Here is a 115,343-nt window from a genome sequence, read left to right on the forward strand (position 1 = left end):
GAATCGCGTCCGTTGAAAACGGCGCTTGGGGAATATTTCTTTTTAATTGACTTGTTATCGGAAGACAAGGCGGAGCTCGTTCAAAATGCACTCGAAGAAATTCGCTTGCTAGGCGGGAAGGCAAGTGTTTTGGGGATTTATAACGTGTATCGGATTTTAAATTGAAGGGAGGCAATGTGAGATGGAAATTTTAATTGAGAAGATGCAGCAAGATGATTATGTAGAGGTTGCGGCCATTCATTTAGAAGGCATTAAATCAAAAAATGCCACGTTTCTCACTGAGCCGCTCACCTTTTATGAATGGGATGCAAAATACCTCAAGGACTGCCGCTTCGTTGCGAAAAAAGCGGGGGAAGTCATTGGCTGGGCAGCACTTTTGCCTTTTTCAAGCATGCCAAGTTACCGTGGTGTTGCTGAAATAAGTATTTATATTGCGAAGGCTGCACAAGGAATGGGCGTTGGCAAGGCGCTTATGAGAAGCTTGATTACGGAGAGTGAAAAAGCGGGCTTTTGGACGCTGACATCGCTTGTTTTTCCGGAGAATCAGGCGAGCATTGCGCTCCATCACAAATTTGGTTTTGAAACTCTTTGTATACATAAGAATTTAGGGAAGATGGATGGTGTTTTTCGGGATGTTGCTCTTTTAGAACGCCGAAATCAAGCTTTTTAAGCGAATTTTTGAAGGAAACGGAGAAACAAAAAATGAAAATTTTATTCATAGGTGATTGTGTCGGTTCGATTGGTCGTGAGATGATTACGGAATATTTGCCGAAATTAAAGCAGAAATACAAACCTACTGTGACGATTGTGAATGGTGAAAATTCTGCATCTGGTCGTGGTATCACAGAAAAAATTTATAAAACCTTTTTAGAGCAAGGGGCGAATGCCGTTACGCTTGGCAATCATGGTTTTGATAATCGTGATGTGTTTGAGTTTATTGATGAGGCGAAATATTTAGCGCGCCCAGCAAACTACCCAGCAGGTACGCCTGGAACGGGCATTGTGTATGTAAAAGTAAATGAAACGCTTGTTGCGGTGATTAACTTGCAGGGGCGCACGTTTATGGGGCAAGATTTGAAAGATCCATTTGAAATGATTGATACGCTCGTTACTGAAGCCACTAAAAAAACGAATGTCATTTTTGTTGATTTCCACGCGGAAACAACGAGTGAAAAAGAAGCGATGGGTTGGCATTTAGATGGACGTGTTTCAGCTGTTGTTGGTACACATACGCATGTGCAAACTGCGGATAATCGCATTTTGCCAGAAGGCACGGCCTATTTAACAGATGCGGGAATGACTGGACCGTATGATGCGATTCTTGGTATGAATAAAGAAGCTGTGCTGCGCCGCTTTAAAACACAGCTGCCAACGCGATTTGAAGTACCAAAAGAAGGACGCGGCGTATTATCTGGTTGCTTAATAACTTTAGACGAAAAAACAGGACGTGCTTCCAAAATTGAACGTATTTTAATCAATGATGATCATCCATTTTATGAATAAAAGAGGGGTGTAAGCATGCCGTATAAGAAAGAAGACATTTTGAAAAAAGCGGCGGAATTAAAAGAAGCGCTTGAACATACAGAGGAAATCGAATTTTATAAAAAAGCGGAAGAGCAAATTAATGCGAACCAAAAAGTGCAGGCTAAAATCGCGGAGATTAAACAGCTGCAAAAGCAATCCGTCAACCTTGAACATTACGGAAAGTATGAAGCAATGAAACAGTCAGAAGCAAAAATTGAAGAGTTAAAAAAAGAAATTGATGATTTGCCTGTTGTGAGGGAATTTAGACGTGCCCAAAGCGACGCCAATGATTTGCTCCAAACGATTACGGATTCGATTTACAGTGAATTGAAAAAAGATCTAGACTGATGATAAAAAACGTCATCAGTCTGTTTATTTTTTAATCGATAAAAAATTTATGGTATAATATAAAGATGAAAAAAACGCGATGAAGTAAGGGATGATGTAGAAAATGACAACGTACACACCAATGATGCAACAATACTTGAGTATTAAGGAGAACTATCAAGATGCTTTCCTTTTCTTTCGCTTAGGTGATTTTTATGAAATGTTTTTTGAAGATGCGTTAAATGCGTCGCAAATTTTAGAAATTACACTAACTGGGCGTGAAGGCGGAGGAGAAGGTAAAATCCCAATGTGTGGTGTACCTTATCATTCAGCAAGTGGCTATATTGATACATTGATTGAAAAAGGTTATAAAGTAGCGATATGCGAACAAGTAGAAGACCCAAAAACGACAAAAGGCATGGTAAAACGAGAAGTTGTTCAGCTGATTTCTCCCGGGACCGTGATGGACGAAAAAGGGTTGAAAGAGAAGGAAAACAACTACATCGCGGCTTTTTATTTATACGAGGATAAAGAATTTGGCTTTGCCTACTGTGACCTATCAACCGGGGAACTCAAATCGACCGTTTTAGAATCACGCGAAGATCGTTTATTAAATGAACTCACAACGCTTTCTGCAAAAGAACTTGTGGCTCGTAAAGATGACGCGCTCCTTTTATCTGAGGAACTGACTAAACAAATGGGGCTGCTTATCTCAAATCATGAAGAAACGGAAGGCTGTGAGCTCGCGAATAAACTTATTGACCGCATCACTGCTCTTTCGGAGAAAAAAGCGATTGCCTTATTACTGAACTACCTTTCTGATACACAAAAACGCGATTTAGGGCACCTTCAAAAAGCTGTTCACTACGAAACGAGCCACTTCATGAAAATGGACTACTATTCTAAGCGCAACTTGGAACTCTCGGAATCGATTCGTGGCAAAGGACGCGTGGGGACGCTTTTATGGTTGCTAGACCATACAAAAACAGCAATGGGCGGACGCTTACTCAAACAATGGATTGACCGCCCGCTTATTGATCATGAAATGATTACTGGGCGTCAAAATGATGTAGAAGAATTGATGAAACATTTCTTCGAGCGCGTTGAACTTGTTGAAAACTTAAAAAATGTCTATGACTTGGAACGCTTATCTGGCCGGGTTGCATACGGAAATGTCAATGCTCGCGACCTAGTTCAGCTCCGCAATTCACTGTTTCAAATTCCGAAGATTAAAGCTGTACTTACGAACATGGAAGGCGCCAAACATTTAAATAGTTTAGGTGAAAAACTTGATCCATGTGAGGACCTTACTGACTTACTTGAAAAAGCTGTAATTGATTCCCCGCCGATTTCGATTCGTGAAGGGGGCATTATTCGCGATGGCTACAACGATGAACTTGATACATACCGCGATGCCAGCCGAAACGGGAAGACTTGGATTGCTGAACTGGAACGGCAGGAGCGCGAACTCACGGGGATTAAATCGCTTAAAGTGGGCTTCAATCGGGTGTTCGGCTACTATATTGAAGTGACTCGCGCCAATACGCATTTATTACAAGAGGGGCGTTATGAGCGAAAACAAACGCTGACGAATGCCGAACGTTATATTACTCCAGAGCTAAAAGAGAAGGAAAAACTGATTTTAGATGCGGAAGAAAAAAGTGTTGAGCTTGAGTACAAATTGTTTACGGAAGTTCGGGAATTTGTCAAAGACTACATCGAGCGGCTTCAAGCGCTTGCAAAGGCGGTAAGTGAAATTGATTGCTTGCAAAGCTTTGCTGAAATTAGCGAAAAAAATCGCTTTATTCGCCCGGAGTTAAGCGCAGACGGCAAGCTCGAAATTGTTCAAGGTCGCCATCCGGTCGTTGAAAAAGTAATGGGTGCACAGAGCTATGTCGCCAATGATTGCCTGATGAACGAGAATCGCGAAATCCTGCTCATTACAGGACCGAACATGTCGGGGAAAAGTACGTATATGCGTCAAGTCGCGCTAACGGCAATCTGCGCGCAAATTGGCTGTTTTGTTCCTGCAGAGCGTGCGACACTTCCTATTTTCGATCAAGTCTTCACACGAATTGGGGCGGCAGACGATTTAATCGCTGGCCAGAGTACCTTTATGGTGGAAATGCTTGAAGCGCGCAATGCGATTGTGCATGCAACAGCAAATAGCTTAATTTTATTCGATGAAATTGGTCGCGGGACGGCAACTTACGATGGTATGGCGCTCGCTCAGGCGATTATTGAGTACATTCACAGTGAAGTCCATGCCAAAACGTTATTTTCAACCCACTACCACGAACTGACGGTTTTAGATGACGAATTACCAAAACTGCGCAATATTCATGTTAGTGCGGTAGAGGAAAATGGAAAAGTCGTTTTTCTTCATAAGATTAATGAAGGTCCAGCAGATAAGAGTTACGGGATTCATGTAGCGGAGCTTGCGGAATTGCCGGCCCCTTTAATTAAGCGTGCTTCCGAGATTTTGGCAACGCTTGAAGCGGAAGGGAATCAACTGGTCGCTGCTCCAAAAGAAGAAACTAAGACTGATGTATCTGACGATATGCAGTTGCCGCTGTTTGAAATGGAAACGCCGGTTAAGCAGCAGGCAGCAAGTAGTTTGGTTGAAAAAGAAATTAAAAAATTGAATTTGATGCAGATGACGCCAATGGACGCAATGAACAAATTGTATGAACTACAAAGCAAATTATAAAGGGTTGTGATTTTATGGCCAAAATTATTGAATTAACAGACGACCTATCGAACAAAATTGCTGCAGGTGAAGTGGTTGAACGACCTGCTTCGGTCATCAAGGAACTCGTAGAAAACGCGATTGATGCGGGAAGCACTGTCATTGACATCTTAATAGAAGAAGCTGGTCTGACAAAAATGACGGTCATCGATAACGGTGCAGGCATTGATCCAGAAGACGTTTCAACAGCCTTTTTGCGCCATGCAACGAGCAAAATAAAAAACGAAAATGATTTATTCCGTGTGCACACGCTAGGGTTTAGAGGAGAAGCTCTTCCGAGTATCGCTTCTGTGGCACGCGTTGAAATGACAACTTCAACGGGGGAAACTGGGACAAAAATTGTCATCGAAGGTGGTCGCGAAAAAGAAAAGCATAGTGATTCGGCAAGGCGCGGGACGCAAATTGAAGTAAGCGATCTTTTCTACAATACGCCAGCGCGCTTAAAATATTTAAAAAGTTTGCCAACTGAACTCGGAAACATTACAGATGTTGTCAACCGTCTAGCGCTTGCGCATCCTGAAATTAGTTTCCGCCTGAGTCATAATGGCAAGCCACTTTTAAATACGAGCGGCAATAATGATTTACGCCAAGTCATTGCGGCGATTTATGGCGTGCAAATTGCCAAGAAAACTGTGCCGATTTCTGCTGAATCACTCGACTTTAAAGTGAGCGGGTACGGGGTTTTACCGGAAGTCAATCGCTCGAATCGCAATTATATTTCAACGATAATTAACGGACGTTTCATTAAAAATTTCGCACTTGTGAAAGCCATTCAGGAAGGCTACCATACGCTATTGCCAATTGGGCGTTTTCCGATTATTGTTTTGCAAATTGAAATGGATCCGATTATCATTGACGTCAATGTGCACCCCGCAAAATTGGAAGTCCGCCTAAGCAAAGAAAAGGAACTCGGTCAGCTGATTACAGCGGCCATCAAAGAGGCTTTTCATAAGCTACAGCTCATTCCAGACGGGAGCGTGTCCAAACGCGAGAAGCTCATTTCGGAACAAACGCAGATTGACTTTGAAGCAGAAAGCGAACCGAAGCGCCAAGAACCACCCACTTTGTTTGAAAAGCCAAATGTCCCAGACTTTATTCCTGAAGAAAAAGGTGTTGAGAATTGGGATTCGATTTTAAAAGAACCGCCTGAAGAGTACGTGACGGACGCGGCCCCTGTGCCAGAAGAAAAGAAGGAGCGCATTCCAAAAATGTATCCGATTGGGCAAATGCATGCGACGTACATTTTGGCGCAAAACGAAGAGGGGCTCTTTATCATCGATCAACATGCGGCGCAAGAACGCATTAAGTACGAATTTTTCCGTGAGAAAATTGGTGAGGTGGAACGCGAGCTACAAGAATTGCTCGTCCCGATTGTCTTAGAATTTTCCAATGATGAATACATTCGTCTAAGTGCTGAAACGGAGCGGCTTAAAGAAGTCGGCGTTTTCTTAGAGTCTTTCGGCCAAAATAGCTTTATTATTCGCGCTCATCCAACCTGGTTTCCAAAAGGAGAAGAGGAGGAGACGCTTCGGGCAATTGTGGATGAGGCGCTCCATGCTCCAAACATTAGCATTCATAAGCTCCGTGAAGACACTGCGATTATGATGAGTTGTAAAAAATCCATCAAGGCGAATCACTATTTGACGACCGCTGATATGGAAGCACTGCTTGATACGCTCCGCGAGGCTAGTGATCCGTTTACTTGTCCGCACGGGAGACCTGTTATTATTAAATATACGACCTATGAGCTTGAAAAAATGTTTAAGCGGGTCATGTAAGGAGAACAATGTGAAGGAATTATTTGGCGGACAAAAAATTATTCCGGCTGCTCATCATCAACGCGATATTGAAAAAATCGCTGAGCAATCTGTGCAGTATATGGTAATGCTTGAAACACATGTGGCACAAGTGAAATCACTCGTTGATTTTGCGAAGTCTACGGGAAAAAAAGTATTGCTCCATGCGGATTTAATTAATGGTTTGAAGAATGATGACTATGCGGTTGATTTTATTTGCCAGCAAATTCGTCCAGATGGCATTATTTCCACACGTGGAAATGTCATTTTAAAGGCCAAACAACATAAAGTCCTGGCCATTCAGCGTTTATTCATGATTGATTCAAGCGCCTACCAAAAAGGCATGAAATTGGTTGAAAAAGTGCAGCCTGATGCGATTGAACTTTTGCCAGGGATTTTACCTGAACAAATTGCAAACATGCATGAAAAGCTTCAAATTCCCATTATTGCTGGCGGATTGATTGAACGGCAAAGCCAAATTGATGCCGTCTTAGCTGCTGGCGCGACTGCAATTACAACTTCTAATAAAGAATTATGGACGAAACAACTCTAAACTAATGCGTATCGTATCAGACTGATGACAAAGGGAAGCTTTACCTCGTCATCAGTCTGTAGTTGTTTTCATGAAAAACAATTATATGAAACAGAAAGCGGTTTCTAAAACTGTACTATAACAAAAATGGTGCTTTTTACTAATACAGGCAAATTAAAATCATTTTTAAAATAAAAATATTTTTTTCCACTAAAGTTAAAACACCTTTAAAACAAGTGATAATAAAGCCATTTGTGCATTATGTAACATAAATGTAATAGAAAAGATTGAAAAAAGATGCACAAAACTGTAGCATTTTTTTTATTTTATGTTATGATAACAGTATAAATATAACTAACTTTGCTCACTAACAAACGCTCGAAGATGAGCAAAATAACAGGAGGGTTTCCATAATGACTGAACAATGGTATGAATTTACTGGTGGTAACTGGCAAGAAGAAGTAGACGTACGAGATTTCATTTTGAAAAACTATCGCTTATATGAAGGGGACGACAGCTTTTTAGTTGGCCCAACAGACGCAACAAACAAGTTATGGGATCAAGTTATGGACTTAACAAAGCAAGAACGTGAAAACGGCGGCGTTTTGGATATGGATACAAAAATCGTATCGACCATCACTTCACATGACCCAGGATACTTAAACAAAGACTTAGAAAAAGTTGTTGGTTTCCAAACGGACAAACCATTTAAACGTGGTTTACAACCATTCGGTGGTATCCGTATGGCGGAAGTAGCTGCAGAATCTTATGGCTTTAAAGTTGATGAAGAAATCAGCCATATTTTCTCAGAATATCGTAAAACACATAACCAAGGTGTATTTGATGCTTACACTGCTGAAATGCGTGCTGCTCGTAAATCTGGGGTTATTACTGGTTTACCAGATGCTTATGGCCGTGGTCGTATTATCGGGGACTATCGTCGCGTAGCTCTTTACGGCGTTGACTACTTAATTAGCCAAAAGAAACAAGATTTAAATAACACAGGTCTTCGCACTATGAGCGATGATATCATTCGTTTACGCGAAGAAATCAACGAACAAATTCGTGCTCTTCAAGAACTTAAAGTTTTAGGGGAAAAACACGGTTTTGATATTTCTAAGCCAGCAAAAACTGCTCAAGAAGCGTTCCAATGGTTATACCTGGGCTATCTAGCAGCAATTAAAGAACAAAATGGTGCGGCAATGAGTTTAGGACGTACTTCTACATTCCTAGACATCTATGTAGAGCGTGATTTGCGCAACGGCGTTCTTACTGAAGAAGAAGCACAAGAAATTGTGGATCACTTCATCATGAAACTTCGTCTTGTTAAATTTGCTCGTACACCTGACTATAATGACTTATTCTCTGGAGATCCTACTTGGGTAACTGAATCCATCGCCGGAATTAGCGAAGATGGTTTACCGCTTGTAACGAAAAACTCTTTCCGTTTCTTGCATACATTAGACAACTTAGGACCAGCTCCAGAACCAAACTTAACTGTACTTTGGTCTACTGAACTTCCATCAGGATTTAAAAAATTCTGTGCAAAAATGTCGATTAAAACATCTGCTATTCAATATGAAAATGACGATGTTATGCGTCCTAAATGGGGCGACGACTATGCAATCGCATGTTGTGTATCTGCCATGCGCGTTGGTAAACAAATGCAATTCTTTGGCGCTCGTGCGAACTTAGCGAAAACATTGCTATACGCAATTAACGGTGGCGTTGATGAAAAATCAAAAGCACAAGTTGGCCCAGCTTTCCGTCCAATCGAGAGCGATGTTCTTGAATACGACGAAGTAATGGAAAAATATGATGCGATGATGGAATGGATTGCAGAACTTTACCTTAATACATTAAATGTTATTCACTATATGCATGACAAATATTCTTATGAACGCATTGAAATGGCCTTACATGATACACATGTCTTACGTACAATGGCAACTGGTATTGCCGGCTTATCTGTTGCAGCCGACTCACTTTCTGCAATTAAATATGCTAAAGTAACGCCAATTCGTGACGAAGATGGTATCGTAACAGATTACCAAATCGAAGGTGAATACCCTAAATATGGTAACAATGATGACCGTGTAGATGAAATTGCAGTTGACTTACTAAAACGCTTCATGACAAAAGTTAAAAAACACAAAACTTACCGTGATTCTGTTCATACAACTTCTGTTCTTACAATCACTTCGAACGTTGTTTATGGTAAGAAAACTGGTAATACACCAGACGGACGTCGTGCTGGCGAACCATTTGCACCTGGTGCGAACCCAATGCACGGACGCGACACTAAAGGAGCACTTGCTTCCCTTTCTTCCGTAGCAAAATTACCATATGAATATGGTCAAGATGGTATTTCTAACACATTCTCTATCGTACCAAAAGCGCTTGGTCGCGAAGATGAATCTCAAATTAATAACTTAGTTGCGATGTTAGACGGTTATTCTAGTAAAATGGGGCATCATTTAAACATCAACGTATTCAATCGTGATACGTTAATGGATGCAATGGATCACCCAGAAAAATATCCGCAATTAACCATTCGTGTTTCTGGATACGCAGTTAACTTCATCAAACTTACTCGTGAACAACAACTAGACGTTATCCACCGTACAATGCACGAAAGCATGTAATTAAAAAATTAGATTTCAAAAAAGGGGATGCTAGGCGAGAAGCAGCATCCCCCTTTTTAAAGCCAATCGAAAGGAAGAGGTTAGTAATGTCAGAAGTAATGGGACGCGTACATTCAGTTGAATCAATGGGGACGGTTGACGGTCCGGGAATCCGTTTTATTGTTTTTATGCAGGGGTGTTTGCTGCGTTGCCAGTTCTGTCACAACCCCGATACTTGGAAAATTGGCACAGGCACAGAACGTTCCGCACAAGACGTGTTTGATGAGGCCATTAAATACCGTGAATTTTGGGAGGCTTCAGACGGCGGTGTTACTGTGAGTGGTGGTGAACCACTTCTGCAAATTGATTTCTTGATTGAGTTCTTTACTTTATGTAAAAAAGCTGGGATTCATACGACCATCGATAGTTGTGGTGGTTGTTTCACACGAGAACCCGAATTCATTGAAAAGTTAGACCGGCTCATGGAAGTGACCGATTTAATCTTGCTTGACATCAAACAAATGAATCCTGAGAAGCACTTAAAACTTACAACGAAATCCAATGCCCCCATTTTAGATTTTGCGCATTATTTACGCGATAAAAATCAACCCATATGGGTGCGCCACGTCTTAATCCCAACAAAAACAGATGATCCTGCTGATTTAACTTCTTTACGCGACTTTATCGATACGTTGCCAAACGTAAAACGCGTTGAAGTGTTGGCATATCACACGATGGGCGTCTATAAATGGAAAGAACTTGGTATTCGTTATCCGCTTGAAGGAATTGAACCACCTGATGAGGAAACGATTAAAATGGCCAATGAGATTTTAAAAACGGCCACATACGCATAAAAAATAAGCCTTCGCTATAGGAGGCTTATTTTTTATGTTTTAAAATATCCCGGCACCAATCGATTTCAGCGCGAATTAAGTCGCGTTTTCGCAAATAAATTTGGTAGGACATGTTATTTACAAAATCATTTTTTGTGGCTAATCCTAAAAGTTGCTCGAAATGGACTAAACTATCTTCTGTCAATCGCAGTTGGCCCTCTAAATAGGTCATGCGTTCTTCTAAAAGAATTGCCGTTCGTTCAGGGTTCAGCCAATCCAGTTGCAGTTTAATAATAAATTCATCACGCGTCACTGGTATTTTAAGTGCCGTTTCGGACCATTCTTTTAATAAAAAAATGCCGTTTTCTGTGATGGCGTAAATCTTTTTATTTGGTTTACCTTCTTGCAGCTGCGTGTGAACGATCAAATAGCCTTCATCTTCGAGCCTTGCGAGCATTGGGTAAATCTGACTGTGATTTGTATTTTGCATGATGCGCAGGCGATTAGCGAGGTCATAGCCGCTTGAAGCTTCACGGGCAATCATCTCAAGCAAAGTATAGCCGAGCAAATTAATATTTGACTTCACAAAATTTACTTCCTTTCTCGTAGCTTTCTTCTTGCTCATTGTAATCTATTTCGCAGATTTGTGCAAAGAATTCGCCAAAAATAACATATGTAAATATTGACATATAAATAAAATAGCGATACACTAATAAAGTCGAAAAAAATAGAAAGAAGTTGAACGAACATGTTAACTGAACAACAGAAAAATACTGGTAAGTGGATTACTTTTGCGGCTTCGCTACTTGCCTTCATGGGGATCGGCATTGTCGATCCAATTTTACCGAGTATCGCTTCAAGTATTGGTGCCACACATTCACAAGTTGAAATGCTGTTTACAGCCTATATTTTCACAATGGCCATCATGATGATTCCAATCGGGATTATTGCCAGTAAAGTAGGAGATAAGAAGCTCATAGTTGGTGGTCTTTTCTTAGTAACAATTTTTGCACTCTTATGTAGTTTTTCAAATAGCATTGGTGCTTTATCCATTTTTAGGGCAGGGTGGGGATTCGGAAATTCGATGTTTCTAGCGACCGCTATGACGCTTTTAATTTCACTTTCTCATACAACCTCACACGCCATTGGCTTATATGAATCGGCGATGGGGCTCGGAATGGCATTTGGTCCATTGCTTGGTGGTGTTTTAGGGAATCTTTCATGGCGTTATCCATTTTTAGCAACAGCTATTTTAATTTTCATCGCATGTTTGCTCATTTTATTTAAAGTAAAAGCGCCAAAAAACACTACAGCCACGGTCGATAAAAAGCAAGTTCCAATTAAGCAAATGTTGCATTTGTTTACCTATAAACCATTCCTACAAATTTCGTTAAGTGGGATGTTCTATTATTATTGTTTCTTTACGATTCTCGCTTTTTCACCACTTGTCCTTGGATTATCTGCAATCAAAATTGGTTTTGTCTTTTTCGCCTGGGGTTTATGCCTTGCATTTGGCTCCGCCAAAGTTGCGCACGATTTAGAATCCAAATACAACTCTAAAACCATATTAAAGTTCACATTAATAGCCTGTGCGATCATTTTAATTTTATTAGGCCTTATTAACATTCTATGGGTTAGAATCGTCTTAATCGTCATCTCAGGCTTAATTTTAGGAATAAACAACGCATTGTTTACCACAACCGTTATAGAACATTCACCATATGCACGTAGCGTAACAAGTGGTGCATATAATTTTATTCGCTGGTTAGGCGCTGCATTTGCGCCGCTATGTTCAGGCATCATTAGCGAAGCATTCGGAACAAGTTATCCATTTTTAATTGCTGCCGTTTTAGCAATTGTTGGCATGGGCATTTTATTTTTGAAAGTACAACCTGTAGAACATGTCGTTGAAGCAATGGAATAAACAGTAAAAAACGTTTTCTTTTTAGAAGGCGTTTTTGTTTACAATAATTCGATACTTCCTATAATATATATTATGTAAACTAAGATTTTTAAGATTTAAGTAAGGGATAGAAGCTTGTCTTCCCTTACTTTTTATTTTGCTCTAACATTAAATTATTTATCTTAATAAGATACTAACATTCTTTTTAAAATATGTCAACTGCTTTTGTTTTTATTTCTTAAATTACGAAATGCATCAAGATTTTTTTTGTATTCTTCTACGTCTTTTTTATAAAATAAATATATCTTCCTTGAACTGTTTTGATTAAATACATATAAAGGAACAATTTTATTATCTTTTACTAATTTAGATACATTTGTAGTTTCCATATCTAAATATTCCGCAACTTCTTTTTGAGACATTACATACTCATAAAGCTCTGAAACAATCTTTTGTTTAATTACACTATCTTTCATACCAAACATAGCATCACCCAAGTACCTTTTTTTATTTTATTATATCATAAAGCAAAGGAAAAGAGCTTAAAATTTAAGCTCTCGGATGAAAATTTGCAATAACTTTTTGTTTTTTCTTAATTTGAACTTTTGTGTAAATTTGAGTTGTCTGGACACTCTCGTGACCAAGCAATTCTTGTACATATCTCAAATCACAACCATTCTCAAGTAACTGCGTAGCAAATGAATGACGCAACATGTGTGGATGCAATTTCAAATTTATTTTTTTACCAATTTCTGAAATCATAGTGTAAATTTTAGATGCAGAAATCGGATCGCCTGTACTAAAATTAATCAAAAAGCTAGAGTGATACTTTTTATTAAATTTCATTACCACTTCACGCGCTTCTAAATACAACCTAAGAATAGACTCAAATTTTTTTCCATACACGACAATTCTCTCTTTATTGCCTTTTCCTGTAACACTCATTAAACGTTCATCAAAATTAAAATTTATTATTTTCAAATTTGACGCCTCAGACAGCCGAATTCCTGTTGAATAAAGCAAATCAAAAAGAAATAAATGGTAGGCTGTGAGACCATTATTATTTGTTTCCAAATACTGATACAAATTTTGAATTTCTTTATCATATAAAACTTTCATACTCTTGTTTGCTGTTACTTTTATCCGTACTGAATAAAAAGGGTTTAAAATATTTGTATAGTTAAAATCAATCAAAAATTTATAAAAATTTTTAAGTACATTTACATATGAACGTACAGTTGTGTTCGATAAAGTGTTTTTTAATTTAATTATCACTTTTTCAGCTTGTTTTTTTGTTATAGCAAATGTTTCAAATTCATCATAAATTAATCGTTGTATAATTCTAATATTCGCCTTTATTGTCGTACCAGATAAATTTCTAAAAGTCAAATATTCTTTATACTCCCTTAACTCTTTATTTATCATTACTTTGCGCCTCTTTCTCTCATCTCTATTTATCGAAATCATTTTCTTATTATGTTAGAATGAGAATATATGTATTTCCCAGATACATATACTTAACAGTGTATTATTTGTCTTCTTTTTACATATGGCAATTAATACACTGTTTACATCATGTTTCCTATCCGCCAATTAACATTGCTGAAAACAACACTGCAAAAGCACTAACAAAACTTAAAACCGAGTAATATTTTTTCATAGTTGTCACCTCCATAATAACATTTTAACATTAAATTATTCTGCAATCTCATTTTGCACAATATACGAACAAAAAACTAGACTTTTCAGTCTAGTTTTAATTTGCCCTTAATATCATTCCAATCAAAGCGAATATCTTCCAAAAGTGCTTCATCATTAATTTCTTCAAAAAAACTTACAGCTTCACTGTTCATATCCTCAGCCTTTTCATATTCTCCAATATATAAATAATATTCAGCTAACCTATATTTACCAAGATAAGCAGAAACTAAATCATTATTTTTATATGAAAATTCAATACCTTTATCTAAATATTTTTTCACTAAATCCATTCGCCCTTTTTGTTTTAAAAATAGTGCTATATTCATCATCAATACCGTTTTCAACCGATTATAGCTAATTAGATATTTATTTTTTTCCACTTCATCAATTAGCTTCTCTCCAAGAATGATTAAAGTATCTAAATCAAAAACATAAATAATATTTGATATAAGTAAAACATCAAATTCAAACCATTCATCTTGTTTTTCTAATCTATTCCATATAAAGCTTACTTCCTTCTTTGCCCTCTCAATGTCATTAGAATCATTTAAATATTTTGCTCCTTTTAAAATTGCACGCAGTTCAAAAATCATTATATCTTTTTCACGTGATAAATAATCATCCATTTTTCTAATTAGGCTTAACAAAGGGTCTTCATAAACTGAAAGTTTCAAATTTCTGAATTCGTAAAATAACATCTCTCTCTCACTCACAGACTTATTGTGTTGATAATAAACTACTTCCGCTAAATTAACTCCAAGTTGTTGACAAAATACCATAATTTTCTCATAACTTGGATTCATTTTATTGGTTTCTATTTTAGTGATACTTGAACGTGTTAATTCTTTGTTTGCTACATCACTTTGTGTCATTCCTTTAATTTTTCTGATATCTCTTAGAGCTTCACCTATTGTTTTATTTGTCATAATTTTCCACCACCTCATAAAAATTATAACAAGTATTCAAAATCATTTCTGTGTATATTATCCGAACATCTAAATGAAAACATAATAAAAAATGTGTAATTTACTCATTTCAATATCAATATTTTTAGTATATTATCTTTAAAAAAAATGGTAAACTTATATAGTCGCCTATTCCTTCTGGCGGTAATTTACAACAGGAGGAAGGAGGTGTTCTACTTGCTTTTACTTTTTTCAAGTCTTATTGCGCCGCTTATTGTAGGTTTATTAATTACAACTTACAGCGTATGGTTAAACAACAGGCGCAAAAAATAGGCGACAAAAACCCCTAGCTCCGTCCAAGAGTACTAGGGGTTCTCTGTGTTCTACTTGTTTCACTTTTTTCTGCTTTAATTCTAACACAATTACTCAAATTAGTCAAAAATCATTTAACATTCGTTTCCACATAATCAGGGGTCACGCCTTTAATTTCGTCTGAATTGGATAATTTCACTTCATCACCAACCAGTTTATAAACATCTTCCATAAGTTTATCATCATCCTTTTCAAGTGGATACTGAATATAAACTAAATCACCTTGATTATAAACTTTAAAATTACACTCTTCCCGCTTTAATTTTCTCTCCTTCTCTATCGCATAAGAAATAGTATCATCCTTATTTTGAACTACTAAGTTTATTTGTTTATTATACTCTTCCTTTGCCTTTGCATCCGAATTTCCACAAGCACCTAGTATCATAACAGCTAAAACCAAAACAGCAAAAATAAGTTTTTTCATTCTTTCTTCTCCTCCGTTTTTTCTATGCACCTCCAATATATCATAAATTAAGAAAAAATTATACAGTCGACACTACTTTTAATCTAGTTATTTTTTCTTTCGTATTGACTGCTGTTTCAAGTATCATTTTATAAGAACTTTCAACACCCTCATAGCTTATTTGAATTTCTAGTTCATTTAAATAAAAAACTTGGTTGCCTTTCACCGTGCTAAAACTCTTATAATCTTTCAATGTAGATGAAATTTCTGAATGACTAGCCCCTGATGGAAAAGCAACATCCGATGTTTCATCTGTTAAATAAAACGCACTTCGCTTTCTTCGTTCATCACTATCTTGATAAGTAAAGAAAGCCATTAAAAATGTCTGATTAATTCGATCCGCTTGATATTTTAATTTATCAACTTTTTTCACTGCAGACAACTTTTGTATTTCAGTTTGTTGACTTTTTATTTCACTTTTCCATTCATGAGCCCAATAACCCAACACACAAACAGAAACAAACAAAATAAAGCACATCACTTTCCAACCTTTCATGTTACACCTCCTATAAAACTCGACCGAATCCGTATAAATGGTTTTTCCAATAGCCTGACTGAATGTTTGAGTATTCCACGCCTGAATCATTGCTATTATACATTTGACCATTCCCCAAATAAATCCCCACATGCGTAACGATTTTTCCCTCATATGTCCCCGAAAAGAATACTAAATCGCCTGCTTTAGCTTCCTCCGCTGTAATACGTTTAGAAAAATAATATTGCTCTTCTGCTGTCCTTGGTAAGATTACATGAGCTTCTTTATACACCCATTGCGTCAACCCCGAACAATCAAACCCAATATGAGGATTATTTCCACCCCAAGAATATGGTTGTCCTTGAAATTGAAGTGCTTCTTTCATAATCAACTGAACTTCACCTGCCATCGAGCCATTTCCTCCACTGTCTACTAAATAACGGCGAACATGGGGCACATATTCGGGGTCACCATAATTCCCCCATCCCATTTTAACCGCCATGAAAGAACTAAATTCATGAGCTAAAGCTAACGTATATTTTCCCCCTCGTCCATTTTGAACCCATGTGATAAATCCACCTCCAAAATTATAACTTTGCAGTGCTAAATTCACATCACCCTTCGCATCTGCTAAAACAGCTTTAAAATGCTTACAACCCGCATCAATCGAAAGTTCAGGGTCTGTAATTGTGTTTGGGGGTAAGCCCAGCGATTCTGAACTCTGCATCACATCTGGAACACGCCCTCCAGATTCCTGCATAGTTAATGCCATCAAGATATTGACATACTGCTCCAATCCATATTTTCGCGCATACTTTTCAAAAAGGGGACGGTAACGCTCGACTTCCTGTGATACTTTCGCCGTACTTCCTTCTTGTGATGTCGAAATCTCAAATGACTGTTCAGAATCCGAATTAGAGAACATTAGCACAACCATAATGGGAATAGCCAACAACGTCACAAGTAAAATGCTACCCCACTTGATGAATTTCATCATCATCACCTTCATTTTCTACATCTACTGCTGGCGGTTCCATCATTTCTAAAGATTGAAAATAATCCTCATTTACTGGTTCAGGTTGTGGTGTCCGTTCAAAATTAGACAATTCTTCTTTTCCTTGTCTAAAATCGTCAAAATCAACTACATTTCGAGATTCTTCTTCACTCATTGAACCCATATCTGTATAAGTCTCATCTAAAGAATCAGAATCATTTACATTCTCAAAATCAGTATAATTTCTGCTATTCTCTTGATTCTCTTCAGGAGATTCAAGTTGTCCTACAGAAGAATTCTCTTCTCCAAGAGTCTCTTGGTCTTGACGAGAATAATTATTTTCTTCAAAAGATTGCGTATCAATCTCACCTATTGCATTATCTAAAGTTTCTGTACCCTCGCTATCCTCTCCTCTTAACTCGCTTCTGCCACCTAAATCAGGAAAAGTAAAACTTTCTAGCTTAGGGGACGAAAAGCCTTTAGTAACCTTATCCTTTAAATCAGATACATGAGGCATCGGAGCATTGACTCGTACTTGTCCTGCTGTAAATAATGCAATCACTTCGTTTCGATACTTTAATAAACAAATAATCGTTATAGCAATCGCCAACATATTAACAAAATACATACTCGGACTTGTCGGCGGAAGCAATTTATCCATCAAGGTGACAATCAGAAAAATAGCTAAAATTAACAAAGAAACCAATGCCTTCATTAAAAACAACGCAATCATTTTCCCAAATGTTTTTAAAAAGCTGTTTGAAAAACTTGGTAAAATGCTTAATATTGCCGTAATAGCTAAAACTATACTCAACAACATGGGCAACACAGAAAAAAGTACATGAAGAAATGCAATCAGAATCAACGGAATTCCTAAAATCAAAGTAAACAAAAAGGCAATAAAGGCAATCGCCATTTGATAATCCACATAACCAGCCGACATATTAGGATTGTTCTTTGAATTTATTTCTTGCTTTATTATTTCATTTCGTTTATCTTGTCCCGCATCCGTAGATTTTAATGATAGCAACCTGTCTACCCTATTTTTATCCCCTTTTATAATACTGGCTTTATCTGGAGTCCCATAATTCATCAACAAATATGGTCGTTCTACGGTTAAATCAAAATAAAAATTACGCATCACAGAAAGGGCTCCCTCAAGCTCTTGCCCCTCTGGAATTGTCACCTCGGAATCAGTTGTAAACGTTGTACCTGCCTTCATCAATACCCCTTCCGTTTGTTCCGTCCAATGATTCACCACTTTCAGGTAATAAGACACATTTGAAAACCAAACAGTTACTAATCCCATAACTAAAAATAAAATCAAGCCTCTTTTTAACGTTTCCACCGCATTTTGTTTAAAGACAAAAATAAAAAACAAATGCGACACAGCAATAACTACAAATAGCGCACCAAAACTTGCCCATAAATGGTTATACAGTTGTGTCGATATTTTCCCAATCAAGTCCGCGACTGCATTCACCACATCTAAGGAAAATAATTTATCAATACAGGTATCCACCATTTCCGAAATAATTTTACTTAAAAAGAAGAAAAAATTTGTAATCCCATTCATCGCGCCAACTGCAGGTTTACTTAACCAGCTTTCGCCTTCCGTACTCACATTTGCACGATAATTTGCTAATGGGTAATACTTACTATGAAGCTCAATACCCGCCACCGTTTCAATCTTCTTTTTCACAGTTGTATTTTTTTCTTTAGTTGCTTCTTCTTTCGTTTTAACCTCACCTTTATCCGTAATGACCACATCAGAATTAGGTGCCACTTCCGCTTGAACTGTTTGCATTGTCATACTCATAAAAACCAACACAAGAAACATTGCGCACATCATCCGTTTCAAATGAGACACCTCCTAAGCAAATACCTTTTCGGCTTGTGAAGAATGTGTTTGTTCAACTGTTTTAAAAGCTTCTGTCCATTCCTTAAATAAGCAATGTATCGAAATTTTTCCGACTCGACCATATACATCTTTGAAAAGACATTCTCCTTTAATCATGTTTCGCAATAATTTTTCATTGTTATTTTCCTTGTCCTTTTCCACTTCTAAATGCATAAAGCGCAATATATCTTTTCGTTCGCTTTCCTCATCAAATGCAAAGTTTACACCGAAATTACCACTGTCTTCTTCGCTATTCACATCATGCACCGATTGCGTTACTAATATCAGCGCATTATTAAAGGAACGTCCGATACGGCGCATCATTTGAATTAATTTAGCACCTAACCGTGAAACTGTCAGCATCCACGCTTCATCAAAGACGACTACTGTATGTTTTTTTCTATCTGCTGAACCAAATTTATTACAAAACTTGGATAATGCCATCATAATCGCCACAGCATTTTTTTCCGAATTGCTATAAAACTGCGCATCCGCATTTTTATCAGGTAAGTCAAGTCCTTTAATGCCTAATATCGTCATTTTTTCTTCGATTTTTAATCCGTCCGTGTTTCCACGCGAAAATACAAGTTGTAAAATGCTGTTTTGAATCATTTGATGCAACAATTGCCCTGCATTCTTGACATCTTTTTCTTCATTCTCCATCATCCGCTCTATGACTGTCATAAACCCAACAGCCTGCCCATTTTCTCGCTCCCTTAAGACATCATCAATTGAACGCAACAAGACGCGTTTCACATCATCTTTATTTGTTAAACTATAGATTTGCTCAATAATGGCCACAGCCGTATCTTTCGCTTCCGCACCTTCTAACATCACTAACGGATCAAGAACACCATGACTTTTTGTATCCTCCACATCTAAATTCACATAATGAAATGATTTTAAATGCTGACAAAACAGCGGAAAATGTTTTTGATAATAAGGGTCATTCGCGACCTTTTTAAATTGTTCCTCTGTCTCGGTTTTGGGGTCAATATATAACGTCTGTACATCGAGCATAGACAAAAACATCAACAGCATTTTAATTAAAAATGACTTCCCTTTCCCTGTTTGACCTGTAATACTAATATGGGGTGAATCTGTTAACGCCCCCTCTAAGCCCTTATTCGCAATAAAGGGATGAAAAAAAACTAAATCCCGACTTGAACGAACCGAACGATTCAAATCCCCGCTTCTATCTAATCGATTAATACGCCCCAAATAAAAACCAATATTATTTCCCAGTCTTTGGCTCACTGCAAATAAATTTTCTGCAAGCCCTGCAGATGTTGTTTTTTGAATCCAGTGCCGTCCCTCCAAGCTTCGACCAGGTAATAACTTATAAAAAATCTGTAGTTGGTCAGCACTTGGCTGAACAGTACTAATTTTTGCACGTCCTAACAAACGTCCCAACATTTCCGCACGTGCTTGACAACTTTTTTTAGTATCCCCTGTCACTGTAATGGCAACCATCCAATGCATAAATTTTTGATTACCGCCACTTAATTGATTGTCTAAACGGTCTAAAATAAAGCGCGACTTTTTCACAGAATCTTGAACCGTGCCATCTGTTTCCGCCTTTTCGCTCCCCATCGTATTCATTTTCGTTTTTATACGATTCGATTTACGAAGCACCGCATCACCATTTTTAAACTGTCCTTTTATTTTAACTTCCACACCGAAGGAAGCCGCCTGTAAACGTTCAAATAAATGTGAAAACTGCATATTATAATCAAAATTATCAACCATAAGATGCGTCATCCATTTTTCTCCTTCTCCTGTTTGAAGTTTTAAATAGCCTGGTGTTGTCGGGTCAATAATCGCATCAGTAATCGCTTCGACAGAACGCTTATTTGATTCTTGTTCCACTACATGGGACATATCACGTATAAAATGATAGCGATTCAAATAAATCAACTCATCTTCTGTTAAACGCTTCCCACGTACAGATTGGACTAAGCGTAATAAATCTTCTTCAATTTTCGTGAATCGCTCAAAAAAGGTATCTTCCACCTCACGCGTCATCTGTAGTAGCGATAATATCGTGCTTGAAATCGAATCCACAGCATTTTTTAGCTGATTTTTACGTGAATCCATTGTGAGTACATTTTCTTTCAACTTCACACCCACAATAAAATCGCTTCGTGTCACTTGCCCCAAACTATTTTTCAGCATCGCAACTGTTTCATTCGCATAATAACGACCTAACGTCTTTGATTTAGGGTCAAAGTCCTTCTCCAGTTCACGATTCATACGTTCTAACTCCATTGACTTAGGCATCATATGCAATTCAAAATCACGATACTGTTCCAATTGGTTTAAAAACTGTTCAAATCTAATTTTTTGTTCTTCTTTTTCTTCTTTATTTCCAAAAGATATATATACAGGGGAAAGGCGATAATACGCCCATATATCCCCTTTTTTTGTTAATAATAAATTGCCTTGCACTTGTTTAAAAGGAGTCTCAAATGCCATTTTATCGCCTTCTTTCTAATTGAATTGGCTTATCTAAATACAAAACAGGTACATCCCCCGAAAATCGTTTTTTGGGCACCTTAATTGTGAAAAAATAAACCGCATAATCCCATAAAAAATAATGAATTTTTTTTCCGTCCGGATTAATTTTCAACAACCAACCCGACAAAAAATAAGGCAAGCCCACAAGTACAACTAAGTCTAATCCCGGCATCACATTTTTCAAACTAAATATGAAGTCTCGAAACAGGATTTCAATCCCGAAAATAACTATAAATGTCACAAAACGCGCCAAACGAATACCACCGAATGGCACATAAATTTTATTCGTTACTTTACGAATCACATACGGATGTTCATACGCTAACTTGTAATTATAAATCTCTCGATTGTCCACCTAAACCACCTTTTCCCATATGGCCTTAATCGCTGAAATAAGCGCGTTAGGGTCGCCAATTATCCACATGACCGCCGCCGCAAAAGCGATAAAACCAATAAACTTTCCGATTTGTTGTTTAAACAGAAAAACGACTGCCATTACTACTAATACAATGGTTGCAGCGTTGGCTGTTTCTGTTGACACATAAGATGTTAAACCTCCCAAACTTGGTAAAGCTCCAAATGCTAAATGACTCATCCACAACATAAATTCTTTTCTCCTCCTTCTAATCACCTAGCGTATGCGTTAATTTTTGTACAAAATACTGCCCTTCCTTTTTCGATAATTCCAAAGTAAAAACTTCTTTATCTGGCAATGAAGACCCCTTGTCTTCAAATTTGACTTCTGCTTTCACAAGAATATGATGACCCTTCTCATAAGCCTTGAGAGAAGAAATTTCATCAAATTGTTTCAATCCTTCTAGGCTTTCAGGTTTTTTCATCATATAAGCCATATCTTGCTTGGAATCACTCGCATAGTGTTCAAAAAAGCGTTTCGCGAACATTTCAACTTCTTCACTTTCCTTCGCTGAAACAGAAGCCAGACCTTTATCCTCTGCCGAATCCATAACTTTCTTAGATGCATTCGAATTTAACTCAGGTATGACTTGAAAATAGGGGTTTTCAATCACTGTAAACTGATTACCATTCTGTTTAATTGGCACATATAATAAGGCATCTACATGTGTTTTCACTTCCTTTGTGTATTTTTCAGATACATTTTTAATCACTACTTTGTTTCCTTGCTTCGCCTTCACTTTCTTTAGTCGCGTCGCCTCCTCATCATTCAAATTGTCATAACCTACTTTATAAACTATAACCACATGACCTTTTTGTTGCACTACATCATAAAATAAATTATTCGTTAATTTCCGTCCCGCATCCGATTGCACCCACTCGTCAAATGAAAATCCTTTTGAAACATATCCGCCCAATTCCTTAAGATAGGTTTCTTTTTCTCCTTTGGGGACATTTAAATACTTCTCTACAAACTCTTTTCCAAACAAAACCATTCGTTGAGAATTGCTTGGATTGTCAGTTTTTGGCACATTATTTTTGGATTCCTGCATAATTTTTTCAGTAGTATTTTCCGCCTTAACAGCTTTCAAATAGCCTAAAACACCAGAAATCGAAATAATAAAAATGAACACCCATAAAATCCTTCGTACTAGCACAGGATTTTTTTCTTTGCGAATGGATCGCGATTCTTTTTTCCGGAATCGTATTTTGCCATAATCTTCACCCATAAACTTCCAAAATGACTTGAACTTTTTAAACATACTGTCAACCCTTTCTACCGCACTTCGTTTGCTCCCCATTTCTTTTCATACGGTATTGCTTCTCAAACCTCATTCAAAGAAACGGTTACACTTAAAATTTCACATAATTCTCGTTTTTTTTAGTGAAAAAAAGAGATAATAGCCGATGATACCGCCTATCACAGACAAAACTTTATAGATAATTTTCCAATAGTGTTGAAAAAATAATTTCACAGTATCCACTCCTCCTTGAAATTTTATTTCATTTTCACATTATTCGCATTGATATAATTTAAAAAGCCACGAACTTTAGCTAACAACTGAGGCGCCTCTAATTGACGACCATACACTTTCTGATGCGTCATTTTCCCATCTTTCCGTTCATATCGAGCTTTATAAAAGTCATACACGTATCCACCACTTCTAGGCTTCTCACCTAAACGAATACGCATATCTGGCTTATAAACTTCTATGACTAGCATCGTAAAACGCCCAATTTCTCTAATATAAATGCGTTTGGATAAAAAATTTTCAAATCCCCGCGAAGTCACAGCCTCAAATCCTAATAAGCGTATCTCAGTATCCATATTGCGTTTCATTGAAAACACCTACTTTATTCACTCTTTTTTAGATAATCGACTATCGGGATGTTGGGGTAAACTATTTCATAAAATTTTCTGCAATTGTGAAACAAAAAATCATAGTCACTTTGGCGTATTACTGTCTCTTCTTTGAATTCATTCCAAATTTTTTGCGGATTAGGCATTACACCATCTGTCCACTTACAACCTTGCTCCTCAAGGTTGTGTATCAGTTCCTCGCATTCTTCTGTACGTACTGCGTATAATTTCATATCGTTTCCTCCCAATATTTAAAGTCAAAAGATTTCCCTCGCCGTCGGGAACTCGGCAAACGGTTAGAAACCATTTGCAAACAATAGCGTGAAAATCGTGCGCTCGTATCAACTCCTTAAATTCCTTCCGCTTTGCTCCAGTCAGACATTTACCGTTGACACTTCCTGTTTAATCCGTTTTTTATCTATATTTCTTTAGTAAGCAATTTATATTCCTGCATATATTTATCTAATATCTCGTGATGTTTTTGAGTGATTTTAGCATTTTCAATCACCGTCTGTATAATGTCCTCACCTGTTAAGCCTTTTAATGATTCAGCAATCCAAAGTGATGGTGCAACCGCATTCTGTAGCCATGCGTAAAAACTCGGAAATGACTTTTCAGCAGGTGCCATTGTTAACTTTATTTTATCTATATCCCTCATGAAGTATGCCCAAGGTCTCCAAGTCTCACAACGTTCTTTTTTTTCATGCGATCGATTCGCTAAAAATCGAATTTTCGCATTAAGAATAGGCATCACAACAGCCATCACATCCCGTTTTTTGACTAATTCTGAAACAACCAGCGAAGCACGTTTCTGTCGAAACTTCAGTTCATAACGATTCCACTTACCGATTTGTTCAACATCCGTTCCAAATTTATTCGCTCTCTCATAGTTTTTTTCATAAAAAGTCATAAAGAATTCACTTTGACGACTGCCAAAATCAATTGTTTCTCCGCGCCCTTCGCCATCCGAAAACTGAAAAGAACCATGTTTTTTCCCAAGACGTAATTGTGTTTGACACAAACCATTTTCTGCCATATCCCGCAATCGCGAAATTTTAAAGTATGTTTTTTTGTCATCAATCGCTAAATCTACACGAGTAAAGTTAACTTCAAACTTCATCGCATCTTCAAAAAAATCAAACCAAGTTCTTTTTTGAGTATTCAGGAAAACTTCAAATTGCCTGCATGCTTGCCCTGTCAACAACACTTGATAATAAGCCAATTCTCCTTTGTTCCGAGTCACTAATATTCTTATTTTGTCATAGCATAAATAAGCAGAAGCTCCGAATATCCCTGTTCCTTCGTCCTCAATCATCATATCGAAAGGAATTTTCAAAAGATGCTCACATATCTCTTCCGCACTTGCCGACTTTACCGTAATCTGAACCCAATCAATGCACGCGGACAGATACCCAGCACCATTTTTTTCTTGTGGGGTAGTTACCCACCTTTTAGTGTCGGTGGGTTTATTCGCTTCGCTCATATCTCTTCTTCCTCCATTACTATTTCTTTTATCTTTACGCGAGGCGAAGCCTCGCCTGCTAGCTCCGCTCCTTCGCTCTTGACTCCGTCAGGCGCCTCCTGCGCCCACGCTTCGAGCGCTTTGCTAGCATATTGGGCAATCTCACTTCTAAAATCAAATTCTGGAGGAACATACGGGCTATAAAAACTCCTCACTTCTGTTGTCACTCCATCAAGAAAACAATAACCGCGCCCTTTTTCGCCCTCAAAGTTCACAAACGTTTTATCCACACTTCCGAAAGCCATTGAATAGCCTTCCGATGACATTTTTCCTAACGCAATACGTATTCCTAATTGGTCTCTTATATCTCCCGGCATAAAACTGGCATCTGGTCTTTGAGTGGTCAAAATTAAAAAATAACCTGCTTCACGCCCCATTAGAACTATTTGTCGCAAATAATAACCAAATTTTTCTTTATCTTCTTTTTTCATAAAACTTTGCTGTAATGCCACAAATTCATCAATAATCACAACGACCGGACGCAATTTATAATACGTAAAATCTTTACCAGCCATATAATCAGTTCGTGCCCTTATCGCATCAAAGCGTTTTATCATGTTTTCATAAGTTTCACGCAAATTCTGTATGATTTTATTACCTTCAATAAAGACACCCGGCAACGTATCATTGAGTGATGCAAGCGCAGACCTCTTTACATCATAAATAGACACTTTAGCCCCCATTTTCAATAGATTTAATAAAATCGTAAACAAAAAATACGTTTTACCGCCGCCTGTCCCTCCCACAATTAAACCATGAGGAGTCTTAGCGATATTCCAGACTAAGCCATCCATTAGTACTATTTCATAATTCGCCACTTCTGTCTTAGTAATGTTCACCCTATCTTTATCAAAGCCTAAACGAATATCGTAAATCATATAACTATTACGCAAATATTTTCTTTGCAAATCACCCGAAAACATATCTTCTAAGGGATTACCCCATTCTTTAAATTGCTGATGAAACTTTGACCCATCCAGCAAAACAGAAATTTGAATATTTTTACGTGTTGCTTTGACATACACTTTAGGATAGTAAACAATTTTTTTCTTCACACTATGCTTTTGCCCAAAAATTGGAACAACAGTGACATTATCAATCAAAAAGTATCTTCCTAAGTAAATCATGTTTGCAATTCGAGAATAGGTATACATTTTCCTAATCATGCTAAGAGCACACACCGCAATCAGTAAGAATACGAATGAAATTAACACTATATTTTTAAAAAAAGTTGGAAACTGATATCTCAAATAAACTGGAACAGCTATAGATAATATAAAAACGCTAAGCAAATAGTAAAGTAATAAATGACGCATATAAGGTTGTATACGCACACCTTTATAACGAAAGAATTCTAATAACATCTTTCTTGCCCTCCTTTCAAAGGGCTATCATAAAACATTTTTATAATAGCCCTTCTAATTATTTAAGTTTAGGCTTACTTTCCACCTTCTCACCATTTTCATCTGCCAAACGATCCGATGAGCTAATAGGAATAATTGCAGTCCCCACAAAACGGTCAACCATTTTTCCATTACTGCGGTCACCGAAAGTTGTTACTGTTGCATAAGGTGAGTAGGCTAGATTTTCGACTTTTACGGTTGCATATTCTTTAACGTTAGGCAACTGGCTCGTTTCCAATTTAATTTCAATTGAACCCCCAAGTCTTGGAGCACCTAATGTACAGACAACCGTTTCAAATTCTTCAGTTCGTTTGCCCTCTACATAACCATATTTTCCAACCGCTCCAATAAATTTCAATTCGCCTAAATGCGCTTTTACTTGCTCTTCTGTTAAAATAATTTCCATTTTTCATTTCCTCATTTCATTTTTTTATTTGCTATTCAATAGCATCTTTAATTTAATATCTTCTAATTTCGTAAAATACTGCTTCGCTTGTGTTTGATTCACATAGAAAATTTCATTTACTTTCTGTAGAATCAACATTTCTATATGGGTTAAATTCATACATATTTCTAATTTCACATGTAACTTTTTCGCCAGCTCAAATAATTCATCAAGCGCTTTAGAAAATGTATACTTAGAAATCCAAATATCAGAACGAGGATGAAGAACATCCAAATTCACAGCAGTTAAATTCATTGTCGTCATGTTTTCACCCCCATCCTCATTTTATCGCTTATTGACGAGCTTTTTTCCTTTGACAAATCAAGATAACAACAGCAGTCACTGCTAATAAAAGCCCCGCAACTACATATGGCCACATTAACGTATCACCCGTTTTAGCTAGTTTCGTAGCTTGAACGTGTTTCACTTCTTTTTCAGGTGCCACTTTAGCCACTTCTATTTTTTCTTTTTGCACTTTTTGTACTTGAGCTTGCTCTTTGACCACAACATCTTTTGTGTTTTTTGCTGTATAAGAAAATACTTGTTTATCTTTCGTGACAACAATATCTTTCACTTGAAAGACACCGTGATAACCCGTTGGATTTTTGGTTTCTTTTACGCTATATACATTATTTGCTTCTACATCGAAAATTGCTTTTCCGTTCTCACCTGTTACTTTCTTTGTTGTCACACCATTCTTATCAGTCAAAGTAAATTCTGCCGCTTTTAATGGTTCTTTCGTTACCGAATCAATTTTCAATACTTCTATTTGACCTTTCATAATTTTATTTACAAACTCGCCTGCGTTGGCATTCACACGGTCATAACTGATTGTAAAAGGATGTTTCACATTATTTAATACATAACCGTCTACAGTTGCAGACTCCAACCAATAATAATGACCAAATGGCAATGAGTCCACCTTCCAAATACCTTTTTCATCGGTTTTGACTGATTTTACTTTTTCACCTGTTGATTTATAAACATCCATTGTCACACCCGCAATTGGTTTCTTAGCATCTGTTACTTTTACACCTTGCACTGAGCCCATTTCTGCTTGGATGGCTGTTGTAAAGCTTGCTGTTTTCACTTCTTTAAAAGAATCTAAGCCATACGTAGCAATATCTTGATAATTGGGTTGACCAGTTAGACGTTTAGCCACTTGATAGGCATTTTCAAAATCGCCTTTAACCGTCACTTTAGGCTGTATCGCTTGTCCATTCACTTCACTAATTGGTGTGACAACAGTAATTTTAGTGCCGTTTTGAATCGTTTGAATGGGATTCCCCTTTTCATCCGCTAAATAAGAGCCTTTTGTGGCATTGGATAAGGACGCCGTTAATGTACCTGTTCCTTTTGCATTCACGGTTACTGGAGCGCTAATAAATTTGTCTCCTACACGTTTAGAAGTAACATTCATAGCTGATACGGATAGCGTATTGGTGAATGCTGGCACCGTTGGATTGCCTGCTTTTTTCGCTTCCGCTACAAGCGCCTTAATTTTGTTAACCGTTGTATAAGAGCCATCTTTATCTACGTACGTTTCACCACTTGGATTCGTTAATGTAAAATCATCCGGGGATTTAATCGTATGAATCGCCGCTTGAATCAAGTATTCATCATACGCCCGATTACCTGTTAAGTTCTTATTTTCTTTATAAAACGCATTCAGCAAGTAAGTGGTCGCATTGTCTAAACGTTCCGCTTCGTTATAAGATAACCCGTTTGGTGACGGCTTACTAAAATTAATACAGAAGACCACATGCCCCGCTGAATCACGCAAACGGTCAATCATTCTTACAGGCTGTGGATTGCCTGCTTTAACACTGTCAGGACCATATAAATACGTCACATTATTCGAAACGATGCTAACAGTTGTACTTGCCGCATACGCCTTTGGTGCCATCGCAAAAGCTGTTAAAACACTTGATACTAACAAGAAAGCTAACAACAAAAACTTAAATCCTTTTTTTCTACACAATTGAATCATTTTTCTAAAAACCACCTTTTCATTTTTATATTTTCTAATTCTGTTTCTGTTAATCATTAGATGTCACCGCATCACCCCTTTAAAATATTAAATCTCTTTAAAAATCAGTAATCCCCATCGCCTCTCTAATTTCTTTGTTATTCAAAATCAAAATTAGATTATCGATTTGAGAATACAGCTCATGCAATTCTTCTCCAAGCTCAATTATCTGCAATCTATCAGTATTTAATGTTAGTTCATCAATAATCCCATCAGCTTTTTTAGTTAGCTGAATATATTTTTTTTGATTTTCATTCATGTTAACCACTCCTTTTTTTTACTTTTCAGGCAACAAAAAAAGAGCAAATGAACTTACCATTTGCTCTTAATCGTTTATTCAATTAATACTGTAATAATTCTTGTTCACTTGTTACGTTTACAATATAAGCACCACTATGCAACTTTTGTAATACGGTTACCATTTTACTTGTTGGAATTGCAACACAACCAGCTGTTGGCGCCCCATTACTACTATGCAAGAAGAAACCTGAACCTGCACCTTTTGTTCGGCTTGTATTATAGTTTATCACAACACCGTAACGATATTGGGTTGGATAGCTTGCTAAATGTTCATCAGCACTGCTAGATGAGTTTCGTTCTTGCCAAGTGTTATACTGACTGTCATTCACATTTGAAATCCAATAACTGCGATTTGTAATCTGTCTGAACGGCAAGGAGGTTCCTGGATTACTCGTTCCAAACGCAAAACCGAGTGAATATGCTCCGCGTGGTGTTCGACTATGATATTCATCTGCAGAACCTACGCCTTGGGAGCCAACTTGTCCATACGTGGAAAATATTTGTTTCCAAGTTCCGCTAGATTTTTCCCAAAATTTCACTTGTGCACTTGTTCCACTGGCTACAACGGTAATAATCTGGCTCGTTCGAGATGCCAAATTCATCCTAGTCACAATCGGAACATTAACTTTTCGTGAAGGTAGATTTGAAGATTGATTGGATGAACTAGATTGTCCACTTTGTTTTGGTGCTGTTGTGCTTCCTTTAGTTACATCATTTCCTGCACTTGGTGCTGAACTTGTTACATTATTCTTACTTTTAACATCTTTGCCAGTTTGCTGATTCGTCTGAGAATGATTATTTGAGACGCTTGCTTTCGTTTCTTCTTGCTTTTCTGCTTTCTCCTGTTGATTTAAAACTGCATATGCTTTTTGAACATCAGCTAATTGTTCTTTTTTGGCTTTTTCTTGCAACGTTGTAAGCTCAACTTCTTTTTTCAATGCATCCAGTTTGCCACGCGTAACATCTTTTGCTAGTACTTTTTGCTGTTTATTCGTAAATAATGATTCTACTTTTACTTGATTAACTGTAATCTGTTTAACCATTTCATCAACACGTGCTAACTTTTTATCTAAATCTGTTTTCACTTTTTTATTTTCTATTTGCCCAACAAGTTGCTTTGCTTTTAATTCTAAATCATCGGAATATGTATCACTCAATAGTTTCTCTTCTTCTGAGGCAAACAAGCGATTAACCACCGATGTCGCATTCTTTTCTAATGATTTTTCTTGTTCAAGCGCTACTTTCTTAGCTTCTTCTTTTTGTTCTTCCGCTTTCACAGCGTCTTGATGCTTAACAAGAACCACCGATACTAAAATCAGCAAAATTAAAAAGCTACTTAGCGCTAACCATATTTTTTTGTTCCCTTTTGTTTCCATTCTTCCAGCTCCTTTACTTTTGTCTATAGATTATTTTACTAAACAACACACAAATAATAAAATATTTATCTTTCAATCAATTAATTTAAGTTATTGAATACAAATTTAAGAGCAATGAAATCACACACTTGGACAAATCGAGTCTTATCGCTTATAATAAAATTGTCTAGGTTTTATTATGAGCGTGCTTGATTTATCTCAAGTGCGTTTTTTCTATATGTAATTGTCAAAGAACAGTTTTTTCATTATCGAAGAAACAGGTAATCAAAATGTTTTAGCGTTCTAAATCGCCCAATCGAATTACCAATTTACTTTCTCGATGGCAAAATTCACATCGTGATAATATTTATAAAAATTTTAAATGATGGCGATTAACGCCGTAATGCTTGCAAATTCGGCGAACTGTGCAGCCTTTCGCAAGTAACATTTTGTAATTCTTAGAAGTTAAGGGAAGCATTAAATAATGACGGATAACCATTTCTTTTAAAGCTAGTTTCATTCGAACCGTCCAATCGCCTTCGAACTTACGAGCCAACGGAACAGCTTTACGCATTAAATCTCTAGTTTGTTTATCAGTCAATTTTACTCCCCCTCAAAATCCAAAAATAAAAACATTAGGTTAAACAACCTAATGTTAAAACAAAAAAGTATAATACTAAAAATCTATAGCTGTATATATTATGTAAACTAGAAAACTTGATATTAAAAGCTTGGAATGGTTATCTTTTTTCATTACCTGAAAATGATACACCACTCCAAGCCTATATGATAAGTCATGCTGAACATCTTATTTGATTAAAAAGTAAAAATAAATTTGTACTTCAATACTGCAATAATTCTTGCTCACTAGTTACGTTTACGATATAAGCGCCGCTATGCAATTTTTGTAAAACTGTTGCCATTTGACTTGTTGGTATAGCGACACAGCCAGCAGTTGGCGCACCATTGCTACAATGCAAGAAAAAACCTGATCCTGCGCCTTTTGTTCGGCTTGTATTATAGTTAATCACAACGCCATAACGATATTGCACCGGATAACTTGCCATATGTTCATCAGCACTGCTAGATGAATTTCGTTCTTGCCAAGTGTTGTACTGATTATCCTTTACATTTGAAATCCAGTAACTTTGATTGGTAATTTGTCTGAATGCTAAAGATGTACCCGGATTGCTTGTTCCAAAAGCAAAACCAAGGGAGTAAGCCCCTTTAGGTGTCCTGCTATGGTATTCATCCGCAGAACCAACGCCTTGCGAACCGACTTGGCCATAAGTAGAAAATACTTGCTTCCATGTTTCGCCTGATTTTTCCCAAAATTTCACATTTGCACTCGTTCCACTGGCTACGACAGTAATAATCTGATTCGTTTGTGAAGCAAGCTTCATTTTTGCAACACTCGGTATGTTCTTGCTTGATGCTGATGGTGCACCGGAAGAATTATTGGAATTCGATTTACTCGATTTTGATTTCGATTCCGGACTTTCTTGGACACTTGTAGCAGACTCTTTGATCGAAGATTGAACATCATTCGAATTTTTGTCTGCCTGGCTTTCAGCTGAACTACTTGTAGCTGCTTTTTGCAATTCTTCGTTCCGAATAAGTAAATCATACGCTTTTTGTACATCTGCCAGCTGTTCTTTTTTTGATTTAGTCTGTAAAGTCCCATTAGTCACAGCTTTTTTCACACTATTAATGTCTTCACGAGTTACATTTTGCGCTAATGTTTTCTTCTGCTCATTTGAAAATAACGCATTCACTTTCAATTGGTTTGCAGAAATCTGGCTGACAAACTTATCTACGCGAGTTAATTTTCCTTTTAAATTGGCTTTCATTTTTTTATTAGCCAATTGTTGCACAAGTTGTTCAGCCTTCGTTTTAAGATCTTCGGAATACGTGTCACTCAATAATTCTTCAGTTTCAGATGCAAATAAGCGTTCCACTGCAGAAGTCGCATTTTTTTCTAATGCCATTTCTTGCTCCAATGCCACTTTTCTTGCCTCTTCTTTTTCTTCTACTGCCTGCACAGCTTCTTGATGTTTTACTAATACGACTGAAACTAAAACAACTAGCATCAAAAAGCCGCTAACAACGAACCAGATTATCTTCTTCCCCTTCATTCTTTCAACTCCTCGCCTAATATGTAAATTATTCCACTAATACTTATAAATAAAACAAATTATTTAATGTAACAATAGAAAAACCGACTTCTAATGTAAGAAGTCGGTTTTTCGTGACAGAAATGAGTTGGTAACTGTCTTGCAACGCCTGGTGAATACTTATATAATAGCATATTTTATATCGTAAAAGCTGTGAACAAAATACGAAAATTGCACATTAATTAGGTATAAAAATGGGTGTTTTACACATGAATTAATAAAGAGCATCTAGAATTGCTTTTCTAGATGCTCCAAATTGTTTAACTTCGCAACCCGCGCCCTTTTTCAATCAAATACCAGCAAATCGAGTAAAGTACGGCGATAAAGAGCACAAGAATGCCCACTGAAACCCAAAGTGATACATCGGTTTTTCCAAGAAAACCATATCTAAATCCTGAAATCATGTAAACAATGGGATTGATTTTTGAAACTGCTTGCCAAAACGGTGGTAGCATAGCAACGGAATAAAATACCCCGCCAAGATATGTTAATGGCTGCAAGACGAAGGTTGGTACAATAGATACATCATCAAAAGATTGAGCGAAAATACCATTTAATAAGCCTGCCAATGAGAATAAAATAACCGTCATCAGAAGTGAAATGATAATAATAGACCAAGAATACACTTGTAAAGGTACGAAGAAAAGGGAAATCATGGTAACGAGTGCGCTCACAAGGATGCTTCGCCCTAAGCCGCCAATAACAAAGCCCCAAATGATAACATGTGTGGGCACTGGCGCGATTAGCAATTCTTCAATATTTTTTTGAAATTTTTGTGAGAAAAAGGAAGATGACACGTTTGAATAGGAACTTGTGATGGCTGACATCATGATTAGGCCAGGCACGATAAATTCCATGTAGGAGAATCCCCCCATCTCCCCGATTCTTCCACCGATTAAATTGCCGAAAATGACAAAGTAAAGCGATGTCGTAATGACTGGTGGTACTAAGGTTTGCACCCAAATACGCATATAACGGTTCGTTTCTTTTACGGCTAAGCTTTTTAAGGCTGTATAATATAGATTAAACATGTTTCTCCTCCACTCGGTGCTCTTCTTCTGTGATTTTCAAAAACAGTTCTTCCAAGCGATTGGATTTATTTCGCATCGAAAGAACATTTATCCCTTGTTTCGAGAGCTGTTCAAATATTTCGTTGATTCCTTGATTGCGTTCCACTTCAACAGCGAGTGTTAACTCGTCTTCGAAAAAACTTTTATAGCCAGCAATTTCAGGCTTTTTATCATAAGGTGCCAGATCAAAAAGGAACGTTTCAAATTGGAGTTTCGCGAGTAGCGATTTCATGCTGGTGTTCTCGATTAGTTCGCCTGTCTGAATGATCCCGATGTTACGGCAAAGCATCTCTGCTTCTTCCAAATAGTGTGTCGTTAAAATAATCGTTGTTCCCTGCTCGTTCAGCTCTTTCAGGAACTTCCACATCTCACGTCGAAGTTCGATATCCACACCGGCAGTTGGTTCATCTAAAATAAGCAAGCGAGGCTCATGCATGAGTGCACGGGCAATCATTAGGCGACGTTTCATACCACCTGATAACATACGGGCGCGTACATTGCGTTTTTCCCATAAATCGGATTGTTTTAAATATTTTTCACTGCGTTTAAGCGCTTCTTTGCGGGAAACTCCGTAGTAACCAGCTTGGTTTACGACAATTTGTTGCACCGTTTCAAACGGATTAAAGTTGAATTCCTGTGGAACTAGACCGATTTGTTGCTTGGCACGAACTAATTCTGTATCTAAATCATAACCGAATACATTCACTTTGCCTGATGATTTATTGACAAGTGATGTAATAATCCCAATTGTTGTTGATTTTCCGGCACCATTTGGACCTAGTAGAGCGTAAAAATCACCTTCTTCTACAACTAAATTAATTCCACGTAAAGCTTCTACGCCAGTTGCGTATACTTTTCTTAAGTCTTTTATTTCAAGTGCATGTGTCATTTAGTGTTGATCTCTCCTTATTTTAAACAGCTCGCCCTGTTTTGGGCACTTTGCTATTATACCACATCATTTACGTAATTTTACAATAATGGAACCCCAAAAAGAGCCCCTTCCAAAAGGCTCTCTTTGAGTTTGTTTTCATCATCCCAAAAGATGATAAATTGATTCACCGTGATGTTGATGAATCATGTTCACTATATCACAAATTAAGTGTCAAAAACGTAAACTTCCCCAGAAACCCCATTTTTCGTCTTAAACGACCACATATACAGTGAATTTATACACTTTTTATGTATTTTTCTGAAAAGTAATTGCTAAAAAGCGTATGACTCTCGATTAACGACAGTCATACGCTTGCTTAGTTTATTTAAAATAAAATCCTTTAAAATCATACTTATACACGCGATAAGAGGTTACTCCGTTTCCGCTTAATTGATAAGTACGAATAACTTGATGATTTTTGTCATATTCAGTAAATATACCTTGTAAGCCTGGATTCACGAGTAGATTATCCCCCATTTCTTGAACGCTACTCACAAAGGCAGAGTACGGGACTTCTAATGAGTCGACCAGTTCATACGTGCCTTTATTCTCGTCAACTAAATATTTAGAATAGCGACTGTAATCACCATCAGTACTTTGGTCAGAGAAGCTATCAGGATATGCCGACCAATCGAAATTTGTTCGGGAATCCATTATTTTTGAATTATTGTTAAACATATATAAATAATACTGCCCCTCTTCCAATGTGGCATCTTCAACATATGTCACCGAATGTTGACCGAGTTGTGAAACAAAATCGCTTTCTTTTTCCAGTACAAAGTTAGAATAATTCCCTACACCTTTCCAAACACTCTCATCTGAAATAAAGTAATCGATTGACAAGGCGTCCTCGATATTACTGAGCTTCATAATTGTAGAAGTTTCTCGTGAGCTAACAATAATGCTACCATCTTCAACATATTGAATTGTATTTAAATGAATGGGATCCCATTTACCTGCATAGCTTGTGATAGTCTCAATTCCGGTTGCCAGTTGGTATAAATCAGGTAGCAACGCTTTAAAATCAGCAATTTGTTTGACCTTACCTGTTTTAGTGTTGATTTGAACAATTCTGTCCTCTACCAAATTGTCTTTTTCTTCTGCTTCTTCACTTGTTGCAAGCGCTAATAAATTGCCTTCTTTATCCAAAGTAAAGTCGTGGTGTAAGTTATAGCCCGCGCTTCCTACATCATAAACTTGTTCAACTTGCCCTAACTGATTAATACGAGCGATTTTTTCTGCTGAAATTCCGTAATACATGGACTGCTCATCAAACACAAAACGCATAGAGTTGTAAGAAAGAATGGGATATTCGCCTCTTATGATACCATCGTTATCCACTAAGTAAGTGGCTCTTTGTGATACATTTTTATCACCAAACACCGTGTACAAACCGCTTGTTAAGGCTTTTTCGCTTGTCCCATCAGTGACTTTTAATGTGTTTTTATCTTTACTTACTAATTTTGGAGGTGTATAGGTTAATGTTTTTGTCGTTTCATTTCCCTCCTTATCTGTTACTGTTAAGGTAATGGTATTTTTAACACCTGCTACAAAGCCAATCGCTTGGAATTCATGTTTTGTTTCGTATTCATTTTCTGAACTATTTGCCTCTCCTGCAAAATCGGGATAACCTGCTGCAGATATTTGGTAACTTACTTTACTGACTTTCTCAGTTTCAAAATATATGTATACACTCGTTGTATTCGTTAAATACGGATTTGATAATGCTAAAATTTGAGGGAATTTATAGTGACCTGCTGCTTTTTTTGCTGCAATTAATTGAGCAATTTGTGCTTGTTTAGCCGTATTGAAAATATCTTGATAGGCGTTTATTCCGATATTACTATAATCAAGTACTTCTACATCTTTTGAAGTTGCAACCGATAAACTAAATTTTGTTTTTTTATCTTCATTTTGATCAGCTTCTGCTTTAAGACTTTGGGAAAAGAGATAGGCGCAAACGATGCTACTTAGCCCTATTAACATGATAATTGTCCAAATAAGCGATTTTTTCCTCATTATAATTCCTCCTTGCCACTTCAGTATTTTTAGCTTAGCGTATAGATTTTAAAATTCTATGACAATATAGTGAATTTATTCATAAAAAAAACCATTCCAATTGGAATGGTTTTTCTTACGATTTAATTATACTTTCCGATAAACTCTCATACCTGCGATGTAAGAAATAACAAGTAAACCAGCAATCCAAGCAAGTGATAGCCAAGCATCGCTCGTAAGCGGCTGGGCGTTAAATAGGTCACGCAACGTCTGAATAATTGGTGTCATCGGCTGATTTTCTGCAAAAATCCGTACAAACTTGTTCATTCCTTCAACTGGAACGAATGCTGAACTAACGAATAAGAGCATTAAGATGACATAAGAGAATGCGCCTGCGCCTTCAATACTCCCTGCCATTAAGCCAAACGGGACTGAGAGCCATGTTAACATAAAAGCGAATAAAACAAGGAGTAAAATAATGAGTAGCCATTCTCCGAAGTTTGCATCTGAACGGAAACCAATTAGTAGTCCTACTAAAAGAACTGCTGCACAGGAAATCATCATAAAAATAACAGATGCTAACACGTGTCCACCTAAAACTGCTGACTTCGCGATTGGCATTGATTTAAAACGTTCAAACATTCCTGCCGATTTATCGAGATTTATTCGAAGCGATGTATAGGCTGAGCTTGACGCAATTGTAATAAGCAGAATCCCTGGCATAATGTAATCCACATAATCTTGATGGGATAAACCTTGAATCTGCACGGAACCACCGAAAATATATACCATACCTAGCATAATCATAATTGGCATAATCACAACTGTAATCATCGTATCAATACTACGTAAGTTGTGTTTAATAATGCGCCCTGATAGCGCGAAAATATCACTGAAATACTCTTTCATTATTGTTCACCCTTTCGTCAGTGTCACGAATACATCGTCAAGCGTAGGACGGATTGTCTCAAAATCAGTCGGCTCAAGGTGATGGTCGTTCAACACTTTTAAAATATTCAAAATAGTTGTCATTTCTTCAGTCAGTTCAATAGAAATTAGTTCAGGGGCAAGCACTTTTGGTTCGAAATCTATCAAAACTTCTTTTGCTTGCTTTAAATCCTCTGGGGAGAAAGTCAAATGTAGTCTGTTCTCACCCGCCAAGCGTTTCATTTCTTTAGGCGTTCCGGTTGCAATAATCTTTCCATCTTTCAAAAAGCCTATGGTGTCTGCCAATTGATCGGCTTCTTCCAAATATTGCGTCGTTAAGAAAATGGTTTTCCCACTACTTTGGAGTTCCCGAATTACTTTCCACAAATCAAGGCGGCTACTTGGATCAAGACCTGTTGTAGGTTCATCTAAAAATAAAATTTTAGCATCTCCTACTAAACTCATAGCCAAGTCGAGTCTTCGTTTCATTCCCCCTGAATACGTGGAAACAATTTTGTCTTTCGCATCTAACAAGCCAAATTGCTCTAAAAGGGAGAGTGCAACGGCTTTAGGATTTGAAACGTGTCGTAGCTTACCAATCAGTACTAAATTTTCTAGACCGCTTAATACCTCGTCAACACTTGCATGCTGGGCATTGTAACTAAACACTTTTTGTGCTTCGCGCGGGTCTTTATCAACTGGTAGTTGGTCAATTTCAACTTTCCCTCCGTCGCTATTTAAAAGCCCTGTCACAATTTTAAGCAATGTGCTTTTTCCAGCACCATTTGCACCAAGCAATGTATAAATACTACCTGCTTCTACTTGAATGCTCACATCTTCTAAAACTGTTTGTTTTTTGAAATTTTTCTTAATATTCCGAATATCGATAATAGGCATCATAGCCTCTCCTTTCTATTTAAGCGTTTTTCTAAGTGCATTCCGTTGTTTTTCCATCCAAGTTTCTTCTGGAAATTCATTTAATAAATTGTCTGCAAACTCTGCCAAATCATCACCAACAACATCGCGTACATCTAGCTGGTCCTCTACGGCACTTTCAAACATTTCAAGAACACTCGTTAAAATATCCATCATGCCTGAGCCTTTTGCGAAATTCCATAAATACGTTTGAATGCCCTCCATGACACGGCGATACTCAGTTGGTAAGGCAGCAACACGTTTTTTATAAGCTTTATAGGCACGCTTTTCCTCGCGGTATTTTTTATACCAATTCATCATTTCGCTTCCCCTCCTTCTACCTCTACCATTTTAGCTGCAATAAAATCCCAACGTTTCCAAAAACTTGCTAATTCTTCTTTACCCGTATCATTTAACGTGTAAAACTTTCTAGCAGGTCCTACATCGGATTTTTTCTTTTCAACTTCTACAAGGCCTTTCTTTTCTACACGCATTAAAATCGTATACACAGTACCTTCGACAATTTCATCAAAACCTAAATCATTCAAATACTTAGTGATTTCATAACCGTATGTTTCTCCTTTAGAAATTTTCTGGAGGATCATGCCTTCTAAGACACCTTTTAACAGTTCTGTCAATCCTTTCATAAGGTCCACCTCTCTACTTTGTATTACTAGGTACAACTATATAGTAATACAAAGTAGTGGATTAGTCAACACTTTTTGTTTAAATTTTTTTATAAAAAAGAGCACTCTCACGAAAAAGGGGCTTCTTATGCCATTTATACGCAAAAAAAAAGCCAATAGTTTCATTGACTTTTTATGATTTTCTTTTTCATTGTCATAAATACTTTTAAACGAATTAATGAATATCCAGTCATAATGCCTAGCACATTTAAAAAGATATCCCCTGTATCAAAAAAACCGACGGCGAGTATAAATTGAGTGCTTTCGACTAACGTAATTAAGATGATGGCTGTTAGTAAAGTGCTAATAAAGTTCCATTTATAAAATAAAAAGCCGATTGGAATAAAAGCTAAAATATTCCCTGTCGTAATGACGCGTAAATTCCCTTCTAAAAATGGAAAAATAAAATCAAAAGTTTCAAAAGAAAAGCCTTGAACATGACTAGCTTTACCAAATAATAGGACAATCAAGCTAGCAAAATATAACATATAGGCTAAAATCGTTAACTTCTTATTAAATTTCCATTCGATCAGCTGTACGCCGATGAGATAAATAAAAAGTGCCGTTAGTCCAATCACGATGTAATCTACAAAACTATATATTTCCATAATGTGATGTAAGTAAAATAATAGCCAGCCTTTAAAATAATAGACGTAAAGATAAAGCGCTAGCGCTACGGAAACAAAAGGTAAGATTCCGATAGAAGCTATTTTTTTCATTTTGTTTCCTCCTAACTTGAATGGTTTATATTAGTATAGCGCTAACTTATAAACAATTCGTTAAAAGGATTTAAAGAAAATTTAAATTCGTTCCTCACGTACAAATAAAAATAAAATCCCGCCAATTAAAAATAGTACGATTAAGCTGGCAACACCATAAGAGGTATTTCCAGTCAGTTGTGTGATGATACCCATTAGTGCAGGACCAATGATCGCGGAGAATTTACCAAATATATTGTAGAAACCGTAAAATTCATTTGACCGCTCTTTTGGAATAATTTTCCCGAAAAAAGAACGACTCAGTGCTTGAATGCCGCCTTGACTTGTTCCTACAAGCACTGCTAAAATCCAAAAATCAAGCGTTATTTTCATGAACACTGCATAAACACAAATGATAAGGTAGACGAAAATGGCGACGAGAATCAACTTTTTCGCCCCAAAGTGCTTGGCTAAAAAGCCGTAAAAAATAGTGAACGGGAAAGCAATCAGTTGCGTGACCAACAAAATGATGATTAACGTTGTGTCCGTAATCCCCAAATCAATACCGTATGATGTCGCCATTCGAAAAATGGTATCCACACCATCAATATAAAAGAAGTAAGCGATTAGAAATAGCGCTATCGTGCGGTATTGGCTAATTTGCCGAAGTGTCGTAAATAAACGCTTAAAACTCGTGCGTACTGGATTTTTCACTCGCTCCAGAAAATGCTTTTGATGAACATTTCTAAAGAAAGGAACCGTAAAACCAAGCCACCAAATCGCTGTAAGTAGAAAACCGATGTTCACTAAAGCCACTTCGCTAATGGGCAGTATTCCTGTTGCTTTTAAAATGATAAAAATCACAAATGGAATCGAACTTCCCAAATAGCCAAACGCATAGCCTGCTGACGAAATCCGGTCCATCCGGTCATTCGTCGTCACATCAACTAAAAAACTATCATAAAAAATATTCGCGCCCGAAAAACCAATTAGAGATAGCGCATAAAGCCCAAGCAAAATAAGCCAGCCATCGTTTGGCACAAAAACGAATGAAACCGTACATAAAACCCCTAAAAGCGTAAAAATATTAAAGAATCTTTTTTTGAAAAACTGGTAATCCGCAATCGTCCCAAGAATCGGTGCCAAACAAGAAATGAGCAAAGTCCCAATTGAATTCGCATACCCCCAGTAAGCCGTTGACATATGATCGCTTACTCCAGCACTAGATGCTAAACTTTTAAAATAAATCGGCAAAATCGCCGTCGTAATCATAATGGAATAGGCGGAATTCGCCCAATCTTGAAGTATCCAACTTTTCTCCTCTTTTGTAAACATTCACTTATTCTCCCTCAAAAATGTCTGTGATGACTTGCCCTTCGACTTTTGGCATCTTAAAGCCCAAAATTCTTGCAAAGGTTGGCGCCTCGTCAATTAAACTGGCTTGCTCCACTTCTTTTCCGCGTTTTATTCCCGGACCGCTTAGAAGTAAAGTCGTTTCGTAATCTTTTTTCTGCGGGTGATACCCATGCACGGCGTTGTAGTAATCTGGCTGCCCGATTTTCTCTGGTGTCACTTCTTCAACGAGTGGGCCGTCGATGTTATCCATGAAATAACAGCCAGGGACCCCTTCTACCATAAATGTCGCTTCCGCGTCTGCACCTAAGCGAATGATTTCCGTTGAATTGTATACTTTCTCAATCCCTGGTAAACTTTGCAGTACTTCGAAAACTTGACTTTCAAGTTCAGGATTTTTTATGTAAATATAAGCAGATCCATCACAACTTTTCGCATATACTTGCCACGTCTCTATTTTATTGTCATTGCCAGCGCTAAGCCAGTTATACTCCGCGAACAAAATATTAAGGCGCAAAATCGTGTCGACGTCAATTTGATAGTGGTCACCTAAAACCGCAAAAACACTTTTTTCAAAAATACCAGCCTCTTTGGTAGCTTCAATGATTTCCCCTAATCGTTTATCGTGTCTTTGTAACGCTGATTTCGCCTCATCTGAAGTCACCCCGTAGCGATGCCGCATGCTGTCCATGTCAACAAAGTGCGCCATTAAAAGACCCGGTTTCTTCGTTTGAATCGTATCAATGACTGAAGCCGTTATGAAATCATCCAATTGCGGCTGTTCAATCCCATTTCGCAAATGACCGTATTTTTTATTCATATTTAAAAGAAAAAGTGGCGAGCTCCCCCAAAGAGAGACCATCACTTGATTTAACCAAAAACGATTTGGGAAAATTTCCGCGATGTTATAATCGATACCGCTCTGTGCAGCAACAGGCCATAAAAAAGAAGCCGTCTTATATCCTTTCGCTTTCGCCAGTTCATATAATGTCGGAACTTTAATAGCATCTTTGTACCAATACCAATCAGGCGAAGCTTTATCAGGCTGAATTTTTGTATTATTTACAATGCCATGAGCGAGCGGATAATGCCCCGTTATAATTGAGGTATGAGCTGGATATGTAAGTGAAGGATAAACTGAGCGAACTTTTTTAACGTGAGTGCCTTGTTCCTTTATCTTTTTAAAATTTGGTAAACTTTCAATATCTTCCAAATCTTTTGCGCCTAAAGCATCAAAAGAAATTATAAACAAATGTCTATCCAATACTACGCACCTCTTTCTTTTCCCATTGTATCAAAAACAAATAAAAAAACCTAGACACATAGCCTAGGTTTTATCCGCTTTTTTCGGTTTCTTTTCAAGTAAATGTTCAGCTTGGTCGGTAACCCCTAATACGTCTAGGAAAAACATCACGACAGGAATCCCAACAATTAGTCCCCAAACGCCAAAGAAGTGCTCTCCAAAAATCAAAATGATGAATGTATAAAACACCGGTAAATCCGTTTTAGCAGACATTAATTTAGGGTTTAAAACGTAAGATTCAAGCGCATGAATAATCACAACCACAATTAAAATATAAAAGACGTATTGGAAACCACCAACTGTATAAGCAATAATGGTGAGCGGAATCATCGAAATAATGACACCGGCAACCGGAATTAAGCCCAATAAGAACACCATAATCGAAAGCGTCAATAGTTGTGGGAATCCCATAATCCATAAAGCAATTGTCGTCAGGACACAGTTCACAACTGCAATCAAAAATTGTGCTTCAATCACCTTACCAAAAGTGCCAACAAATTTTGTACCAAAGTACTTTATCTCATCATACACGAACGAAATTTTGCTGGTCGCAAATTGATTTGTGAAGGTGATTAATTGATCTTTTCCTAAAGAGAAAAACAGACTTAAAATAAGGGCAATGAATACGTTAAAGGCAACCACGCTTATATTCGTTAAATACGTGACAACCATTTGAACGCCTTGCTCTGTATATTTCATAATATCAATTTGATTCGCCATCGTAACGATATAGTTAATGAAATCATTGTTTGAATCCTGTGTAAAGAAAGTATTAGCAAATTTCACCAGTTGCCCAATTTGTTCGGTTAGAACTGGTATGTATTTGACTACAACAAATGTGAGCCCGAGCGCAATTAAGGCATATAAAATGAGCACAATAATTTGTCGGTAAATGGAAATCCGTTTTAAAATAAAGTTCTCTAGTCTTGTAATTAAGAATGAAAAGATGAATGTTAATAGGATAATATCCATCATACTGCGGAGCAAATACAAAACAAAAACGACTAACATAAAAACTAACACACGTCGCGTGCTTTTTTTGCTGAAAAAATCAAATAAACTTTCCAAATATAGTCCTCCCATACAATAGTAACAATCCCATTGTAACAAATAACTTCCCCGCAAACAGCCATCTTTTTAAAAGATACATCGCAAGTCTGACACTTTAATCTTCCCCAATGATTCGGACTTCTGTTTCTAAATCGACGTCAAAATTGCGTTTTACAGTTGCTTGTACGTGTTTGATGACCTTCATATAGTCTGTTGCGGTTGCCTCGCCAACATTTACGATAAAGCCGGCATGCTTTTTAGAAACTTGTGCACCACCAATTTGAAACCCTTGCAACTGACTATCCTGAATAAGTTTACCGGCAAAATATCCTGGTGGCCGTTTAAATACGCTGCCACATGAAGGATACTCAAGTGGCTGTTTGGATTCACGTGCCTCGGTTAATTCGGCCATTTTCGTTTCAATTGGCTGTTTTTCCGAGAGCGCCAGTTTAAACTCAGCTTCAAGCACAATCAATTTCTTTTCTGCAATGGTACTATGGCGATATTTCGCCGCTAATTCTGAACGTTCTAAGTGGAGCAATTCGCCAGCCATTGTTAAAACTGTTGCGCCTTCTAAACAATCGCTAATTTCGCCACCATATGCCCCAGCATTCATATAAAGCGCACCGCCAACTGAACCAGGAATCCCGCAAGCAAATTCAAGTCCTGTCAGACTCTCATCGCGTGCAAAACGTGATACGTCAATTAATTTGGCACCGCTCCCCGCATAAATCGTTGTTTCCCGTCGCTCCACTTTATTTAATAAATCTAAATACAAGACGATACCTCGGATACCGCCATCTTTTACAATTAAATTCGAACCGTTACCTAAAATTGTGAGTGCCACATGTTCATCATGACAAAATTTCACAACGGTTTGCGCTTCTTCTTTTGTTTTTGGCATCACAAATAAGTCTGCATGACCACCAGTTTTTGTATATGTATAGTTAGCAAGACTTTCCTGTTTTTTAATGATTAATTCTGGTAAGACTTCACTTAAATTTTTCGCTACTTTTTCCATTTTATAAACCTTCCATTCACGTTGTAAGTTTCACTTCTTCTATTTTACCACGAAGCCTGTTTTTTACAAAATAATGTAAAATAATTGTTTTTCATAAAAAAAAATGGTAAATTGTAGGAACAAATATTCGCTTTTTTGTTTTAAAAGATTGGAGGCCCTTATGATACGCTTTAAAGATGTCACTAAAAACTATACTGACGATAACGTTGCTGTTAATAAACTTAACTTAGATATAAAAGACGGTGAATTTTTTGTCTTCATTGGACCGAGTGGTTGTGGAAAAACAACAACACTTAAAATGATTAATCGTCTCATTCCACTTACTACTGGAACGATTTACATCGACGAAAAACGTATTAGTGACTACAATATTCATGAGCTTCGCTTTGATATTGGCTATGTATTACAACAAATTGCCCTTTTCCCGCATATGACGATTGCTGAAAATATCGCGATTGTACCAGAACTTAAAAAATGGGACAAAGAAAAGATTTATAACCGTACAACAGAACTACTTGAAATGGTTGGCCTTGATCCAGCATCTTATCGCGACCGTAAACCGAAAGAACTTTCAGGCGGCGAACAGCAGCGTGTTGGTGTTGTGCGAGCACTAGCAGCCGACCCAAGTATCATTTTAATGGATGAACCATTTAGCGCGCTTGATCCTATCACTCGTCAAAAATTACAACAAGATATTTCTCTCCTTCAAAAGAAAATTAAAAAGACGATTGTTTTCGTGACACACGACATGCAAGAAGCGCTGGCACTTGGTGACCGAATTTGCCTCATGCAAGACGGAGAAATCGTTCAATGTGATACGCCGTCTAATATTCTCAAAAACCCGAAAAATGATTTTGTTAGACATTTCCTTGATTCTGGAAATATTGCGAAGCCTCATCTATTGCCTGAAAATAAAAAAGCCAAAGATATTATAGAGCTTTTAACTATAGAGGAAAAAAATACGCCAAATTTACCTGTTTTAAAAAGCGATGCGGCGATTAGCGAAATGATTGTGGCACTTTCAGGGAACAATGCGGTGCAAATTCAAAATGATGACGGGAAAACTTATGTTGTGACACATCAAGATTTGACGAAGTTTTTAGCTAGTCAATTAGAACAGGTTGGTGATGCGAAATGAATACGCTCATTAATACGTTCGTTGAAAGAAAAGATGTTCTTTGGACGGCGCTCGTTCAGCACATTCAAATTTCATTCATTTCCCTTTTCATTGCGGTTTTAATTGCCCTCCCGCTTGGCATCTACTTAACTCGACATAAGCGAATAGCTGAACCGATTATCCAAGTCGCGGCTATTTTTCAAACCATACCGTCTTTAGCTCTTCTTGGTCTTTTGATTCCGCTTGTTGGAATTGGGATTGTTCCAGCGATTATCGCACTTGTTATTTATGCGCTTCTCCCGATTTTGCGAAATACATACACGGGGATCAATGAAGTCGACCCGGCTCTCGTTGAAGCATCTCGTGCAATGGGAATGAACAAATGGCGTCGCCTTTACAAAGTTCAGCTGCCGCTTGCCATGCCTGTTATTATGGCCGGCATTCGCACGGCGATGGTACTAATTATTGGAACCGCAACGCTTGCTGCGCTAATTGGTGCTGGTGGACTCGGGGATTTAATCCTGCTCGGAATCGACCGCAACAACAATAGTTTAATCTTGCTCGGAGCCATTCCCGCAGCGCTTCTCGCGATTTTATTTGATGTCCTCTTACGCTTCTTGGAAAAAGCCAGTTTCAGAAGCACAATTATAACGGTGTCTATCGGCGTCCTGCTGACTGCTGCCCTAATTATTGTCCCGCTCTTCACGACCGACAAAAAGGAAATTACCATTGCAGGTAAACTTGGTGCAGAGCCAGAAATACTCATCAATATGTATAAGCTAGTCATTGAAGATGAAACGGACTTAACGGTGAATTTAAAGCCAAATATGGGGAAAACCAGTTTCTTGTTTAACGCGCTTAAATCCGGCAATATCGATATCTATCCTGAGTTTACTGGCACCGTTTTAGAAACCTTTACAAACGACCCTGCTAAATCGCATGACGCGAATCAAGTGTACGAACAAGCACGGGACGGACTTGCTAAGCAATTTAACATGACTTACTTAAAACCGATGCAATACAACAATACGTATGCCCTCGCGGTATCAAATGATTTCGCGAAACAAAATGATTTGCAGAAAATTTCCGATTTACCTGGCGTCCAAAATCTTGTTAAAGCTGGTTTTACGTTGGAATTCAATGACCGTGATGATGGCTATAAAGGCATTCAAAAAACGTACGGCCTGCAATTTGATAATGTCAAAACGATGGAACCAAAACTGCGTTACAATGCTATTTTAGCGAATGATATTAATTTGCTTGATGCGTATTCAACAGATAGTGAGCTCGCGCAGTATAAATTGAAAGTTTTAGAAGATGATAAACAATTTTTCCCGCCTTATCAAGGTGCTCCGCTAATGCTAACTAAAACGATTGAGAAGTACCCAGAAATTAGGGCGCCACTCAATAAGCTTGCTGGCAAAATTACGGATGACGAAATGCGGAAAATGAACTATGAAGTTAATGTAAATGGAAAATCTGCCGAAGAAGTCGCACGTGCCTTTTTAATCAAAGAAAACATTCTTAAAAAATAAAAAAACGGATACTAAGAGCTCATTGCTTTTAGTATCCGTTTTTCTCATTCATTTCGAATAAGTTCTATGATTTTATTCGTATTTGGTTTATAGAAGCGACAATGTGCTTCGTATTCCATATTAAACTCTTGTGCACGTTTTGGTAGCGGGTTTGTTTTATCAATTAATAGCCCTTCTTCTACAAGTGGAAGTAGCGAAATAATTTGATCAAAGACTAAACCGCCATTTGTATCGCTTAAAACGGTTACCATTTTAGCAAGCGCTTTTCGTTCTTCAGAAGGGAGTTGTTTTTGATGGCTATGATACCATTTTGCAAGTGCCACCCGATTTTCTCTTGTTGCTTCTAAATAAATGGTTTGTGCATATGCAGCCTTCATGAAAGCAATCGATAAATCTTCTGCTGATTTCCAGTCTTCTGGTTTAATAAGCCCTTGTTCTTTAATTTTTTCATTAAGTAACGCAATATCTTCTTGATAAATATCCATTTTATGTTGCTGTTGTTTGTATACTTCAAGAGCCAAACTAAGTTGGTCGATTGTCGGCTGAAGTTCTTCTCCAAACAGAACGTTATTGTTTAAAATGAGTTGAGCTTGTTCAATTCGTTCGGCCACAATACTGTCCCGCTCTTTCACAATACTTGCCCGCTTTGTCAAATATTCAAAATAAAAATTGTACTTCTGTAATTTTTGAACAACCGCTAGAGCCTCTTCTCGGCTGGCTAATTCATCTTCACTTCTTAGCACTGTGATGCCGGAGATCTTTCCTAGTTTTGTAAAAATGACAACTTGAAATAATTGATCTTGTGCATCTATTTTATAAGGTAACACATGGTCTTGCTCTAAAAGTTTTTTCTGTGGTTTCAACATTTTGCTAGCCATTATAATCAACACCTTTACTACGCTTATTCTGATAATTTAATTATAACGAATCTAGGTGAAAAATTCGAGGGAAAATATTAAGATGTTTCTAATTTATAGTTTACATAATCTTATTATCGTTAAACAAATGTATGAATGAGGAGGTAAATATTCAGCAATGCAATGAAAATGGCCACTGTCCATGATAGTATTTGCAACCATTTGGCATTCACAAATACTCCCATTTTCTTTTTATTTCCTGTAAATAAAACGAGTGGGATAACAGCAAATGATAATTGCATAGATAAAATAACTTGGCTCAAAATGAGTAAATCATTGGTTCCTTCTATTCCGTAAAGCGCCGTTACTATGACGGCTGGAATAATGGCTAATAGTCTCGTAAGCAGTCTTCGTAGCCATGGTTTTAAACGTATATTCAGAAAGCCTTCCATCACAATTTGTCCTGCTAGCGTTCCTGTAAGCGTCGAATTTTGCCCAGATGCGAGTAGCGCCACTGCGAAAAGCGTACTCGCAATGCTGCTTCCAAGTGTTGGATCAAGCAATTTATATGCATCTTCTATCCCAGCAACTTCCCTATGCCCAGTATAATAAAACGCGGCCGCCGATAAAATTAAAATAGCGGCATTAATGAAAAGAGCCATTGTTAACGAAAAAGTAGAATCGATAAATGAAAATTTAATGGCTTCTTTCCGGCCTTTTAAGTTTCGTTCATACTGTCTTGTTTGCACAATAGAGGAATGTAAATAAAGATTATGCGGCATGACAGTTGCTCCTAGAATTCCAAGCGCGATATAGAGCATTGCTGGATTCGTAACGATTTCTTTTTGAGGGACAAACCCTTTCGCAACTGCGGCCATATCTGGATGGCTCATGATAAGTTCAATGCCAAAACAAACTAAAATGGTTACCATCAGCGTAATGACGATAATTTCGATGTATCTAAAACCACGATGTTGTAAGAGTAAAACAAGAAAGATGTCGAGCGATGTAATGCAGACGCCCCAAATGAGTGGAATCCCAAAAAGGAGATTTAATGCGATGGCACTCCCAATGACTTCTGCTATATCGGTTGCAATGATGGCTAATTCTGCTAAAATCCATAAAACGAATGACACGCCTTTTGGAAAGCTATCTCGTGAGGCTTGGGCTAAATCGCGGCCGGTGACAATGCCAAGTTTGGAGGCAAGTGACTGTAATAAAATCGCCATGAGGTTTGAAATGAGGATGACTGACAGGAGTGTGTAGCCAAACTCAGATCCGCCGGCAATGCTCGTTGCCCAGTTCCCTGGGTCTACGTAGCCGACGGCAATCAGTGCCCCTGGGCCCATAAACGCAAGAAGTTTTCTAAAAAAAGTGGCATTTTGAGGTACTTTAACGGTGTTGTTCACTTCGCTTAGTGACGAGTCTGATTCTTTGCGGCGCCAAGCTTGCTTTTCCTTTTTCAAAAGCATCCCTCCTCTTTTTGTACCAAAAAGGCAAATGTAGCTAGACGTACACCACATTTGCCAGTTTGTTTCTAAAGTGCTTCTGTAAGTTTTTTCTTTTTATTTTTAACAGGATTTAGCGAACGTTCGATAAATCCGAGTACGAGGTCGACGATGATAGCCATGAGCGCGGTTGGAATAGCGCCAGCCAAAATAATGGCTGTTCCATTGGTCGCATTTGTCCCCCGAACGATAATATCGCCTAGTCCCCCAGCACCTACGAATGTTCCGATGGCTGCAACGCCAATCGCGATAACGAGTGCGTTACGAATGCCGGCCATAATGACGGAAAGTGCGAGTGGCAACTCAATCATGCGTAAAACTTGCCATTTTGTCATCCCCATGGCTTTGCCTGATTCGAGCAAAGCGCCATCTACATTTTGTATACCCGTATACGTATTTTTTAAAATAGGTAATAGTGAATATAAAAAGAGTGAGAGTACGACGGTGTTTGTGCCAAGTCCCATAATCAGCATTAAGACAGCGAGCATTGCAAGCGCTGGAATGGTTTGAATGATGTTCGCAATTTGAATGACCCAATTGGCAAGACGGCGTTTACGCGCGATATAGATGCCAAGTGGAATCGCCACGATACTTGCGAAAAGCACACCGTAGATGCTCATCAAAAAGTGTCGCCAAAAAGCTTCTGCCACATATGCCCCATTGGTCGCATAATAGTCGATTAATTGATTAAACGTATTCATTTGCCTTCATCCTCAAAATAGTTATTTTTTTGAAGAAACTCTTCTGCAACAACAGACGGTTCTTTCAATTTACCGTCAGCCTGATAGTTTAACTTCTGCATTTCTTCTGTCGAAATTTTTCCAACCAGTTTGTTTAAAGTTGTTTTAAGTTCTGGGTGTTCTTTTAAAATCTCGTCTGTAGCTACAGGTGACGCGTCATATGGCGGGAAGAATTTTTTGTCGTCCTCTAAAATCTTCAAATCATAGGTTGGAATCCGTCCATCTGTGGAGTAACCGAGCGCCACGTCCATCTGGTCATTTTTAAGCGCCGTATAAATCAAACCAATTTGCATCGGGAATATTTTTTTGAAGTCGATGTTGTATTCCTTTGAAAAAGCTTTATACCCGTCACCGGCACGTTCCATCCAAGAATTATCTACCCCAGCTGTAAGCTCGTTTTGAACCGGACGCATATCGCTAATCGTGTTTAAATTATATTTTTTAGCGGTGTCTTGTCGCACCATAAATGCGTATGTGTTCGCGAATCCATATGAATCGAACCAAGTTTGCTGAAATTTATCTTCGAAGCCTTTTTGAACTGCCGCAAGCGCTTTTTCTGGATCTTTAATCGGCTCTTCGCCAAGTGGGCCAACTAAATCCGTGCCCGTGTATCTTGTCGCGGTAATATCCACATCTCCGTTCATCATCGCCTGGTGTTGCACGACAGATGAGCCTAAATTATTTACCATTTCTACTTTTAAATCCGTGTCATGTTCAATCATTTGTTTCACGATATTTGCAACAATTTGCGATTCTGTTGTCGACATCGAACCAATTCGAATGGTATCGCTTGAACCCCCGCCTAAACCAGGTAATGAACAGCCTGTTAAAAGGACGAAAGACGCACATAAAACAGCTATTAAAGTTGTAATTTTTTTCATTTTCCGTCCCTCCTAACCGTTGTTTCTCGCATCGCGAAGTGGTTTTGGTGTTAACACATTTTCGAGCTTACCGAGGAAATATTCAACGAGCAGCGCCAAAATCGTAACTGGAATTGCACCGCCTAAAATTAAATCTGGGCGATACAAATTTAAACCGTTAAAAATAAAGTCGCCTAGGCCACCGGCACCAATATATGATGCGAGCGTTGCCCATGCAATGATATACACAGCCGATAGCCGAATGCCCGCCATAATGACGGAAATCGAATTGGGAATTTCCACATTTATAATAAGCTGGAAACTTGTCATACCCATGCCGCGCCCTGATTCAATTAAGTTTTTATCCACACCACGCACGCCAATAAACGTGTTCCGTAAAATTGGCAAGAGCGCATAAATGAATAGTGCGATAATCGCAGGGAATGTTCCAACACCTAAAATTGGAATAATAAACGCAAGAATCGCGAGCGAAGGGACAGTCTGCAAGACACTCACAACGCCGATTACAAAATCCGCCACTTTCGGTGAACGCGTCAGCAAGATGCCGACAGGAACAGCCACAATGATGCCTAAAATAACAGCGGCAAGCGATATGTAAAGATGCTGCCAAGTTTGAACAAGCAAGTTATGCCCATTTTCTTGGAAAAATTGCGTAATCGCATCCATTATTCTCCCCCCTGACTACTGTGCGCAAGTTCTTCGCCTTTCTTTTCCTCCGAAGTAGAAGCCATATCATCATCGCCCCAGATAGAATCGTAAACCATATCAACAAGACTTGCTCGCGTTACAATCCCAACGAGTTTCTTATCGTTATCTACAACGGGCACATATTTATAGCCACGTTTTAAAATCCGTTGCACGGTGTCACGAAGCAGCGCGTCTTCCTTCACGTAAAATACATTTTTTTCCAAAATATCCACAACAGATGTTGCTGTTCGTCGGTTAGAATCAATTTGCTCGACATCGATAAAACCTTTCAAAATATTGCGTTCGTCAACAACAAGAAGCGTATCTACTCGGCGCTCCTTCATAAGTTGAATCGCAGCTTGTAAAGATTTATCTGCCGTAATGGAAACTGGTTTTGGATTCATAATTTGACTAACGATTGTTACATTCGGTTGTGCCTCAATCAAGCGATCCTTTCCAATGAAATCTTCAACAAACGAATCAGCAGGATTACGCAAAATTTCATCTGGTGTATCAAATTGTACAACTTTTCCGTCACGCATAATGACAATTCGGTCCGCTAGTTTGATAGCTTCGTCCATATCATGCGTCACAAAAATAATTGTCTTTCCAAGTTCCTGCTGCAAGCTTTTAAATTCCTCTTGAAGTGCATCACGCGTAATCGGGTCAAGTGCCCCAAACGGTTCATCCATTAAAATGAGCGTTTGGTCAGCTGCTAAGGCACGAAGTACGCCAATACGCTGTTGCTGTCCACCGCTAAGCTCATATGGATATCTGTCTAAATATTCTTCTGGCAAGTCGACCAGTTTAATCAATTCCTTAGCGCGTTCATGTTTCTTTTCATCCGACCACTTCAAAAGCTTTGGGACTAAAACGATGTTATCGCGAATCGTCATATGCGGCATTAAACCAATTTGTTGAATCACATACCCAATTGAACGGCGAAGTTTTACTGGATCTTCTTGTAAAATATCCTTATCGTTAATGAAAATTTTACCTTCAGAAGGTTCAATCAAACGATTTATCATTTTCATCGTAGTCGTTTTCCCACAACCACTTGGTCCGATAAAACAAATAAATTCACCCTTTTCAATATTCAGGTTTAAGTCACTAACCGCCTTTTTCCCACCTTTATACGTCTTCGTAACGTGTTCAAACTTTAACACGAAGAACACCTCCATATGTATTTCTATTTTAACCAATCTTTAGTCAAGTTCCCTATTTTCTAGGCGTCTAAACAAAAAATCCTTATAGAACTATCTATAAGGAGACTATATAAAAAGTATATACTTGTGCCTAGCAAAACGCAACATATCTAACTTCTAAGCACTATAAAACTCCTTGTAGATGGCGCTACAAAGAGTTTCCTAATTTATTTCGGCAGAAACAACTGCGGTTTCATTTTCATCATCACGGTAATCACCAAGCCACAAACAACTATTGTCGCAAGGCAGCTTAGTCCGTTCATTACAATGGAGAAAAGTTGGGCACTCCAACCAGCGAATGCATACGCTCCCCAAAATAGAACACCAGCAAGGTAATGCCAGAAATACCTAGCAATACCTCCCGCAAACATCGCCACCCACGCAAAAGTGATGGCTTTTTTAAAGTTTTTCTCAGTTAAAAAGGCTCTGATTTTTTTAGAATAAATTCCAGAAAAAGCAATGAAAGCGAAAGCAAGCACATACTCAATGAGCGCCTGATTCCACATTAAAATATAAGCTTTTCCTGTTAAAAAATGAAGCAACCCCCATAGAAGTCCAGCAAATCCAGCAGCTAAAAAGCCCCTTCGAATTGCTACTACATACATGGGAATCATGCCGAGCGAAATCGAAAAGCTCGAACCGATATCAAGTGGTATAAAACTTAGTATCATCGCAATCGCTGCAAAAATTGCACATTCCAGTAACACAATTAAACGTTTGTTTGCCATAAAAAATAAACTCCCTTCTTCTTTTGGACATACACGCACCGCAGAAGAAAGCAGTTTTCAATATGAAAAATGCAATCGCCACAATCCCTACGCTCGTATTAACGAACAGGTTCAAAGGGTCAGAGTGAAACACTCAATCTCAGCTTAAAGCCCCCCCTGTGGTAACGTAATATGAAATTCTTAACAAAACCTATTATACCATGCCAAGAAAAAAAGTAAACCCTATTCTTCTCCTGAAAAAAGCACCGCGTTTTGTTTTCGCTTACTAAGCTTCGCAAAAACCAGCTTATAGCTATTTTCCAAGATGGCAGAAAGCAGTTCATCTGGCACATCGCAATCGCTCGAAATCATCACCGAAATCCAGTGCGTCTTATTCAAATGATAGCCCGGCACAATCGCCTGATACTCTTCCTTTAGACGTTCCGCCCGTTCAGGCTCACATTTTGCGCTAATGAACAGAATATCTTGGTGACGATGAATAAGCGCAAACATCTTATCGCCAACTTTCATTACGCTTGCTTCTTTTCCAAACGGGAAAGTCAGTTTTGCTCCTTGTAAGGACTCGCAAAAGGCAACCCATTTTATTCGTTCTAATTCAAATTCCATTTGCCCCACCTCTTTTTTTAGTATAACACGTGAAAAGCTTTATTTACGAGCGGTAGCATGGTAAAATAGGGATAATGTGCTTTTTTATAGGAGGAAAATAATGTTAACAGTGAATAACGTCGCACTTCGATATGGCGATAAAAAGCTATTTGAAGATGTATCGATTAAATTTACACCAGGTAATTGTTACGGTTTAATTGGCGCAAACGGGGCCGGTAAATCGACATTTTTGAAAGTTTTATCAGGTGAAGTGGATTCGCAATCAGGAAATGTGCATATCACGCCTGGCGAGCGCCTGGCTGTGCTTCAACAAGACCATTTCCAATATGATAATGAACTCGTTTTAAACACCGTCATTATGGGGCATAAAACGCTTTATGACATCATGGAAGAGAAGAACGCAATTTATATGAAACCGGATTTCAGCGATGCAGATGGTATCCGTGCGGCTGAACTCGAAGGCGAATTTGGTGAGCTTGGCGGTTGGGAAGCTGAGCCAGATGCAGCTGTCCTTTTAAACGGTCTTGGCATTCCATCTGAACTTCACGGTAAAATGATGAAAGACTTAACAGGTTCTGAAAAAGTGAAAGTGTTACTTGCACAAGCCTTATTTGGTAAACCTGACATTTTGCTACTCGATGAGCCAACAAACCACTTGGACATTCGGGCGATTCATTGGTTAGAGGAGTTTCTAATCAACTTTGAGAACACGGTTATTGTCGTATCGCATGACCGTCACTTTTTAAACAAAGTATGTACGCATATTGCCGATCTTGATTTCAGCAAAATTAAACTCTATGTCGGAAACTACGATTTCTGGTATGAGTCGAGCCAACTGGCGCAAACAATGATGAGCGACCGCAACAAGAAAAAAGAAGAGAAAATGAAAGAACTTCAGGACTTCATTGCGCGTTTCAGTGCGAATGCCTCCAAATCAAAACAGGCGACTAGCCGTAAGAAAATGCTTGAAAAGATTACGCTAGAAGATATTCAGCCATCAAGTCGGCGCTATCCATTCATTCAATTTAAGCCTGACCGGGATGTCGGCAATGACCTCCTAACCGTAGAAAATTTAACCAAAGAGATTGACGGGGTTAAGGTTTTAGATAATGTTTCCTTCACGATTAATCGCGATGACAAAGTGGCGCTCGTTGGTGACGATGAAGTTGCGAAAACGACGCTATTCCAGATTTTAGCTGGTGAAATGGAGCCGGATTCCGGGACTTTCCGCTGGGGCGTGACAACAAGCCAAAGCTACTTCCCGAAAGATAACTCTGAGTTTTTCACAGAAAACAATCTAAATCTCGTGGAATGGCTGCGCCAATATTCTCCGCAAGACGATTCCGAAGCGTTCCTGCGCGGCTTCCTTGGACGCATGCTCTTTAGCGGTGACGAAGTGCTAAAAAAAGTGAAAGTACTTTCTGGGGGCGAAAAGGTACGCTGTATGTTGTCGAAAATGATGCTTTCAGGTTCCAACGTACTACTGCTTGATGAGCCTACTAACCACTTGGACTTGGAGTCGATTACCGCTCTAAATAACGGCCTACTTGGCTTTAAAGGCGCGATGATTTTAGCTTCACATGACCATCAACTACTTGAAAGTATAGCAACGCGAATTGTGAACCTTTCTAAAGATAATTTCTACAATAAAGAAATTAGTTATGACGGCTATTTAGCAGAAGTCATGCAAGTGAATGACTGATAAAAAAGCGTGAATCCGGTTGGATTCACGCTTTTTTAAAGTAATCTTCAATAATTTCCATATGCGTTGGATTGAAAAGCGGCGGAATCTCGTTTTGCCCCACCCATTTCAGTTCCAACGTTTCTTCATTGTTAAAGCTTAAATCAACGTTTTCTGATACAACAACTTGATAGACTAAATCGATGCACTGCGCAACATCACCATTTGGATAGTGCTGTTCAAGCGTCGTATAAACACCTTGAAAGTCCCTAACCGAAAACTTTTCGATACTTGTTTCTTCAAAAATCTCACGTCGAAGTGTATCTTCAGGTTTCTCAGAAAGTTCCATTGCCCCACCCGTTAATCCCCAAAGATTGCTATCTCCGCGGCGTTGCATTAAAATCTGACCTTTCCCGTTCTCAATAACGCCTACAACGAATGTCAAAATAATTTTTTCATGCCCTACTTTTGAACGAATCCAATTGATATAATCCATCATCTGCCCCGTTTCTTATTTTAAAGTAATTTGACCCGTATCTATCGTAATAGGCGAAAGCGAATCGCCCACATAAGAAAGCCACGATAAAGAAATCCACTTGATATCACTGACTTTATCAATTTTGCTAATCGGGAAAACTAGCTCACCAGAAATCGTTTTTCCTTTTTCGATTTCACTATCATCGAAAGTTGAAAGGAGCATATCGCCGCCATTCACACTTTCTTTCGGTGTCTTCAATTCCCCTTGATTCGGATATGTGGTCACTTTCTTGTCCCCATGATTCGTGATTTCAAGCGCTACCGTCACACTTCCCGGCAATTCTTTGTCTTCAAGCGAAGAATAAATCGCTTTTTTCTCCACTTTGATACTCGTAATCTTGCTTTCAATTTGGTTGTCCGTCTGCTTAAAATTCACAGGATATGTTTTCGATTCCGTTGCCGAGCTTTCCCCTGAATCATTGGTCATTGAGAAATTACGCACGCTATCTTGCACGTCTTGGAAATTCTTAAACGCCACAATAATCCCAATTATCGAAGCAATCATCAAAACTGTGCTGCTTCCAAGAATAATGGCACCCACTTTTCTTTTTTTCGGGAAAAAGAGGATGACCACTCCTATAATGAATAAGATAAAGGAGATGACTCCACCAAAAATCCAAAATACCATATTATGTCTCCTTTTTTAATGAAATATTGTGTTTATCATATCATTTATTGAACAGGGAGGCAAAAAACTGCAAAACCATCGCTGGCTTTGCAGTTTTGTTAAACTTCCATAATAATCGGTAAAATCATCGGTCTACGTTTAGTCTGCTCAAACAAATAACGATTTAATTTATCACGAATATCTTGTTTTAGTTTCGCCCATTCAAATTCATTTTCTTGTAAGTTGTCTAAAACAATTTTGCTCACCACTTTGGCCGATTCCTCAATCAAATGTTCCGATTCGCGCACATAAATGAAGCCACGCGAAATAATTTCAGGACCCGACACAATTGTTTTCGATTTGCGGTTTAATGTTACAACCACAATGAAAATACCATCTTCTGAAAGCAATTTGCGGTCGCGCAAGACAATGTTACCAACATCGCCAACACCTAAACCGTCAATGAGCGTATTGCCAGCATAAACACGATTGCCCATTGTCATTTTGCCTGCTTTATATTCTACCACATCGCCTTTCCCAGCGACAAAAACGTTCGTTTTCGGAATGCCGACACTATAAGCTAATTTAGCATGACTAATGAGCATCCGATACTCTCCGTGAACGGGAATAAAATACGTCGGTTTCAACAAGTTTAAGACCAATTTTAAATCATCTTGACTCCCGTGACCAGAAATGAATAAATTGCGACTCATTGTCAGAACACGAGCGCCCGCCCGGTAAAGCATATCCATTGTTTTCGCCATCATCGTTTCAAGCGAAGGACTTGGTGTCGTAGTGACATAAACCGTATCGCCCGCTTTAATGTTAAGCTGCGGATGGTTACCTCTTGTCATTTGTTGCAGCGACTGAATGGGCTCGCCTAGATTCCCCGTTTCAATCACCGTAATTTCATGATCTTTGTATTTCTTCATGTCTTTATGAGAAATAATCAAATCATCTTCGACAATAAGTTTATCAAGGCGTCTTGTTATCTCTACTACTCGTTCCAATTCCTTTCCAACAATAACGACTTTACGCTTTGTTGCGGCAGAAGCATCTAAAACTTGCTGCAAGCGAATGACGTTTGAGGCTACGCATGCCACAATGATTCGTCCTTCTGCTGTGCGGAAAGCGTGACGCACTTCTTCCTCAATGTCGCTATCGCTAGAAGTTGTCCCAGGATGTTCCGCTTCAGAACTGTCGGAAAGAAGCGCGAGAACGCCCGACTCTCCAATATCAGCAATGGCACTCAAACTTGTTTCATAGCCATCTTTCGCCGATTGATCAATTTTAAAGTCTCCTGTGTAAACAATCGCGCCTTCACTAGTATCAACAACGATCGCAACGGAATCAGGAATCGTATGTGTTGTCCGGAAGAAACGAATATTTGCTTTTTTAAATTCAATGACACTATCTTCATCAATCACGTGGAAATTTTTAAAGCGCACTTTTTTATACTCTTTTACAGAAGCTTTCGCAAGTTCAATCGTAAGCTCCGTCCCGTAAACTGGCGCTTTTACTTTTTGAAGTAAGTACGGTAAGGCGCCAATCGCATCTTCATGTCCGTGCGATAGTACAATCGCTTTAACACGGTCCTTATTTTCCTCCAAATAGCGGAAATCGGGAATGACCACATCGATGCCGAGCAATTCATCTTCTGGGAACATCAGCCCCGCATCAAGGACGAAAAGTTCATCGTCCACTTCTACCACATACATGTTTTTTCCGCTTTCAGCCACTCCACCAAGAGGAATGATTTTTATCTGTTTCGCTTTTTTAATTGTCAAAGCGGAAACCTCCTTTAGCTTTTTTTCGCTTGTTTATAAATAGATTGTAATTTTTCCGCTTGCACAGCATTCAAATCGACAAGAGGAAGTCTAACAGGGCCAACATCAACCCCTAATTCTCGTAGTAAAAACTTCGTTGGAGCTGGGTTTGGAACGGCAAAAATACCAGTCATGAGCGGAAGCAACTTCCGATGAATCGCGGCCGCCTTTCTCACTTCCCCATTTTCAAACGAATGAATCATTTCTTGCATTTCAGGACCCGCTACATGGCTAAGAACAGATACCACGCCGTGCCCGCCAACAGCTAAAATAGGCAACGTCAAGCTATCATCTCCGCTATAAACGGAGAAATCAGCTGCTGTTTCTTCAATAATTTTGGAAATATTATCTAAGTTCCCGCTGGATTCCTTAACAGAAACGATATTGTCTAATTTCGCGAGTTCAATGATGGTTTCTGGCTCGATATTAACGACAGAACGACCCGGAATATTATAAATCATCACCGGCAACGGCGAATTTTCAGCAACTGCTTTAAAATGCGCATAAAGCCCATCTTGATTTGGCTTATTGTAGTACGGCGCCACAATTAGTGCAGCGTCATAGCCGCCAAGGTCGGCCACTTCTTTTGTGAACCGAATTGTTTCGTCGGTATTATTTGATCCTGTACCTGCAATTAGTTTCGCGCGGCCATCATTTGCTTTCGCCACTTCTGTAAACAATTTGATTTTTTCATCGTGGCTTAAAGTTGGTGACTCACCCGTTGTTCCTGAAACAACAAGCGCGTCCGTTCCATTTTCAATCAAGTAATTCACTAAAGCATGAATTCGTTTGCGGCAGACTACATTTTTTTCTGGATGAATCGGCGTTACCATCGCCGTAATCACTTTCCCAAAGTTCATTTTTATTCCTCCTAAATAGTAGGGAATTACTCAAAATCAAGACAAAATTCATCATGTAAAGCATTAACTGCTGGAATTAAATCGTCTTCGCTGACTAAAACCCAGATGGTCGTATGGCTATCTGCGGATTGTAAAATTTGAATGCCTTTTTGGGCAAGTGCGCGTACAATTTTCGCTGTGACACCTGGTACTCCTGTGATGCCCGCGCCAACAATTGAAACTTTCGCGCACTCCGTTTTAGACATAACCGAAAAATCTTTTGCTTTTAAAAGTTTTTCAACGGTTTCTTTTTTTTCTTCTGGAACGGTAAACACGATATTCGTGGCCGAAATATTGATAAAATCAAGGCTAATTCCGCCGTCTGCTAAAAGTGCAAAAGCTGATTCCTGCGTTCTTTTGGCATCTGTTTGCACGGAAACTTGTACTAAATCCGTTACGTGAGCAATGCCTGTTACGAGGCGCTCCTTCACATCAAAGTGCCCTGCTTCTCCGCTAGCGACCAGCGTGCCTTCTCCGTCCAAATAAGTGGAGCGAATGCGCATCGGAATTTTTGCTGTCATCGCAATCTCAACAGCTCTCGGGTGAATCACCTTCGCCCCTTGATATGCCATGTTGGACACTTCATTGTAGCTCACCTGCCGTAAGCTTTTCGCATGTTCGACAATGCGCGGATCTGCTGTCATCATGCCATCGACGTCCGTAAAGATATCGACATATTCCGCACGAAGCGCAACACCAAGAGCCGCAGCGGACGTATCACTACCGCCGCGACCAAGCGTCGTCACATCATGATGCTCATCAACGCCTTGAAAACCTGCAACTACGACAACATCATTTTTTTCTAAAGCAGCTGTAATTCGTTCGGTGTCCACTTCCAAGATTTTCGCATTCAAATGATTAGGCGTCGTGCGAATACCAGCCTGCCCACCTGAAAACCCTTCTGCCAACACGCCAGATTCCTTCAACATATTCGTAAAAACTGCACAGGAAATTGTTTCCCCAACAGAAAGCAGCATATCTTGTTCACGTTTTGAAAGCTTCGTCTTTTTAGCGCCAATCAATTCAAGTAGCGTATCAGTCGCATAAGGATCGCCGTAACGCCCAATTGCTGACACAACCACAACGACCTTGTAGCCGTCAGAAACGGCACGTTTAATGTGCTTAAATGCCATTTCGCGTGTTTCCGGACTTTGCACCGACGTCCCGCCAAATTTCTGAACTATCATTTTCATTCCTTGCACCTCTAAATAATTTCTAATTTAACTAGGCTCTCTGCAATTTGAATGGAGTTCCAAGCCGCTCCTTTGAGTAAATTATCCGATACAATCCATAAGTGGAAACCTAGCGGATTATCTAAATCGCGACGAATTCGTCCAACAAAAACTTCCTTTTTCCCAGCCGCATTTGCCGCTTGCGGATAAAGTTGCGTTTCTGGATCATCTTCTAAAACAACGCCTGGAGCCTCTTTCAAACAAGCTTTAATTTTCGCCACGTCTGTTTCTTTTTCAACTTCAATATAAACGGATTCAGAATGTCCAGAAACAACGGGAATTCGCACACACGTTGCGGCTACTTTGATAGAAGCATCTTCCATGATTTTCTTCGTTTCATTGATCATTTTCATCTCTTCGTATGTATAGTCATTTTCGGTGAAAACATCAATTTGCGGTAGCGCGTTAAACGCGATTTGATAATGCTTTTTGTCACCTTTGACGGGCATAATTTCAGGCGTAAAAGGTTTGTCATCTAACACCGCGCGTGATTGTTCGTTCAGTTCTTGAATGGCAGAAACGCCAGAACCAGAAACCGCTTGATACGTGGACACAATAATCCGATTTAAGCCCCATTCTTTGCGAATAGGTTCAAGTGCCGCCACCATTTGAATGGTCGAACAATTTGGGTTGGCAATAATACCTTGATGTTTTTTTAGCGCTCTTTCGTTCACTTCTGGGACAACGAGTGGAACATTTTCATCCATGCGATATGCACTTGTATTGTCAATCACAATAGCGCCACGCTTCACGGCTTCCTCGGCAAACTTTTTCGAAACCGAGCCACCTGCGCTAAATAAAGCTATATCAACACCATTAAAAGACTCAGGTGTAGCTTCTTGCACGATAACTTCTTTTCCTTTAAAAGTAAGTTTTTGTCCTGCAGAACGTGCGGAAGATAAGAAAGAAATTTGCTTAATCTTAAACGTCGCCGCCTCTTCTAATAACTGAATCATTTGTGTTCCTACTGCGCCAGTCGCACCGACAACGGCAACATGATAGCTTTTTGTCATTCATTATTCCTCCTTCATTTTTGCTTTCATCAAAGTGATCGTTCACTTTAAACTCTATTTATCATATCATAAAACGCACTATTTCGCAGTTCTTTTCCACTTTTTTTGAAAAAAAGACCTCGCCTGATTTTCAGACAAGGCCTTACCTATTATTTTTCCGTTTGTTTCGATTGTGCCGCTCGTGCTGCTTGCAGATTATTAATAGGTTGGTCAACATTTGAAGTTTCTTTTTTCTGTTCCGAACGTTTCTTCTTCAGTTCGAAATATTTATCTAAGACTTCCTTTGAAATACTCATATTGATTTTGCTGTCACTATATCCATCACGATATTCCCACGGGACAACAACGGCAATAGCAATTTCTGGTTTTTTGGCAGGTGCATAGCCAACAAAAGTCGTATTCCAAACTTCGGCCATTTTTGAAGCTGTTTTAGGTCCATCATAGAAACCTTGGGCCGTACCAGTTTTTCCTGCTACATCATAGTCCGCAGAACCGAAAACAGTACGCGCTGTACCATTTGGTCCGTGTGTTACTTGGTAAAAACCATTTTGTACTGTTTTAATATCCGCCTCCGTAACACCTAAACGGTTTAACACTTTTGGTTCGTTGCTAGATGCAACCGTTCCAACGGTGTCGCCTGAAGTACTTGGATTGCGGATTTCCTTCACCATAGATGGCTGAATACGTGAACCGCCGTTTGCAATCGTTGACGCATATTGCGCAAGTTGAAGCGGCGTATAAGAATCATACTGTCCAATTGCAAAGTCAAGAATTTTACCGATTGTATCATCTTGACCTTTATACCCAACTTGTTCGCCCGGCAAATCAATACCTGTTCGGACGCCTAAGCCAAATTGATTGTAATAATAACGCATTTCATCGAAAGTTGAAAGCGGCGCACGAAGCGGACCGTTTGGCACGTATTTCGCGCCCCCCATTTTCATGGAAACTTGATACATGTAGGAGTTTGATGAAATTTCAAGTGCGCCAACTGGGTTAAGCGCAAGCGAGCGCTCCCCGTTTCTATTAAACCAAGAACTTTTTGGTTTTGTACCTTTGAAAACAATTGGCTGATCGACAAAAACTGTATCTTTTGTGATGGCGTCGCTCATAATCCCACTTAAAACCGTGGCACCTTTTACAGCTGACCCCATATTATAGGCGGTTGTAAACGTTCCAAGGGAATAATCTTCAAATTCGCCTTTGTCGTTTATTTTTTGTCCAGCTAAACTTAAAACTTCACCACTGTATGGATCCATCGCGACGACAAATGCGCGATCAAGCAAATCAGATCCACCAGAAGACTTACCTTTTTTAATATTATTTCGCAAAATTTCTTCTACAGCATTTTGGAATTCAACGTCTACGGATAAAACGAGGTCTTTTCCTTTTGAGCCCTCATTTTTTTGTACCGTTTCGATAATATTTCCTTGACTGTCAAGTACGCTTTCTGATTGCGATTTTTGTCCAGCGAGAACGTTTTGGTATTCTGCTTCTAGATAGCTTTTTCCGACACGATCATTTCGGCTATAGCCTTGCGATAAGTAATATTCTGCTTTTTCTTTTGGAAGCCCTTCTTTTGCTGATGAAACCGATCCTAAAATTGAGCGGAGTGTTTCATCATACGTATAAAAGCGATTCCAGTCTGTGGTTGTATCAACGCCTGGCAAGCTTTCTAAATTTTCACTAACTCTAGCGATTTCTTGATCTGTGACATCTTTGCTTTTCACAACCGCTTCGGTCATCGCATAACCGCTTGTCATTTTTTTATAAATCGTAGCGATACGTTTATCATCCGCTGTTAAGCTCGCTAAATCTTTATCTGTTACTTTTTCAACTTGGATTTTATAAGATTTAGAAGCATCAAGTGCTTGTTCTTTGGCTGTTAATCGGCTAAGCGATTCTTGTTCATTTGTTAAAATCCAATAATCTTGCAAATCGCGTTCTGTTAATTTTTCAGGTTCAACTTTTATCATCTTATCGAGCTTTTGCGCAACTTGCAAAGTTTCAGATGGTTTTGTTTGTTGACTTCTTGTATACGTAATCGATTTTACTGCTGTATTTCCAACTAAAAGATTATAATTGCGGTCATAAATAACACCACGTGGTACATTTTTTGAGACTGTAACATTTTCAGTTTCTTCTAGTTGTCTTTTATACGTATCCCCTTGAACAATTTGGACAATGCCAAGGCGTAGAATGAGTACAGAAAACAAAATAAAGATGACGAAGAAAAGAATATTGAGTCGGAGTGGTATGACGGCACGCTTTTTTTTCTTTGATTTATCTTTCTTTTTTCTAAAATTCAGTTTCACCTATCACAAACCCTCTCTTAAAAGATAATGCCTCTTTACATTGTAGCCGAAAACTAACAAACTTTCCACCTTCTGCAAGTTAGAATTTAATTAAAAATAGTATAAGAAAAAATAAAGAACCGTGACTGGTCACTAACCAATCACGGTTTAAAAGTTTAGATATTAAACTTATTTAGCAGCTGCAAAGCGTTTTGCAACTTCATCCCAATTTACTACGTTCCAGAAAGTATCGATGTATTCTGGGCGGCGATTTTGGAATTTAAGGTAGTAAGCGTGTTCCCAAACATCTAAGCCAAGAACTGGTGTGTAGCCATCGCTTAATGGGGAATCTTGGTTTGGTAGGCTGATAATTTCAAGCTCACCATTTTTAACAACGAGCCAAGCCCAGCCAGAGCCAAAGCGAGTAGTTGCGGCATCAGCAAATTTTGCTTTGAAATCAGCAAAGTTTCCAAATTTAGCATCGATAGCTGCTTTTAATTCGCCAGCAGGTTCGCCGCCGCCACTTGGGCTTAAAATGGACCAGAATAATGTATGGTTTGCATGACCGCCGCCATTATTACGGACAGCCGTGCGGATATTTTCAGGTACAGTATCTAATTTAGCAACTAATTCTTCTACAGGAAGGCTCGCTAAATCGTCGTGACCTTTTAAAGCGTCGTTTAATTTTGTAACATACGTATTATGATGCTTTGAGTAATGGATTTCCATTGTTTCCTTGTCAAAGTTAGGTTCTAACGCATCGTAAGTATATGGTAGTTTTGGTAATTCATAAGTCATTTAAAATTCCTCCTTGAAAATAATTTTGATTGTGCGTAAACAAATCAGACTATGCCAATAGACTTAGCTTTCTTCTGAAAAACAGCTTCACCCGTACCATTTTATCCTCTCGCTTACATCTTTTAGACTAGCACTTTCCGAAATCACATGCAATTTTTCTGCTTGAATTGATTTTCAGTTCAAATAAAGCTATGATGAAATAGCGAAAGAAGTTGAGAATATGTACACACAGTTCTCTCTTCCCTTTTCGAAAAATTTAAAACAAGCTGTGAGGTGCTTACGAAAAAAATGAATATTTTTAAACGTTTTTGGAAAAGCCTTTTTTCTCCTGCAGATATTGCTTCCTTCCGAAAAGATAAAGTAGGTTCAAGTATTTTCTACATCATCGTTTTAACTTTCGTCATGTTTCTCCCGCTCGCCTATTTCACAACAACGACTATAAACAATGGGCTCAAAGTTGGCGAAAGCACGTTAAAAAATGAAATTCCTGATTTTACAATTGAAGGTGGTAAACTTGTTACGAAAGATCCTTCCAAAGACGACCTGCCGATTTCAATTGATGAAGGGAACTTGCATGTTTATTTTGATGCGAGTGGAACACTAGATGAAGATGCTGTCGATAATAAAATCGGCTCTTATGACGGAGCATTTGCTTTCTTGTCTAAAGAAATTTATGTGACGGCTGCTGGCACTTCACAATCTGTCAGCTATGACACACTTGGGATTAAAGATAAAGATGATGTTTTAAGTCTGTATGCGTCAATCACTGATATGTCCAAAGTTTTCATCCCGATTATTTTATTGATTATCTTTTTATTTGCACTTGGATCAACATTTTTCCGAGTTGGTCTTTACGGATTGTTTGGATACATTTTAACTGGCTTTGGCCGAAACGGCATTTCTTACAAGGAAAACTGGATGATGGCGACTTATGCAATTACGCTTTCTGCAACGTTTACGATGATTATGGAATGGCTTCAAATAGCGGTTCCTTATGGTATGGAAATCAATTTGGTTGTTACGTTAATTGTTCTCTTTCTCGCGATTAGATCGCTGCCCCAAAAAACGAAAGAGCAGGAATAAAACGCAGCAAGTCGCATTTTTCTTATCAAATTCTCATACTAGAAATCGTGCTTTAACCCTAAAAAAATGGTATGATACTAGGTGAAAAACACTATAAAGGAGCGAATTGTCCTTGAACGAGAGAATATTACGTACGGAAACACGCCCTGTAAAAGTTGGAAATCTGACCATTGGCGGTAGTAATGAATTATTTATCCAAAGTATGGCGACGACAAAAACACATGATGTTGAGGCAACGGTTGCTGAAATTTTAAGATTGGAAGAGGCGGGCTGCCAAATTGTTCGAGTTGCTTGTCCTGATGAGCGAGCTGCTGATGCGCTTAGCGAGATAAAGAAACGCATCCATATTCCTCTTGTTGCTGACATTCATTTTGATTACCGTTTGGCGCTTAAAGCGATTGAAGCGGGTGTGGATAAAATCCGCATTAATCCTGGTAACATTGGTCGCCGTGAACGCGTTGAAAAAGTCGTGAATGCGGCGAAAGCGAAAGGCATTCCAATTCGTATTGGTGTCAATGCTGGTAGCCTTGAAAAGAAAATTATTCAAAAATATGGCTATCCAACTGCTGACGGTATGGTTGAAAGTGCCTTGCACCACATAAAAATACTTGAAGATTTAGATTTTCACGACATTATCGTTTCTTTAAAAGCCTCCGATGTAAACTTAGCCATTGAGGCCTATGATAAGGCGAGTCGCGCATTTAATTATCCACTCCACCTTGGAATCACTGAATCTGGGACACAATTTGCTGGAGGCATTAAAAGTGCTGCTGGTCTTGGCGCCATTTTGAGCCGCGGAATTGGTAATACTCTCCGCGTTTCGCTTAGTGCCGATCCAGTTGAAGAAGTGAAAGTCGCGCGTGAATTATTAAAATCATTCGGCCTTTCTTCCAATGCTGCAACGTTAATCTCTTGCCCAACTTGCGGCCGAATTGAAATCGATTTAATCAGCATCGCGAATGAAGTTGAAGAATATATTTCTACAATTAAAGCGCCCATTAAAGTTGCTGTGCTTGGCTGTGCCGTAAATGGGCCTGGCGAAGCGCGTGAAGCGGACATTGGTATCGCGGGAGCTAAAGGTGAAGGCCTCCTCTTCCGCCACGGTAAAATTGTGCGCAAAGTGCCTGAGGATATCATGGTCGATGAACTTAAAAAAGAAATTGACATTTTGGCTGAAGAATATTTCGCTAAAAAGGCAGCTGAAGAAGCTGCGGCAAAGTAACACTCATAAATGCAGGTGCGATTAAAAATTGCACCTGCATTTATTTTATTCCTAAACATCTTAAATTATGCTATGATGAGTTATAAAAAAGGAGATTTAAATGAACAAAGAATTAACTTTTCTAGATGGCGTAAAAGCTTGCTTACCAACTGTTTTAGGATATGTTGGCATCGGGATTGCTGCAGGCGTTGTTGGAAAAGCCTCCCACTTAAGCTTCCTTGAGATTACACTTCTTTCTGCACTTGTTTATGCGGGAGCAGCTCAGTTTATCATTTGCGGGTTATTATTACTTCAAAGTCCTATTTCAGCCTTTGTCACAACCACTTTTCTTATTAATTCGCGGCATTTCCTGATGAGCATGGCAACAGCCCCAAGTTTTAAAAAAGACTCGATTTTACATAATATCGGGATTGGTGCTCTTCTAACAGATGAATCCTTTGCCGTCGCTATGAACCAAATTGGGAATAAAAAAAGCATCAACGTCATGTGGATGCATGGATTAAACGTAACAGCTTACGCCACTTGGATTTTAGCTTGTTTATTCGGCGCTATTATTGGGAGTTGGTTACCTAATCCTGAAATGTTTGGTCTTGATTTTGCTTTAACCGCCATGTTTATTGGCCTACTATATTTACAGCTTATCAGTGATAAAAGTAAGAAAATCAAAACGTCGCTACTTGTCATGGCAACGGTTATGCTACTTGTTTTCTTGTTCATGCGCTTTATGACACCTGAGCTCGCCGTTCTTAGCGCGACACTATTAGGCTGTTTGATTGGAGTGATTTTAGACTAATGGCCATCAGCACATACACCTTCCTCGCGATAATCGGTTGCGCCATCGTCACGTTTATCCCGCGCGTATTGCCTTTTCTTTTTGTTAGAAAAATGAAACTACCAGATTTGCTCATGAGTTACCTCTCCTATGTCCCGTTATGCATTTTGACAGCCTTATTTATACAAAGCTTGCTCACGGAACATGATGGTAACTTTCCGTCTATCAATCTTTTCCCATTTTTGGCTGCTCTACCAACTATTCTGACTGCTATTTTAACTAAAAACTTACTTTGGGTCGTTGTGATTGGCATCATTTCAATGGCCGCACTTCGATTTTTCTTCTAGGAGGTATTTGATGAACCAACTTAATTACTGTATGCTTGATTTTGAAACCGCGAATGGAAGCCGAACAAGTCCTTGCTCGATTGGCATTGTAAAAGTCGAAAATGGCCAAATTCGCGATACATTTTATTCCCTAATCAATCCCGAAGAACCATTTTACAGGCGGAATATTGAAATCCACGGCATCTACCCTGACGATGTGCTGGACGCTCCAACCTTTCAAGAAATCTATCCTTTCATTAGCGAATTTATCGGCACAACACCGGTCACTGCGCATTTCGCGAGTTTTGATATTAGCGTCTTCCGCAAATCAGCAGAGAAATACCAATTGATTTTACCTGAAAATGACTATTTCTGCTCCTGCATTTTGTCACAGCAAATCTTGCCGTTAAAAAGCCACCGTTTAAACCAGGTCGCGGACTACTTCGGCATTTACTTTAACCACCACAACGCACTTGACGATTCAAAAGCCGCCGCAGAAATTGTCTTAAAGCTCGCAGAAATCAAAGAAGTTTCCACCGTCCCAGCACTCATCAACTCAATTGGTTACCGCTTCGGACAAATTAACGGTGCCAATTTCGCCAAAGTATAAAGTAAAACGAATAAGCATAAATCCCGCAAAATACCATCTTTTAAAATGGAGTTTTGCGGGATTTATCTTTTATTCAGTAGCCGTACTCGAATCGGTGTAATCAGAAAAAGCATCTTTCAAATCGCTATCTTTGATTTTAATATTGGCTGCTTTATATTCCTTTTTAAGCGCTTTTGTCATGTTTTCGGATGTCATTTGCGACTCTATGTAAGCAGCCTTCACCTTACTTTTGTCTTCTTTAAAAGATTTTTTCTCCGTTTTCTCTTCCAATTGGATAATATGGTAGCCGTAAGAAGATTTTACTGGTTCGCTAACATCGCCTTTATTTTCAAGCGCATACGCCGCTTTTTCGAAGGCTTCATCCATTTCGCCTGGACCAAACGGATCAAGCAAACCACCATTTTCAGCAGTGGATGTGTCTGTTGAATATTCTTTGGCTAAATCTGCAAATTTTTCACCATTATCAAGTTTTTCCTTCACTTCTTTCGCAGTGGCCTCATCATCAACAAGGATATGGCTAACCGTAATATCGGGTTCCCAAGTCTTATAATATTCCTTCAACTTTTTATCCGTCACCTTTATGTTTGCTTCCGTTGCTTTTTGAACGAGTAAGTTATATTTTATATTATCTTTAAAACTTTCCTCCGTTAAATTATTGGATGCAAGTGTTGATTCAAAACTATCCCCATATTGCTCCGCATATTTTTTATATTCTGCACTCACTTCCTTGTCGGATACAGAATATTTCTTTTCGAGGATTTTTTCAAAAGTGAGCTGCTGAACGGCATCACTTCCGTAACTCGTTTTAAGCGCCTCATATAATTCGCTTTCTGTAACATTTCCTGCGTCCGTTTTAACAACGGCACTGCTTGAACACCCTCCTAAAATGAGTGTTGTTGTTGCGGCTAGTACAATTAAAGTTTGTTTGAGTTTCATGTACGACTTCCTTTCTTTCACTATCTTCAATTAGTATAAACGATAGTTTTGAAAGGTTTGCGTCATAATTATGAATGAAATATGAACAAAAAAAACAGAAATGAGGGTATCATTTCTGTTTTCTAGTTAACTGGCTGCTTTTTTTAAGCAATCAGGGCATTTTCCATAAACTTCGAATTTATGGCCTTCAATTTCGTATCCGGGAAGTGCTTCGGTTAGGAAATCCATCGGGCACATCATAATTTCTTTTGTTTTTCCGCAACCTAGACAGATGAAATGATGATGGTGATGTTCGTGTGAGCATGCTAGGCGGAAGTTTTTTTCACCCGAAAGTTCTGTTTCTTCAAAAATTCCGAGGTCAACAAACAGCGATAAATTCCTGTAAATGGTGTCAAAACTAATGCCGGGAAAATCGTCTTTCATGTTTTCAAGAACGTCTTTTGCGGTTAAATAGCAATTTTTACGTGCAAATAATTCAATTAGAAATTGGCGTTTATCGGTATGTTTATACCCGGAATCTTTCATTTTTAGGAGTGCTTCACTCGCTGATAATGCCATTTTCTTCACCTCTTTTCGCAAGAATAAAGCGCATGCGGATTTTTTGATAAACCATTGTTAAAATTAAAATGATGACAGATAATAAAACGATGGCTCCACCTGGCGCTAAGTCTAAGTAATAGGCGCTAACAAGACCAACAATAACGGAAATTTCCCCAAAAATAATCGCGAAAATAATCGTCTGCTTAAAGCCTTTCGCGATACGGATTGCCGCTGCAACAGGCAAGGTCATCAGTGACGATACGAGCAAGATGCCAACGATGCGCATGGAGCTCGCGATGACGAGTGCAACAAGTACCATAAAGATAATATCGAAGGCTTTAGCACGAATTCCTGAAACGCGTGCATATTCTTCGTCAAACGAAAGTAAAAATAATTCCTTGTACAAAAGCAAAATCACGATAAAAACAAATGCAGCGATGCCGACAATGGTGTACATATCGCTTCTACTTACTGCGCTGACGCTCCCAAATAAATAGCTAAACAAATCTGTGTTAAAACCGTTTGCGAGCGAAATGAAAATGACGGAAAATCCCATGCCGGCGGACATTATAATTGGAATGGCGAGCTCTTCAAAGTGTTTATAGACGGAGCGCAGTTTTTCCATCAAGAGCGAACCAACTGTCGCAAAGCCAAATCCTAAATAAAGTGGATTTAAGCTGACGAGCGGTACATACGTTTTACTTAAAAACAAACTTACGGCGATGCCGGCTAATGTTACGTGACTAAGCGCATCTGCCATAAGAGACAGCTTGCGGACGACAATAAAACTACCTAGAAGCGGTGCCACAATGCCGATGACAAGGCCGACAATAAAGGTATTGCGAATAAAATCATATTGAAACAGTGTGGCAATCACAATGCGTTCCCTCTCTTTCTAGCCCTTCTGTGGCCGCTTCGATTTCACGTTCTTCTAAATAAAGATGATAATCGCGCGTACTCCCATCGAACAAAATTCGCTTGTTGATGCTGATGACATGGTCGACATAGTTGTTAATCGCAAGCATGTCGTGCGTTACAAGTATTAGCGTCATTTCTTTTGTCTGATTGAGTTTCCCTAACAACTCATAAAACGCTTTAACATTTTCTACATCGACGCCGACAGTTGGCTCGTCCAGAATGAGCATTTCAGGCTTGCTGACAAGTGACCTCGCGATAAAGACGCGCTGCTGCTGTCCACCTGATAGTTCGCCAATGTTGCGGTTTAAAAAGTCCGTCATTGAAACGGTTTTAAGCGCCTCGAAAATGGCTTCGTTGTCCGCTTTACCTAACATTTTAAACAGCCCTTTTTTCTTGGTTAAACCACTCGCCACAACTTCCTTCACGGTAGCCGGGAACGCTGAATTGAACGCGTTTGATTTTTGGGAAACAAAACCGATTTTTTCGAAATGGCGAAAATTTTGCTGTTTCTCGCCAAACAAAGAAATACTTCCCTTTTGATTTTTTAAAAGCCCTAAAATTAATTTTAAAAGCGTTGACTTGCCAGAGCCATTCGGCCCAATGATACCTGTAAAACTTCCTTTTTTAACAGAAAAATGTATGTTTTCAAGAACTTCCTCATGATCATAATGAAAGGATAGCCCTGCTATTTCCAAGATTTCTTTCATTTTCAAAACTCCTTTTTGAGCTTTTCAAGCACTTTCCTAGTATAGCGGATTTATGTTAAAATGTAAATCGTAATGAATCTGATTAAGAAAAAAGATTACTTTCTTGTACTTTAGGGAAATAAGTTGTCAGGGGGTGCGACAGATGAATTTAATCTGGATGTACATAACGTATTTTGTAATGGTGGCAGTTAATGCTTTTGCCAATATTTTACCTTTAAACGGGGTAACGACTGGCGAAGTGAGCAATCGGTATCAAACCTTGTTTACACCTGCCGGTTATGTGTTTTCAATTTGGGGTCTTATTTACTTACTCTTATTTGTTTGGCTTGTAGGCGTGACTGTGAAACGTGAGCACGTGACAAGTCAACTGGCGTTTGTCTTTACTTCAAGTAGCCTTTTAAATGCACTTTGGATTTTTATGTGGCATTTCAATTTGATTTTTTTATCCATCGTTGTGATGCTGCTCTTGCTTCTCTCGCTACTATTATTTTATGCGTATCAAAAGCAAATTTCAAAGCGACGTTTGTGGCGTGTGCCAATTTCAGTATATCTTGGCTGGATTTTCGTGGCAACAATTGCTAACATTTGTTATTACTTCAATGTCTTAGGCTTAGTGAGCTTTCAATCTGGCGCAACAATCATTTTACTTCTTTTAGCAAGCTTCTTCGTTCTCGTATTTCGTTACAAGCAAAATGATTTTATTGTGCCGCTCGTTTTTGTTTGGGCATTCATCGGTATTTTCATTCGCGATTACGCATTGGCACCGTTTGTTGCCTATACAGCGCTCATTATGGCGATTATGATTTTCATGTTGAATTGGTTCCGTTTAAAGCAATATAAATAAAAAAGTGCCAAGCGCGGAATTTCGCTTGGCACTTTTTTATTATTTAGAGAAAATCTCTGTCAACACTGGAACAACTTGTTTTTTACGTGATACAACGCCAGCAAGTGGTGCTTTGCCGTTTACAATTTTCACGTTATACGCTTCTTCTACAGCATTTGTTTCTGTACCAATCGCTACACCAACAGAATCATTTGTTAAAATGTTGGTAATGATGAATAAATATAAGCCTAAGCCTTTGTCTGCAATGGCTTTTTGGATAACAGGTTCCACTTCGCTCATGCGTGATAACACATCTTCTTCATCTACGACATTAATTTGTGCGATTTCAATTTTATGACCGTTCATATCGAATTCTTTCGCATCAAGTAATAGTTCAGCGACGGATTTTTTGCTTACATCGGCGCCCGCACGGAGCATTTCCATGCCGTAAGCTTGTAGATCAATGCCCGCAATGTCTGCTAGCTTTTCTGCCGCAGCTTGATCTTCTGCCGTTGATGTTGGGGATTTAAATAGCAATGTATCCGAAATAATTGCGGAAGCCATCAGTTTGGCAACGGTTTTTGGAACTTCAATATTTTTTTCTACAAAAAGTTTTAATAGGATTGTCGCCGTGCATCCAACTGGCTCTGCGCGGTAATAAAGCGGATCTGCTGTTTCAAAGTTGGCAATACGATGGTGGTCAATGACCGTATGTACCGTCACGTTTTTAATATCGTCTGCACTTTGTTGCGCTTCATTATGGTCGACAAGGCACACTGTAGTTACTTCATTTGCAACCGTTTGGACTAAACGCGGGGCTTCGATGCCTGCACTTTTTAAAACAAATTCCGTTTCAGAATTTAATTCACCGAGGCGAACTGCTTCCACTTCAAAACCTTCTGCCTTTTTTAGTTCGCTGAAGGCTATCGCCGAACAAATTGTGTCGGTATCCGGGTTTTTATGCCCAAAAACTAACATTTTTTCCATATTTATCTCTCCTTATTCATCAGCCATAATTTTTTCGATTAAATCGGGATCAAACTTTTGCTTGCGCAGCATCTCAATTTCAAATCGATATGGTGGTTTTTTATTATTTTTATCTTCACCCACATAAGGTGTTTCGAGAATTTTCGGAACGGACATTAAATTCGGGTGATGCACGATGTAATTTAATGCATCAAAACCAATATGACCAAATCCAATATTCGCGTGACGATCTTTATGTGCCCCACAAACATTTTTACTATCATTAATGTGAAGTACTTTTAAACGGTCGATGCCGATAATTTTATCAAACTCATTTAAAACACCATCAAAGTCATTCACAATATCATAACCAGCATCGTGCGTATGGCACGTATCAAATGTTACTGACAAAAGCTCATTATGTGTCACCCCGTCAATAATTTGGGCAATTTCTTCAAAAGAACGTCCAATTTCCGTTCCTTTTCCAGCCATCGTTTCAAGTGCAATTTGCACATCAACACTTGGATCAAGCGCTTCGTTTAAGCCTTTGATGATTTGCTTAATCCCAACTTCAGCGCCTTCCCCAACATGCGCGCCCGGATGTAGCACAATTTGCTTCGCCGAAAGTGCTGCGGTGCGTTCGATTTCCTGACGTAAGAAACTTACGCCAAGTTCGAATGTTTCTGGCTTAACTGCATTACCAATATTAATAATGTACGGCGCATGCACGACAATATCTTGCATCTCATTGTCAGCCATATGCTCAAGTCCTGCTTCAATATTTAATTCCTCAATCGGTTTACGCCGCGTGTTTTGCGGAGCACCCGTATAAATCATAAACGTATTGGCACCATAAGAAGCCGCTTCCTCGCTTGCACCTAGCAACATTTTTTTGCCGCTCATCGAAACGTGCGAACCAATTCTTAAATTGCTCATTTTTTCCCTCGATTCTTTTTACGATTTTCACGGCGTTTAATTTCCGCCATTTTGTAGTTAATTTTCTTTTTATAACCAGGTTTTCGCTTCTGTTTCGCTTTTTTACGCATGCCGATTTCACGCGGATCAGCTGCCTCACGTTTCGCCTCACGTTTCGCGCGTTTATTGCGGTCTTGAACCTCAACAAATTCGCCCTTTTTAAGCTCTACATGTTTAAAGCTAATTCCCAGTTTCTCCAATTGATTTAAACGATCCTCATCGGCTGGTTCAAAAATGGTAAGGGCAATACCAGAGTGCCCCGCCCGGCCCGTCCGACCTGTACGGTGAATATAAAAATCATTATCGTCTGGAAGTTCATAATTAATAACGTGGCTAATGCCTTGAATATCAATCCCTCTTGCCGCAAGATCTGTCGCAACAATGTATTGATAATCCATATTTTCAATGGCCTTCATCGTCCGTTTACGTTCGCGCGGATTCACATCGCCATGAATTTTAGCCACTTTTAAACCGCGACTAACAAGCCCAGCATGAACTTCATCTGCTGTCTGCTTTGTATTCGTAAATACAATGGCTAAAAATGGCTGGAAAGTCACCAAGCAATCTTTTAATAAGTCGAGTTTATTTTTACTTTTGGCCGCAATTAATTCATGCGTGACTGATTTTGATGCCACTACATTTGGCGTAATGTGCTCATAGCGCGGATTTTCCATATACTTTTTCAAAAATGGTTTTAATTTTTGCGGAATAGTCGCCGAAAATACAAGCATTTGAAGTTCAGGCGGCATTTTCCCAGCAATTTGGTCCACGTCATTTAAAAAGCCCATGTCAAGTGTCATGTCAGCTTCATCGATGACGAGCACATTTGCCGTGTATACTTGTAGCGCGTTTTCCCGAATCATATCATTAATACGACCAGGTGTCCCCACAATAATTTGCGGCTGTTTCTTAAGTTTTTCTATCGCGCGTTTTTTATCCGTACCTCCGATAATTAATTGCGCGCTAATGTCGTTCTCGCTGTATTTCGTAATTTTTTTTACTTCGTTATAAATTTGTGTAGCTAGTTCGCGACTTGGCGCCGTGATAACAGCTTGCAAAACATCTTTATGCGGATTAATTTTTTCAATAATCGGCAGTAAAAAAGTATGCGTTTTTCCCGTTCCAGTTTGCGACTGCCCGATAATGCTTTCTCCGCGCATGACGCCCGGTATTAACTTTTGTTGCACCTCTGTTGGTTCATAAAAACCTAATTTTTCAATCGCAACATTGATAAAAGGCTGAAAACCAAATTGTTCAAACCTTGTCTTTTTCATAGTCATCATTTCACTCCGTTTCAGTTCCTTGTGCCATTATACCATCTACAGCGCATGACTGCGACAAAAAAATATAGAAAAACGCGTTCTAGCAAAAAAAAAGATTCTTCGTTATAATAGATGTAGAATTTGCTTTTTTAGTTTAGGAGGATTCAATGGAAATTATCAAAATTAGCCCACGCGGTTATTGTTACGGTGTTGTCGATGCAATGGTCATTGCTAAAAACGCTTCGCTTGATCCAAATTTGCCACGTCCTATTCATATTTTAGGTATGATTGTTCATAATAAACATGTCACCGATGCATTTGAAGAAATTGGAATCTACACGGTTGACGGAGAAAATCGGGAAGCAATTCTCGAAAAAATTGATACAGGAACTGTTATTTTCACGGCACACGGTACTTCCCCTCGCGTAAAAAAAATCGCACAAGAAAAGGGACTTGTAACGATTGATGCCACTTGTCCTGACGTTATGCGCACATATGACCTCATTTTAGAGAAAAAAAGAGAAGGCTATCACGTTATTTATATCGGTAAAAAAGGCCACCCAGAGCCAGAAGGCGCCTACGGGACTGCCCCTGACATCGTTCACCTTGTTGAAACAGCGGCCGATATTGATGCTTTAAACCTTTCTTCTGAAAAAATATTCGTAACGAATCAGACGACAATGAGCCAGTGGGACGTCCTCGATTTGATGGACTACATTCAAACCTTGTACCCACAAGCAGAAAATCATAAAGAAATTTGTATGGCGACACAAACACGCCAAGAAGCCGTTGCAGAACAAGCTGTCGGCGCTGACGTCACAATTGTTGTAGGCGACCCGCGGAGCAATAACACGAATCGTCTCGCCCAAGTTTCGATTGAAAAAGCTTTAGTCCCCGCATATCGAGTGGCCGATGTGAGCGAAATTAATTTAGATTGGCTTAAAGATGCTAAAAAAGTGGCGATAACTGCTGGTGCTAGCACGCCAACACATATTATCCGAGAAGTGCTCGTCTTTTTAGACCAGTACGAACCAGATGACCCCACAACTTGGGAACGCCACCACCAAATAAGCGCCGAAGCCATTCTACCGCGTGCCAAAAAGAAAAACATGGAAGAAAAACGCCGCGCCCGATTAGAACATTTAAAAAACGGCGGTCGATAAAAAATAAGCATAAACCCAGTAAAAACCATTTCTGAAATGGAATCACTACTGGATTTATGCTTTTTGTTTTGTTTTAATATATGCTCTAATTGTGCTTTAACTTTTTATTTGGCTAAACATACAGTTCATAGGACATAGATTAAAACTCCATTCAAGATGATGTAGCCTATTCAGGTCTAACAACATTTACATTTCACAATACATAGATTAAGACCACATGGGCAATCTATTTATCTTTAGCCCAGCCACATTTACATTTCACAATACATAGATTAAAACTTCGCCTTCAGAACCACGTAAATAACCTTTAATCAAATTTACATTTCACAATACATAGATTAAAACCTTGTCTACTTCTAGACTTCTAATGCGTTCTTCGATTTACATTTCACAATACATAGATTAAAACGCTTCTAAAGCGTCAGCCGTCTTGTCCGATTGAGATTTACATTTCACAATACATAGATTAAAACTAATTTAAACTGCATGTACTGATAGTCACCTTGAGAATTTACATTTCACAATACATAGATTAAAACCTAGGTCTAGGTCTAGTTCTAGGTCTATTCCTCGCAATTTACATTTCACAATACATAGATTAAAACATGAAGAATATGCGAACAATATTCATTATTATGAATTTACATTTCACAATACATAGATTAAAACAGGTACCCTCGTGACTCTTACTCCCATCATAGCTCAAAAGTGATTTTCTGTCGACCCCCGGATTTTTGGAGAAAAATGGAGTAGAAAAAGAAAGTCATTGTCTCTCTTTCCGCCATCTTCCCTTCTCCCGCAATGAATTCCGGATTTCTGTCGATGTCCCAGCATTTTCACATTACTAGACATCGACAGATTGAATTAAAAATTTACTCTAATGACATTGAAAGAGCGTTGCTTTCCCACTGCCTGAGTTGCCGCTTAAAAAAATTAATTTCGTTTTCATAAGAACGTGAACGGATCAGTATCGACTTCTGAAATGATAAAATCAGCCTCATACTTTAGATTTTCCGCCCTTTTTTCAAATTCCGTTTTTAAATAACGTTTCATCACTTTTTCAATATTATGTCCCGCATCAATCGTAGGTAAATCAATCGCAAGTAAGTCGTGCCCTGAATGATAATAAATATCTCCCGTCACGAAAACATCGGCGCCGCTTCGCTTGACGTCATGAATAAACTTATTTCCGTCACCGCCAATTACAGCCACTTTTTTAACAAGCTTACTAGGATCACCGATGAAACGAACATGGTCAATCGCAAGTGCACCTTTTAAATCTTCGATGAAAGCTTCGATGCTTTTTTCTTTTTTTAGCGTACCAATTCGGCCGAGTCCTTTTGTTTCCTGCAAGTTTTGCAGGTGAACTAAATCAATCGCTGGCTCCTCGTAGGGGTGAGAAGTGCGTACTGCTTTTACGACCTTGTCAGCTGCGCTAGAAGGGACTACGGCTTCTAGTTTGACCTCAGAGACGGCTGTTAACTCCCCTTTTTCACCAATCGTAGGGTTCGCTTTTTCACTTGGTTTAAACTCTCCCGTTCCGAGTGTGCGGAAGCTGCATTCCTCGTATTCTGCACCAATCTTGCCGGCCCCGTTATGCATGAGCGCTAACCGCACATGTTCAGCGCTGTCTTCGGGCACATAAACGGCAATCTTCATATAGTTTTCGCTGTGTGTAGGCACAATGATTTCCGTATTTTCGAGTGCTAAAAGTTCCGCCAAAATATCGTTAACCCCACCGTCCGCGATATCCAAATTGGTGTGCGCCGCATATACGATAATGTCATGCTTAATCAGCTTTCGAATCATGCGCCCCTCAGCAGTTGCCATATCAATTTTTTTGAGCGGTCGGAATAAAAACGGGTGATGTGCGATAATCATATCCACATTTTTGCTGACCGCTTCCTCCACAACGCTCTCTAAAACGTCTAAAGTAAACATGACCTTGCGTACTTTTTTGGATAAATCACCTAATTGAAGTCCGATGGGATCATTATCCATAGCAAGCTTTTTAGGTGCAATTTCTTCCAGCATGGCGACATATTCATAGCCATTTGCTACTTTCATTTGAGCACTTCCTCCACTAATTGTATTTTTTTGGTAAGTTCTTTCATTTTATCCGCATTTTGTTCACTTTCCTGCCCATTTTGAAGCCCTGCAACAATCCGTTGCCAATTCGCTAGCTCGTGTTGCCATTTTGCGACAAAAACATCATTTTTTTCCGTTAAGAGAAACGGACCAAGCAGACGCTCCTTATCCGTATAGCTCGCTGCCCTTTCTGTTTTCTCTAAAACAAGAATTTCATACGTTTTATTATCTTCGCGTAAAATCGCTTCCGAAATAAGCTTAAAGTAATTGTTTTCCGCCCACTCGCGAATTTGCCAAGCGCCAATGTTAGGCTGCAAAATGAGTCGCTTAACGGAGGTCAATTTTTGTGGTTCCGCTTCTAAAATCGTCCGAATTAATGTGCCACCCATGCCAGCAATGACGACCGTATCAATGGCATCCGCCGACGTTATGACTGCCAAGCCATCACCAAAACGCACGTCAATTTTTCCTGACAGTTCCGCTTTTATGACTTGTTCTTGCGCCGATTCAAACGGGCCTTTGGCGACTTCACCTGCCACTGCAAAGCTTGCCATTTCATTTAAAATCGCGTAACAAGGCAAATAAGCGTGGTCGCTACCGATATCAGCAATTCGGCTGCCTTTAGGTATGTAATTTGCCACACAAGTGAGGCGGTTTGATAGTTTTTGCTCGTTCATTATGACACTCCCTATAAAAAGGAGGCCGGAACTAGGCATAAAAAAGCCCAGTCCAAACCTCTTATTTTTATTCCAAAAAGTCTTTCAACTGTTTGCTTCTACTTGGATGACGAAGCTTCCGAAGTGCTTTCGCTTCGATTTGACGAATGCGCTCACGCGTTACGCCAAATACGCGGCCCACTTCTTCTAGCGTGCGCGTGCGACCGTCATCTAGGCCAAAGCGCAAGCGAAGTACGTTTTCCTCGCGGTCCGTAAGCGTATCAAGTACATCTTCTAGTTGTTCTTTTAAAAGCTCATATGCCGCATGATCAGACGGTGATGTCGCTTCTTGGTCTTCAATAAAATCACCTAAATGAGAATCGTCCTCTTCACCAATTGGCGTTTCAAGTGATACTGGCTCTTGCGCGATTTTAAGGATTTCACGAACTTTTTCAGTCGGTAAATCCATTTCTTCTCCGATTTCTTCTGGTGACGGATCGCGTCCTAAATCTTGAAGTAAGGAACGTTGCACACGAATTAATTTATTGATGGTTTCAACCATATGCACCGGAATCCGGATTGTACGTGCTTGGTCAGCGATAGCACGGGTGATAGCTTGTCTAATCCACCACGTAGCATACGTACTAAACTTAAATCCTTTGTTGAAATCAAATTTTTCAACAGCTTTCATTAAGCCCATGTTTCCTTCTTGAATCAAATCGAGGAAAAGCATACCGCGACCAACGTAACGTTTCGCAATACTTACAACCAGTCGTAAGTTCGCCTCAGCTAAGCGACCTTTCGCTTCAATATCGCCTGCTTCGATGCGCTTTGCGAGCGCGATTTCTTCATCCGCTGACAAAAGGTCAACTCGACCGATTTCTTTTAAATACATACGGACAGGGTCATTAATTTTAACACCAGGAGGAACGCTCATATCTGTGAGGTCAAATTCTTCAGTTTCTTCTTTTACAAGCTCAGTTTCATCTGGATCTGCATCGTCATCATCATCTACGACTTCAATCCCCGCTTCCCCGAGCTGTTCCAAGTATTCGTCCATTTGCTCTGAATCTAGTGTAAAGGGAGCTAATCTAGCAGCTACTCGACTATAGGTTAAAATCCCTGTCTTTTTACCTTCTTCAACTAGGCCTTCTTTCGCTTGTTCAATCGTTTCTTGTTTTAATTCTTGTGCTTTTTCACTCATACTGCCTGTTTCCTCCTCCCAAAATACCGCGTTACGACCAACTATTAGTCATTACCATCATTTCGCGGTTTTAAAACGTTTCATCACTTGCAGAATCATAATCCTTGTTGGCAAGACTTTTTCGAAGCAAAATCACTTCGCTAGATGCCTTTATGGCGCCTTCATGGTCTTGCATGCGCATTTTCTCAGATACTTCCTGTTCTTTTTGTTTAATCTTTATTTCAAGACGATATCTTTTCATGCTTAAAATATAGTCTGAATAAGCTTCTATTGTTTGTTCTTCGGGCGACTCCAACATTTCGAGACTGGACACAACGTTTTTTAAGCGCATATCCGTCACGTAATCCATAAACCTTGAGGCACTTGCTTCATTTCCGTCTAAATAGTAGGCAATCAAATGCGTATACAGCGCCTGAAAATCATCATTATAAAAAACAAGTCCTTCTAGAAGCTGATGGATTTGGCTAAAGGCATCTTGGTTTTCAATCATTGCCTTAAGCAAATGTTGTTCCGCCACATAATGCGCCTCACGTTTTTGCTGTTCTCTTGGTCCCACATGTACAAAACTCATATCATCATCAGGCGGCGGCGGGGCCAAATTGGCAAAATCATCAAACTGCGTTTCGCGTGGTTTCTTTCGAGCCAATTCCTGCATCGCACGTTGAAGTTGCTCTTTTAAAGTTGGGATTGTAATGTCAAATTCATCGGAAAGCTGCTTTAAATAAAATTCGCGTTCGACAGCTTGGTCAATTTTGCCGATTTCAAGAAGTGCTTCATCGATGTACGCTAGGCGTTCCGTATCATTGGCCATGTTACGATTGCGGCTCAAGTAATACAATTTAAACGCCGTCCAGGTTTGCCGCTCATGCAAATAAAGCGTGTTAAATTTTTCTGCTCCGTACGTTCGAATGTATTCATCTGGGTCTTTTCCGCTCGGCAGACTAAGGACGAAAATTTCCATTCTGCCTTGTGCAAGCAGATTCCCCGCCTTAAAAGCCGCCTCAATTCCCGCGCGGTCTCCGTCATAACAAATAACAGCACGATTCGCCACACGTTTAATCAGCCCAATATGCTCTTCCGTCAAACTAGTCCCCATCGAAGCCACACCGTTTAAAAGCCCCGCTTCACTCACCGAAATCACGTCCATAAACCCTTCCAAAAGGATTACTTCCTCGTGTTTTCGAATCGCCTGACGACCTTCTGAAAAATGATACAAGAGCTTTCTTTTGTTAAAAATGGGCGTTTCCGGGCTATTTAAATATTTTGGACCGTCTTCCTGATTATATAACCTGCCAGAAAAGCCAACTAGCTGCCCTCTGTCATCCGTAATCGGAAACATAATTCGATTGCGAAAGCGGTCCACAATTTTGCCGTCATCGCGCTCAGAAAGCAGACCAGCCGCTACCGCCAAATGCAAATCCATCTCGCGCTTTTCAAAAAAAGACGTCAGCGTCGCATGTTGATTCGGCGCAAAACCAATTTGAAAAGTCTGAATGAGTTCCTCGCTCATGCCGCGTTCCTTCAAATAATTTAAAGCCTCTAAACCTTCTTCGGTTTCCAAAAGCAAATAATGATAAAGCTTAGCCGCAAGCTGATGCATATCTATCATTTTATGTGTTTCGCTTGTTTCCTTAGGTGCCGACAAAGTTTCATCGCTTGTAAGTTTGGGGAGGTCCACATCAATATGGCCTAGTTCCGCCACTTTATGAACGGCTTCCGTGAAAGTTAAGTGATCATGTTCCATTAAAAAGGAAAATACATTGCCGCCTTTTCCGCAACCAAAGCAGTGAAAAATTTGCTTTTCAGGTGAAACGGAAAAAGATGGCGTTTTTTCCCCGTGAAAAGGACATAAGCCAATATAATTTCGTCCTTGTTTTTTAAGCTGTACGTAGTTACCAATAATATCGACAATATCCGTCTGATTCCGAATGCGGTCAATCGTTTCTTCAGGAATCCTTTTCATTTTTTATCGTCAACTCCACTTTATTTTCTAAAAAATCACGAACATTTTGGTAAAAACGAATATGATCTTGGTCCGTCATCGCTTTTGGTCCTTTGCTATACTTCCCAAGTTTGCGCTCTTTGCGTCTGTCGTTACGCTGTTCGAGCATCATCGTCATTCTTTCTTCCAAGTAAATTTCACCTCGGTTTGAAAAAACAATACATTTTGTGAGCAACATGCTTGCGAGCCCAATATCCTGCGTGACGATAATATCTCCTTTTTGAGCTAAATTGACAATCCGGATATCTGCAGATTCCTTTTCTGTATCTACATAAATCCAAGTTTCATCGGTTTCTGTGCTTCTATAATGGTTATAAGAAGCGACATAAATAACTTCAAGCTGAAAATCTTTAGCGAGCTGATTAATTTCTGCCTTTACGGGGCATGCATCTGCATCCACAATTATTTTTGGCAAATCATTCCCTCCTTTTCAGCTGATGACAAACGAAAAAACGAGCTGATAACCCGTTTTTATGCATGACAATTTTACATGTAGCAAAATTGCATTATACGCGATTAAAATCTTATTTTCAAGCTTAAAAATCGCGTATAATATATATATTCGACATAAAAGTTAAAATTCCTTCTTATAAATCAAATTTTTCTTCATCAAGTTGACCAATGTGACTTAAAATTTCATTTGCAGTCTCCTCAACGGCTTTATTTGTCACATCGAGTACGAAACAATCCAATTTATCCGTCAACTTTTTGAAAAATTTGAGCTCCTCGTCAATCCGGTCGCCACTGGAATACATTCCTTTTCCGCTTAACCCCATGGAAATTAATCGTTCAGAACGAATTTGATTTAATTTTTTCTTGTTAATTTTAAGCCCGATAATTTTTTTCGGGTCAATTTCAAACAGTTCTTCTGGAATGCTTGCTTCTGGCACAATTGGAATATTGGTGATTTTTAACCCTTTTAAAGCTAAATATTGGGATAAAGGCGTTTTAGATGTTCGCGAAATCCCGATTAGAACGTAATCCGCCTGCAAGATGCCTCGCGGGTTTCTCCCGTCATCATTTTCTACCGCAAATTCAATCGCAGCTACTTTGTTGAAATAAGCTTCATCTAACGAGCGGACGCGACCTGGCTCAGATAGCGGCTTAATTTTATACGTTTTTTCAAGTTGTGCTAGAAGTGGACCGAAAATATCAATAATCGGTACCCCGTAAGCTTCTGCGGTTTCATTTAACCGAGTGCGTACTTCTTCTAAAACGACTGTATGCACAATGATGCCATTGTTAACAGCTACTAAATCAATAATTTCTTCAATCATTTCAATCGAGTCAACATGATGAAAGCGGTGAATGAATTTTGGGGTTTGTCCAAACTGAGCAAGAGCAGCTCGTGTTACAAGTTCAGCAGTTTCACCAGTTGAATCGGAAACGACATAAACGGCTGGTTGGGTCATTAAACTCGTCTCCTTTAAAAAGCAGGAACTCCCATTTCTAGAAAAATTCCTGCTTCATTTTATATATTTATTTTACCTGAATTTCATCCATTTGTGCAAATTCGCGGATAAAGGTTGAAAGCTCAACAAGGAGCGCTAGACGATTTGCTTTTAAGGCCTCATTTTCACTCATGACTAACGTATTCTCAAAATAAGCATCGATAATCGGGCGAATTTTAGCAAAGCGTTTCAGTCGCTCAACGATGGTCATGTTTGGATAATCATGTTTTAACTCTTGCACGCTCTCAAAGAGTTCTTTTTCATACTCGTTTTCAAACAAGTTTGGATTAACGGGTTCATGGTCATCATATTTTTTCGCAATATTTGTCACACGTGTTAAAGCCTCAACAGTAGGTCGGAACCAGTCATCTTGCGCCGATTCATTTAATACTTTTGCGCTGTTGATTACTTCTGGGATGCGATTTGGCTCACCGCCGACAACCGCTTCAATAATATCTTGACGCACATCATGACCGCGTAAAATGGCACGTAGGCGGTTTTTCATGAAGTTTTGCGCCACTTGATAAACTTCTTCGCCCGGTAAATCTGAGAAGCCTTCTTTGCGCTCAATGCCTACAATTTCAGCAAGTACTTCTGCAAATGGCAAATTCCACTCGTTCGCTTGAATAATTCGCATGACACCAAACGCGCTACGGCGAAGACTAAATGGATCAGCTGAACCAGTTGGAATAATATTAATACAGAAGAAGCTAACGAGCGTTTCTAATTTATCGGCCACAGCAATTAGTCCACCTAAATCTGATTGTGGCAGTTCTCCTTCAGACGAAATTGGCATGTAGTGTTCACGAATTGCTATAGCCACAGCATCATTTTCGCCTTGAAGCTTGGCGTATTTTTCTCCCATAATGCCTTGTAATTCAGGGAACTCACCGACAATATTCGTGACTAAATCAAATTTGTAAATATCCGTCACGCGGTAAATATCTTTTTTCTCTTCTTCCGCCCAGTCCAAGTAATCAGCAAGCAGTAATGCTACTTTCTGAACACGCTTCATTTTTTCAGTCAATGAGCCTAGACGTTCATGAAACACAATATTTTTGAGCTTATGAACAGCCTCGTCAATCGTCATTTTTAAATCTTCTTGATAGAAGAAATCCGCATCTGACAACCGAGCGCGCAGTACTTTTTCGTTTCCTTTTTGCACGGTTTCCAAGTTTTCATGGTTTCCATTACGAACCGTCACAAAATGCGGCAACAAGCTGTTATCCTCGCTAAATACTGGGAAATAACGTTGATGCTCTTTCATTGTTGTAATTAAAACTTCTTCTGGCAGCGCCAAATATTCATTTTCAAAATTACCAAATAAAACGGTCGGATATTCGACAAGATTGTTGACTTCTTCTAGTAAATCCGCATCGGCCGGAATTTTCCAGTTCTGAATAGTTTCGATTTCCGCAATTTGTTCGCGAATCGCATCTTTCCTTGCTTCCGCATCAACTACAACAAATTGTTCAAGGAGTACTTTTTCATAATCAGATGGCGTTTTCACAACCGCAGACTTGCCGAGGAAGCGATGCCCCCGCGTTTCATTTCCCGTTTTCACACCTGCCACTTCAAACGGGATAATTTCCGTATCGAATAACGCGATAAGCCATTTAATCGGCCGAATGTAGCGCAAATCGCAGTCTGCCCAGTGCATGCTAACCGGGAAAGTCATGTCTGTTACGATTTTTTGGAATTCAGAGAGTAAATCAAGCGTTTTAAGGCCTTTTACTTCTTTTTTGATATAGATATACTCGACGCCTTTTATTTCCCGAAAAGTAAAGTCATCTGGCGTAACGCCTTGACTTCTAGCGAATCCTTGTGCGGCTTTGGACCAGTCACCGTTTTCATCAAAAGCGATTTTTTTAGCTGGTCCTTTTGCTTCTTCGATTTGGTCTTCTTGCTTCGTGGCAACGTTTTTCGCCAAAATTGTGAGGCGTCTTGGCGAAGAATACGTTTGAATCGCTTCAACAGCAATTTTTTTCTCTTTAAACCAGTCTGCAGCGCGTTCTTTTAGCTGCTCTACAGAAGCCGTAATATATTTAGCGGGCATTTCTTCAAGCCCGATTTCAAGTAAAAAGTCTTTATTCATGGTTTTGTTCCTCCTTTATTAAAGGGAAGCCAAGTTTTTCGCGTTCCTCGTAAAAGGTGCGTGCAATTCGTCTTGCGAGATTTCGAATTCGGCCAATGTACTGCGCGCGCTCTGTTACAGATACGACACCTCTTGCATCGAGCAAGTTAAAGGTGTGCGAGCATTTTAGCACGTAGTCATATGCCGGGAAAACGAGCCCTTCGCCCATTTGGTTGCCTGCTTCGCGTTCATATGTGTCAAACAGCGATAATAGCATTTCAGTATTGGACGTTTCAAACGCATATTTGGAATTTTCATATTCAGCTTGATAGAAAATATCGCGATAGGTTATGCCTTCTGTCCATTCCAAATCAAAAACATTCTCCTCATCTTGAATGTAGCTTGCTAAGCGCTCCAAGCCGTACGTAATTTCCGATGTGACCGGCGAACATTCCAACCCACCTACTTGTTGAAAATAAGTGAATTGTGTGATTTCCATCCCGTCAAGCCATACTTCCCAGCCTAGACCAGCACAGCCTAGTGAAGGATTCTCCCAATTGTCCTCAACGAAGCGAATATCATGTTCTAACGGATTAATGCCTAGCTTTTCAAGCGAGCCAAGATAAAGCTCTTGAATATTGTCTGGTGACGGCTTCATCACAACTTGGAACTGGTGGTGTTGGAACAAGCGGTTAGGATTTTCTCCGTAACGACCGTCAGCTGGACGGCGCGATGGTTCCACGTAACCCGCTTTCCACGGTTCTGGTCCGATTGCTTTTAAGAACGTATACGGACTCATCGTTCCGGCTCCTTTTTCAACATCATAGGATTGTAACATGATACAACCTTGTTCTGACCAATAATCTTGCAATGTGCGAATCATTTTTTGTAAATTCATTTTTAGCACCTCCAAAGTTTTACGGCCATATAAAAACTCTCGTCTCTATATGCCATGACAACATATAGGGACGAGAGTTATCTCGCGGTTCCACCCTACTTGGAATTGTTAAATTCCCACCTTGATTTCGTCTGTACTCCGAAACGCCTTTTCAAAACAAGATTTCACTTGGCTCTCACCTACCCAAGTTCGCTAAATAAAGAGCTTGTTTCTACTTTTTCTCATCAACGTACCTATTTAAATCTTATTTACAAGATACTTCATTTTTCTAGCTTTGTCAATCGCTATCTTCCTTCTTTAACATGTGATCCCACTTCGACATATCACGCAAAAAACGCTTGCTTTTCAAAAACAGCCCCGTTTTTTCCTCGTAATACGTATCAATAGTTTTTTCAAGCAAGGCCTTCGTTTCTGGCTTCACATTAATTTCGCCAAGGCGATCAAGCTTGAAAATATAAAATAGACGCAAAAGTTTCACAACATTTTCAGGTAAATGCAACCGATAATGGTCTTTTTCAAAACAGCGGTGGCAAACTAGACCGTCTGCGTGCGTTGAAAAATCGAAATGTCCGGAAGTAGCCCCACAAATCGCACATTTATCCATAACGGGGTAAAATCCTAAAACATTCAACATTTTCATTTCAAAAATCTGCACTAAAATTTGCGCATCATAGCCTTCATCAATGTCGTTTAGAATCTCTGAAACAAGTTCGTATATATAAGCGTTTGGTTTCCGCTCTTCTACTGCTTTATCGAGTAGCTCACAAACGTAAGCGGCGTACGCGGTTAAAAAAATATCTGTTTGGATATCTGAAAAGTTATGAATCAAATCACCTTGCTGGAGTGTTACGAGCCCTCTATTTCCGAAAAAAGTAAAGCTTCCTTGTGTAAACGGTTGTGTCACGGCGGCAAGACGACTTTGTCCTTTTTTAGCCCCACGCGCAACCATTCCGATTTTCCCGAATTCACGCGTATAAACGACAACGATTTTATCAGACTCCCGGTAATTGCTAGCACGCAAAACAATGCCTTCACATTTTTCCAAAAGAACACCTCCCCAAGCTTTTATTATACACGGAAAAGGCGTATTCTAAAAGCTTCAGTAGCTAAGATATAAACCCTAGTGAGCTATTTTTAAAGTAAAATGCTGAACGAGTGTTCGCTAGTCCAAAACAAAAAATTTTCACAGCCAGAAAAGTTAACTAGTTGAGTATATCAAAATAATAATTATCATAATCAAACTTACACTAATTCTAGATAATACTCATTATTCACTTCCATTTTTTTGAAAAAGTCCTGTAAATTTTGTGCTATGCACGTATCATCATAAAAAATTTTATTCATAGCTTCTCCTTTAAAACCAATTGATAGAAATGCTGACTCGTTAATTTGAAAAAAAATCAACTTATTTTCTTCAAACAATGAATATACCTCTATATCAGGTAGCCAAGCAAAGTAATCTTTTCTCAGACGAAAGTCCTTTACTGAAACTGGATCCATTAACCGATTATCATTATTTTGATCTCCTTCAAAAACAAACCCATAACCAAGCTCTGTGTAAAATTGAATTAAATCAGAAGGAAAAGTAAAGCCTAATTGATTCTCTACCTCAACAATTTCATTTTTTGATACATTATAAAAATCATTTTCTGGATTATTTTTCATAAATTTATACATTAAACTCACTCCCTCTTAAATATATCTTTTGATGGTGCATTACTTCCATGGATACCGCCTTGATGTTCATCAAAGGCTTTTGCTGGATGTATGTTCCACCACTTATTATCTCCCCCAAAACCATTTTCAATAATATGATGAGCGTCGTACTTATACCCAACCTTTTTTATCAAATTCCCATTCGCTGAATAAACTGGTTCATCATAAGTAGGCCACTTCTGTCCTGTATTTAATTCCCATTCTTCTATAATATCATTTTTTACTCTGTTAAATTCTTTTCTGTGAGTGGCCGTCTCAGCTTTACTTAAAGCTGTATATTCCTTAACCCGCAGAGCCTCTTTCAATAAATCCACTTGATTCTTAGGGATACCTCGCCCGGTCCGCGTTTCAATATCTCGAATATAATCTCGAACTAGTTGACTTTGAAGTACACTTGTGGGTTTATTAACCGAATATGTACTGCCTTCCATTGTTTTCTGCATATTTTTTAATTTTGTCAGTTCAGCAGAATTAATTTTAACACCTTTACTACCTGTTTTGCCAACCCAAAGTAGTGAGGCAAGCCCAATTGAGCTTCCAATCGTAATCGACATTTTTTGCACGTTATCTAAGTTGTTGCCACTACCATCTTGGAGCTGATCTGCCCAAGCTGCCCAAATCGTATCTGCCATTATTTTGGTCATTTCTTCGGATTCTTCTTGCTCCATTTCATCAGGACTTTTAAGTTTGCCGTTTATAATTAAGCCGTTGTAGATAGAGGAAATTTCTAGCCGTTCTTTATAAGACAAACCCTTTTTTGAAAGCATCCAGAAGCCATTATTATCTTTATGTTTTTCAAACGAGTCCCAATCATAATCGGTTTTCATTTTGTTATCTTTTTCTTTTAAATGACTGAGCCAAGTGACTTTTGAATTGACTTCGTAAGAATGACTTTTCCCTTTGAAAAAGCGACCACTTTGTACATCTTCTAAACCTTGTTTAACGTAATATAAATCAGTTAAAACTTCATTTAATGTATCTTGATGACTAGCTTCAAAGGTTTCAAATTTGCGTAAAATATCTATTTTCTTGTTGATGGTACTCATCGCACTTGTACACTTATCTAACTGTTTAAATTGCTGGGGTAATGCATCAATGCCCCCAACCATTTTCATTTCTACAAGAATATTCTCCATCATATATTGATAGTTTGCAATTTGAATTTCCATCTCATATAATACTTCTGAGTCTAATCGTGCATTACCAGAAGGGTCTACTTGGTCGTGGAAATCGGCTATATATTTCTTCACCTTTTCCATCCCTTCATCCAAAACATTTTTTCCTTTTTTGACAAGGACTAAAATAATATCCTGGTAGTAACTTTTAGCACTGTCCGCCATTTGTCCCTGAAGATCATTGTCCTCAATCAATTGGGTGACATCTTTTTTTAGACCATCTAGCACGTTTTTCATTCGATTGGCTTCTCTTTGAAACTGGTCGCACATATGCTTCACTTCTGCAATATCAATCCTTGCCATTGTCTTCATTCCCTTTTTGTTGTGCAATATGTAGTTTTGCTCTTTCGTTTTCTAGCTCTTCTTCCAAAGATTTGCTCACCTGCTTGAGACTCCCCCACTCTTGCTCTGCGGTCTCCTCCAATTCAATACAGAATTCGTTGGCGGCTTGTCCTCGCCATCCTGCTTTTGCAAGATTGACAATCTCAAGTTGTAGTTGTCCTAATCGCTCAATATCCTCATTTACCCATTCCATACGATTTTTCTGAAGATGCTTTTGGTATAAAGCTTCTTCATAGTCTATTTTTTTCATAAATGCTCACCCACTTGCTTTAGCGTTGATGCAATCATTTTTGCAAGTTTGTGTTCATTTTCCTCCATTGCTCGCTCAATCTCTTTCAAATTCTTTGCTTCTTTTTGAATTGCGTTTTGAAAACCTGTAAGTCCCTCTGAAATTTCTGTCAAACTGTACTGAAGGCTTTGAGCCGAACCAGTTGAATAGGACAAAGGCGACGATAGAGTTAATTTTAACTCAGCTGAATGCTTAGAAATGTCTGTCGCGTGCTCTGAAAGCCTATTACTTGGCAGTTTAATTTGTTTTCCCATTTGTTTCACCTCGTGAAAATTATAGCATGAAGCCTATGTGGAGTCTATGGATTCTGGCAAACATTCTTATTGACTATAAATCTATTAACAATTTAAATATATTACAACAAAATTAGCCTAGTTTGTTTTGGCAGGTTTTTTGGTGTATTTATAGTTCTCTAAATTGTGCGGAGATGGTACAATATTAGTAGTATAAAAAAAGGAGACGCGCATATGATTTATTCGATTGTCATTGGATTTGTTTGCTTGATTTCGTTTGCCGCCACCATTACGGGTGTCGCACTCTTACTTTTAAAGAAAAAGAAGCTTATGGGGATTTTATTTACGAGCATTGGCGGTGCTATTTTTCTAATTAGCTGCCTGATTGGACTTAGCGCGTTTATTTATTATGTGAGCGAGCAGAATACGTCTAATGATACAGAAATCTCAAGTGATTATAATGAAGGTTACACAGATGATTATAGTGATGAAGATTATATGGAGCTCTCTTTTGGTGATGAGGGGAAATCTAGTGAGGATGCGACGGTGCTTGTTAAGCAGCCTACGACGTATGAAGTTGATGAGCGTGGAATTGATAAATACTATAAAGTTGATGTCAAAATGCGCAACGATGGTAAAGAACCGATTTATGTGTCCGCTAAAGATTTTTATTTGTTCCAATATGATGCGGCTGACTACGCAGAAATAGAAAAAAAAGATTACTTTCATGAAAAGATTGAGCCTGGGAAGACAGTGAGTTTTTCGATTTATTACGAGTATTTAGGTGATGATGGTTTTCTTGAAATGGAGTACGATAATTTAATTTGGAACTAAAAGAGTTTGGTTTCTTGTATAGATTATAGAGCTTAGTGCATTTGAATTTTTACAACAAGGAGAGAGAAAACATGTTAGCCATGACAATAGGCATAAGTGTGACTATAGTAGTATTTTTTACATTTTTCGTAATAGTGGCGATTGCAATCAAAAACAGTTTTAAACGCCAAAAACAAGAGACAACGACAGATTCAGTAATGATTAATTTAACAGAGCCACAGAAAATGGAAGTATTGGATTTGATTTATCGGCAAAACAAAATTTTAGCGGTAAAGATGATTATGGATTGGCAACCTGGGGTGTCAATAGCGACTGCAAAAAAATATGTGGATAATTTAAGTATGTCGGATCTTTCTAAAGTGCCCCTCCCCCATGCTTTTGAAGAGTCAACAATAAAAAAATAGCTTTGTCTAAAGAACAGGAAACTGAAATTTCATATTTAATTTTTAGAAAAAGTACAATAAAAGCAGTTCAAAAAGTTTGTGAGTACCAACCACATGTCTCTTTAGAAGAAGCGAAAGAGTACATAAATGAATTGATACTCTCTGACAATGTGCATAACTGAATTCTCCAAGATTAATAATCGTAAAGACTTTTTAAATCTAATAACTGAAAAAACACAAAAGTGAATGGTGCTTCTCCTAAAAGTTTAGGAAGCCATACGCTTTTGTGTTTTTATTTACGATTTTCTATTAATATTCATCTTGATTAAAACCATAATCCTGTAAATAATGCTCTTTGTCACGCCAATTTTTTTGGACTTTTACCCAAACTTCTAAAAATACTTTGGAACCCATTAAAAGTTCGATTTCTTTTCTTGCGCGCATGCCGATTTGTTTGAGCATTTGGCCTTGTTTGCCGATAATAATGCCTTTTTGCGTGCTGCGTTCGACAATAATTGTGGCCATGATTGTAAGCTTCTCCGTTTTCGGATTTTTTTCGATGCCTTCGATTACGACCGCCACCGAATGCGGCACTTCTTCACGTGTTAATTGAAGCACTTGCTCACGGATAAGTTCTGAGATGATGAAACGCTCTGGGTGGTCAGTGATTTGGTCTTTTGGATAGTACATCGGACCTTCATCTAAGTAATTTTTCGTTTCAGCTAGTAGATTTGGCACTTGGTCTCCTTCTAAAGCTGAAATCGGAATAATTTCCGCAAAATCGAGTAGCTCCTTATATTTTTCGATGAGCTCCACTAATTTTTCTTTGGAAATTAAATCGATTTTATTGATAAGCAGGAAAACAGGTGTTTCCACATTTTTTAATTTCTCAATGATAAATTCGTCGCCGCGGCCAAAGCCAGCTTCCGCATCGATAACAAAATAAATTAAATCGACTTCGCGAAATGTATTTAAGGCCACTTTGACCATGAAATCACCAAGTTTATGTTTGGGCTTGTGAATACCAGGCGTGTCGATAAACACTACTTGCGCATCACTCTCCGTATAAACCCCTTGCACTTTGTTTCGGGTCGTTTGCGCTTTATCACTCATGATCGCAATTTTTTGACCTATTATTTGGTTTAAAAGCGTGGACTTTCCTACATTCGGGCGCCCAACAATCGCAACAAAACCAGACTTAAACGTATCGCTCATTATCCATATCTCCACTCGTAAAGGCGCCAGGAAGCAACTTTTCAACGGTTACTTCAACTGCATCGCCCTTTAAATTTGTTAGTACAACCGGCATGTCCTTGTCGCAAAACTCACTTATAACTTGGCGACATGCCCCGCAAGGTGAAACTGGTCCGTCTGTATCCGCCACAACAACCAGTTTTTTAAAATTCGTCTTCCCTTCTGACACAGCCTTAAAAATCGCGGTTCGCTCCGCACAATTGGTTAGCCCAAATGAGGCATTTTCAATATTGCAACCTAATACGACTTCATCATCTGCTGTAACAAGCGCAGCGCCTACTGGAAACTTGGAATACGGGACGTAAGCAAAATCACGCGCACGTTTTGCAAGTTCAACAAAATTACTTTCTTTCATACTTTAAACTCCTATCTCTTTAAAAAATAGCTAACACGTATGGTATAAAAATGATAAGTCCGATGATAAAAGACATGCTTGCGGCAATTAAAACGGCGCCTGCTGCAACATCTTTTGCTTTTTTTGCTTCGGGTGAAAAATCAGTTGTAATCGCATCGACTGCCCGTTCAATCGCGGTGTTTACCATTTCAAGAAGAATGACGACGAAAATGCAGACAAGGAGAATAAGCCACTCGGTTTTAGTCACTGAAAATGCGAAGGCGGCAATCAAGACGACAAGTGCGACTAAGAGGTGAATTCGCATATTCCGCTCTTCGGCTGCTGCCGTTTTTACTCCCGTAAAAGCATGTTTAAAAGACTCAAATAAATTGCGATTCCGCTGATATTTTCTATCTTTGTAACCCATAAGCATCCAACATTTCTTTTTGAAGTCCGAACATTTCCTTTTCGTCCTCTGGCTCGATATGGTCGTATCCGAGCAGGTGGAGCAGTCCATGTACGGCTAAAAATCCAAGTTCACGGTCGAAAGTATGTCCGTATTCGTCAGCTTGTTCTTTTGCGCGTTCAATCGAGATGATGATGTCACCAATGTTCCGTGGTAGCTCTTCTTCTGACATGATTTCCATTTCATCTTCGCCGAGTTCTTCGAGCGCAAAGGAAATCACATCGGTCGGTTGATCTTTTCCGCGATATTCACGGTTTATCTCTTGAATGCGGGGATTATCGGTTAAAGTGACTGACATTTCAATCATGCCTTCTAGTTTTAAATAATCCACAGAAAAATTTAAAATATCGCGAATAAAAGCTTGTTCTTTTTCTGAAACTTGCTCTGTTTCATCGAATAAGTCTAGTTCCAAATCACTCATTCTTTTTCCCCTTTCGAATCATCTGGATATTGAATCCGTTGATGGTAAATCCCGTTTAGCGTCCGTTTTAAGGTGTCACGAATCGTTTCAATTTCATGCAACGTAATATCGCATTCTGTAAATTGACCGTCTAAAATGCGTTCGCGAATAATGCCATCAATAATGGTACTTATTTTTTCTTTCGTTGGCACATCGCAGGATCGAACAGCGGCTTCCACACTGTCTGCAATATTAATAATCGCAATTTCCTTCGTTTGTGGCTTCGGTCCGCTGTAACGGAATTCGCTTTCGCTTACGTCAGGATGGTTTTCTTTTTCTTTTACATAAAAATATTTCAAAATTGTCGTGCCGTGATGCATCAGTGCAATATCAATAATTGGCTGTGGCATATGGTTTTCCTTTAAAATTTCTGCCCCGTCCGTTGTGTGCGCTAAAATGATATCGCGACTTTGCTTCGGTGTCAACCTATCATGCGGATTAATGCCCTGCAATTGGTTTTCCACAAAATACGGCGGGCGCAAAGTTTTACCAATATCATGATAGAAACAGCCGACTCGCACTAATAAACTATTCGCGCCAATTTCATCAGCACATGTTTCGGCTAGATTGGCGACCATCATACTATGATGATACGTTCCAGGCGCCTTCATCAAAATTTTCTTTAGCAGTGGGTGATTCGGATTCGCGAGTTCAATGAGGCGGCTCGTTGTTAAAATACCAAACAGCGTTTCAAATAAAGGAATGAGCGCCAAGCCTAACATAAATGAACCTATTCCACCTAAAAACGCGTAAAAGATGACTTGGACGGCGTTTAAACTAAGAAGAGTGGAATTATTAATTCCGAGAAGCAAAAGCGCATAGACGACGTTCAGCGCGCCCACAATCATGCCTGTTTGGAAAATTGCGATGCGGCGGCTGTAATCTTTGAGTGCGACAACGCTTGTTAACCCGCTTAAAAGAATGAAAGCGACCATCAGCACATTCATAATGCTCGTCGTGTCTGATTCAAACACGAACAAGCTCGTGATGGCAACGACAATAACGCCAAAGAAAGCAAATCGTTCGTTTAAAAGAATTTTTAGCACCATTGGCATAAACGCGGCTGGAAAAACAAAGGCAATATTCATGATATTCGCACCTTCAAGCCAGCGTATCACAAGCAAGAACACAAGCGTTGTCACATAGACACTCGTAAAAATCAAGATAGTTTGACGGCGTTTTTTAGGTGGATATTTTCTTTTCTTCGTATAAAAATAAAGTAAAAGAAAGAGTGCTAATACTAAAAATGCATATCCTGTATATTGTTTGATTGGCATTTTCTGATCAATTAAATTGAGTAACTCCAGTTGTCGGTATGTTTCTCTATCAATAATTTGCCCTTCTTGAACAATGACTTGACCTTGTAATATCTTTTCAGGGACGACATTGTCTGCGGCTTCTTTTTTACGCGCTTTTGTTTGTTCTTTATCCACCGTTTCATTTGGAATGATGGCATTTGAAACGAGCGATTTCGCGCTTGTTTTATAATTGGACGGCATAGCGGACAATTCGATTGCATCACGCGCTTGAATTTTCTTTGTATTTAAATTGCTTTCGCGAATGCGGTCGTCCATGGCACGCTTCACTTCTGAAATAACTTGGTCCTCTGTTGCTTTTAAATCGGCTTGCGTGGCGTTCAAAAGATTAATAAACGTTGCGTCCGACACATTTTCTGTTATATTTTCAGCATGATCCCCAACGAGTTTTTCCTTAAAAGATTTAAGTTTATTAGCGTCTGTTACTGGCTTTGGCACCGGCTTATTGTTCGACTCAGCTTCCGCTTTCGCCTCTTTCTCGGCATCGGCAGTTTCCGTTCTTACTTCGTTTATATAATCAAAAATCGATTCCGTGAAGGCAACTTGATTCGCCGCTGTTTCACGATTGTAAACATAAACATCCTCCACTTCGTCGCTTGCTTTCCGTTTCTCCTCTTCTGTTTTTTTCGTATCCACAACGGTTTGAGGGGAACGAATGGTTTTCTCAGAAACCGAAAACAGCTTCGCTTGATAGGACTCTGGCTTCGTAACTTGAATAAGTAAGAAATAGGATGCGAAAAAAAGAACTGCGATAAATAATGGGATGAAAAGCTTTTCTTTGTGTTTGCTATAGACATCTTGCCATTTTTGCTTCACCTAATCACAGCCTTTCTTGGCTAAATTCGCTCATACGCTTTAATGATTTCTGCCACAAGCGGATGTCTGACCACATCGTGATGCTCAAAATAAACAAAACCGATATTTTTTACATCGCTTAAAACTTGTTCAGCATTGACTAGGCCACTCACCGCGCCTTTCGGTAAATCAATTTGTGTCATGTCACCATTCACAATCATTTTCGAGTCGTAACCAAGTCGCGTTAAGAACATTTTCATTTGTGCAATCGTCGTGTTTTGTGCCTCATCAAGAATGACAAACGCATTATCTAGCGTCCGACCACGCATATAAGCGAGCGGCGCAATTTCGATGACACCACGGTCCATCAGACGCGTTGTATGTTCGACGCCAAAAATATCGTATAGTGCATCATAAACGGGGCGCAAATATGGATCGACTTTTTCTTTTAAGTCACCCGGCAAAAACCCCAGACTCTCACCTGCTTCAACCGCTGGGCGGGTTAAGATAATTTTACTTACCTTTCCTTTTTTCCAAGCATCAACGGCCATAACAACAGCAAGATAAGTTTTTCCTGTTCCTGCTGGACCGACGCCAAAAACAATGTCATATTTCCGAACCATTTGCATATATTTTCGCTGCCCAAAGGTTTTGGGACGAATTGGTTTCCCTTGTGCGTTTTTCGTGATTTCATCATCAAATAATGTTGGGAAATACTCAAGTGTTCCGCCTTTTTCCATTTTTATTGCTTGAGCCACATCGCGTCCGTCTATATGCACGCCATTTTTAAGCACATCAATCAAAGCTGCAATCACATGCTTTGTTTGCAAAACGGCTTCCTCGGTCCCCGTGATGGAAACATCTCCCCCACGCGTTACAATTTTAACTTGTAAGGAATCTTCTAAAATATCGATGTTTGCGTCATTATTGCCGAATAAATCGCGTCCATCGGTCATTTCATTTAATTCAATGATTTCATTGTAGGACTCATTTTGCATGCTTTAACCCCTTATCGTTTAAACTAAATTTCACTTCTATTATACACGAAAATGCCGCATAATAAAAACTCAGACCAATGCGCCATCATTTAAACATGCACATAGTTTCAGCATCAAAAAAAAGGCTAGTCATTAGGCTAGCCTTTTTAGCATTTTATGAAAGATATTTTTTAACAAAGTTATTCACTGCATTTCCATCAGCTTTGCCTTTTACTTTCGGCATGATTTTCCCCATCACTTTACCAAAATCGGCTTTTGACGAGGCGCCAACTTCTGCAATCGTTACTTTTACAATTTCTTCAAGCTCTTCATCTGACAATTGTTTCGGAGAATAGTGCTCCACGATAACAATTTCAGCGCGAACTTTTTCAGCTAAATCTTCCCGCCCAGCTTTTTCAAACTCAGACAAAGAATCTCGACGCTGTTTCATTTCACGAGCGAGAACAGTGATTTCATCATCTCCTGAAAGAGTGCCACCTTGATTAATCGCTTCATTTTGTAAAGCAGCTTTTAACATGCGGATAACAGAAAGTTTTTCTTTTTCTTTGTTTCGCATCGCTTGCTTCATATCTTCATTCAATTTGTCAAGCAGTGTCAACGATATCATCGCCTTTAATTTTAGAATTTACGTTTTCTTGCTGCCTCTGATTTTTTCTTACGTTTTACGCTTGGTTTTTCATAAAATTCGCGCTTTCTAGATTCCTGCAAAGTTCCACTTTTAGAAACAGTACGTTTAAAGCGACGAAGAGCATCTTCAAGCGATTCGTTTTTACGAACTACTGTTTTTGACATCTCTCTTTCCCTCCCTCCGACACTTACATGGACTAGTGAAAGTCCTTATAAGGCTTCAGAATGCTAGCGAACTGTTAGCAAAACTCTGAAAGCATAACAGGATAAGCATTCACTCATTTAAAATTATATATGAAACCTGTTTTTGCGTCAACATGAAATCGTTAACTTTATTAAAAAATTAGCCCAATGACTACTTAACGAAGCTCAAAATGATACGAGGCCGCAGCCAAAACATAGAACGGCGCTGTTTCAGTTCGTAAAATTCGCGGGCCTAGACCAGCTAATGATGCGTCTTCTTCTACGAGCCGAGCTACTTCATTTTCACTCATGCCGCCTTCTGGACCAAAAATAACTAACAGCCTCTCACCAGGTTGCATTTTTTCAAAAGTCGCCACGAGCGTCTTCGTTTCATGTTCACGCGCACTTTCTTCATACGCACAAAGCACATAATCATAATCTGCAAAAGTCGCCATTAATGCCGTTAAATTTTCACAAAAAGAAACGCTTGGAATATGTGTCCTGTGCGATTGCTCCGCTGCTTCTTTGGCAATCTTTTCTAAGCGTTCGAGCTTTTTACGCATCTTTTTCGCTTCCCACTTCGTAATCGAACGCTCCGCAGCAAACGGAATAAATGCATGCGCACCTAATTCCGTCGCTTTTTGCACAATCAGTTCCAGCTTATCTCCTTTTGGCAAACCACTCGCAATCGAAATTTGCGCAGGTAACTCAGGACTTTGCTCAAGCTTTTTTAGTACGCGAAGCTCGGCTGAATCTGCCACTAAATTCGTAAGCTCCGCAACAAAAGCTGTTTCACTGCAATCTACCACGTAAATTTGGTCCCCCGTTTTCATGCGCATAACACGCGACATATGATGAAAATCATCGCCAGAAATCGAAAAAGGTTTTGTCATATCTACTTTTTGGCTTGTAAAATAACGTTGCATCTTATGCTTCGCCTCGTTTCGCAATAATCGCGACCCAGTCCCCTTGCGTTTCCGTTTGAACAATCGTCATTCCAGCATTCACAATCGCTTCACGAACAACTTCCGCTTTTTCCGCAATAATCCCCGAAGCAATAAATGTGCCGCCTGGTTTTAATGTTTGATACACATCTTCTGGGAAAAGCAAGATAACTTCGGCTAAAATATTAGCCACAATGAGGTCGACCCGCTCGTTCAAACCTTCGAGCAAGTTGTTTTGTTTGAGTGTCACAATAGCGTCCACTTGATTCTGATTAATATTCTCCTGTGCCGCTCGCACAGCGACCTCATCTAAATCCATCGCCAGCACTTCCTTCGCGCCTAGTTTCGCGCATAAAATCGAAAGCACACCAGATCCCGTTCCGACATCAATCACCGTGTCATCTTCCTGCAAATATGTTTCAAGTGCCCGCATACAAAGCTGTGTCGTCGGATGCGTCCCCGTTCCAAAAGCCATGCCCGGATCAAGTTCAATGACAATCTCGTCTTGACTGCCCACATAGTTTTCCCACGTTGGTGAAACTGTCACCTTTTCCGTAATTTGAACAGGGTGATAATATTTTTTCCAAGCCGTCGCCCAGTCATCATCGTCCACATCATTGACGTGAAAGCTAAGCTCGCCTAGTGGAATATCGAATTGTTTTAAATCGCGAATGGCTTGCTCCATGTCAGGTAACTGGGCAATAAATTCATCCGTTTTTAAAAAATATGCCTTAATCACTACACCGTTATCGGGATAATCAGCCGCACTCAACGCGTAAATTTCGCCAAATTTATCCTCACGCTCCCGGTGAAAATCACTGGCATCTGTAATCGAAACACCGCTCGCCCCGTATTCCGTCAACTGATTGGCGACCGCCTCTACCGCTTCATTTAATGTATGGATTTCAACCTCAGACCACTCCACTTTTTTCACTCCTCCTATGTAAAAAACCGCATGTTGAAAAACCTACTTTTAGTCAACATACGGTTCTCTTTTAATCGCCTTTAAAAGCTTTTTTCATTTTGTCGAAGAAACCTGATGTTTGCTCATCAACTTTATCGCCTATTGTCGCCCCGAACTCACGTAAAATGTCTTTTTGTTTATCATCGAGTTTTTTCGGTACGATAACTTTCACGGACACATGTTGGTCGCCAGTGCCGCTGCCGCGAAGATGTGGAACACCTTTACCTCGCATACGGAAAGTCGTGCCTGTTTGCGTACCCGCAGGAATTTTAAGACGCACTTTACCATGAACAGTTGGCACATCAATTTCGTCGCCTAATGCTGCTTGAACGAATGTTAGTGGTACTTCTACAAAAATATCATCGCCATCTCGTTCGAAAAATTCGTCTGGAATAATGACAAATACTACGAATAAATCGCCGCTTGGTCCGCCGTTAATACCAGCTTCCCCTTCGCCAGCAACACGCATTTGTTGCCCATCATTCACACCAGCAGGCACTTTCAATTTGATTTTTTTCGTCTTTTTCACGCGACCTGTACCGTGACAAGTAGAACATTTATCTTTAATTTCTTTTCCTGTGCCATTACAGTAACTACACGTACGTTTATTCACGATTCTTCCAAATGGTGTATTTTGCTCCACATTAATGGAACCTTTTCCGTCACAATGCGAACATTTTTCAGGATGTGTGCCTGGTTTTGCTCCTGAACCATGACAAGTATCGCATTCTTCTTCACGCGGAATTTCAATTTCAGCTTCTTTTCCAAAAACTGCTTCTTTAAATTTTAAGCGCATTGTATATTGTAAATCATTTCCTTGGCGCGGTGCATTTGGGTCTTGACGCGCACCGCCGCCTCCGAAGAATGTATCAAAGATGTCTTCAAATCCTGAAAATCCTCCGCTCGAATAGCCGCCAGAGAAACCGCCACCGCCGCCGCCAAATTGATTTGGATCAACGTGTCCATACTGATCGTACTGCGCGCGTTTGTTTTCATCACTTAATACTTCATACGCCTCAGAAATCTCTTTAAACTTCTCATCAGCGCCACTCTCTTTATTGATATCCGGATGGTACTTTTTGGACAGTTTCCGGTATGCTTTTTTGATTTCATCTGCCGTAGCGCTCTTTGAAACGCCAAGTACTTCATAATAATCGCGTTTGGCCATCCGCCATCACTCCTTTTCATTATCCTTACGTATTGTATCACAAGACTTTTGATAAGAACAGCCTACAAGCCGGAAAAAGCCAAAGCCACTATGACTTTGACCTTTTCTACTGCTTACTTATTTATCTTCTTTTTTCTCGTCGTCATTTACTTCTTCAAATTCAGCATCAACAACATCATCAGAACCTGCTGCTTCTGGATTTTCACCTTGTGCCGCTTGTTGTTCAGCTGCAGCTTGCTCGTAAAGTTTAACAGATAAGTTTTGAACGATTTCATTTAAAGCATCTGTTTTCGTTTGAATTGCTTCAAAATCTTCACCTTTAAGTGCTTCTTGAAGTTCATCACGTGCCGTTTCTGCTTTTTTCACTTCTTCTTCGTCTACTTTGCCTTCTAACTCTTTAAGGGTTTTATCAACCGTGAAGACAAGTTGGTCTGCGTTATTGCGAAGTTCAGCATGTTCTTTATTTTTCTTATCTTCTTCTGCGTTTGCTTCTGCATCTTTCATCATGCGATCGATTTCGTCATCTGTTAAACCTGAAGAAGATTTAATTACGATATTTTGTTCTTTACCTGTTCCAAGATCTTTCGCACGAACCGTTACGATACCGTTTTTGTCAATATCAAACGATACTTCAATTTGTGGGATACCACGTGGTGCTGGTGGAATATCCGCAAGTTGGAAACGACCAAGCGTTTTATTATCTTTCGCCATTGGACGTTCACCTTGAAGCACGTGAATATCAACAGCTGGTTGGTTATCTGCCGCAGTCGAGAATGTTTGCGATTTAGAAGTCGGAATCGTCGTGTTGCGGTCGATTAAGACAGTCATTACGCCACCCATTGTTTCAATACCAAGTGATAATGGCGTTACATCGAGAAGAACAACGTCTTTTACATCACCTGTAATCACGCCGCCTTGAATCGCTGCACCCATTGCCACTACTTCATCAGGATTTACGCCTTTATGCGGTTCTTTACCAAGCTCTTTCGTAATCGCTTCTTGAACAGCTGGAATACGCGTTGATCCACCAACTAAAATAACTTGATCAATATCGCTAGCAGAAAGGCCTGCATCTTTAAGCGCTTGACGAGTTGGGCCGATTGTACGGTCAACTAAATCATGAGTAAGTTCATCAAACTTCGCACGGGTTAAACTAACTTCCAAGTGAAGCGGACCGGCTTCGCCTGCTGTAATGAACGGTAAGGAAATTTGTGTGCTTGTTACACCAGATAAATCTTTTTTCGCTTTTTCAGCGGCGTCTTTCAAACGTTGTAACGCCATTTTATCTTTAGAAAGGTCAATGCCATTTTCTTTTTTAAATTCAGCGACTAAATAATCAATAATTTTTTGGTCGAAGTCGTCACCACCAAGATGGTTGTCACCCGCTGTGGAATGCACTTCGAAAACGCCATCGCCTAGTTCAAGGATAGATACGTCAAACGTACCACCACCAAGGTCAAAAACTAAAATGGTTTGGTCTTGCTCGGTTTTATCCATGCCGTATGCTAGTGCAGCTGCAGTTGGCTCGTTGATAATTCGTTCTACTTCAAGTCCTGCAATTTTACCTGCATCTTTAGTTGCTTGGCGCTCGGCGTCGTTGAAGTACGCAGGTACTGTGATGACTGCTTTATCTACTTTTTCCCCTAAATAATCTTCTGCATAGCTTTTTAAATATTGTAAAATAATCGCGCTAATTTCTTGTGGGGAGTAGTCTTTTCCTTCCACTGTTTCTTTGTAATCTGTTCCCATGTGGCGTTTGATAGAGCTCACTGTGTTTGGGTTTGTGATTGCCGCACGTTTGGCAACTTCACCGATTTGACGTTCACCATTTTTAAAGCCGACAACAGATGGTGTCGTACGCGCACCTTCTGGATTTGGGATAATTTTCGCTTCGCCGCCCTCTAATACTGCGACTGCTGAGTTTGTAGTTCCTAAGTCAATACCAATAATTTTGCTCATAATTTAAATTCCTCCTGAATATATATAATAAAGTTGTTTACTCGTTTACTTTGACCATAGAAGGTCTAATTACGCGGTCTTTAATCTTGTAGCCTTTTTGTAGTTCTGCAGTTATTTCATTGCTTGCCGCGTTTTCATCTTGATCTTGCATAATCGCTTGATGGAAATTCGGATCGAATTGTTCACCTAAGGCTTTAATGCTCTCGACGCCTTCTTTTTGTAAAGCCGTCACAATTTGGCTGTACACCATGTTCATGCCTTTTAAAATCGCTTGTACTTCCTCGTTATCCGATTCAGAATCAAGCGCCTTTTCAAAGCTGTCAAGCGCTGGTAGCAAATCTTCTGCTAAGCTTTGAGAACGAAACTTCATCGCCGCCTCACGGTCTAGCGTGTTACGTTTTTTGACATTTTCAAAATCAGCATGTAAACGCAAATAGCGATTTTCTTGTTTTGCAAGTTCTTCTTCAAGCTCAGCAATTTTGGCTTCTAAAGCTTTTGCCGCTTCTTGCTCTTCCATCTCAACTTCTACTTCATTTGTTTCAACGTCTGCTTCTTTTTGAAGCTCTTCTTCCAATTTAGCTTGCTTATCTTTTTTCTCAGACAAAAGTGTCACCTCCTGAAAAAACGTTCGTTTCTTCAGCCCTTTCTATTTTTGGTTCTCATGATAAAGTTTTGTTAAAACGGTTGTTAAATCGCGACTAAATACATCGACTAGCCCGAGCATTCGGCTATATTCCATTCTTGTCGGACCGAGCAGGACGATACCGCCAACGCGCTCATCGGCAATTTGGTAGGTCGCTGTCACGATACTTAAATCGTCCATGAATTCGTTGTTCAGTTCGCGACCAAATTTAACCGCAATCCCGTCAGGAATATCGCGGAATAAATCATAAAGGACATCTTCCGCTTCAACCAGTTGCAAGAAACCACGAATTTTCGCAATATCATGAAACTCAGGTTGATTTAAAATATTCGTTTTCCCCCCGAGATAAATGCGTTCTTTATTCACACGATGCAGCGTATTTAACAAAATATCGCTCATGTGCTCAGCATTTTCAACATGTTCGGTGAGAAGCGCCTGTACTTCGTGCGCGATACGGGACTCTAGATGGTCAAGCGGAACTCCGACCAAGCGATCGTTTAAAATGTTCACGGTCCTCTCCATATCCGAAAGTGTAACCCCAGCAGGGAGCGCCACCAAATGATTGTCCACATGCCCTTGATCCGTAATTAAAATCAGCATTGCTTGCTGGCGACTAATCGGCACAAACCGAAATCCGCTCAACCTATTTGCAGCTGAATGTGGACCAAGTACAATGGACGTATAGCTTGTCAATTCCGAAAGTAGCGATGCCGAATTTTGAATCAGCTCTTCCGCCTCATCGTAATCCGCTTGAAATATCGACTGAATCACCTTTTGATCTTCTTTTGAAAGTTCCTTTGGCTTTAATAAATAGTCCACATAAAACCGGTAACCTTTCTCAGATGGTACTCGCCCCGAAGATGAATGCGTCTTTTCAATAAAGCCGTATTCTTCAAGCACGCTCATTTCATTTCGAATTGTCGCAGAGCTGTAAGGAAGGTCGCTTTCTTTTAGCAGATTTTTAGAACCCACAGGCTGAACAGTCCAAGTGAAATGATCGATAATCGCTCGAAAAATCTGAAGCTGCCTTTCCGTCAACATACCTTTCACCTCTTTTTTTAGCACTCAAATCGTTCAAGTGCTAAATACAAGTATAAATTTACCAAACAAATCAGCTCTAGTCAACTGAAAACACTTCATTTCAGACTAAAGACCGACTTGTTTGGTCAAAATTGGTCAACCATGCGATTTATAAGAACTCACGAAAAACGTTATTTCCTAAAAAACGACCTTCTCTTGTTAATTTTACATATTCTTTCGTATTTTCAAGCCACCCATTTTCAACTGTCGTAGCAATCGCTTTCTGAAATGTAGCATCTAACTCCCGGTCAAATTTCTCAAAAAACCTCACCTTGCTGACACCATCAACTTTGCGAAGCCCAAGAAACATCTCTTCCTCCATCTCCTCTTTAAGAGATAAATCTTTTGTTTGAAAAATGGGAAGTCTGCCCTCTTCAAGCGGTGTCATATATTGCTTCAGCGGACCAAAATTGCTGTACCGCGTATCATTTAAATAACCATGTGCGCCTGCTCCAAAGCCGAAATAATGCTCATTGCTCCAATAAACTATATTATGGCGGCTTTTAAATCCTTCTTCAGCAAAATTGCTAATTTCATATTGCTTCTTCCCGCGTCGTTCCATCTCACTCATCAAAAAATCATACATGTTCGCTTCGGCATCTTGGTTTGGCAAAATAAGTTGTCCCTTTTGCATCAAATTATAAAATATCGTTTTCGGTTCAATAATGAGCGAGTAAGCTGAATAATGCGGTAAATCAAGCGCTAACGCTTTTTGAAGTGTATCTTTAAAGTCGTCTTCCGTTTGACCCGGCAAACTAAAAATTAAATCAATACTAACATTCCGAAAACCAACTTTTTCCATATTCTGAATAGACTGATACACATCTGCTACAGTATGGATTCTACCAATTTTCTTTAGTAGGTCATTATTAAAACTCTGAACGCCCATACTAATCCGATTGACCCCACTTTGTTTCATTGCATTTAATTTAGAAACAGAAAGGTCGCCTGGGTTTGCCTCAAACGAAAACTCCACATCTTGCGAAAGTGGAAAAATCCGATGAACTGCTTCACACAATCGCTCAATTTGGTTCTCGCTTAACGTTGTTGGTGTCCCTCCGCCGACAAACACGGTTTCCACTGTATCAAGCTTTTTCAAAGCTGTCGCCATCTCCATTTCTTGAATGAGCAAATCAACGTAGCGTTCCACAGGTTGCCCTTCTAGAAACACTTTGTTGAAGTCGCAATAATAACAGATATGTTCGCAAAAAGGAATATGAATATACACGGCCGTCATACACGCCACACTTCTTTCTTTAAAAAAGAGCTGCCAAAAATGAGTGGCAACTCTTTTGTTTTATTGATTGTCGTCCATTTTCAAAATAGCCATAAAGGCTTCTTGTGGCACTTCCACAGATCCAATCTGCTTCATCCGCTTTTTACCTTCTTTTTGTTTCTCAAGCAATTTGCGTTTACGCGATACGTCCCCGCCGTAACATTTTGCTAAGACGTTCTTACGCAAAGCTTTAATCGTCGAGCGAGCCACAATTTTAGTCCCTATTGCAGCTTGAATCGGCACTTCAAATTGCTGGCGCGGAATCAGTTCGCGTAATTTTTCTACAATAATTTTACCGCGCTCATAAGCAAAGTCACGGTGAACAATGAAGCTAAGTGCATCTACTTTTTCCCCATTAAGTAAAATATCCATCTTAACGAGCTTCGAAGTTTGATAGCCCAGCACTTCATAGTCAAATGATGCATAGCCTTTCGTGCTAGACTTCAACTGGTCAAAGAAATCATAAACGATTTCAGATAGCGGAATCTCATAAATGATGCTCACCCGAATATCGTCCAAATATTCCATTGTAATAAAGTTTCCGCGTTTATTTTGCGCAAGTTCCATAACCGCACCAACGTACTCATTTGGCACCATCACCGTCGCCTTCACGTAGGGCTCTTCCACAGATTCAATAACGCCTGGCTCTGGCATTTCCGCCGGATTATCCACAACAATTTGTTCCCCGTCCGTCAAATTCACATGATAAATAACACTTGGAGCTGTTGTAATCAAATCAATATTAAATTCACGTTCAATCCGCTCTTGAATAATTTCCATATGCAAAAGTCCCAAAAATCCAGAACGGAATCCGAAACCGAGTGCTTGAGAAGTTTCCGCCTCAAATTGAAGTGCAGAATCGTTCAATTCCAATTTTTCAAGTGCATCACGCAAGTCGTTGTATTTGGAAGAATCAATCGGATATAAACCACAATACACCATCGGGTTCAACTTCCGGTATCCTGGCAAAGCTTCCTTCGCTGGATTATTTGCAAGCGTAATAGTATCGCCGACACGCGTATCTCCAACATTTTTAATCGAAGCTGTCAAATAACCAACATCTCCAACCATTAAAACATCTTGAGCCGTTGCTTTCGGTTTAAAAACTCCAACCTCTGTGACTTCAAACTCCTTGCCATTTGACATCATACGGATTTTGTCCCCAGCTTTCACTGTACCTTCAACGATTCGAATGTTCGCAATAACACCGCGATACGCATCAAACACCGAGTCAAAAATAAGCGCTTGTAAAGGCGCGTCAATATCCCCTTGTGGCGCCGGAACTTTCTCCACAATTTGCTCTAAAATATCTTCAATGCCGATGCCCGCCTTAGCAGAAGCAAGCACTGCCTCACTTGCGTCAAGCCCGATAACATCTTCAATTTCCTCGCGAACACGCTCCGGGTCAGCCGCAGGTAAATCAATTTTATTAATAACAGGTAAGATTTCTAAATCATTATCGAGCGCCAAATAAACATTTGCTAGCGTTTGCGCCTCGATACCTTGTGCAGCATCCACAACTAAAACAGCGCCCTCACACGCGGCAAGACTTCGCGACACTTCATAGGTGAAGTCGACATGCCCAGGAGTATCGATAAGATGGAAGGTGTAGGTTTCCCCGTCTTTAGCAGAATAGCTAAGTTGAACCGCATTTAATTTAATTGTAATCCCACGCTCTCTTTCAAGATCCATCGAATCAAGTAACTGATCTTTCATTTCCCGATGCGTCAAAGCATGCGTTTTTTCTAAAATACGATCAGCTAACGTAGATTTCCCATGATCAATGTGAGCGATAATGGAAAAATTTCTTATTTTCTTTTGTCTTTCTAGCATTTCTTTTTTATTCATTATCCCAGCTCCTGATTTTGGCTCATCCCTTATAAGATGGCAAGCTAAGCTTGATTATATCAGTAGAAACACGATTATTCAATGACTTCTTTCAAAAATAAATGATTTTTAAATAAAAATTGGAAAGTATTATTGCAAATCCGACAATCTTTATGTATAATAACAATTGTTCTGATGTAATTTAAAAAGGGTATGTTTTGAAATAAATAGTACCTCATTAGTTTGGACGGAGGTGAATGGAATGCCAAATATTAAATCTGCGATTAAACGTGTAAAAACAACTGAAACACGCAACAGCCGTAACGTTGCTCAACGTTCCGCAATGCGTACAGCCATTAAAAAAGTAGAAGAAGCTGCTGCTACTAACGCTGACAACAAACAAGAATTATTTGTTGATGCCAGCAAAAAAATCGATTCTGCTGTATCTAAAGGCTTGATTCATAAAAACAAAGCGGCTCGTAACAAATCTCGTTTAGCTGCTAAAGTTAAATAATCGATGAAAACATCACTGTCGGTGGTGTTTTTTGTTTGCACAAAAAGCCCCAGACTGATGATAAACGACAATCTTCGGAGTTCTTGCCTCCGCTCCGGTACTCGGCAATGCGTGAGAATCTCATCATTTGGCATCAGTCTGATTGTGCTTAGTACGTTTTGTTTGGCTTACGTTTAGCGTTTTTCTACAAGCTGAAAGACCTTATATAAGGTCTTTTTGTCTTTTACGATAGTCCTCCAGCTCAAACAAAAACCATTCCAATTTTTGCTCCCTATTCCCAACTCCCGTTTTCAACTCTAAATCAATCTCTGAAATACGTAGCAAAGCATAATTAAGTTCTTCCTGACTAAATCCACGTGCTTGTTTTGCCGCTAGCTTCGCCCGAAATGGGTGAACTTTCAACGTGCCTGCCGCTTGTTGCGAACTATAGCCTTCTTTTTCTAAAATTTTAAGCTGACTTAGAAGCCGGAACTGACTTCCAATTAAAGCCATAATTTTAATTGGCTCCTCTTTTTGTTTCAATAAGTCATAATAAATTCGAAGTGCACCTGAAATGTCTTGGGCAATCAATTTGTCGAGCAGTAAAAAGATATTTTGCTCCAGTGAGCGAACGACTAAATCATCAACGTCACTTAACCCAATTTGCTTTTCTTCAAATTTAAAAAGCATGAGTTTGTCTAGTTCATTCATCGCCGTAGTCAAATTTCCGCTTGTAAGTTCAAATAGACGCAAAATGGCATCTTGTTTCATCTCGAATTCATTTTGCTTCACTTTGTTTTGTATCCAGCCAATAAATTCTTTTTCATTTGGACGTTTCGCTTCAATAACTGTCGCTGTTTTTTTCAGCAGCTTCGTAAGTTTTTTACGCTCATCCAGCTTTTCAACGTGGGCAATGAAGCATAGAATGGAATAATCAACCGGTTCATTTAAATACGCTTCTAGTTTTTCCGTTTGATGTTCCACTTTACTTTTATTTTTTTCAGTCGTCAGAAAAGTCGGATTGCTAGCTAACACAAGGCGTTTCTCACCAAAAAATGGCAAAGTTTCCGCTTCTTCAAGCACTGATTGAATAGGCATTTCATCTAAATCAAAATGGACATAATTGAACTCCGTATCTTCTTCCGAAAGAACATTTTCAAGCAGTCGTTTCTTCGTTTCGTTGATAATATAATCTTCCACGCCGATAATTAAGTAAACAGGCGCAATCTTTTTTTGTTCTATTTTCTTCCACTCATCTATCAAAACAACCACTCCTCTCTCCCATCCTAATCCAATCCAGCTTTCTTTTCAAGCGTAAAATGAAACCCTTCGCCAAAAATATATGTTATCATTCCAGTTTGATCCGTTCGGAAAATTGCGACTTGATTTTTTTCAAGAGTCCTAAGCGTTTCCGCGTGTGGATGCCCGAAACGATTATTTAATCCACAAGAAATCAGCCCTAAGCGCGGCTTAACTGCCTTGACAAAAGCATCGGTTGTCGATGTTTTGCTTCCATGGTGCGCAACTTTTAAAATATCAGCTTGAATATCTTTGTTGCGAAGCACTTCTTCTGCTGGCGCTTCAATATCCCCTGTAAAAAGCCACGTCAGACCATCTAAATTTGCTTTTATGACAAGCGAATCATCGTTAGCACCTGCGCCTTTTTCATCAGGGTGTAAAACCGTTAAACTATTTTCCCCGTAATTAAAATGCGCACCTGACACAAGCTCCTCCACAGGAATATCATTTAACTCCAAAAGAGTCGCTCCTAAAATCGCTTTTTGACCAGAACCCGCACTAATATAAAGTTGTTCAATCCGCATTTCCTTAGCGAGCTCGTCTAGCGCCTCCATATGATCCGCATCTGCATGCGTAATAAAAACTTTATCAAGCTGCTTAACCCCACGCGCTTTTAAACTAGGCGCTAACACGTTTGTCCCTATCGAAAACTCTTTTTGTTTCCTCTGCCACTCTTCTTTTGCAAAAGGGAGTGTTCCCCCAGTATCGATTAAAAAGGTTCCAGCATTTCGAGGTAACTGTATCAAAATGCTATCCCCTTGCGACACATCAATGAAAACGACTTCCCCTTTAAGCGGGAAATTTTGCCAATTGCATAGACTTAAATAAACAACAAAAATGAAAAATGCCCGTTTAAAGTATTGTTTTTCAAGTAACATGAAAAAGAGAAATAGGATAATGATAAATAAACATAGGAAAATCCCGTTTGGTCTGCCAGTTACAATACTCTTAAAAGGTAGCTCCGCTAATATTTGTGTCACTTGCTCGGTGAAATGAAGAAGCTGTGTAAGTATGAAGTTTGGAATGACAAAAAACAGTGGCTGTAAAGACATGAAAAAACACAAAAAAACAAGTGGCACAATGATGACTGAAAATAAAGGTACGTAAAAAATATTGAGCAAAATTCCAATAACCGAAAACTCATAGAAATGAAACATCATTACGATAGAAGATGCTAATGTGGAAATAATCGATATGGTAAGGCCACTCAACCACATATTCGCTATTCGATTTACAATCTTCCTTGATAAAATGATAGCAAAGGCGACGCTATATGTTAATTGGAATCCTACTTCAAAAACAACATACGGATTTAAGAGGACAAAAAGTATGAATGTAAGTGAAATAGCCGACAAAGCAGATAGCTTCTTCGCAAAAAGTACAACTAAAAAACTCATTCCAGCGGCTCGAATAACTGGTGGATTACATCCTGCTAATAAGGCGTAGGATGGGATTAAAATGAGCAGCAGCACTCGACTTGCTTCACGCGTTAAACCGGCACGAAGGAACAGCCCGAAAGAAAGCGATACAAACAAACTAACATGCAGGCCTGAAATAGCCAAAAGATGCACAACGCCGAGTTTTTGATATTGGCTAAAAATATCATCATCAAATAAACTTTTTTCGCCAACAATTAAAGCCGCAACGTACGGCGAAGCTTTTTCGTCATAAGTTCGTTCGATGTAGTCGATAATCGAATGTCTAATATTTTCAACTTTTTGAAGGAAATTTTCCTTTTTCGACTCCCCAAATTGAATATTTGTAGCCTTCGCTACATAGTGAATTCCTTTGTGTTTTAAATAATTTTGGTAATTAAACTGGGCATCATTTCGATTGGGTATAGGGCGTTCTAAGGTCGCGTTAGCTGTGTAGGACATACCCAGTTTTAACTTTTGAAGAAGTTCTTTTTCAGCTTTTGAAGTGATTTTATATGTGACAAGAATTTTTTCTTGTTGATAAAAGGAAATGAATTGCAGTTTGTCCCCATCAATTTTCAATTCGGATTGAATGAAATTAGCTACTTTTATTTCTTCTGGTTTTAACTTGGTTACATTGCGTTGTTCTACCGTAGTTATATACAGAAAGGTCGCAATTGCCACAAAAAATAAGAGCATACACTTTTTATCTTTTATGCTTAATATGAGACATAGTGCGAAATTGATGGCTAAAAAAAGAGGAGTCAAAAAGACTCCTAAAATGGAAAAAATAAGAACCACAACCGAAAAAAATGTATATCGTTCGATGGCCTTCACTCCGTTTCTTAAGATAGTCTGTTTTCTAAGTTCGCATAGAGCTTTTGGATATATTCATCAGGTATTTGTTCGGAAATAGCAGCTTGCTTGACTTCATCAAGTAGCTCTTCTTTATTTAATTTTTCTCCCGCAAAAATATGTGAATCAAACGGGATTTTTTTCACTTCTACTCCTGCTTGTTGGAACAATTCGACAGCATAGGCGTGATTTTTGTAGTCTACCGCGTAGCAGACCGTTTTAATGCCCGCTTGAATTATGGATTTACAACATGCCACACAAGGAAAATGCGTGACATACATTTCTGCGCCGTCTGTTGATGCGCCAAACTTTGCACATTGTAAAATGGCATTCATTTCAGCATGAATGGTTCGAATACAGTGACCTTCCACGACTAAACAACCGTGTTCAGCGCAGTGGTCACCACCTGCGATAGAGCCATTATATCCGCCAGCAATAATGCGTTTATCACGTACAATTGTTGCACCTACCATTAGGCGTGTGCATGTACTTCTCGAAGAAATTAGATGGCTTTGCGCCATAAAAAACTGGTCCCAAGCAATACGTTTCATGATTCTACCTCACTTTCACCTTTAAGTATAAATTTGATGTTTTAGGGAGTCAATCAAAAATTTAAACCTCTACATACTCTTTTAACTTCTCAACGGTCTTTTCGCCAATTCCACTGACATTTTTTAAGTCATTTATCGTTTGAAATAAACCTTCTTTTTCACGGTATTCTAGAATTGCTTTTGCTTTCGCCGCACCAATGCCCGGCACTTGTTGTAAATCACTGATTGAAGCTTGATTGAGATTTATTTTTTGTCCTGCATTAGAATTTTCTGCGGATCCGCTTGATGCAATTTGTTTTGCCTCACCGTTTTTATACACGGTAATCACCATTTCATCTTTTAATTTCTCTGCTAAATTGATAGCATTTAAGTCCGCTTCAGCTGTGAAGCCGCCTGAAACTGTAATGGCATCTTTTACACGCCCATCAAACGCGATTTCGTAAACGCCCGGATTTTTCACAGCACCTTTGACATCAACTACAACCGTTTTACTCCCCGACTTTTCTTCGGTCTCTGCAGTTTCTTCTTTTGGCACATTGGGAATAAGTTCGGCTTTTGCCGCGTTATTTGTGGCTGGTTGCAACATAACATAGCTTATCACGATGATACACAAAACAATTGCCCCGCAGAGCCAAAACCATTTCGGATACTTTTGATACAGTTCTTTCATACTTTATCTCCTTTTATTTTTACTTATTCGACATTGGCAACTAAATTCCTCATGAAGACATAAAAAAAGAAAGCAGTTTTTTACACTACTTTCTTGCTAAAAAGAAGATTCTTTCGCTCTTTTCATCTGGTTTTTCCAGCGAAAAATCTGCATACACGCTAATTTTGCTAAATCCGGCGGCAATTAATTTTTTTTCATATGTCGCAACCGGATACGTTCTTTCTTTATGGAGTTCATCTTTCCGGAAGTAAGAACCATCGCTATTTTCAACAAAAAAAGTTAACTCATGTTCAACCG

At 39.1% G+C, this 115,343-nt stretch carries 116 protein-coding genes, 1 CRISPR repeat array and 1 riboswitch (2 of these 118 running past the window's edge); of the genes, 24 read left to right on the top strand and 92 right to left on the bottom strand.

Going from position 1 to position 115,343, the window contains the following annotated elements; genetic code table 11:
• The 9 genes from pheA to pflA form a co-directional block, all read left to right on the top strand.
• Positions 1–165, top strand: partial view of a prephenate dehydratase gene (gene pheA / locus CFS04_RS01925; protein WP_088808913.1) — the end only. It extends 681 nt beyond the left edge of the window; only the last 165 of its 846 coding nucleotides appear in the window; its start codon lies off the left edge, out of view; it ends in the stop codon at positions 163–165.
• A 16-nt stretch (positions 166–181) separates the two neighbouring features.
• Positions 182–670 carry a GNAT family N-acetyltransferase gene (locus tag CFS04_RS01930; RefSeq protein ID WP_240310276.1) on the top strand — a complete coding sequence of 163 codons (489 nt, stop codon included), beginning with the start codon at positions 182–184 and terminating at the stop codon, positions 668–670.
• A 32-nt stretch (positions 671–702) separates the two neighbouring features.
• Complete coding sequence (locus CFS04_RS01935) at positions 703–1,503, top strand: TIGR00282 family metallophosphoesterase (protein ID WP_088808914.1); 801 nt, start codon at positions 703–705, stop codon at positions 1,501–1,503.
• Positions 1,504–1,518: 15 nt separating this feature from the next.
• A complete protein-coding gene (locus CFS04_RS01940; RefSeq protein WP_088808915.1) occupies positions 1,519–1,872 on the top strand; it encodes a RicAFT regulatory complex protein RicA family protein in 354 nt (117 codons plus the stop codon).
• A gap of 103 nt (positions 1,873–1,975) precedes the next feature.
• A complete protein-coding gene (gene mutS / locus CFS04_RS01945; protein WP_088808916.1) occupies positions 1,976–4,561 on the top strand; it encodes a DNA mismatch repair protein MutS in 2,586 nt (861 codons plus the stop codon).
• A 14-nt stretch (positions 4,562–4,575) separates the two neighbouring features.
• Complete coding sequence (mutL, locus tag CFS04_RS01950; protein WP_088808917.1) at positions 4,576–6,378, top strand: DNA mismatch repair endonuclease MutL; 1,803 nt, start codon at positions 4,576–4,578, stop codon at positions 6,376–6,378.
• A gap of 10 nt (positions 6,379–6,388) precedes the next feature.
• Positions 6,389–6,949 (top strand): glycerol-3-phosphate responsive antiterminator, encoded by a 561-nt coding sequence (locus CFS04_RS01955; RefSeq protein ID WP_088808918.1) that lies wholly within the window; start codon positions 6,389–6,391, stop codon positions 6,947–6,949.
• A 392-nt stretch (positions 6,950–7,341) separates the two neighbouring features.
• Positions 7,342–9,573, top strand: a complete 2,232-nt coding sequence (pflB, locus tag CFS04_RS01960) for a formate C-acetyltransferase (RefSeq protein ID WP_088808919.1) — start codon at positions 7,342–7,344, stop codon at positions 9,571–9,573.
• 86 nt (positions 9,574–9,659) lie between these two features.
• Entirely contained in the window at positions 9,660–10,406 is a 747-nt protein-coding gene (gene pflA / locus CFS04_RS01965; protein ID WP_088808920.1) for a pyruvate formate-lyase-activating protein, read from the top strand.
• Positions 10,407–10,431: 25 nt separating this feature from the next.
• On the opposite strand, the gene CFS04_RS01970 is transcribed toward pflA, so the two are convergent.
• Positions 10,432–10,929, bottom strand: a complete 498-nt coding sequence (locus tag CFS04_RS01970) for a PadR family transcriptional regulator (RefSeq protein WP_369821507.1) — start codon at positions 10,927–10,929, stop codon at positions 10,432–10,434.
• Positions 10,930–11,133: 204 nt separating this feature from the next.
• Here CFS04_RS01970 and CFS04_RS01975 point away from each other — a divergent pair, with 204 nt between their 5' ends.
• Complete coding sequence (locus CFS04_RS01975) at positions 11,134–12,309, top strand: MFS transporter (RefSeq protein ID WP_088808922.1); 1,176 nt, start codon at positions 11,134–11,136, stop codon at positions 12,307–12,309.
• A gap of 194 nt (positions 12,310–12,503) precedes the next feature.
• On the opposite strand, the gene CFS04_RS01980 is transcribed toward CFS04_RS01975, so the two are convergent.
• The 3 genes from CFS04_RS01980 to CFS04_RS01990 form a co-directional block, all read right to left on the bottom strand.
• Positions 12,504–12,773 (bottom strand): helix-turn-helix domain-containing protein, encoded by a 270-nt coding sequence (locus CFS04_RS01980; RefSeq protein WP_088808923.1) that lies wholly within the window; start codon positions 12,771–12,773, stop codon positions 12,504–12,506.
• Between the two features lie 64 nt (positions 12,774–12,837).
• A complete protein-coding gene (locus CFS04_RS01985; protein ID WP_159457875.1) occupies positions 12,838–13,713 on the bottom strand; it encodes a tyrosine-type recombinase/integrase in 876 nt (291 codons plus the stop codon).
• Between the two features lie 320 nt (positions 13,714–14,033).
• A complete protein-coding gene (locus tag CFS04_RS01990) occupies positions 14,034–14,915 on the bottom strand; it encodes a helix-turn-helix domain-containing protein (RefSeq protein ID WP_088808925.1) in 882 nt (293 codons plus the stop codon).
• Positions 14,916–15,062: 147 nt separating this feature from the next.
• Between CFS04_RS01990 and CFS04_RS12915 the strand changes: the two genes are divergently transcribed.
• The gene (locus CFS04_RS12915) at positions 15,063–15,227 is read left to right on the top strand and encodes a type I toxin-antitoxin system Fst family toxin (protein ID WP_117584597.1); all 165 of its coding nucleotides are present in this window, start codon (positions 15,063–15,065) and stop codon (positions 15,225–15,227) included.
• A 109-nt stretch (positions 15,228–15,336) separates the two neighbouring features.
• Here the strand turns inward: CFS04_RS12915 and CFS04_RS01995 are convergent, their stop codons facing one another.
• The 31 genes from CFS04_RS01995 to murB all read right to left on the bottom strand — a co-directional run bounded on the left by CFS04_RS01995 (position 15,337) and on the right by murB (position 45,070).
• Positions 15,337–15,690, bottom strand: a complete 354-nt coding sequence (locus CFS04_RS01995) for a cystatin-like fold lipoprotein (protein ID WP_088808926.1) — start codon at positions 15,688–15,690, stop codon at positions 15,337–15,339.
• Between the two features lie 58 nt (positions 15,691–15,748).
• Positions 15,749–16,225 (bottom strand): hypothetical protein, encoded by a 477-nt coding sequence (locus CFS04_RS02000; protein WP_088808927.1) that lies wholly within the window; start codon positions 16,223–16,225, stop codon positions 15,749–15,751.
• Positions 16,226–16,235: 10 nt separating this feature from the next.
• A complete protein-coding gene (locus tag CFS04_RS02005; protein ID WP_255377763.1) occupies positions 16,236–17,198 on the bottom strand; it encodes a lysozyme family protein in 963 nt (320 codons plus the stop codon).
• Complete coding sequence (locus CFS04_RS02010; RefSeq protein ID WP_369821508.1) at positions 17,176–19,050, bottom strand: CD3337/EF1877 family mobilome membrane protein; 1,875 nt, start codon at positions 19,048–19,050, stop codon at positions 17,176–17,178. The genes CFS04_RS02005 and CFS04_RS02010 overlap by 23 nt, the downstream gene beginning before the upstream one ends.
• A gap of 21 nt (positions 19,051–19,071) precedes the next feature.
• Positions 19,072–21,573, bottom strand: coding sequence for an ATP-binding protein (locus tag CFS04_RS02015; protein ID WP_088808930.1), 2,502 nt, complete (start codon positions 21,571–21,573; stop codon positions 19,072–19,074).
• Position 21,574: 1 nt separating this feature from the next.
• Positions 21,575–21,970, bottom strand: coding sequence for a TcpE family conjugal transfer membrane protein (locus CFS04_RS02020; RefSeq protein WP_088808931.1), 396 nt, complete (start codon positions 21,968–21,970; stop codon positions 21,575–21,577).
• Positions 21,971–22,219, bottom strand: coding sequence for a TcpD family membrane protein (locus tag CFS04_RS02025; RefSeq protein ID WP_088808932.1), 249 nt, complete (start codon positions 22,217–22,219; stop codon positions 21,971–21,973). It abuts the gene before it with no gap.
• Positions 22,220–22,238: 19 nt separating this feature from the next.
• Positions 22,239–23,162 (bottom strand): conjugal transfer protein, encoded by a 924-nt coding sequence (locus tag CFS04_RS02030; RefSeq protein WP_159457876.1) that lies wholly within the window; start codon positions 23,160–23,162, stop codon positions 22,239–22,241.
• A 365-nt stretch (positions 23,163–23,527) separates the two neighbouring features.
• Positions 23,528–23,869, bottom strand: a complete 342-nt coding sequence (locus CFS04_RS02035; protein WP_088808934.1) for a hypothetical protein — start codon at positions 23,867–23,869, stop codon at positions 23,528–23,530.
• 14 nt (positions 23,870–23,883) lie between these two features.
• On the bottom strand, positions 23,884–24,123 hold the full coding sequence (locus tag CFS04_RS02040) for a hypothetical protein (protein ID WP_088808935.1): 240 nt from the start codon (positions 24,121–24,123) through the stop codon (positions 23,884–23,886).
• Positions 24,124–24,308: 185 nt separating this feature from the next.
• Entirely contained in the window at positions 24,309–25,373 is a 1,065-nt protein-coding gene (locus CFS04_RS02045) for a replication initiation factor domain-containing protein (RefSeq protein ID WP_088808936.1), read from the bottom strand.
• Positions 25,370–26,776: an FtsK/SpoIIIE domain-containing protein gene (locus CFS04_RS02050; protein WP_088808937.1), complete on the bottom strand. Its 1,407-nt coding sequence runs from the start codon at positions 26,774–26,776 to the stop codon at positions 25,370–25,372. The genes CFS04_RS02045 and CFS04_RS02050 overlap by 4 nt, the downstream gene beginning before the upstream one ends.
• Positions 26,777–26,834: 58 nt before the next feature.
• Complete coding sequence (locus CFS04_RS02055) at positions 26,835–27,221, bottom strand: hypothetical protein (RefSeq protein WP_088808938.1); 387 nt, start codon at positions 27,219–27,221, stop codon at positions 26,835–26,837.
• Between the two features lie 24 nt (positions 27,222–27,245).
• The gene (locus CFS04_RS02060; protein ID WP_088808939.1) at positions 27,246–27,524 is read right to left on the bottom strand and encodes a hypothetical protein; all 279 of its coding nucleotides are present in this window, start codon (positions 27,522–27,524) and stop codon (positions 27,246–27,248) included.
• A 28-nt stretch (positions 27,525–27,552) separates the two neighbouring features.
• Complete coding sequence (locus CFS04_RS02065; protein WP_088808940.1) at positions 27,553–29,250, bottom strand: collagen binding domain-containing protein; 1,698 nt, start codon at positions 29,248–29,250, stop codon at positions 27,553–27,555.
• Positions 29,251–29,347: 97 nt separating this feature from the next.
• The gene (locus tag CFS04_RS02070; protein WP_088808941.1) at positions 29,348–29,548 is read right to left on the bottom strand and encodes a hypothetical protein; all 201 of its coding nucleotides are present in this window, start codon (positions 29,546–29,548) and stop codon (positions 29,348–29,350) included.
• Positions 29,549–29,630: 82 nt separating this feature from the next.
• On the bottom strand, positions 29,631–30,965 hold the full coding sequence (locus tag CFS04_RS02075; protein ID WP_255377764.1) for a toxin Cry1Ac domain D-VI-related protein: 1,335 nt from the start codon (positions 30,963–30,965) through the stop codon (positions 29,631–29,633).
• A gap of 346 nt (positions 30,966–31,311) precedes the next feature.
• Positions 31,312–31,545: a hypothetical protein gene (locus tag CFS04_RS02080; RefSeq protein WP_088808942.1), complete on the bottom strand. Its 234-nt coding sequence runs from the start codon at positions 31,543–31,545 to the stop codon at positions 31,312–31,314.
• A gap of 241 nt (positions 31,546–31,786) precedes the next feature.
• On the bottom strand, positions 31,787–33,079 hold the full coding sequence (locus tag CFS04_RS02085; protein ID WP_088808943.1) for a toxin Cry1Ac domain D-VI-related protein: 1,293 nt from the start codon (positions 33,077–33,079) through the stop codon (positions 31,787–31,789).
• Between the two features lie 299 nt (positions 33,080–33,378).
• Positions 33,379–34,149, bottom strand: a complete 771-nt coding sequence (locus CFS04_RS02090; RefSeq protein WP_088808944.1) for an ABC transporter permease — start codon at positions 34,147–34,149, stop codon at positions 33,379–33,381.
• Complete coding sequence (locus CFS04_RS02095) at positions 34,142–35,077, bottom strand: ABC transporter ATP-binding protein (RefSeq protein ID WP_088808945.1); 936 nt, start codon at positions 35,075–35,077, stop codon at positions 34,142–34,144. The genes CFS04_RS02090 and CFS04_RS02095 overlap by 8 nt, the downstream gene beginning before the upstream one ends.
• 363 nt (positions 35,078–35,440) lie before the next feature.
• Entirely contained in the window at positions 35,441–37,138 is a 1,698-nt protein-coding gene (locus tag CFS04_RS02100; RefSeq protein ID WP_088808946.1) for an aryl-sulfate sulfotransferase, read from the bottom strand.
• A 126-nt stretch (positions 37,139–37,264) separates the two neighbouring features.
• On the bottom strand, positions 37,265–38,026 hold the full coding sequence (locus CFS04_RS02105; protein ID WP_088808947.1) for an ABC transporter permease: 762 nt from the start codon (positions 38,024–38,026) through the stop codon (positions 37,265–37,267).
• 6 nt (positions 38,027–38,032) lie between these two features.
• Positions 38,033–38,941, bottom strand: a complete 909-nt coding sequence (locus CFS04_RS02110; RefSeq protein WP_088808948.1) for an ABC transporter ATP-binding protein — start codon at positions 38,939–38,941, stop codon at positions 38,033–38,035.
• Between the two features lie 15 nt (positions 38,942–38,956).
• A complete protein-coding gene (locus tag CFS04_RS02115) occupies positions 38,957–39,280 on the bottom strand; it encodes a DUF1048 domain-containing protein (RefSeq protein ID WP_088808949.1) in 324 nt (107 codons plus the stop codon).
• Entirely contained in the window at positions 39,277–39,606 is a 330-nt protein-coding gene (locus tag CFS04_RS02120; RefSeq protein ID WP_088808950.1) for a PadR family transcriptional regulator, read from the bottom strand. The genes CFS04_RS02115 and CFS04_RS02120 overlap by 4 nt, the downstream gene beginning before the upstream one ends.
• Before the next feature lie 161 nt (positions 39,607–39,767).
• Positions 39,768–40,364 (bottom strand): VanZ family protein, encoded by a 597-nt coding sequence (locus tag CFS04_RS02125; protein ID WP_088808951.1) that lies wholly within the window; start codon positions 40,362–40,364, stop codon positions 39,768–39,770.
• Positions 40,365–40,445: 81 nt separating this feature from the next.
• Positions 40,446–41,678: an MFS transporter gene (locus CFS04_RS02130; protein WP_088808952.1), complete on the bottom strand. Its 1,233-nt coding sequence runs from the start codon at positions 41,676–41,678 to the stop codon at positions 40,446–40,448.
• Positions 41,679–41,682: 4 nt separating this feature from the next.
• On the bottom strand, positions 41,683–42,960 hold the full coding sequence (locus CFS04_RS02135) for an ectonucleotide pyrophosphatase/phosphodiesterase (RefSeq protein WP_088808953.1): 1,278 nt from the start codon (positions 42,958–42,960) through the stop codon (positions 41,683–41,685).
• 63 nt (positions 42,961–43,023) lie between these two features.
• Positions 43,024–44,067, bottom strand: a complete 1,044-nt coding sequence (locus CFS04_RS02140) for an AI-2E family transporter (protein WP_255377273.1) — start codon at positions 44,065–44,067, stop codon at positions 43,024–43,026.
• A 97-nt stretch (positions 44,068–44,164) separates the two neighbouring features.
• A complete protein-coding gene (gene murB, locus CFS04_RS02145) occupies positions 44,165–45,070 on the bottom strand; it encodes a UDP-N-acetylmuramate dehydrogenase (RefSeq protein ID WP_088808955.1) in 906 nt (301 codons plus the stop codon).
• Positions 45,071–45,230: 160 nt separating this feature from the next.
• On the opposite strand from murB, the gene CFS04_RS02150 reads away from it, so the two are divergent.
• Together CFS04_RS02150 and CFS04_RS02155 are read left to right on the top strand one after the other, a co-directional pair.
• A complete protein-coding gene (locus tag CFS04_RS02150; RefSeq protein ID WP_088808956.1) occupies positions 45,231–46,208 on the top strand; it encodes an ABC transporter ATP-binding protein in 978 nt (325 codons plus the stop codon).
• Positions 46,205–47,722, top strand: coding sequence for an ABC transporter permease/substrate-binding protein (locus CFS04_RS02155; protein ID WP_088808957.1), 1,518 nt, complete (start codon positions 46,205–46,207; stop codon positions 47,720–47,722). Before CFS04_RS02150 ends, CFS04_RS02155 begins: the two co-directional genes overlap by 4 nt.
• Positions 47,723–47,766: 44 nt before the next feature.
• Here the strand turns inward: CFS04_RS02155 and CFS04_RS02160 are convergent, their stop codons facing one another.
• The 8 genes from CFS04_RS02160 to CFS04_RS02195 all read right to left on the bottom strand — a co-directional run bounded on the left by CFS04_RS02160 (position 47,767) and on the right by CFS04_RS02195 (position 54,934).
• On the bottom strand, positions 47,767–48,600 hold the full coding sequence (locus tag CFS04_RS02160; RefSeq protein WP_088808958.1) for a hypothetical protein: 834 nt from the start codon (positions 48,598–48,600) through the stop codon (positions 47,767–47,769).
• Between the two features lie 119 nt (positions 48,601–48,719).
• Positions 48,720–50,051, bottom strand: a complete 1,332-nt coding sequence (locus CFS04_RS02165) for an Nramp family divalent metal transporter (protein ID WP_088808959.1) — start codon at positions 50,049–50,051, stop codon at positions 48,720–48,722.
• A 65-nt stretch (positions 50,052–50,116) separates the two neighbouring features.
• A complete protein-coding gene (locus tag CFS04_RS02170) occupies positions 50,117–50,788 on the bottom strand; it encodes an ABC transporter permease (RefSeq protein WP_088808960.1) in 672 nt (223 codons plus the stop codon).
• On the bottom strand, positions 50,785–51,708 hold the full coding sequence (locus CFS04_RS02175; RefSeq protein ID WP_088808961.1) for an osmoprotectant ABC transporter substrate-binding protein: 924 nt from the start codon (positions 51,706–51,708) through the stop codon (positions 50,785–50,787). The genes CFS04_RS02170 and CFS04_RS02175 overlap by 4 nt, the downstream gene beginning before the upstream one ends.
• 12 nt (positions 51,709–51,720) lie before the next feature.
• Positions 51,721–52,374, bottom strand: a complete 654-nt coding sequence (locus tag CFS04_RS02180; RefSeq protein WP_088808962.1) for an ABC transporter permease — start codon at positions 52,372–52,374, stop codon at positions 51,721–51,723.
• Positions 52,374–53,561: a betaine/proline/choline family ABC transporter ATP-binding protein gene (locus CFS04_RS02185; protein ID WP_088808963.1), complete on the bottom strand. Its 1,188-nt coding sequence runs from the start codon at positions 53,559–53,561 to the stop codon at positions 52,374–52,376. Before CFS04_RS02185 ends, CFS04_RS02180 begins: the two co-directional genes overlap by 1 nt.
• Positions 53,562–53,767: 206 nt before the next feature.
• Positions 53,768–54,328 (bottom strand): energy-coupled thiamine transporter ThiT, encoded by a 561-nt coding sequence (gene thiT, locus CFS04_RS02190; protein ID WP_088808964.1) that lies wholly within the window; start codon positions 54,326–54,328, stop codon positions 53,768–53,770.
• Between the two features lie 66 nt (positions 54,329–54,394).
• Positions 54,395–54,495: riboswitch (TPP riboswitch) on the bottom strand.
• Between the two features lie 55 nt (positions 54,496–54,550).
• Positions 54,551–54,934 (bottom strand): MmcQ/YjbR family DNA-binding protein, encoded by a 384-nt coding sequence (locus CFS04_RS02195; protein WP_088808965.1) that lies wholly within the window; start codon positions 54,932–54,934, stop codon positions 54,551–54,553.
• 100 nt (positions 54,935–55,034) lie between these two features.
• Here CFS04_RS02195 and CFS04_RS02200 point away from each other — a divergent pair, with 100 nt between their 5' ends.
• The gene (locus CFS04_RS02200) at positions 55,035–56,636 is read left to right on the top strand and encodes an ABC-F family ATP-binding cassette domain-containing protein (RefSeq protein ID WP_088808966.1); all 1,602 of its coding nucleotides are present in this window, start codon (positions 55,035–55,037) and stop codon (positions 56,634–56,636) included.
• Between the two features lie 25 nt (positions 56,637–56,661).
• Here the strand turns inward: CFS04_RS02200 and CFS04_RS02205 are convergent, their stop codons facing one another.
• The 8 genes from CFS04_RS02205 to CFS04_RS02240 all read right to left on the bottom strand — a co-directional run bounded on the left by CFS04_RS02205 (position 56,662) and on the right by CFS04_RS02240 (position 65,821).
• The gene (locus CFS04_RS02205) at positions 56,662–57,111 is read right to left on the bottom strand and encodes an NUDIX hydrolase (RefSeq protein WP_088808967.1); all 450 of its coding nucleotides are present in this window, start codon (positions 57,109–57,111) and stop codon (positions 56,662–56,664) included.
• A 15-nt stretch (positions 57,112–57,126) separates the two neighbouring features.
• Entirely contained in the window at positions 57,127–57,780 is a 654-nt protein-coding gene (locus CFS04_RS02210) for a DUF4352 domain-containing protein (RefSeq protein ID WP_088808968.1), read from the bottom strand.
• A gap of 98 nt (positions 57,781–57,878) precedes the next feature.
• Positions 57,879–59,546: a ribonuclease J gene (locus CFS04_RS02215; RefSeq protein ID WP_088808969.1), complete on the bottom strand. Its 1,668-nt coding sequence runs from the start codon at positions 59,544–59,546 to the stop codon at positions 57,879–57,881.
• A gap of 14 nt (positions 59,547–59,560) precedes the next feature.
• A complete protein-coding gene (gene dapA, locus CFS04_RS02220; RefSeq protein WP_088808970.1) occupies positions 59,561–60,445 on the bottom strand; it encodes a 4-hydroxy-tetrahydrodipicolinate synthase in 885 nt (294 codons plus the stop codon).
• A 26-nt stretch (positions 60,446–60,471) separates the two neighbouring features.
• Positions 60,472–61,677 carry an aspartate kinase gene (gene dapG / locus CFS04_RS02225; protein WP_088808971.1) on the bottom strand — a complete coding sequence of 402 codons (1,206 nt, stop codon included), beginning with the start codon at positions 61,675–61,677 and terminating at the stop codon, positions 60,472–60,474.
• 11 nt (positions 61,678–61,688) lie between these two features.
• Complete coding sequence (locus tag CFS04_RS02230) at positions 61,689–62,729, bottom strand: aspartate-semialdehyde dehydrogenase (RefSeq protein WP_088808972.1); 1,041 nt, start codon at positions 62,727–62,729, stop codon at positions 61,689–61,691.
• Positions 62,730–62,878: 149 nt separating this feature from the next.
• Entirely contained in the window at positions 62,879–65,044 is a 2,166-nt protein-coding gene (locus CFS04_RS02235; RefSeq protein ID WP_088808973.1) for a penicillin-binding protein 2, read from the bottom strand.
• 168 nt (positions 65,045–65,212) lie between these two features.
• Positions 65,213–65,821: a superoxide dismutase gene (locus tag CFS04_RS02240; RefSeq protein WP_088808974.1), complete on the bottom strand. Its 609-nt coding sequence runs from the start codon at positions 65,819–65,821 to the stop codon at positions 65,213–65,215.
• A gap of 288 nt (positions 65,822–66,109) precedes the next feature.
• Between CFS04_RS02240 and CFS04_RS02245 the strand changes: the two genes are divergently transcribed.
• From CFS04_RS02245 to CFS04_RS02265, 5 genes are all read left to right on the top strand, one after another.
• Positions 66,110–66,904 carry a DUF1189 domain-containing protein gene (locus tag CFS04_RS02245; protein ID WP_088808975.1) on the top strand — a complete coding sequence of 265 codons (795 nt, stop codon included), beginning with the start codon at positions 66,110–66,112 and terminating at the stop codon, positions 66,902–66,904.
• Between the two features lie 112 nt (positions 66,905–67,016).
• A complete protein-coding gene (gene ispG, locus CFS04_RS02250; RefSeq protein ID WP_088808976.1) occupies positions 67,017–68,126 on the top strand; it encodes a flavodoxin-dependent (E)-4-hydroxy-3-methylbut-2-enyl-diphosphate synthase in 1,110 nt (369 codons plus the stop codon).
• Between the two features lie 100 nt (positions 68,127–68,226).
• Positions 68,227–68,919, top strand: coding sequence for an AzlC family ABC transporter permease (locus CFS04_RS02255; RefSeq protein ID WP_088808977.1), 693 nt, complete (start codon positions 68,227–68,229; stop codon positions 68,917–68,919).
• The gene (locus tag CFS04_RS02260) at positions 68,919–69,245 is read left to right on the top strand and encodes an AzlD domain-containing protein (protein ID WP_088808978.1); all 327 of its coding nucleotides are present in this window, start codon (positions 68,919–68,921) and stop codon (positions 69,243–69,245) included. The genes CFS04_RS02255 and CFS04_RS02260 overlap by 1 nt, the downstream gene beginning before the upstream one ends.
• A 10-nt stretch (positions 69,246–69,255) precedes the next feature.
• Positions 69,256–69,834, top strand: coding sequence for a 3'-5' exonuclease (locus tag CFS04_RS02265; RefSeq protein WP_088808979.1), 579 nt, complete (start codon positions 69,256–69,258; stop codon positions 69,832–69,834).
• Positions 69,835–69,903: 69 nt separating this feature from the next.
• Here the strand turns inward: CFS04_RS02265 and CFS04_RS02270 are convergent, their stop codons facing one another.
• From CFS04_RS02270 to CFS04_RS02285, 4 genes are all read right to left on the bottom strand, one after another.
• Entirely contained in the window at positions 69,904–70,770 is an 867-nt protein-coding gene (locus CFS04_RS02270) for a peptidylprolyl isomerase (RefSeq protein WP_088808980.1), read from the bottom strand.
• A 126-nt stretch (positions 70,771–70,896) separates the two neighbouring features.
• Positions 70,897–71,328, bottom strand: a complete 432-nt coding sequence (locus CFS04_RS02275) for a Fur family transcriptional regulator (protein ID WP_088808981.1) — start codon at positions 71,326–71,328, stop codon at positions 70,897–70,899.
• On the bottom strand, positions 71,309–72,187 hold the full coding sequence (locus CFS04_RS02280) for a metal ABC transporter permease (RefSeq protein WP_088808982.1): 879 nt from the start codon (positions 72,185–72,187) through the stop codon (positions 71,309–71,311). Before CFS04_RS02280 ends, CFS04_RS02275 begins: the two co-directional genes overlap by 20 nt.
• On the bottom strand, positions 72,162–72,935 hold the full coding sequence (locus CFS04_RS02285) for a metal ABC transporter ATP-binding protein (protein WP_088808983.1): 774 nt from the start codon (positions 72,933–72,935) through the stop codon (positions 72,162–72,164). Before CFS04_RS02285 ends, CFS04_RS02280 begins: the two co-directional genes overlap by 26 nt.
• Before the next feature lie 142 nt (positions 72,936–73,077).
• Here CFS04_RS02285 and CFS04_RS02290 point away from each other — a divergent pair, with 142 nt between their 5' ends.
• Positions 73,078–73,779: a tryptophan-rich sensory protein gene (locus tag CFS04_RS02290; protein WP_088808984.1), complete on the top strand. Its 702-nt coding sequence runs from the start codon at positions 73,078–73,080 to the stop codon at positions 73,777–73,779.
• Positions 73,780–73,818: 39 nt separating this feature from the next.
• Here CFS04_RS02290 and CFS04_RS02295 read toward each other — a convergent pair whose 3' ends face one another.
• The 3 genes from CFS04_RS02295 to CFS04_RS02305 are packed head-to-tail and all read right to left on the bottom strand — an operon-like array spanning position 73,819 to position 76,973.
• Positions 73,819–74,745: a manganese-dependent inorganic pyrophosphatase gene (locus CFS04_RS02295; protein ID WP_088808985.1), complete on the bottom strand. Its 927-nt coding sequence runs from the start codon at positions 74,743–74,745 to the stop codon at positions 73,819–73,821.
• A 12-nt stretch (positions 74,746–74,757) separates the two neighbouring features.
• Complete coding sequence (locus CFS04_RS02300; protein WP_088808986.1) at positions 74,758–75,660, bottom strand: deoxyribonuclease IV; 903 nt, start codon at positions 75,658–75,660, stop codon at positions 74,758–74,760.
• Positions 75,657–76,973, bottom strand: coding sequence for a DEAD/DEAH box helicase (locus tag CFS04_RS02305; RefSeq protein WP_369821509.1), 1,317 nt, complete (start codon positions 76,971–76,973; stop codon positions 75,657–75,659). The genes CFS04_RS02300 and CFS04_RS02305 overlap by 4 nt, the downstream gene beginning before the upstream one ends.
• A gap of 155 nt (positions 76,974–77,128) precedes the next feature.
• Here CFS04_RS02305 and CFS04_RS02310 point away from each other — a divergent pair, with 155 nt between their 5' ends.
• Positions 77,129–78,124 carry a 4-hydroxy-3-methylbut-2-enyl diphosphate reductase gene (locus CFS04_RS02310; protein ID WP_088808988.1) on the top strand — a complete coding sequence of 332 codons (996 nt, stop codon included), beginning with the start codon at positions 77,129–77,131 and terminating at the stop codon, positions 78,122–78,124.
• Between the two features lie 116 nt (positions 78,125–78,240).
• Positions 78,241–78,793: direct repeats of the CRISPR family, unit length 30 nt; unit sequence ATTTACATTTCACAATACATAGATTAAAAC.
• 276 nt (positions 78,794–79,069) lie between these two features.
• On the opposite strand, the gene CFS04_RS02315 is transcribed toward CFS04_RS02310, so the two are convergent.
• From CFS04_RS02315 to CFS04_RS02375, 13 genes are all read right to left on the bottom strand, one after another.
• On the bottom strand, positions 79,070–80,191 hold the full coding sequence (locus CFS04_RS02315) for a Nif3-like dinuclear metal center hexameric protein (protein ID WP_088808989.1): 1,122 nt from the start codon (positions 80,189–80,191) through the stop codon (positions 79,070–79,072).
• Positions 80,188–80,889, bottom strand: coding sequence for a tRNA (adenine(22)-N(1))-methyltransferase TrmK (locus CFS04_RS02320; RefSeq protein WP_088808990.1), 702 nt, complete (start codon positions 80,887–80,889; stop codon positions 80,188–80,190). Before CFS04_RS02320 ends, CFS04_RS02315 begins: the two co-directional genes overlap by 4 nt.
• Before the next feature lie 67 nt (positions 80,890–80,956).
• Positions 80,957–82,072, bottom strand: a complete 1,116-nt coding sequence (gene rpoD, locus CFS04_RS02325; protein ID WP_088808991.1) for an RNA polymerase sigma factor RpoD — start codon at positions 82,070–82,072, stop codon at positions 80,957–80,959.
• 70 nt (positions 82,073–82,142) lie between these two features.
• A complete protein-coding gene (gene dnaG / locus CFS04_RS02330; protein ID WP_088808992.1) occupies positions 82,143–84,035 on the bottom strand; it encodes a DNA primase in 1,893 nt (630 codons plus the stop codon).
• Positions 84,019–84,489, bottom strand: coding sequence for a DUF188 domain-containing protein (locus CFS04_RS02335; protein ID WP_088808993.1), 471 nt, complete (start codon positions 84,487–84,489; stop codon positions 84,019–84,021). Before CFS04_RS02335 ends, dnaG begins: the two co-directional genes overlap by 17 nt.
• Before the next feature lie 172 nt (positions 84,490–84,661).
• Positions 84,662–85,486, bottom strand: a complete 825-nt coding sequence (locus CFS04_RS02340; protein ID WP_088808994.1) for a pyruvate, water dikinase regulatory protein — start codon at positions 85,484–85,486, stop codon at positions 84,662–84,664.
• A 67-nt stretch (positions 85,487–85,553) separates the two neighbouring features.
• On the bottom strand, positions 85,554–87,620 hold the full coding sequence (gene glyS, locus CFS04_RS02345; RefSeq protein WP_088808995.1) for a glycine--tRNA ligase subunit beta: 2,067 nt from the start codon (positions 87,618–87,620) through the stop codon (positions 85,554–85,556).
• Positions 87,613–88,497, bottom strand: coding sequence for a glycine--tRNA ligase subunit alpha (gene glyQ / locus CFS04_RS02350; RefSeq protein WP_088808996.1), 885 nt, complete (start codon positions 88,495–88,497; stop codon positions 87,613–87,615). The genes glyS and glyQ overlap by 8 nt, the downstream gene beginning before the upstream one ends.
• A gap of 277 nt (positions 88,498–88,774) precedes the next feature.
• Entirely contained in the window at positions 88,775–89,542 is a 768-nt protein-coding gene (recO, locus tag CFS04_RS02355; RefSeq protein WP_088808997.1) for a DNA repair protein RecO, read from the bottom strand.
• Between the two features lie 197 nt (positions 89,543–89,739).
• Complete coding sequence (locus CFS04_RS02360; protein WP_088808998.1) at positions 89,740–90,174, bottom strand: SMI1/KNR4 family protein; 435 nt, start codon at positions 90,172–90,174, stop codon at positions 89,740–89,742.
• A gap of 5 nt (positions 90,175–90,179) precedes the next feature.
• Positions 90,180–91,691: a T7SS effector LXG polymorphic toxin gene (locus tag CFS04_RS02365; RefSeq protein WP_159457877.1), complete on the bottom strand. Its 1,512-nt coding sequence runs from the start codon at positions 91,689–91,691 to the stop codon at positions 90,180–90,182.
• Entirely contained in the window at positions 91,678–91,980 is a 303-nt protein-coding gene (locus tag CFS04_RS02370; RefSeq protein WP_088809000.1) for a hypothetical protein, read from the bottom strand. Before CFS04_RS02370 ends, CFS04_RS02365 begins: the two co-directional genes overlap by 14 nt.
• Positions 91,977–92,273, bottom strand: a complete 297-nt coding sequence (locus CFS04_RS02375; RefSeq protein ID WP_088809001.1) for a DUF3130 family protein — start codon at positions 92,271–92,273, stop codon at positions 91,977–91,979. The genes CFS04_RS02370 and CFS04_RS02375 overlap by 4 nt, the downstream gene beginning before the upstream one ends.
• Positions 92,274–92,486: 213 nt before the next feature.
• On the opposite strand from CFS04_RS02375, the gene CFS04_RS02380 reads away from it, so the two are divergent.
• Positions 92,487–93,086, top strand: a complete 600-nt coding sequence (locus CFS04_RS02380) for a DUF4352 domain-containing protein (protein WP_088809002.1) — start codon at positions 92,487–92,489, stop codon at positions 93,084–93,086.
• 71 nt (positions 93,087–93,157) lie between these two features.
• On the top strand, positions 93,158–93,490 hold the full coding sequence (locus CFS04_RS02385) for a hypothetical protein (RefSeq protein WP_088809003.1): 333 nt from the start codon (positions 93,158–93,160) through the stop codon (positions 93,488–93,490).
• Between the two features lie 288 nt (positions 93,491–93,778).
• Here the strand turns inward: CFS04_RS02385 and era are convergent, their stop codons facing one another.
• The 16 genes from era to lepA form a co-directional block, all read right to left on the bottom strand.
• Complete coding sequence (era, locus tag CFS04_RS02390; RefSeq protein ID WP_088809004.1) at positions 93,779–94,684, bottom strand: GTPase Era; 906 nt, start codon at positions 94,682–94,684, stop codon at positions 93,779–93,781.
• Complete coding sequence (locus tag CFS04_RS02395; RefSeq protein ID WP_088809005.1) at positions 94,668–95,078, bottom strand: cytidine deaminase; 411 nt, start codon at positions 95,076–95,078, stop codon at positions 94,668–94,670. Before CFS04_RS02395 ends, era begins: the two co-directional genes overlap by 17 nt.
• A 19-nt stretch (positions 95,079–95,097) precedes the next feature.
• The gene (locus CFS04_RS02400) at positions 95,098–95,490 is read right to left on the bottom strand and encodes a diacylglycerol kinase family protein (protein ID WP_088809006.1); all 393 of its coding nucleotides are present in this window, start codon (positions 95,488–95,490) and stop codon (positions 95,098–95,100) included.
• Positions 95,468–95,944, bottom strand: coding sequence for an rRNA maturation RNase YbeY (ybeY, locus tag CFS04_RS02405; RefSeq protein ID WP_088809007.1), 477 nt, complete (start codon positions 95,942–95,944; stop codon positions 95,468–95,470). The genes CFS04_RS02400 and ybeY overlap by 23 nt, the downstream gene beginning before the upstream one ends.
• A complete protein-coding gene (locus CFS04_RS02410) occupies positions 95,941–98,115 on the bottom strand; it encodes an HD family phosphohydrolase (RefSeq protein WP_088809008.1) in 2,175 nt (724 codons plus the stop codon). Before CFS04_RS02410 ends, ybeY begins: the two co-directional genes overlap by 4 nt.
• Positions 98,116–98,135: 20 nt before the next feature.
• Positions 98,136–99,092, bottom strand: a complete 957-nt coding sequence (locus tag CFS04_RS02415; RefSeq protein WP_088809009.1) for a PhoH family protein — start codon at positions 99,090–99,092, stop codon at positions 98,136–98,138.
• 154 nt (positions 99,093–99,246) lie between these two features.
• Entirely contained in the window at positions 99,247–99,690 is a 444-nt protein-coding gene (locus CFS04_RS02420; RefSeq protein WP_088809010.1) for a GatB/YqeY domain-containing protein, read from the bottom strand.
• Positions 99,691–99,710: 20 nt separating this feature from the next.
• Positions 99,711–99,884 (bottom strand): 30S ribosomal protein S21, encoded by a 174-nt coding sequence (gene rpsU / locus CFS04_RS02425; protein WP_003719762.1) that lies wholly within the window; start codon positions 99,882–99,884, stop codon positions 99,711–99,713.
• Positions 99,885–100,078: 194 nt separating this feature from the next.
• On the bottom strand, positions 100,079–100,828 hold the full coding sequence (locus CFS04_RS02430; RefSeq protein ID WP_088809011.1) for a 16S rRNA (uracil(1498)-N(3))-methyltransferase: 750 nt from the start codon (positions 100,826–100,828) through the stop codon (positions 100,079–100,081).
• Between the two features lies 1 nt (position 100,829).
• A complete protein-coding gene (gene prmA, locus CFS04_RS02435) occupies positions 100,830–101,771 on the bottom strand; it encodes a 50S ribosomal protein L11 methyltransferase (protein WP_088809012.1) in 942 nt (313 codons plus the stop codon).
• Positions 101,772–101,841: 70 nt separating this feature from the next.
• Entirely contained in the window at positions 101,842–102,978 is a 1,137-nt protein-coding gene (gene dnaJ, locus CFS04_RS02440; protein WP_088809013.1) for a molecular chaperone DnaJ, read from the bottom strand.
• 117 nt (positions 102,979–103,095) lie between these two features.
• Positions 103,096–104,937: a molecular chaperone DnaK gene (dnaK, locus tag CFS04_RS02445; RefSeq protein WP_088809014.1), complete on the bottom strand. Its 1,842-nt coding sequence runs from the start codon at positions 104,935–104,937 to the stop codon at positions 103,096–103,098.
• Positions 104,938–104,974: 37 nt separating this feature from the next.
• Positions 104,975–105,541 (bottom strand): nucleotide exchange factor GrpE, encoded by a 567-nt coding sequence (gene grpE / locus CFS04_RS02450; protein WP_088809015.1) that lies wholly within the window; start codon positions 105,539–105,541, stop codon positions 104,975–104,977.
• A gap of 42 nt (positions 105,542–105,583) precedes the next feature.
• The gene (gene hrcA / locus CFS04_RS02455; protein ID WP_088809016.1) at positions 105,584–106,621 is read right to left on the bottom strand and encodes a heat-inducible transcriptional repressor HrcA; all 1,038 of its coding nucleotides are present in this window, start codon (positions 106,619–106,621) and stop codon (positions 105,584–105,586) included.
• Positions 106,622–106,769: 148 nt separating this feature from the next.
• Positions 106,770–107,897 (bottom strand): radical SAM family heme chaperone HemW, encoded by a 1,128-nt coding sequence (hemW, locus tag CFS04_RS02460; RefSeq protein ID WP_088809017.1) that lies wholly within the window; start codon positions 107,895–107,897, stop codon positions 106,770–106,772.
• Positions 107,898–107,957: 60 nt separating this feature from the next.
• Entirely contained in the window at positions 107,958–109,784 is a 1,827-nt protein-coding gene (lepA, locus tag CFS04_RS02465) for a translation elongation factor 4 (RefSeq protein ID WP_088809018.1), read from the bottom strand.
• Between the two features lie 241 nt (positions 109,785–110,025).
• Between lepA and rpsT the strand changes: the two genes are divergently transcribed.
• A complete protein-coding gene (gene rpsT / locus CFS04_RS02470) occupies positions 110,026–110,277 on the top strand; it encodes a 30S ribosomal protein S20 (RefSeq protein WP_088809019.1) in 252 nt (83 codons plus the stop codon).
• 201 nt (positions 110,278–110,478) lie between these two features.
• Here the strand turns inward: rpsT and holA are convergent, their stop codons facing one another.
• From holA to CFS04_RS02495, 5 genes are all read right to left on the bottom strand, one after another.
• Positions 110,479–111,519: a DNA polymerase III subunit delta gene (gene holA / locus CFS04_RS02475; RefSeq protein ID WP_088809020.1), complete on the bottom strand. Its 1,041-nt coding sequence runs from the start codon at positions 111,517–111,519 to the stop codon at positions 110,479–110,481.
• A 23-nt stretch (positions 111,520–111,542) separates the two neighbouring features.
• On the bottom strand, positions 111,543–113,807 hold the full coding sequence (locus CFS04_RS02480) for a DNA internalization-related competence protein ComEC/Rec2 (protein ID WP_369821505.1): 2,265 nt from the start codon (positions 113,805–113,807) through the stop codon (positions 111,543–111,545).
• Between the two features lie 8 nt (positions 113,808–113,815).
• Positions 113,816–114,376, bottom strand: coding sequence for a ComE operon protein 2 (locus CFS04_RS02485; RefSeq protein WP_088809022.1), 561 nt, complete (start codon positions 114,374–114,376; stop codon positions 113,816–113,818).
• Between the two features lie 61 nt (positions 114,377–114,437).
• Positions 114,438–115,046 carry a helix-hairpin-helix domain-containing protein gene (locus CFS04_RS02490; RefSeq protein ID WP_088809023.1) on the bottom strand — a complete coding sequence of 203 codons (609 nt, stop codon included), beginning with the start codon at positions 115,044–115,046 and terminating at the stop codon, positions 114,438–114,440.
• Between the two features lie 85 nt (positions 115,047–115,131).
• A protein-coding gene (locus CFS04_RS02495) for a class I SAM-dependent methyltransferase (protein ID WP_088809024.1) crosses the window boundary here: on the bottom strand, positions 115,132–115,343 show its final stretch. It continues 520 nt past the right edge of the window; only the last 212 of its 732 coding nucleotides appear in the window; its start codon lies off the right edge, out of view; the stop codon is at positions 115,132–115,134.

The sequence above is a fragment of the Listeria sp. ILCC796 genome, assembly GCF_900186175.1.
Taxonomy (GTDB): domain Bacteria; phylum Bacillota; class Bacilli; order Lactobacillales; family Listeriaceae; genus Listeria; species Listeria goaensis.

Excerpts from the sequence above, each read along its gene's own strand:
- CFS04_RS02130 (WP_088808952.1), bottom strand. The coding sequence starts at position 41,678 with ATGTTTACAAAAGAGGAGAAAAGTTGGATACTTCAAGATTGGGCGAAT.
- CFS04_RS02270 (WP_088808980.1), bottom strand. The coding sequence starts at position 70,770 with ATGAAACTCAAACAAACTTTAATTGTACTAGCCGCAACAACAACACTC.
- CFS04_RS02430 (WP_088809011.1), bottom strand. The coding sequence starts at position 100,828 with ATGCAACGTTATTTTACAAGCCAAAAAGTAGATATGACAAAACCTTTT.
- CFS04_RS02150 (WP_088808956.1), top strand. The coding sequence starts at position 45,231 with ATGATACGCTTTAAAGATGTCACTAAAAACTATACTGACGATAACGTT.
- hrcA (WP_088809016.1), bottom strand. The coding sequence starts at position 106,621 with ATGTTGACGGAAAGGCAGCTTCAGATTTTTCGAGCGATTATCGATCAT.
- CFS04_RS02055 (WP_088808938.1), bottom strand. The coding sequence starts at position 27,221 with ATGGAAATTATTTTAACAGAAGAGCAAGTAAAAGCGCATTTAGGCGAA.
- murB (WP_088808955.1), bottom strand. The coding sequence starts at position 45,070 with ATGGAAAAAGTAGCGAAAAATTTAAGTGAAGTCTTACCAGAATTAATC.
- CFS04_RS02025 (WP_088808932.1), bottom strand. The coding sequence starts at position 22,219 with ATGTTGTGGATGAGTCATTTAGCATTTGGAGCTTTACCAAGTTTGGGA.
- CFS04_RS02265 (WP_088808979.1), top strand. The coding sequence starts at position 69,256 with ATGAACCAACTTAATTACTGTATGCTTGATTTTGAAACCGCGAATGGA.
- CFS04_RS02255 (WP_088808977.1), top strand. The coding sequence starts at position 68,227 with ATGAACAAAGAATTAACTTTTCTAGATGGCGTAAAAGCTTGCTTACCA.
- CFS04_RS02320 (WP_088808990.1), bottom strand. The coding sequence starts at position 80,889 with ATGAACGAGCAAAAACTATCAAACCGCCTCACTTGTGTGGCAAATTAC.
- CFS04_RS01940 (WP_088808915.1), top strand. The coding sequence starts at position 1,519 with ATGCCGTATAAGAAAGAAGACATTTTGAAAAAAGCGGCGGAATTAAAA.
- CFS04_RS02170 (WP_088808960.1), bottom strand. The coding sequence starts at position 50,788 with ATGAATACGTTTAATCAATTAATCGACTATTATGCGACCAATGGGGCA.
- CFS04_RS02485 (WP_088809022.1), bottom strand. The coding sequence starts at position 114,376 with ATGAAACGTATTGCTTGGGACCAGTTTTTTATGGCGCAAAGCCATCTA.
- CFS04_RS02100 (WP_088808946.1), bottom strand. The coding sequence starts at position 37,138 with ATGAGGAAAAAATCGCTTATTTGGACAATTATCATGTTAATAGGGCTA.
- CFS04_RS02300 (WP_088808986.1), bottom strand. The coding sequence starts at position 75,660 with ATGAGCAATTTAAGAATTGGTTCGCACGTTTCGATGAGCGGCAAAAAA.
- CFS04_RS02290 (WP_088808984.1), top strand. The coding sequence starts at position 73,078 with ATGAATTTAATCTGGATGTACATAACGTATTTTGTAATGGTGGCAGTT.
- CFS04_RS01975 (WP_088808922.1), top strand. The coding sequence starts at position 11,134 with ATGTTAACTGAACAACAGAAAAATACTGGTAAGTGGATTACTTTTGCG.
- CFS04_RS02090 (WP_088808944.1), bottom strand. The coding sequence starts at position 34,149 with ATGTTTAATCTATATTATACAGCCTTAAAAAGCTTAGCCGTAAAAGAA.
- CFS04_RS02045 (WP_088808936.1), bottom strand. The coding sequence starts at position 25,373 with ATGAGCGAAGCGAATAAACCCACCGACACTAAAAGGTGGGTAACTACC.
- mutL (WP_088808917.1), top strand. The coding sequence starts at position 4,576 with ATGGCCAAAATTATTGAATTAACAGACGACCTATCGAACAAAATTGCT.
- CFS04_RS02155 (WP_088808957.1), top strand. The coding sequence starts at position 46,205 with ATGAATACGCTCATTAATACGTTCGTTGAAAGAAAAGATGTTCTTTGG.
- CFS04_RS02310 (WP_088808988.1), top strand. The coding sequence starts at position 77,129 with ATGGAAATTATCAAAATTAGCCCACGCGGTTATTGTTACGGTGTTGTC.
- CFS04_RS02380 (WP_088809002.1), top strand. The coding sequence starts at position 92,487 with ATGATTTATTCGATTGTCATTGGATTTGTTTGCTTGATTTCGTTTGCC.
- CFS04_RS02040 (WP_088808935.1), bottom strand. The coding sequence starts at position 24,123 with ATGAAATTATACGCAGTACGTACAGAAGAATGCGAGGAACTGATACAC.
- CFS04_RS02285 (WP_088808983.1), bottom strand. The coding sequence starts at position 72,935 with ATGAAAGAAATCTTGGAAATAGCAGGGCTATCCTTTCATTATGATCAT.
- CFS04_RS02260 (WP_088808978.1), top strand. The coding sequence starts at position 68,919 with ATGGCCATCAGCACATACACCTTCCTCGCGATAATCGGTTGCGCCATC.
- CFS04_RS02000 (WP_088808927.1), bottom strand. The coding sequence starts at position 16,225 with ATGAAAGGTTGGAAAGTGATGTGCTTTATTTTGTTTGTTTCTGTTTGT.
- glyS (WP_088808995.1), bottom strand. The coding sequence starts at position 87,620 with ATGAATAAAGACTTTTTACTTGAAATCGGGCTTGAAGAAATGCCCGCT.
- rpsT (WP_088809019.1), top strand. The coding sequence starts at position 110,026 with ATGCCAAATATTAAATCTGCGATTAAACGTGTAAAAACAACTGAAACA.
- CFS04_RS01990 (WP_088808925.1), bottom strand. The coding sequence starts at position 14,915 with ATGACAAATAAAACAATAGGTGAAGCTCTAAGAGATATCAGAAAAATT.
- CFS04_RS02110 (WP_088808948.1), bottom strand. The coding sequence starts at position 38,941 with ATGCCTATTATCGATATTCGGAATATTAAGAAAAATTTCAAAAAACAA.
- CFS04_RS01985 (WP_159457875.1), bottom strand. The coding sequence starts at position 13,713 with ATGATAAATAAAGAGTTAAGGGAGTATAAAGAATATTTGACTTTTAGA.
- lepA (WP_088809018.1), bottom strand. The coding sequence starts at position 109,784 with ATGAATAAAAAAGAAATGCTAGAAAGACAAAAGAAAATAAGAAATTTT.
- CFS04_RS02070 (WP_088808941.1), bottom strand. The coding sequence starts at position 29,548 with ATGAATGAAAATCAAAAAAAATATATTCAGCTAACTAAAAAAGCTGAT.
- CFS04_RS02060 (WP_088808939.1), bottom strand. The coding sequence starts at position 27,524 with ATGACGACAATGAATTTAACTGCTGTGAATTTGGATGTTCTTCATCCT.
- CFS04_RS02200 (WP_088808966.1), top strand. The coding sequence starts at position 55,035 with ATGTTAACAGTGAATAACGTCGCACTTCGATATGGCGATAAAAAGCTA.
- rpoD (WP_088808991.1), bottom strand. The coding sequence starts at position 82,072 with ATGAGTGAAAAAGCACAAGAATTAAAACAAGAAACGATTGAACAAGCG.
- CFS04_RS02165 (WP_088808959.1), bottom strand. The coding sequence starts at position 50,051 with ATGCTTTTGAAAAAGGAAAAGCAAGCTTGGCGCCGCAAAGAATCAGAC.
- rpsU (WP_003719762.1), bottom strand. The coding sequence starts at position 99,884 with ATGTCAAAAACAGTAGTTCGTAAAAACGAATCGCTTGAAGATGCTCTT.
- dnaG (WP_088808992.1), bottom strand. The coding sequence starts at position 84,035 with ATGAAAAGGATTCCTGAAGAAACGATTGACCGCATTCGGAATCAGACG.
- CFS04_RS02230 (WP_088808972.1), bottom strand. The coding sequence starts at position 62,729 with ATGACAAAAAGCTATCATGTTGCCGTTGTCGGTGCGACTGGCGCAGTA.
- pflA (WP_088808920.1), top strand. The coding sequence starts at position 9,660 with ATGTCAGAAGTAATGGGACGCGTACATTCAGTTGAATCAATGGGGACG.
- CFS04_RS02015 (WP_088808930.1), bottom strand. The coding sequence starts at position 21,573 with ATGGCATTTGAGACTCCTTTTAAACAAGTGCAAGGCAATTTATTATTA.
- CFS04_RS02385 (WP_088809003.1), top strand. The coding sequence starts at position 93,158 with ATGTTAGCCATGACAATAGGCATAAGTGTGACTATAGTAGTATTTTTT.
- CFS04_RS02105 (WP_088808947.1), bottom strand. The coding sequence starts at position 38,026 with ATGAAAGAGTATTTCAGTGATATTTTCGCGCTATCAGGGCGCATTATT.
- CFS04_RS02010 (WP_369821508.1), bottom strand. The coding sequence starts at position 19,050 with ATGATGTGCGCAATGTTTCTTGTGTTGGTTTTTATGAGTATGACAATG.
- CFS04_RS02295 (WP_088808985.1), bottom strand. The coding sequence starts at position 74,745 with ATGGAAAAAATGTTAGTTTTTGGGCATAAAAACCCGGATACCGACACA.
- dnaJ (WP_088809013.1), bottom strand. The coding sequence starts at position 102,978 with ATGGCCAAACGCGATTATTATGAAGTACTTGGCGTTTCAAAGAGCGCT.
- CFS04_RS02275 (WP_088808981.1), bottom strand. The coding sequence starts at position 71,328 with ATGGCATTATCAGCGAGTGAAGCACTCCTAAAAATGAAAGATTCCGGG.
- CFS04_RS02490 (WP_088809023.1), bottom strand. The coding sequence starts at position 115,046 with ATGAAAGAACTGTATCAAAAGTATCCGAAATGGTTTTGGCTCTGCGGG.
- CFS04_RS02415 (WP_088809009.1), bottom strand. The coding sequence starts at position 99,092 with ATGCAAAATGAGTCCTACAATGAAATCATTGAATTAAATGAAATGACC.
- CFS04_RS02120 (WP_088808950.1), bottom strand. The coding sequence starts at position 39,606 with ATGAAAGGATTGACAGAACTGTTAAAAGGTGTCTTAGAAGGCATGATC.
- CFS04_RS01980 (WP_088808923.1), bottom strand. The coding sequence starts at position 12,773 with ATGTTTGGTATGAAAGATAGTGTAATTAAACAAAAGATTGTTTCAGAG.
- CFS04_RS02395 (WP_088809005.1), bottom strand. The coding sequence starts at position 95,078 with ATGAAAGAAAGTAATTTTGTTGAACTTGCAAAACGTGCGCGTGATTTT.
- CFS04_RS01995 (WP_088808926.1), bottom strand. The coding sequence starts at position 15,690 with ATGAAAAAACTTATTTTTGCTGTTTTGGTTTTAGCTGTTATGATACTA.
- CFS04_RS02065 (WP_088808940.1), bottom strand. The coding sequence starts at position 29,250 with ATGATTCAATTGTGTAGAAAAAAAGGATTTAAGTTTTTGTTGTTAGCT.
- CFS04_RS01935 (WP_088808914.1), top strand. The coding sequence starts at position 703 with ATGAAAATTTTATTCATAGGTGATTGTGTCGGTTCGATTGGTCGTGAG.
- ybeY (WP_088809007.1), bottom strand. The coding sequence starts at position 95,944 with ATGAGTGATTTGGAACTAGACTTATTCGATGAAACAGAGCAAGTTTCA.
- CFS04_RS12915 (WP_117584597.1), top strand. The coding sequence starts at position 15,063 with ATGGTAAACTTATATAGTCGCCTATTCCTTCTGGCGGTAATTTACAAC.
- CFS04_RS02180 (WP_088808962.1), bottom strand. The coding sequence starts at position 52,374 with ATGGATGCGATTACGCAATTTTTCCAAGAAAATGGGCATAACTTGCTT.
- CFS04_RS01930 (WP_240310276.1), top strand. The coding sequence starts at position 182 with ATGGAAATTTTAATTGAGAAGATGCAGCAAGATGATTATGTAGAGGTT.
- CFS04_RS02160 (WP_088808958.1), bottom strand. The coding sequence starts at position 48,600 with ATGGCTAGCAAAATGTTGAAACCACAGAAAAAACTTTTAGAGCAAGAC.
- glyQ (WP_088808996.1), bottom strand. The coding sequence starts at position 88,497 with ATGAATTTACAAAAAATGATTCGCACATTGCAAGATTATTGGTCAGAA.
- CFS04_RS02245 (WP_088808975.1), top strand. The coding sequence starts at position 66,110 with ATGAATATTTTTAAACGTTTTTGGAAAAGCCTTTTTTCTCCTGCAGAT.
- dapG (WP_088808971.1), bottom strand. The coding sequence starts at position 61,677 with ATGAAAATGATAGTTCAGAAATTTGGCGGGACGTCGGTGCAAAGTCCG.
- CFS04_RS02315 (WP_088808989.1), bottom strand. The coding sequence starts at position 80,191 with ATGAAAGTAGCAAATGGCTATGAATATGTCGCCATGCTGGAAGAAATT.
- CFS04_RS02375 (WP_088809001.1), bottom strand. The coding sequence starts at position 92,273 with ATGGGAAAACAAATTAAACTGCCAAGTAATAGGCTTTCAGAGCACGCG.
- CFS04_RS02175 (WP_088808961.1), bottom strand. The coding sequence starts at position 51,708 with ATGAAAAAAATTACAACTTTAATAGCTGTTTTATGTGCGTCTTTCGTC.
- thiT (WP_088808964.1), bottom strand. The coding sequence starts at position 54,328 with ATGGCAAACAAACGTTTAATTGTGTTACTGGAATGTGCAATTTTTGCA.
- CFS04_RS02340 (WP_088808994.1), bottom strand. The coding sequence starts at position 85,486 with ATGACCCAACCAGCCGTTTATGTCGTTTCCGATTCAACTGGTGAAACT.
- CFS04_RS02095 (WP_088808945.1), bottom strand. The coding sequence starts at position 35,077 with ATGACACATGCACTTGAAATAAAAGACTTAAGAAAAGTATACGCAACT.
- CFS04_RS02400 (WP_088809006.1), bottom strand. The coding sequence starts at position 95,490 with ATGCTTATGGGTTACAAAGATAGAAAATATCAGCGGAATCGCAATTTA.
- pflB (WP_088808919.1), top strand. The coding sequence starts at position 7,342 with ATGACTGAACAATGGTATGAATTTACTGGTGGTAACTGGCAAGAAGAA.
- CFS04_RS02035 (WP_088808934.1), bottom strand. The coding sequence starts at position 23,869 with ATGAAACGCAATATGGATACTGAGATACGCTTATTAGGATTTGAGGCT.
- CFS04_RS02005 (WP_255377763.1), bottom strand. The coding sequence starts at position 17,198 with ATGAAATTCATCAAGTGGGGTAGCATTTTACTTGTGACGTTGTTGGCT.
- CFS04_RS01970 (WP_369821507.1), bottom strand. The coding sequence starts at position 10,929 with ATGATTGCCCGTGAAGCTTCAAGCGGCTATGACCTCGCTAATCGCCTG.
- CFS04_RS02075 (WP_255377764.1), bottom strand. The coding sequence starts at position 30,965 with ATGGAAACAAAAGGGAACAAAAAAATATGGTTAGCGCTAAGTAGCTTT.
- CFS04_RS02125 (WP_088808951.1), bottom strand. The coding sequence starts at position 40,364 with ATGAAAAAAATAGCTTCTATCGGAATCTTACCTTTTGTTTCCGTAGCG.
- CFS04_RS02085 (WP_088808943.1), bottom strand. The coding sequence starts at position 33,079 with ATGAAGGGGAAGAAGATAATCTGGTTCGTTGTTAGCGGCTTTTTGATG.
- CFS04_RS02205 (WP_088808967.1), bottom strand. The coding sequence starts at position 57,111 with ATGGATTATATCAATTGGATTCGTTCAAAAGTAGGGCATGAAAAAATT.
- CFS04_RS02370 (WP_088809000.1), bottom strand. The coding sequence starts at position 91,980 with ATGAAAAAAATAGACTATGAAGAAGCTTTATACCAAAAGCATCTTCAG.
- CFS04_RS02050 (WP_088808937.1), bottom strand. The coding sequence starts at position 26,776 with ATGTTATTAGAATTCTTTCGTTATAAAGGTGTGCGTATACAACCTTAT.
- CFS04_RS02360 (WP_088808998.1), bottom strand. The coding sequence starts at position 90,174 with ATGTATAAATTTATGAAAAATAATCCAGAAAATGATTTTTATAATGTA.
- dapA (WP_088808970.1), bottom strand. The coding sequence starts at position 60,445 with ATGAACTTTGGGAAAGTGATTACGGCGATGGTAACGCCGATTCATCCA.
- CFS04_RS02305 (WP_369821509.1), bottom strand. The coding sequence starts at position 76,973 with ATGAAAAAGACAAGGTTTGAACAATTTGGTTTTCAGCCTTTTATCAAT.
- CFS04_RS02115 (WP_088808949.1), bottom strand. The coding sequence starts at position 39,280 with ATGATGAATTGGTATAAAAAATACCGCGAGGAAAAGCGTGCCTATAAA.
- CFS04_RS02365 (WP_159457877.1), bottom strand. The coding sequence starts at position 91,691 with ATGGCAAGGATTGATATTGCAGAAGTGAAGCATATGTGCGACCAGTTT.
- CFS04_RS02240 (WP_088808974.1), bottom strand. The coding sequence starts at position 65,821 with ATGACTTATGAATTACCAAAACTACCATATACTTACGATGCGTTAGAA.
- mutS (WP_088808916.1), top strand. The coding sequence starts at position 1,976 with ATGACAACGTACACACCAATGATGCAACAATACTTGAGTATTAAGGAG.
- dnaK (WP_088809014.1), bottom strand. The coding sequence starts at position 104,937 with ATGAGCAAAATTATTGGTATTGACTTAGGAACTACAAACTCAGCAGTC.
- CFS04_RS02210 (WP_088808968.1), bottom strand. The coding sequence starts at position 57,780 with ATGGTATTTTGGATTTTTGGTGGAGTCATCTCCTTTATCTTATTCATT.
- hemW (WP_088809017.1), bottom strand. The coding sequence starts at position 107,897 with ATGACGGCCGTGTATATTCATATTCCTTTTTGCGAACATATCTGTTAT.
- CFS04_RS02195 (WP_088808965.1), bottom strand. The coding sequence starts at position 54,934 with ATGGAATTTGAATTAGAACGAATAAAATGGGTTGCCTTTTGCGAGTCC.
- era (WP_088809004.1), bottom strand. The coding sequence starts at position 94,684 with ATGAGCGATACGTTTAAGTCTGGTTTTGTTGCGATTGTTGGGCGCCCG.